The organism is Chitinophaga ginsengisegetis, assembly GCF_900168065.1.
Lineage (GTDB): Bacteria > Bacteroidota > Bacteroidia > Chitinophagales > Chitinophagaceae > Chitinophaga > Chitinophaga ginsengisegetis.
This window is the reverse complement of the sequence record NZ_FUZZ01000001.1, coordinates 461,370-576,712: the sequence shown is the minus strand read 5'-3', so window position 1 is coordinate 576,712 and position 115,343 is coordinate 461,370. Positions and strand designations below refer to the sequence as shown.

Annotated in this window: 76 protein-coding genes, 1 tRNA gene and 1 riboswitch (2 of these 78 cut by a window edge); of the genes, 46 read left to right on the top strand and 31 right to left on the bottom strand. The window is 48.4% G+C overall.

Annotation, left to right across the window (positions count from 1 at the left end; genetic code table 11):
• The 8 genes from B5Z18_RS02170 to B5Z18_RS02135 all read left to right on the top strand — a co-directional run.
• A protein-coding gene (locus B5Z18_RS02170) for a M1 family metallopeptidase (protein WP_159454156.1) crosses the window boundary here: on the top strand, positions 1-985 show its final stretch. It extends 1,625 nt beyond the left edge of the window; the window shows 985 of its 2,610 coding nt (coding positions 1,626-2,610); its start codon lies beyond the left edge, outside the window; the stop codon is at positions 983-985.
• A 92-nt stretch (positions 986-1,077) separates the two neighbouring features.
• Positions 1,078-2,547: a cobyric acid synthase gene (locus B5Z18_RS02165; RefSeq protein ID WP_079467754.1), complete on the top strand. Its 1,470-nt coding sequence runs from the start codon at positions 1,078-1,080 to the stop codon at positions 2,545-2,547.
• Positions 2,548-2,559: 12 nt separating this feature from the next.
• Complete coding sequence (locus tag B5Z18_RS02160; RefSeq protein WP_079467753.1) at positions 2,560-3,582, top strand: pyridoxal phosphate-dependent aminotransferase; 1,023 nt, start codon at positions 2,560-2,562, stop codon at positions 3,580-3,582.
• Positions 3,567-4,517: an adenosylcobinamide-phosphate synthase CbiB gene (cbiB, locus tag B5Z18_RS02155; RefSeq protein ID WP_079467752.1), complete on the top strand. Its 951-nt coding sequence runs from the start codon at positions 3,567-3,569 to the stop codon at positions 4,515-4,517. The genes B5Z18_RS02160 and cbiB overlap by 16 nt, the downstream gene beginning before the upstream one ends.
• On the top strand, positions 4,499-5,350 hold the full coding sequence (locus tag B5Z18_RS02150; protein ID WP_079467751.1) for a Rossmann-fold NAD(P)-binding domain-containing protein: 852 nt from the start codon (positions 4,499-4,501) through the stop codon (positions 5,348-5,350). Before cbiB ends, B5Z18_RS02150 begins: the two co-directional genes overlap by 19 nt.
• Positions 5,351-5,754: 404 nt before the next feature.
• Positions 5,755-6,060, top strand: coding sequence for a head-tail adaptor protein (locus B5Z18_RS02145; RefSeq protein WP_079467750.1), 306 nt, complete (start codon positions 5,755-5,757; stop codon positions 6,058-6,060).
• A 2-nt stretch (positions 6,061-6,062) separates the two neighbouring features.
• Positions 6,063-6,347, top strand: coding sequence for a DUF6881 domain-containing protein (locus B5Z18_RS02140; protein ID WP_079467749.1), 285 nt, complete (start codon positions 6,063-6,065; stop codon positions 6,345-6,347).
• A gap of 48 nt (positions 6,348-6,395) precedes the next feature.
• Positions 6,396-6,611: a hypothetical protein gene (locus tag B5Z18_RS02135; protein WP_079467748.1), complete on the top strand. Its 216-nt coding sequence runs from the start codon at positions 6,396-6,398 to the stop codon at positions 6,609-6,611.
• Between the two features lie 18 nt (positions 6,612-6,629).
• Here B5Z18_RS02135 and B5Z18_RS02130 read toward each other — a convergent pair whose 3' ends face one another.
• Positions 6,630-7,322: a uracil-DNA glycosylase family protein gene (locus B5Z18_RS02130; RefSeq protein WP_079467747.1), complete on the bottom strand. Its 693-nt coding sequence runs from the start codon at positions 7,320-7,322 to the stop codon at positions 6,630-6,632.
• A gap of 8 nt (positions 7,323-7,330) precedes the next feature.
• On the bottom strand, positions 7,331-9,448 hold the full coding sequence (locus B5Z18_RS02125; RefSeq protein ID WP_079467746.1) for an ATP-binding protein: 2,118 nt from the start codon (positions 9,446-9,448) through the stop codon (positions 7,331-7,333).
• Between the two features lie 296 nt (positions 9,449-9,744).
• Here B5Z18_RS02125 and B5Z18_RS02120 point away from each other — a divergent pair, with 296 nt between their 5' ends.
• The 3 genes from B5Z18_RS02120 to B5Z18_RS02110 all read left to right on the top strand — a co-directional run bounded on the left by B5Z18_RS02120 (position 9,745) and on the right by B5Z18_RS02110 (position 13,487).
• On the top strand, positions 9,745-10,977 hold the full coding sequence (locus B5Z18_RS02120; RefSeq protein WP_079467745.1) for a YdcF family protein: 1,233 nt from the start codon (positions 9,745-9,747) through the stop codon (positions 10,975-10,977).
• Positions 10,978-11,031: 54 nt separating this feature from the next.
• Positions 11,032-11,979: an NAD-dependent epimerase/dehydratase family protein gene (locus B5Z18_RS02115; protein ID WP_079467744.1), complete on the top strand. Its 948-nt coding sequence runs from the start codon at positions 11,032-11,034 to the stop codon at positions 11,977-11,979.
• Between the two features lie 72 nt (positions 11,980-12,051).
• Positions 12,052-12,165, top strand: a riboswitch (SAM riboswitch).
• A 149-nt stretch (positions 12,166-12,314) separates the two neighbouring features.
• A complete protein-coding gene (locus tag B5Z18_RS02110; RefSeq protein WP_079467743.1) occupies positions 12,315-13,487 on the top strand; it encodes a trans-sulfuration enzyme family protein in 1,173 nt (390 codons plus the stop codon).
• Here B5Z18_RS02110 and B5Z18_RS02105 read toward each other — a convergent pair.
• Positions 13,444-14,655 carry a dicarboxylate/amino acid:cation symporter gene (locus B5Z18_RS02105; RefSeq protein ID WP_079467742.1) on the bottom strand — a complete coding sequence of 404 codons (1,212 nt, stop codon included), beginning with the start codon at positions 14,653-14,655 and terminating at the stop codon, positions 13,444-13,446. The two genes, B5Z18_RS02110 and B5Z18_RS02105, sit on opposite strands and share 44 nt — an antisense overlap.
• A 99-nt stretch (positions 14,656-14,754) precedes the next feature.
• On the opposite strand from B5Z18_RS02105, the gene B5Z18_RS02100 reads away from it, so the two are divergent.
• Entirely contained in the window at positions 14,755-15,081 is a 327-nt protein-coding gene (locus B5Z18_RS02100) for a NirD/YgiW/YdeI family stress tolerance protein (protein ID WP_079467741.1), read from the top strand.
• Between the two features lie 9 nt (positions 15,082-15,090).
• Here B5Z18_RS02100 and B5Z18_RS02095 read toward each other — a convergent pair whose 3' ends face one another.
• On the bottom strand, positions 15,091-16,050 hold the full coding sequence (locus tag B5Z18_RS02095; protein WP_079467740.1) for a sulfite exporter TauE/SafE family protein: 960 nt from the start codon (positions 16,048-16,050) through the stop codon (positions 15,091-15,093).
• Positions 16,051-16,260: 210 nt separating this feature from the next.
• Between B5Z18_RS02095 and B5Z18_RS02090 the strand changes: the two genes are divergently transcribed.
• Both B5Z18_RS02090 and B5Z18_RS02085 read left to right on the top strand, forming a co-directional pair.
• On the top strand, positions 16,261-17,550 hold the full coding sequence (locus B5Z18_RS02090; RefSeq protein ID WP_079467739.1) for a hemolysin family protein: 1,290 nt from the start codon (positions 16,261-16,263) through the stop codon (positions 17,548-17,550).
• Positions 17,551-17,560: 10 nt separating this feature from the next.
• Positions 17,561-18,424 carry a pirin family protein gene (locus B5Z18_RS02085; protein WP_079467738.1) on the top strand — a complete coding sequence of 288 codons (864 nt, stop codon included), beginning with the start codon at positions 17,561-17,563 and terminating at the stop codon, positions 18,422-18,424.
• A gap of 30 nt (positions 18,425-18,454) precedes the next feature.
• Here the strand turns inward: B5Z18_RS02085 and B5Z18_RS02080 are convergent, their stop codons facing one another.
• Positions 18,455-18,697 (bottom strand): hypothetical protein, encoded by a 243-nt coding sequence (locus B5Z18_RS02080; protein ID WP_079467737.1) that lies wholly within the window; start codon positions 18,695-18,697, stop codon positions 18,455-18,457.
• 265 nt (positions 18,698-18,962) lie between these two features.
• Here B5Z18_RS02080 and B5Z18_RS02075 point away from each other — a divergent pair, with 265 nt between their 5' ends.
• Both B5Z18_RS02075 and B5Z18_RS02070 read left to right on the top strand, forming a co-directional pair.
• Complete coding sequence (locus tag B5Z18_RS02075; RefSeq protein WP_079467736.1) at positions 18,963-19,142, top strand: hypothetical protein; 180 nt, start codon at positions 18,963-18,965, stop codon at positions 19,140-19,142.
• A 58-nt stretch (positions 19,143-19,200) separates the two neighbouring features.
• Complete coding sequence (locus B5Z18_RS02070) at positions 19,201-19,827, top strand: hypothetical protein (protein ID WP_079467735.1); 627 nt, start codon at positions 19,201-19,203, stop codon at positions 19,825-19,827.
• Between the two features lie 42 nt (positions 19,828-19,869).
• On the opposite strand, the gene B5Z18_RS02065 is transcribed toward B5Z18_RS02070, so the two are convergent.
• The 15 genes from B5Z18_RS02065 to B5Z18_RS01995 form a co-directional block, all read right to left on the bottom strand.
• A complete protein-coding gene (locus tag B5Z18_RS02065) occupies positions 19,870-21,456 on the bottom strand; it encodes a beta-N-acetylhexosaminidase (RefSeq protein WP_079467734.1) in 1,587 nt (528 codons plus the stop codon).
• A 74-nt stretch (positions 21,457-21,530) separates the two neighbouring features.
• Positions 21,531-24,161, bottom strand: coding sequence for a DUF4132 domain-containing protein (locus B5Z18_RS02060; protein ID WP_079467733.1), 2,631 nt, complete (start codon positions 24,159-24,161; stop codon positions 21,531-21,533).
• 21 nt (positions 24,162-24,182) lie between these two features.
• Positions 24,183-25,322 carry a VWA domain-containing protein gene (locus B5Z18_RS02055; protein WP_079467732.1) on the bottom strand — a complete coding sequence of 380 codons (1,140 nt, stop codon included), beginning with the start codon at positions 25,320-25,322 and terminating at the stop codon, positions 24,183-24,185.
• Positions 25,312-27,663, bottom strand: coding sequence for a DUF5682 family protein (locus B5Z18_RS02050; RefSeq protein WP_079467731.1), 2,352 nt, complete (start codon positions 27,661-27,663; stop codon positions 25,312-25,314). The genes B5Z18_RS02055 and B5Z18_RS02050 overlap by 11 nt, the downstream gene beginning before the upstream one ends.
• 276 nt (positions 27,664-27,939) lie before the next feature.
• Positions 27,940-29,019 (bottom strand): ATP-binding protein, encoded by a 1,080-nt coding sequence (locus tag B5Z18_RS02045; protein WP_079467730.1) that lies wholly within the window; start codon positions 29,017-29,019, stop codon positions 27,940-27,942.
• Between the two features lie 24 nt (positions 29,020-29,043).
• The gene (locus tag B5Z18_RS02040; RefSeq protein WP_079467729.1) at positions 29,044-30,498 is read right to left on the bottom strand and encodes a DUF5691 domain-containing protein; all 1,455 of its coding nucleotides are present in this window, start codon (positions 30,496-30,498) and stop codon (positions 29,044-29,046) included.
• A complete protein-coding gene (locus B5Z18_RS02035) occupies positions 30,498-31,811 on the bottom strand; it encodes an SWIM zinc finger family protein (protein ID WP_079467728.1) in 1,314 nt (437 codons plus the stop codon). The genes B5Z18_RS02040 and B5Z18_RS02035 overlap by 1 nt, the downstream gene beginning before the upstream one ends.
• Before the next feature lie 116 nt (positions 31,812-31,927).
• Complete coding sequence (locus B5Z18_RS02030) at positions 31,928-32,239, bottom strand: DUF59 domain-containing protein (RefSeq protein WP_079467727.1); 312 nt, start codon at positions 32,237-32,239, stop codon at positions 31,928-31,930.
• Positions 32,236-32,664 (bottom strand): SufE family protein, encoded by a 429-nt coding sequence (locus B5Z18_RS02025; protein ID WP_079467726.1) that lies wholly within the window; start codon positions 32,662-32,664, stop codon positions 32,236-32,238. The genes B5Z18_RS02030 and B5Z18_RS02025 overlap by 4 nt, the downstream gene beginning before the upstream one ends.
• Before the next feature lie 10 nt (positions 32,665-32,674).
• Positions 32,675-33,922, bottom strand: coding sequence for an aminotransferase class V-fold PLP-dependent enzyme (locus B5Z18_RS02020; RefSeq protein WP_079467725.1), 1,248 nt, complete (start codon positions 33,920-33,922; stop codon positions 32,675-32,677).
• Positions 33,923-33,929: 7 nt separating this feature from the next.
• On the bottom strand, positions 33,930-35,249 hold the full coding sequence (gene sufD, locus B5Z18_RS02015) for a Fe-S cluster assembly protein SufD (RefSeq protein WP_079467724.1): 1,320 nt from the start codon (positions 35,247-35,249) through the stop codon (positions 33,930-33,932).
• Between the two features lie 8 nt (positions 35,250-35,257).
• Complete coding sequence (sufC, locus tag B5Z18_RS02010) at positions 35,258-36,022, bottom strand: Fe-S cluster assembly ATPase SufC (protein WP_079467723.1); 765 nt, start codon at positions 36,020-36,022, stop codon at positions 35,258-35,260.
• Positions 36,023-36,064: 42 nt separating this feature from the next.
• Positions 36,065-37,510, bottom strand: coding sequence for a Fe-S cluster assembly protein SufB (sufB, locus tag B5Z18_RS02005; protein ID WP_079467722.1), 1,446 nt, complete (start codon positions 37,508-37,510; stop codon positions 36,065-36,067).
• Positions 37,511-37,523: 13 nt separating this feature from the next.
• Entirely contained in the window at positions 37,524-37,850 is a 327-nt protein-coding gene (locus B5Z18_RS02000) for a HesB/IscA family protein (RefSeq protein WP_079467721.1), read from the bottom strand.
• A 55-nt stretch (positions 37,851-37,905) separates the two neighbouring features.
• Positions 37,906-38,475 carry an NADPH-dependent FMN reductase gene (locus tag B5Z18_RS01995; RefSeq protein WP_079467720.1) on the bottom strand — a complete coding sequence of 190 codons (570 nt, stop codon included), beginning with the start codon at positions 38,473-38,475 and terminating at the stop codon, positions 37,906-37,908.
• Positions 38,476-38,613: 138 nt separating this feature from the next.
• On the opposite strand from B5Z18_RS01995, the gene B5Z18_RS01990 reads away from it, so the two are divergent.
• Positions 38,614-39,255 (top strand): helix-turn-helix transcriptional regulator, encoded by a 642-nt coding sequence (locus tag B5Z18_RS01990; protein ID WP_079467719.1) that lies wholly within the window; start codon positions 38,614-38,616, stop codon positions 39,253-39,255.
• 33 nt (positions 39,256-39,288) lie between these two features.
• On the opposite strand, the gene B5Z18_RS01985 is transcribed toward B5Z18_RS01990, so the two are convergent.
• The 3 genes from B5Z18_RS01985 to B5Z18_RS01975 all read right to left on the bottom strand — a co-directional run bounded on the left by B5Z18_RS01985 (position 39,289) and on the right by B5Z18_RS01975 (position 40,828).
• Positions 39,289-39,705, bottom strand: coding sequence for an EamA family transporter (locus tag B5Z18_RS01985; protein ID WP_079467718.1), 417 nt, complete (start codon positions 39,703-39,705; stop codon positions 39,289-39,291).
• Positions 39,706-39,766: 61 nt separating this feature from the next.
• Positions 39,767-40,261: a GNAT family N-acetyltransferase gene (locus B5Z18_RS01980; RefSeq protein ID WP_079467717.1), complete on the bottom strand. Its 495-nt coding sequence runs from the start codon at positions 40,259-40,261 to the stop codon at positions 39,767-39,769.
• 12 nt (positions 40,262-40,273) lie between these two features.
• Positions 40,274-40,828, bottom strand: a complete 555-nt coding sequence (locus B5Z18_RS01975; RefSeq protein WP_079467716.1) for a GNAT family N-acetyltransferase — start codon at positions 40,826-40,828, stop codon at positions 40,274-40,276.
• A gap of 143 nt (positions 40,829-40,971) precedes the next feature.
• On the opposite strand from B5Z18_RS01975, the gene B5Z18_RS01970 reads away from it, so the two are divergent.
• The 5 genes from B5Z18_RS01970 (at position 40,972) to B5Z18_RS01950 (ending at position 48,634) form a co-directional block, all read left to right on the top strand.
• The gene (locus B5Z18_RS01970) at positions 40,972-41,652 is read left to right on the top strand and encodes a response regulator transcription factor (RefSeq protein ID WP_079467715.1); all 681 of its coding nucleotides are present in this window, start codon (positions 40,972-40,974) and stop codon (positions 41,650-41,652) included.
• A 4-nt stretch (positions 41,653-41,656) separates the two neighbouring features.
• The gene (locus B5Z18_RS01965; protein WP_079467714.1) at positions 41,657-43,027 is read left to right on the top strand and encodes a sensor histidine kinase; all 1,371 of its coding nucleotides are present in this window, start codon (positions 41,657-41,659) and stop codon (positions 43,025-43,027) included.
• Between the two features lie 71 nt (positions 43,028-43,098).
• The gene (locus tag B5Z18_RS01960) at positions 43,099-44,373 is read left to right on the top strand and encodes a TolC family protein (protein ID WP_079467713.1); all 1,275 of its coding nucleotides are present in this window, start codon (positions 43,099-43,101) and stop codon (positions 44,371-44,373) included.
• A 14-nt stretch (positions 44,374-44,387) separates the two neighbouring features.
• Complete coding sequence (locus B5Z18_RS01955) at positions 44,388-45,497, top strand: efflux RND transporter periplasmic adaptor subunit (protein WP_079467712.1); 1,110 nt, start codon at positions 44,388-44,390, stop codon at positions 45,495-45,497.
• A gap of 11 nt (positions 45,498-45,508) precedes the next feature.
• Positions 45,509-48,634 carry an efflux RND transporter permease subunit gene (locus B5Z18_RS01950; protein ID WP_079467711.1) on the top strand — a complete coding sequence of 1,042 codons (3,126 nt, stop codon included), beginning with the start codon at positions 45,509-45,511 and terminating at the stop codon, positions 48,632-48,634.
• 76 nt (positions 48,635-48,710) lie between these two features.
• Here the strand turns inward: B5Z18_RS01950 and B5Z18_RS01945 are convergent, their stop codons facing one another.
• Entirely contained in the window at positions 48,711-49,808 is a 1,098-nt protein-coding gene (locus tag B5Z18_RS01945; protein ID WP_159454155.1) for an AI-2E family transporter, read from the bottom strand.
• 141 nt (positions 49,809-49,949) lie between these two features.
• On the opposite strand from B5Z18_RS01945, the gene B5Z18_RS01940 reads away from it, so the two are divergent.
• The gene (locus B5Z18_RS01940; RefSeq protein WP_079467709.1) at positions 49,950-51,035 is read left to right on the top strand and encodes a family 20 glycosylhydrolase; all 1,086 of its coding nucleotides are present in this window, start codon (positions 49,950-49,952) and stop codon (positions 51,033-51,035) included.
• Positions 51,036-51,079: 44 nt separating this feature from the next.
• On the opposite strand, the gene B5Z18_RS01935 is transcribed toward B5Z18_RS01940, so the two are convergent.
• Positions 51,080-52,000, bottom strand: a complete 921-nt coding sequence (locus B5Z18_RS01935; protein ID WP_079467708.1) for a helix-turn-helix transcriptional regulator — start codon at positions 51,998-52,000, stop codon at positions 51,080-51,082.
• A gap of 454 nt (positions 52,001-52,454) precedes the next feature.
• On the opposite strand from B5Z18_RS01935, the gene B5Z18_RS01930 reads away from it, so the two are divergent.
• The 3 genes from B5Z18_RS01930 to porG all read left to right on the top strand — a co-directional run bounded on the left by B5Z18_RS01930 (position 52,455) and on the right by porG (position 54,142).
• Positions 52,455-52,691: a hypothetical protein gene (locus tag B5Z18_RS01930; RefSeq protein WP_079467707.1), complete on the top strand. Its 237-nt coding sequence runs from the start codon at positions 52,455-52,457 to the stop codon at positions 52,689-52,691.
• Positions 52,692-52,759: 68 nt separating this feature from the next.
• On the top strand, positions 52,760-53,107 hold the full coding sequence (locus B5Z18_RS01925) for a DsrE family protein (RefSeq protein ID WP_079467706.1): 348 nt from the start codon (positions 52,760-52,762) through the stop codon (positions 53,105-53,107).
• Positions 53,108-53,314: 207 nt separating this feature from the next.
• A complete protein-coding gene (gene porG / locus B5Z18_RS01920) occupies positions 53,315-54,142 on the top strand; it encodes a type IX secretion system protein PorG (RefSeq protein WP_159454154.1) in 828 nt (275 codons plus the stop codon).
• Positions 54,143-54,424: 282 nt separating this feature from the next.
• Here the strand turns inward: porG and B5Z18_RS32425 are convergent, their stop codons facing one another.
• Positions 54,425-54,586, bottom strand: coding sequence for a hypothetical protein (locus tag B5Z18_RS32425; RefSeq protein ID WP_159454153.1), 162 nt, complete (start codon positions 54,584-54,586; stop codon positions 54,425-54,427).
• Between the two features lie 192 nt (positions 54,587-54,778).
• Between B5Z18_RS32425 and B5Z18_RS01915 the strand changes: the two genes are divergently transcribed.
• From B5Z18_RS01915 to B5Z18_RS01905, 3 genes are all read left to right on the top strand, one after another.
• On the top strand, positions 54,779-55,114 hold the full coding sequence (locus B5Z18_RS01915; RefSeq protein ID WP_079467704.1) for a hypothetical protein: 336 nt from the start codon (positions 54,779-54,781) through the stop codon (positions 55,112-55,114).
• A gap of 105 nt (positions 55,115-55,219) precedes the next feature.
• The gene (locus tag B5Z18_RS01910; RefSeq protein WP_079467703.1) at positions 55,220-57,142 is read left to right on the top strand and encodes a menaquinone biosynthesis decarboxylase; all 1,923 of its coding nucleotides are present in this window, start codon (positions 55,220-55,222) and stop codon (positions 57,140-57,142) included.
• Positions 57,114-57,611 (top strand): DUF6265 family protein, encoded by a 498-nt coding sequence (locus B5Z18_RS01905; RefSeq protein WP_079467702.1) that lies wholly within the window; start codon positions 57,114-57,116, stop codon positions 57,609-57,611. The genes B5Z18_RS01910 and B5Z18_RS01905 overlap by 29 nt, the downstream gene beginning before the upstream one ends.
• A gap of 220 nt (positions 57,612-57,831) precedes the next feature.
• Here the strand turns inward: B5Z18_RS01905 and B5Z18_RS01900 are convergent, their stop codons facing one another.
• Entirely contained in the window at positions 57,832-59,415 is a 1,584-nt protein-coding gene (locus B5Z18_RS01900) for a peptide chain release factor 3 (RefSeq protein WP_079467701.1), read from the bottom strand.
• 102 nt (positions 59,416-59,517) lie between these two features.
• Here B5Z18_RS01900 and B5Z18_RS01895 point away from each other — a divergent pair, with 102 nt between their 5' ends.
• From B5Z18_RS01895 to B5Z18_RS01875, 5 genes are all read left to right on the top strand, one after another.
• Entirely contained in the window at positions 59,518-60,771 is a 1,254-nt protein-coding gene (locus B5Z18_RS01895; protein ID WP_079467700.1) for an ABC transporter permease, read from the top strand.
• 81 nt (positions 60,772-60,852) lie between these two features.
• A complete protein-coding gene (gene tsaD / locus B5Z18_RS01890; protein ID WP_079467699.1) occupies positions 60,853-61,857 on the top strand; it encodes a tRNA (adenosine(37)-N6)-threonylcarbamoyltransferase complex transferase subunit TsaD in 1,005 nt (334 codons plus the stop codon).
• A gap of 108 nt (positions 61,858-61,965) precedes the next feature.
• Complete coding sequence (locus B5Z18_RS01885; RefSeq protein ID WP_079469943.1) at positions 61,966-64,101, top strand: alpha-L-fucosidase; 2,136 nt, start codon at positions 61,966-61,968, stop codon at positions 64,099-64,101.
• A 2-nt stretch (positions 64,102-64,103) separates the two neighbouring features.
• Positions 64,104-64,826: a tRNA1(Val) (adenine(37)-N6)-methyltransferase gene (locus B5Z18_RS01880; protein WP_079467698.1), complete on the top strand. Its 723-nt coding sequence runs from the start codon at positions 64,104-64,106 to the stop codon at positions 64,824-64,826.
• Between the two features lie 34 nt (positions 64,827-64,860).
• Positions 64,861-67,659: a T9SS type B sorting domain-containing protein gene (locus B5Z18_RS01875; RefSeq protein WP_159454152.1), complete on the top strand. Its 2,799-nt coding sequence runs from the start codon at positions 64,861-64,863 to the stop codon at positions 67,657-67,659.
• On the opposite strand, the gene B5Z18_RS01870 is transcribed toward B5Z18_RS01875, so the two are convergent.
• Positions 67,651-68,868: an NAD(P)-dependent oxidoreductase gene (locus tag B5Z18_RS01870; protein WP_079467696.1), complete on the bottom strand. Its 1,218-nt coding sequence runs from the start codon at positions 68,866-68,868 to the stop codon at positions 67,651-67,653. The two genes, B5Z18_RS01875 and B5Z18_RS01870, sit on opposite strands and share 9 nt — an antisense overlap.
• A 164-nt stretch (positions 68,869-69,032) precedes the next feature.
• On the opposite strand from B5Z18_RS01870, the gene B5Z18_RS01865 reads away from it, so the two are divergent.
• The 6 genes from B5Z18_RS01865 (at position 69,033) to B5Z18_RS01840 (ending at position 77,026) form a co-directional block, all read left to right on the top strand.
• Positions 69,033-69,116: transfer RNA gene (locus B5Z18_RS01865), tRNA-Leu, on the top strand.
• 516 nt (positions 69,117-69,632) lie between these two features.
• Positions 69,633-70,115, top strand: coding sequence for a hypothetical protein (locus B5Z18_RS01860; protein WP_079467695.1), 483 nt, complete (start codon positions 69,633-69,635; stop codon positions 70,113-70,115).
• 14 nt (positions 70,116-70,129) lie between these two features.
• On the top strand, positions 70,130-70,849 hold the full coding sequence (locus B5Z18_RS01855) for a hypothetical protein (protein ID WP_079467694.1): 720 nt from the start codon (positions 70,130-70,132) through the stop codon (positions 70,847-70,849).
• Positions 70,850-71,256: 407 nt separating this feature from the next.
• Complete coding sequence (gene adhP / locus B5Z18_RS01850) at positions 71,257-72,291, top strand: alcohol dehydrogenase AdhP (RefSeq protein WP_079467693.1); 1,035 nt, start codon at positions 71,257-71,259, stop codon at positions 72,289-72,291.
• Between the two features lie 45 nt (positions 72,292-72,336).
• Entirely contained in the window at positions 72,337-73,719 is a 1,383-nt protein-coding gene (locus tag B5Z18_RS01845; RefSeq protein ID WP_079467692.1) for an NAD-dependent succinate-semialdehyde dehydrogenase, read from the top strand.
• Positions 73,720-73,972: 253 nt separating this feature from the next.
• Complete coding sequence (locus B5Z18_RS01840) at positions 73,973-77,026, top strand: sensor histidine kinase (RefSeq protein WP_079467691.1); 3,054 nt, start codon at positions 73,973-73,975, stop codon at positions 77,024-77,026.
• On the opposite strand, the gene B5Z18_RS01835 is transcribed toward B5Z18_RS01840, so the two are convergent.
• Positions 77,016-77,657: a response regulator gene (locus tag B5Z18_RS01835; RefSeq protein ID WP_079467690.1), complete on the bottom strand. Its 642-nt coding sequence runs from the start codon at positions 77,655-77,657 to the stop codon at positions 77,016-77,018. The genes B5Z18_RS01840 and B5Z18_RS01835 overlap by 11 nt on opposite strands.
• 860 nt (positions 77,658-78,517) lie before the next feature.
• Here B5Z18_RS01835 and B5Z18_RS32230 point away from each other — a divergent pair.
• From B5Z18_RS32230 to B5Z18_RS01730, 3 genes are read left to right on the top strand one after another with little or no spacing between them, the layout of a single operon-like run.
• Positions 78,518-104,674, top strand: coding sequence for a DUF8202 domain-containing protein (locus B5Z18_RS32230; RefSeq protein ID WP_143313465.1), 26,157 nt, complete (start codon positions 78,518-78,520; stop codon positions 104,672-104,674).
• Between the two features lie 40 nt (positions 104,675-104,714).
• Positions 104,715-105,716 carry a PorP/SprF family type IX secretion system membrane protein gene (locus B5Z18_RS01735; protein ID WP_079467689.1) on the top strand — a complete coding sequence of 334 codons (1,002 nt, stop codon included), beginning with the start codon at positions 104,715-104,717 and terminating at the stop codon, positions 105,714-105,716.
• A gap of 18 nt (positions 105,717-105,734) precedes the next feature.
• Positions 105,735-107,552: an OmpA family protein gene (locus tag B5Z18_RS01730; protein WP_079467688.1), complete on the top strand. Its 1,818-nt coding sequence runs from the start codon at positions 105,735-105,737 to the stop codon at positions 107,550-107,552.
• 68 nt (positions 107,553-107,620) lie between these two features.
• Here the strand turns inward: B5Z18_RS01730 and B5Z18_RS01725 are convergent, their stop codons facing one another.
• Positions 107,621-108,394, bottom strand: coding sequence for a hypothetical protein (locus B5Z18_RS01725; protein ID WP_079467687.1), 774 nt, complete (start codon positions 108,392-108,394; stop codon positions 107,621-107,623).
• Between the two features lie 97 nt (positions 108,395-108,491).
• On the opposite strand from B5Z18_RS01725, the gene B5Z18_RS01720 reads away from it, so the two are divergent.
• From B5Z18_RS01720 to B5Z18_RS01710, 3 genes are all read left to right on the top strand, one after another.
• Positions 108,492-109,283 carry a DUF6597 domain-containing transcriptional factor gene (locus B5Z18_RS01720; protein WP_317044678.1) on the top strand — a complete coding sequence of 264 codons (792 nt, stop codon included), beginning with the start codon at positions 108,492-108,494 and terminating at the stop codon, positions 109,281-109,283.
• A gap of 170 nt (positions 109,284-109,453) precedes the next feature.
• Positions 109,454-110,191: an alpha/beta fold hydrolase gene (locus B5Z18_RS01715; RefSeq protein WP_159454150.1), complete on the top strand. Its 738-nt coding sequence runs from the start codon at positions 109,454-109,456 to the stop codon at positions 110,189-110,191.
• Between the two features lie 301 nt (positions 110,192-110,492).
• Positions 110,493-111,254, top strand: coding sequence for a hypothetical protein (locus B5Z18_RS01710; RefSeq protein ID WP_079467684.1), 762 nt, complete (start codon positions 110,493-110,495; stop codon positions 111,252-111,254).
• Here the strand turns inward: B5Z18_RS01710 and B5Z18_RS32985 are convergent.
• A protein-coding gene (locus B5Z18_RS32985; RefSeq protein ID WP_159454149.1) for a PKD domain-containing protein crosses the window boundary here: on the bottom strand, positions 111,240-115,343 show its 3' portion. It continues 726 nt past the right edge of the window; the window shows 4,104 of its 4,830 coding nt (coding positions 727-4,830); its start codon lies off the right edge, out of view; it ends in the stop codon at positions 111,240-111,242. The two genes, B5Z18_RS01710 and B5Z18_RS32985, sit on opposite strands and share 15 nt — an antisense overlap.

Below are 115,343 nucleotides of genomic sequence, written 5' to 3'. Positions count from 1 at the left end.
CTGGCGCGGCTGGTTCTTTAATACCTGGAAACTGGACCAGGCCGTAAAAGAAGTGAAGTATGTAAAGAACGACCCTGCACAGGGCGCACTCATCACCATTCAGAACCTGGAGCAACTTCCGATGCCGGTAGTGCTGGCAGTAACAGATGCCAATGGTAAAACAGATACGATGCATCTGCCCGTGGAAGTATGGCAGCGTGGCAGTAGCTGGACATTCCGCTATCCTTCCACTACTAAGCTAACCAGCGTAATCATTGATCCCGCAGGTAATTTCCCTGATATCAATCCTGCCAATAACAGCTGGAAAGCAGACCTGGGCAAACCTGTACCGGATGGTACTACGGGCACGGCTATATTAAAAAAATATATCGATGCCATAGGCGGGGCCGATAAGCTGAATAGTGTAAAAGACCTGTTGTTGGAAGAAGATGGGAACATCCAGGGAACACCTATTGAGCGCACTTTGCAGGCCAAACAACCGGATAAAATACTACAGGTGGTAAGTATTCCGGTTAATAAATTAATTGCCTTTAAGCTGCTGATCAATGGCAGTAATATAAGCATGATGCGCATGGGACAGGAAGTACCGCTTTCGCCGGCAGACAAAGCTATCCTCAGAGATAAGAACAGCCTTTTCCCGGAGTTGCAATACCTCAACCGCACCAACGATGTAAAGCTGGAACTGGCGCCGCTGACAGCCGACGTAAATAATACAAGCACCTATGTTATCAGTATTGCTACCTCCAACGGGGCATTGCTGCGCAACTACTACGATATAAAAACGGGCCTGAAAGTACGTACCGTTTCCCTGCCCGGACAGGAAGGCAACGAAAAAGAAACGACTACCGACTTCACCGATTACCGCGATGTAAATGGTGTACAATTGCCGTTTACCATTACTACCAATGCAGGTGGTTATGATGCGGTGATGAAAGTGAAAAAGGCGGCGATTAATAGTGGGGTAGGAGATGAAATATTTAAATAATTACAGTGCTGGTCATCGTCTTGTGGGCGGTATAAGCTGGTATTCTTATCTTAAAGTTAATATCTTCGCGCCAGCACCAATGTCATGAACGAATGAAACAACTCCGGCCGGTAATGTTTGTGGGTACGGCTTCCGATGTAGGCAAAAGCGTGATCACTGCCGGTTTTTGCCGTATTTTTAAACAGGATGGATATGCTCCGGCGCCTTTTAAGGCCCAGAATATGTCGCTCAACAGCTACGCAACGCCCGATGGCCTGGAAATAGGCCGTGCGCAGGCCGTACAGGCGGAAGCGGCCGGGGTGCCGTGTCATACCGATATGAACCCGGTGCTGCTGAAACCTACCAGTGACCGCAACGCCCAGCTGGTACTGCACGGCAAGCCGGCCGGTAATCAGTCGGCCTGGGAATACTTCATGGAAGATGATAAGCGTGCCCTCTTTGATGAAGTAAAAGGTGCGTTTAACCGTTTATCGCAACGGTTTAATCCCGTGGTAATGGAAGGTGCGGGCAGTATTTCAGAACTGAACCTGCGCGCAAAAGATATCACCAATATGCGGATCGCGTTGCATGCCGGGGCAGCAGTATATCTCATTGCAGATATTGACCGTGGGGGGATTTTCGGCAGCGTATACGGAACCATCGCGCTGTTGCCGCCGGAAGAAAAAGCACTGATCAAAGGTATTATCATCAATAAATTCCGTGGTGATATCCGTTTATTTGAAGATGGACGGGCAATGCTGGAAAGCATTACCGGCGTGCCTGTAACTGGCGTGTTGCCTTATTATCATGATATTCATATCGAAGAAGAGGATGCGGTTTCATTACCGCTGAAACAAAAACGGTTTGCCGCAGGGCAAATAAATATAGCCATTGTGTTGTTGCGGCATATGTCCAACTTCACTGATTTTAATGCACTGGAAAAAGATGAGCGGGTGAATATCTTTTATACAGATAATCCCGCTGAATTGGCTGCAGCAGACATTATTATCCTGCCAGGCAGTAAAAATACCATCGCCGACCTGGTCTCGATCAGGAATAACGGTACCGCTGCCGCTATAACGGAAGCGTATAAACGAAATAAAGCAGTGATCGGTATTTGCGGTGGCTACCAGATGATGGGCCAGCAGGTAGCGGATCCTCACGGTGTGGAAGGTGTTGCAGGAAGTATACCAGGACTGGGTATCCTGCCGGTTTCCACCGTGCTTACAAAAGAAAAAGTAACCCGGCAAAGAAGTTTTTACTACCGGGATCAGCAGAAAGTGTGTGAAGGATATGAAATTCATATGGGAGATACTACCGCCACCATCCCTTCTCCGCTAAATACATTTCCCGATGACGGCACAGACGGGTATTTCCTCCGCGCCAACTGCTGGGGTACTTACCTGCATGGTATCCTGGATAATGATACAGTGATCAACGATCTGCTGGCGCATTGCGGGAAACCCGCAGTAGCAAAGGAGTTCGATTACCGCCGGTTTAAAGAGGAACAATATAACAAACTGGCAACACACATCCGTGAACATCTGGACATTCCGGCTGTTTATAAGGCACTGGAATTATAATATTATTGCATTATGATACAAGGACACGGAGACGATGGGTACCTGTTTAATCAGCAGGTGAAAGCTGACTTCAGCTCCAACGTATGGTATGGCGGTTTACAGGAAGGATTGAAGGAGCATCTGAAGAATAAAGTAACCGGCATAGATCATTACCCCGATGCTGGTGGTGCAAAACTACAGGCCCTGCTGGAAAGTCAGGCCGCGCTGCTTGCTGGCAGCATCCTGGTCACCAATGGAGGCACAGAGGCTATTTACCTCGTGGCACAGGCATTCACAGGAGCCACTACCACGGTGGTAGCACCCACTTTTTCGGAGTATGCAGATGCGTGTAAGCTATACCGGCACCAGGTGCAGTACCTGCAATGGGATAAACTTACGCCGGATACAGTGTTCAGCAGCGACCTGGTATTTATCTGCAATCCTAACAATCCTACCGGGCAGGCATTGGATGAAGCGGCCCTGCAAAAACTCATCACACATAACAAGCATACGGTGTTCATCATTGATGAAGCCTATATACAATTTACACTGAATGCCACTACCATGCTGCCGCACCTGCAGCGGTTGCCGAATGTACTGGTGCTGAGGTCCATGACAAAAACCTGTTGCATCCCCGGATTACGGCTGGGTTATGTGGCGGGAAGAAAACAACTGCTGGACCGTGTCCGTACTTTCCGGATGCCGTGGTCGGTAAATAGCCTGGCACTGGAAGCCGGCTACTATATCCTGGAACACCCGGAGCAGTTTACCATTGCCACCGGCAGCCTGTTGCAGGAAACTTTTTATTTATGGGAGAGTGTCCGTAAGATGCCGGAGTATAAAGTGTATACATCGCATACGCATTATTTTTTGTTTGAAACATTAACAGGTACGGCGGCTACGCTGAAGGCCTGGCTGATGGAGAAGTATGGACTGCTGATCCGTGATGCCTCTAATTTCTACGGACTGGGACCCGGGCATTGCCGGGTGGCCTGCCGCAATGCCGCCGATAATCAATTACTGACTATTGCTTTGCGCCAATGGACCCTCTATTAGCATTCGTACTGCCGTTACTGTTAGGGTATGCCGCCGATCTGCTGCTGGGAGATCCGCGCAGCTGGCCGCATCCGGTAAAACTTTATGGCTGGCTGATCAGCCAGGGTACGCGTTTGCTGAACAGGGGCCGTGCCAGGTTCTGGAAGGGAGCATTGCTCACTATTACACTGTGCGTGGCCGTGTATATAAGTTTTTATTTTACGCTTATAGTACTATCGGGGTGGCCAGTAGTGTACTATGCATTCAGTGCAGTGTTTGTTTTTTTTGCGCTGGCCAACAAAAGCCTGCTGCAGGAAGGCAAAGAAGTATTTGATGTTTTACATCAAGAAGGATTGGAAGCCGGCCGCAGGCGGCTGTCGTGGATAGTTGGGAGGGATACCGCTCATCTCTCACCAGATCAGATCCGTATCGCGGTGTTTGAATCGATGTCGGAAAACCTGAGCGATGGGGTAGTAGCGCCACTGTTTTTTTATGCAGTGCTGGGCCTGCCCGGTATGATGCTGTATAAGATGATCAATACCCTTGACTCCATGATAGGTTATAAGAACGGGCAATACCTGTATTTTGGACGCTTTGCCGCCCGCCTGGATGATGTAGCTAATTTTATTCCGGCCCGTATCACGGCGTTGTTGATGATCCTCCTGTATGGCAGCAGTCGTGCCTGGCATTTTATGATTAAATACGGACCGGCACACAGCAGCCCAAACTCAGGATACCCGGAGGCCGCACTGGCAGGGATTCTTGACTGCCGCTTTGGTGGTCCCAATTCGTACCAGGGCGTGGTAGTACACAAGCCTTACATCGGTGAAAATGAACGCAGTATTGAACACGGAGAATTCAGCAAGGTGATGTACCTTAATCACGCAGTTACCTTCGTGATGGTAATCAGCATTATTGCGGTAAAATATTATTTTATATGGACAGCACAGCAATAACCCACAAACAGGAAAGAAAGGAGAGGATCAGTGTTTTAAGCTGTGGCTGGCTCGGAAAGCCCCTGGCATTGCACCTGCAAACCCTGGGCTATTCCGTAAAAGGAGCCCGCACCAGCATTGCAGGCGTACAGGAATTGCAGGCGCTCGGCCTGGAAGCATACACCGTAGTACTGTCGGAAGATGTACTAACAGGCCCCGACGCCTTCTGGGATGCCGACATACTCATCATAAATGTTCCGCCACGGAAAGAAAGGGGCAAAGATGCACATGTATCTGAAATAGCCCTGTTGCGCAGCTTTATAGAAACCACGCCTATCCGCAAAGTTATCTTTGTAAGCTCTACCTCCGTATATAAAGATATCAACGGACTGGTAACAGAAGAAAATGAAGAGTTGCCCGATACCCCCAACGGGATGGCATTGCGGGAAGCAGAAAACCTGCTGCTGGAATCAGGCGCATTTGATACCACTGTGCTGCGTTTCGGCGGCCTTATTGGCTACGACCGGCTACCGGACCAGCGCCGTATCATGGAAGGCCGGAAAGCCAACGCCCAGCCCATGAACGTGATCCACCGGGACGACTGCATCGGTGTTATCCGGCAGGTGATAGAAAAAGAGGTATGGGGCGAAGTGTTTAACGCCTGCGCCAGCGGACATCCGCAACGCAGCCATTACTACAAGGCCGCCGCACAACGCCTCGGTATCCAGATGCCGCGCAGATTGCCCGCGGAAGAGGAGCCGTATAAGATTGTGGGGTCCAGTAAACTGAGAAACCTGCTGGGATATACTTTCCTCTACGATGATCCATTGCAGGTATTTAATATTAATGTTTAGAAAATATGTTTTGATATTATAATTAAAGGAGATAAATACCGCCGTACCCCTTCTCCCTGAAAAATCATATCAGCGGACTCTGGCGACCTTAATATATAGATAGTGCATAGATAGTGCATGGATAGTGCATCAATAGTGCATGAGGAGTGCATGCGAACAGTATAGATAGTGCATGGATAGTCCATCAGGTACCCATGTCCGAAGCACCGGAGAAGCATCCGGGAAGTAACCTTTAAGTAAGCACTACTCTCCATGTCTCCTCCCCGGGACCAATCCGCCCGCCCTTGTAAAAAAAATTGATTACATGCGTTAAATTCACTATATTGTAGTATCACCTCTTTTATGCCAACAGGAGGTGCGGTTCAACCATAACATATTTATTCAACCTAAACCTAAAAAAAGCCGTGAATCTGCTGCTCCTTGGCCTGTTTGCCCTCGCATTATGGCTGATGTTCTCCCTGTACAGGAGTCACAATCGCAAAAAAGCCGAATTGCTCTTACCCGTAAGGTCTGCGAGTATTGTGAAAATTCATAGTTACAAGTCGTTCGGTATCATTGCCACCATCCGCTTCAAAGAGGAACTGACCCCTCAGATAGGCGACCGGTTGCATGAAGAAGGCAATATCTACCAGATCACCGGCGTGGTAACGCCCGATCCGGTACCCGAACAACCCAAAGATACCTGGGACTGCCGTCTTGTAAAAATCTGAGCATGGAGTATCTCAAAGTATCCTGGCTTCATCATTTTGAAGACGAACCAATATACCTGTACAGTGAGATAGATTCGCAGCGTTTCGAAAACCGGAAAATTGAAATCTACCCGGATGGAAGCTTCGGCATTGCCTGCAGCAATTTTCATTTCGGCGGTACCGCCTTGTCCGACCAGGTAATGCCCGGTTTGGAAGAAATCAGTGAAGAACGGCAGTTTATTCCGGAGTTAATTTCCCAGGCAGAATTCGAACTGATCTGGAATCAATATTTTTATTTTTTGTCCTGACATAGCTGGTCCGTGGTTTGCGTAAGATCTCTTAGAAAAAAGAATCTTATGAACGCTTTTATGATCAAAACTTCCGGAGGCCGCTTTTATGTAAAGCCCTCTTCAGCTGAACGCTTTCTGGTAGATGTAGACGGAGAAGAGGTAATGATGGAAAAAGATGAGGACGGATTTGTGCGCGCACCAGGCGCTACAGACAACGGCCGTCGTTTAAACATGGGACTACTGAACAACATTGCAGACCAGATTGCGGTTCAGACGGCGTAAAAAATCCACAGGTTGGGGTTATGTGTGTTCCTCAAAAGCCGTCAGGTATTTGTCGATATACTGCGACTTCGTTTTGGATTTATACTGCATCACAAAACGGGGATGTTCCAACGGAACAACGGCCCCGAAAAATTTCTCCTTTTCATTTAATGCCTGCAGGAACGCGGCATTCTTTCCTGTCCCCATACAATAGCATACCTCACGACTGATATTCCACTGCAATTGTTCTTTTAAACTGCTCACAATAAACGGATAAGCAGCTTTTGTTAAAGCAGCGCTGTCGTAATAATTGTAGTTTATTTCTTTTCCGCCGGGTTGGAGGGAGGTAAATCCAAGCGGACAAATGGAGCTGATATAAAAATGTTGGTAAAACTTTTTCACCCCGCCATAGGCGTCTATCACGTCATACACAAAAACAGAAGAAGGCTCGTGCGTTTTAAGCCCGGTAATTTCAATGCCGCACTTTTCCCACATACGTTTGGTATCCGTAAAGGGTACGCCGGTTGACCCCGATCCCAGCCGGCCGGGATTGATGCCCAGGATCAGTTGCCGCGGCTGTTTGTCGTCATAAAATTTTTTGTAGAACTGGGTCATGATACCCATAATACCGGGGCCTTCCCGGAAAGGGTTCATCACACGTATACCTGCGGGCAACTTGCCCGGGAAATGCAGCTGGCTGTTGAAAGCAATGATCTGATCGGCGATAGTCATTCCGCAATTTAAGCCATTTGGTGATGCCTGGTAATTTTCTCCAGGATGTCCTCTTCGCGGTAAGGCTTCATGATGTAATCATTTAAACCTGAGCGGAGATACAGCTCAATATCATCTTCCATAACATTACCGGTAATGGCAATAATGGTTACTGCGGCTTTCTTCTTGTCAGGTAATTCCCGGATCATGTTGGTCAGCATCAGTCCATCAATACCGGGGAGGTCAATGTCGGTCAGTATAAAATCGAATGCTTCACGATGGTACACTTCCAGCGCTTCTTCTGCTGAAGAAACAATCAGGTAGGAAGCCTGCATTCTGTCCAGCATCAGGGCCAGTAATTTCTGGTTGAGGATACTGTCCTCAACCACCAGTAACCGGATACCTGCCGGAATAGTAGCGTTTGTAGATGTATTATTCACCGGGACAATAATTTTTTTGGTAACAGGTGATGGGGTCATCAGCTTGTACCTGATTTCAAAATAAAAAGTAGAGCCTTTTCCTGCAAGACTTTCTACATGTATCTTTCCGTTGTGCAGCTCGATGATCTTCTTGGAAATATGCAATCCCAATCCGCTTCCTTTATGATAATGGTTATTTCCCTGAGAGAAAGCATCGAATACCAAAGGTAGTTCTTTATGTGAAATACCTACACCTGTATCTTTTACGCTTACCTGTAATAAGTTGTTGTCACGCATATGCGCTGTTACGGTAATGCCCCCTTTTTCCGTGAATTTAATGGCGTTGGCCACCAGGTTAATCAATACCTGCTTCAACCGGAAGGCATCGCCCAATACAATTAAAGTGCTGGGGAAGTAAATGTTTACATCCAGCGTCAGTGATTTCATGGATGCCTGTACGGCCAGGGTATTGCACACCTCTTCAATAGCGGTGCGGGGAGCAAACTTCTCTTCCCTTAACAGTGGCTCTGCAGATTCCATCCGCGTGTAGTCGAGCACGTTATTTACCACCTGTAACAGCATTTCTGCCGAATGACGTATAGCCGCCACCGTTTCCGGTGTTTGGTCGCGCTCCAGCAGGTGCGTGTAGCCGAGCACCGACTGCACCGGTGTGCGTATTTCATGGCTGATGGTAGCTGCAAAGTCGCTTTTCTGTTGAGCAAACTTTTCCGCCTGTTGCTTGGCCCTCAGCAAAGCCAGGTCGTAGCGGTATAAACGGACGATACCATATATAATGATCCCCGCCAGTAACAGGATGAGGGGAATTTCCCAGTAATTGTGCTTATCCAGCCTGTAGAGGGAATGATCGATGTCCTGGCCCAGCTGTAACCGCTTCTTATCGGTTTCCGCTACAATATTCTGTTTCAGGTTGGCCATGAGGAGAAGCAGCCCGGAGAACAGCCGTTCGTTGGCAATAACGAGGGCATATTCTTTCTGCTTCAGATTATTATGACTTTCGGTGGCGTCTTTTATAAACTTGTTATAGGCGGCCTGGATCTTTGACAGCTGATCTTTTGAAAAGGCTTTGCCCTCTTTAGGGGCGTCGTATTGAACGATTTTCACCTGCTGGCTGGTTTGCTGTACCTGCGATTTATTACTGATCGCATCCTTGATGCGGCCCAGTAATTTCTTGCGGCCTTTGGTGGTAGCTGTTTCCGTAGTAACAATGGTATCAGCTTTTATATTAGGCGCCGGTATTTTGATATTGCCCAGTTGTTGCAGGGGGAGGGGCTGGGTGGCCGTGTCCCATACCTGCGATAGCTGCAGTAATGAATCTACGTATTGCCGTGTCTGTAGGAACAGCTGCGACTTCCTTGCTTTGTCGGCCAAGAGCGCATGTAGCTGCTTCTCATTTTTGGCGGAGTTCATGGCGCTGTCCAGGTGCGCAGTAATGCTGCTCAACTGACCCACATAAGCATTCAGGTAATGCTTGTCGTAGGTAAGCGTATATACGCGGAAGTTATTATCGGCTGCATATAGCAGCTGTACGGCCTGGTCAATATGACCAACATCTGTTTTGGTGGCTATCAGGTCTTTAACAACTATGCTTAACTGTGCTGACTCTTTCTTTCTTAAAGAGATGATCATAAAAAAGGTCATCAGAACAATCACCATTATCGTTAACACAGCATAACGTACAAAGGTCTTTTTTTCTTGGGTTGTATACATTGTTACATATGATTGGGACGTTGGCTTGGTGGCTAAACCGCGACGAAAATAAATGATTTTATATTCCGTAACTAATAGATAATCAATGAAAAACAAAAAGAATGGGTATGTATTTTCTGCTGAGTTTCCTATATATTATTATATTTAATACATTATATATTTTTACCTATTAAAACTTTCATATACCGTCAGGCTTCAAGGTTTAAATATTGGTATATAAAATATAGGTTATATTTAAGGGAGAAGATAAAGTTCCCTTTTCCTTTTGTATTATTGTTCCTGTAATACCTGCTTTAATGAAAAACTGCTTTCTTACCGGCCTGTTACTCCTGGTGTTATCCTGTACTTTTGGTCAACCTGCTTCGCCGGACCTGCATTACAAATTTTACAAGGGAACCAGCGTTTTGCAGGACAGGATCTTTTACCTGTTCACACTGCTGGAGCGTGTGCCCGGGCTGCCACAGCTGATGAATAAAGACAGTACGCTTATCGCATTGCGCAACACCTACACACAGCGTGTAGCCCATCCCGTGAGTAGCGGCGATCTTACCGCTTCTTTGCAGTTTAGCGGTAGTACCATTAATGAAGTGAGTGGCGCCTTTCTTACATTATTGCAGCAGCACCCAAAGGAGATGGAACGCCTGTTAAGCGAAATGCGGGGCAGTGGCCTGTTCCAGCTATATGCCGGCAAAACCGACGCCGCATTCCTCTCTCTTGCCTGGAAAGACGCTGCCGATGGGGTGAACTATATCCTTAATGCCTATACGAACGGTAAAGGGCTGCGTTACCCCGTGATTGACTCTGCCACTTATTATGTGTTATCGCCCGCCTACAGGACAATGGTGCAACGTGTAATGGAACAGGCGGCGGAAAAGCAGCCGGACTTATTTTTCCAGCCGTCGTTGCAGGTGGCGCTGGGCTTACTGGAACTAAACCGCCGCGATGAAGCCGTGCGCTATGAACCCTTATCCGGTACCAATGAAGAAGCGTATAAACAAATAAAGAAAACAGACTGGAACAAATATCCATACACCGCCATGCTTATTTTGGGGGCAAGCCCCGTGGCAAAGGAAACAATCAGCGAAACCGGTAAAAGCCGCTGCCGCACCGGGGCAGAACTGTACCGCAAAGGAATGGCCCCCTTTATTATTGTATCCGGCGGGCATGTAAGACCCGTGGGGACCCAATATTCCGAAGCGGTGGAAATGAAGAAATACCTGGTAAATGAACTAAAGATCCCGGCTTCAGCGGTAATGGTAGATCCTTATGCCCGCCACACCACCACCAACGTGCGTAATGCCGTAAGGATCGTGTGGCAGAGCGGCATACCAGCCAATAAAAGGATGATGTGCGTGTCTGACGTCATGCACATCGCCTATGTGAACAGCCCGATGTTTACCCAACGCTGTACAACAGAGCTGGGATACATGCCTGCGGCAGATATCAAGCAAGCCGATCTTTACTTTTTGTCGTTCCTGCCAGACCTCCGGTCGCTGCAGGTAAATGTTTTTGATCCCTTAGACCCCTGAAATAAAATATTCCGTTCACTCATTCGTCTATCATAATAAACACATCCTCATTTTATGTCTGATTCTTCTATCCAGCCCTTATATACAATCCTCGGTGCAGGAGGTATTATTGCTAACGATCTGGCAGCCGAACTGGTGCGCCACGGCAAAAGGGTACGTCTCGTAAGCCGTTCGCCGAAATCCATTGAAGGCATTACCGACCTGGTACCGGCTGATATTACCGATGCCGCGCAAACAAAGAAAGCCGTAAAAGGCAGCGCCGTGGTATTTCTTACTGCCGGTCTCAAATATGATATCAAGGTATGGTCAGACGCATGGCCGAAGATCATGACCAATGTAATTAATGCCTGCAAAGAAGCCGGTGCAAAACTCATCTTCTTCGACAACGTATATCCTTACGGGTTAGTAAGCGGCCCAATGAAAGAAGATACGCCGTATCATCCGGCCAGTAAGAAAGGAACGATCCGTGCGGCTATTGCCACCCAATTGATGAACGAGGTGAAGGCCGGTAACCTGACCGCCACCATTGCAAGGTCCGCCGACTTCTACGGACCCGGCGCCGATAAAACCGGTTTCCTCAACCTGCTGATCATCGATAAGTTCAGGAAGAACAGCAATGCCATGTGGCTCGGAAAAGACGATCAGACACATAGCTACACCTTTACGCCGGATGCCGCCAAAGGATTATACCTGCTTTCCCAGGACGATACTTCCTGGAACCAGGTATGGCATCTGCCCACCGCCAACCCGGCGCCCGATGGTAACGGATATGTGAATATGATTGCTACCCAGATGGGCGTAAAACCTAAGTATATGAAGCTGGGCAGCTTTATGCTCACGCTCTCCGGGCTGTTTGATACCACGATCCGGGAAATGAAGGAAATGCTGTACCAAAGCAACTATCCCTATATTTTCGACTCTACAAAGTTTGAGCAGCATTTTAAAGTGAAACCTACTTCTTATGAAGAAGGCATCCGTTTAACACTCGCACATAAACAATAGTCTACTGATTTTGTAGGAAAATAAATTTGGAAGTTATTTTTTCTGCCTTATCTTTGCACCAGTTCTTTAAATAGCTTATCAAGAAAGGAGGAGGGACATGGCCCGACGATACCTTAGCAACCATCACTGTGCAAACAGTGAAAGGTGCTGCATCCATCCCGGTTTACGGACCAGGAAAGATAAGTCAGATCAATAGTTTTGCTTTATATTATTCTTCCAATATTAGAAAACTCATCTGGCTCCCAGGTGAGTTTTTTTTATGCTCCCACCTTTTTGATATGCTCATTTAACGGACCTGTTTAATCAATTTTCATCAAACTAAAAATCAAACAAGGATGAGCACTATCACTGAACTGATCCATTCTATTCCCGTAGATCCGCAAACAGGCGCTATTGCCGTGCCTATTTATCAGACCTCTACTTTTGTGCAGGACGCGCCCGGCGTAAATAAAGGATACGACTATGCCCGGTCCAATAATCCTACCCGCGAAACCGCAGAAAAGATCATTGCAAAGCTGGAAGGCGGCGCTACTGCATCTGCCTTTGCCAGTGGCCTGGCAGCGATTGACGCGGTGATCAAACTCCTGAAATCGGGCGATGAAATTGTAGCGGTAGATGATATTTACGGAGGTGCGTTCCGGTTATTCAATAAAGTATATGAGAAGTTTGGTATCAAAGTAAACTATGTGGATACTTCTGATACGCAGGCGGTGTTCAACGCCATCACGCCGGCCACACGCCTGATCTGGCTGGAAACGCCCACCAATCCAACGCTGAAGATTTCAGACATTGAAGCCATTGGCCGCATTGCAAAAGCACATAACTGTTTGTTTTGTGTAGATAATACCTTTGCTTCCCCCGTGCTGCAAAAGCCGCTGCAGCTGGGCGCCGACCTGGTGATCCACAGCGCTACCAAATACCTGGGCGGCCACAGCGATCTGATTGCAGGGGTAGTAGTAGCTAAAACATTACAGCTGGGAGAGGAGATCAAATTTTATCAGAATGCCTGCGGCGCTATTCTTTCGCCATTCGACAGCTTCCTGCTGATACGTGGTATCGAAACATTACATCTGCGTATTAAGCAGCATGGTATTAACGCACAGGCGCTGGCAGAATACCTCGGGAAACACCCGGCAGTGGATAAAGTATTTTACCCGGGGCTGCCATCGCATCCGGGGCATGAGCTGGCAAAGCGGCAGAGTAAAGGGTTTGGAGGGATTATATCTTTTACTTTGAAAGATGACAGGGCGGAAGCAGCCACTGCTTTTGTTACCTCCACGCACTATTTTAAACTGGCGGAAAGCCTAGGCGGTATCAAAAGTTTGTTGTGTCACCCCGCGGCCATGACCCATAAATCCATTCCCGCAGAAAAGAGAAGGGCAGCAGGCGTGAGCGATAGCCTGATCCGTTTATCAGTAGGGTTGGAAGAAACAGCCGACTTGCTGGCCGACCTGGAGCAGGCATTTACGAAACTGCCGGCGCCCGCCCTCGCAGAAAACGTGTTGTGAGCATGGCAGCTACATTGTCTCCCGTTGCATTGAGGATCGTAGCCAGCGGATCTACCAGTGTGCCTATAATCATCAGCGGCGGGAGCGCTTCTATGGGGAAGCCGTAAATGCTCATCACCAGCAGTTCGCCGATGTAACCGCCGTTAGGAATACCGCCTTCCACGATGCTGGCTATAACGGTAACGCCTAGTGCCATTAAAATTACTGCTACACCATCGAAGCCCCTTCCGAACATGGCAAACACCACCGCCATTTTTATAATGGAAGAAATGCTGGAGCCGTCTTTGTGAAGCGTGGCGCCCAATGGCACCACCACATTACCAATATCGCGTGGAACGCCCATCCGTTCTACTGCCTGGAGATTAGCCGGAATAGTAGCGATGCTGCTGCCGGTACCAACAGCAGTAAGGGTAGGAATGATATTATTCTTCCAGAAAATTTTTATACCGGGTATACCACCGGCAACAAACGCATATGCGCTGAAGCCAACAATAAAATACACGATGCCAAAGCCATAATAAATACCGAGGGAGTGCGCGTAGGTGCCAAACAGTTGTGGCCCTACGGTGCCCACCTGGTAAGCGAAGTAGGCGCCCAGCCCAACAGGGCCCAATTTCATAATGAGCGTCAGGATATCTTTCATCACCTCATTACCGGATTGCAGAAAGCCGCGGAAAGCAGCGCCTTTTTCACCGGTACGCATAGCGGCAAAACCAACCAGCCCGGAGAAGATGAGGAACGGCAGCATATTTTTACGTGACAGCAACTCGTAAAATTCATTCACGGTGAGCAGTCGTACCAACTGTTCCCCCCAGTTACCCGGCTGTTCCAGGTTCACATCTTTTGTGAGGGTTACCTGCTGGTGGATAGGAAATATCCAGACGGCCACAATCGTAAGAAAGGCAGAGATGAGAACGGTACTCAGAAATACCAGCGACATAACGCCGAGGATACGGCCCAGCTTATGCCCTGCTTCTATGTTGGCAATGGCAGAGGAGATAGCAAAGAATACCAGTGGTATAATGGCAGTAAACAACAGGTTTAAAAAAACATCACCCAATGGTTTAATAATGGCTACACGCTCACCAAATATAAGCCCGGCAATACTGCCGGCGATGATGCCTGCCAGTAACCAGAACATACTGCTGTACGTTTTGAGGAATCCCATACCTGAAGTTTATGATTTACAAGATAACCAAATGTATCTGTTCGGTGAACAATCTGTCATGATTATTGTTTATGGTGTTAGCAAACCAATATATTTATCATGAAAAGCTGGATGCTATGTTTGTTGCTTCCCCTGTTCGCTCTGCAGGAACGGACTTACACCATCGGAGAGGTGATGCGCAATGCCCGGCAACTGCACAACGACAGCATCGCCGTTAAGGTGACCGGCTACGTTACTAAAAAGCTCCGTGGTAATAACTATCTTTTTGAAGACCGGACCGCAGAAATCCAGGTGGATATAGATCCGAAGTTCCTTCCGCAGCGGCCTTTCAGCGACCGGGAGGTGATCACCATTAAAGCTTTGGTGGAATATGAAATCAACAAGCCCATTACTTTAAAGGTAAACCAGCAGGTAAGCAACGATTAACGGCTACGACTATATGATTTTGAGCACAAACATGTAGATGCTCCTCATACTTGCCAGGATCACAATTACCGCTACTGCCACCATAATAGTTTTAGCAGAAATTTTATTGGATACTTTTGCCGCAATGGGAGAAGCGATGGCACTGCCTATCACGAGGCCGAGTACGGCATCCCAGTGTACATGGTACAATACGGTTACAAAAGTGAGGGAACTGAGCATAGCGATAAAAAAGCGGGTAGCCTTTACCGTGCCCAGCGAAAAGCGGGGATGTCTGCCGCCGGCAATCAGGGAAGATAATACGATAGAACCCCAGCCTCCGCCGCCAATGGCGTCTATAAACCCGCCACCAAAGCCCAGCAAACCTATTTTCTTTATTTTTTTAGCCACGTGTTTTTTACGCTGCGCATTAATGGCCCTCATCAGGATCACCGTGCCGAGGATGAGCGTATAAAGCGATACTACCGGCTTGGTGTATTGTGCGTAATGTTCCAGCGACGACAGCAGGTAAGCGCCTATCACCGCTCCGGCAATACCCGGTAATATCAGCAGTTTGAATAATGTTTTATTGACATTACCCATCCGCATATGCATCCAGCCGGCAATACCGCAGCTGAGGATCTCGGAGATATGTACCGCCGTACTCGCTGATGCAGGCGGAATACCCATCGACAGGGAAAAGGTAGTAGAGGTAATGCCGTAAGACATACCAATGGCGCCGTCGATCATGGCGAAAATAAACCCGGCTATGAGGAAATAATAAAAAGTAGGAGGCACGTCTTCCACGTAGGTGCGGAAATCGGGCGATTGCCACCATGCCACACCAAGTATAACGCCTAGTATGAGGATGCCTGCGATACCATAAATCCAGCGCTGTTTTCTAAAGTTGACGCTTTCCTGCGGCGTTGCAGCATTTGATTCATTTGTGCTCGTAGCTGCGGGCGCAGCGAGGGTAGTAAGTTCTTTCTCCATTTTTTATTAATGTGCCAGCCTTAATTCCCCACAAAATACATAAACTCTATGAAATAAGTAGACTGCTTGGAAAAAATTGCATGGAAGAAAGGTAAAATCAGTGATATATCTCCCGAAATTTTAATTTATAAAGGGTAATTCCTCAAAATACCCGAACGTATAAAAATTGATTTACCTATATTTGGGGTTGCGAACCAATTTAACAACTACATGCTTTGGCAACTCTTCTGGACAATTATATTAGTATTATTAAACGGATTCTTTGTTGCGGCAGAATTTGCCATTGTTAAAGTACGTTCTTCTCAAATCAACAGCAAAGGCAGCGTAGCAGGCAAAAGAGCCACTGCCGCAGCCAAAAGCATCCTGAATAACCTGGATGGATACCTGGCGGCGACGCAGCTGGGAATTACGCTGGCTTCACTGGGCCTTGGCTGGGTAGGCGAATCGGTAATGACCGCCATCGTACTAAAGTTGATGGCAAGCCTGGGTGTTACCATTTCACTCGCCGCCACTCATGTAATCGCCGTCGCCATTGCTTTTACCATTATTACCATTCTGCATATCGTTTTCGGGGAACTGGCCCCTAAATCAATGGCCATCCGCAAACCGCTGCCCACCACGCTGGTGGTAGCCATCCCGCTGCGGGCGCTGTTCGTGATCTTCCGTCCTTTTATTTGGCTGCTCAACGGCTTCGCCAACAGTATCCTTCGTCTTATGGGCATTAAACCCGCCGGGGAGTCGGAAATCCATTCGGAAGAGGAATTGAAACTGATCATTTCTGAAAGCCAGGAAGGCGGCGCGATTGAGGAAACCGAACGGGAACTGATCCAGAATGTATTTATGTTTGACGACAGCCGCGTAAAAGAAATTCTCACCCACCGTAAAGATATTTCCTCCCTCGACATCAATCTGCCCCTGGATCAGCTGATAGACCAGGTAATCAGAGATGGATATTCCCGGTATCCCGTGTCCAGCGGTTCGCTCGACGAACTGAAAGGCGTGGTATATACCAAAGATGTGGTAAAGGGAATGCACGAAAAAACACTCCATAATATAAAGGATATCATGAAGCCGGTATTTTATGTACCGGACAGCATGAAAATAAAAGACCTGCTGCGCACCTTCCAGGGACAACGCCTGCAAATGGCCGTGGTAACCAACGAATTCGGCGATACCGAAGGAATTGTTACAATGGAAGACATCCTGGAAGAACTGGTAGGGGATATCCAGGATGAACATGATCATGAAGCGCCGATTGTAGAGCAGAAAGATGATAATTTTATTGTGGATGCGCATGAATACCTCGCAGATATCAATGAATTATTACCTTACCCGCTGCCGGAAAGCGAACATTATGAAACCCTTTCCGGTTTAATAAACTACATCCACGGAAACATTCCGCGGGAAGGTGAAGTGATCATCATTGAAAATTATGAAGTACTGATCCTGAAAATGTTCCGCAGCTCCGTGGAAAAAGCCAGGTTAAAACTGATCCGATAAAATATTTTTTATGGAGAAGAAAATCCTCCACGTTCTCGAAGGACGCGAAAAACATATTACCGATACGGAAGTAGTGCGGCAGTCGCTGCCCACTATGCAGTTCCGTTTTGCCAATCCGTTTATTGTGGTGCATCATATGCCGGCTAAGTATTTTGCGCCCGGATCGCCGGAAGACAGGCTGCATCCGCACCCTCACCGCGGGTTTGCACCGGTTACCTTTATGCTGCAGGGGCAGGGCTACCACCGCGATAATGCAGGTAATGCCATGACCGTAACCGCCGGCGACGTACAATGGATGTTTGCCGGGAAAGGGATCCTGCACAGTGAAGGCCCGTCGGAAGAATTTCTGAAGAAAGGGGGTAACTACGAGTTGTTGCAGCTCTGGTTTAATGTGCCCGCCGCGCATAAAGCAGAAGATCCCTGGTACCAGTATATTAAAGGAACGGAAATGCCCGCAGTAGCGGAAAAAGAAGGTGTACACCTTACCCTTGTGGGCGGCGAATATGAAGGTAAAACCGGGCCGTTAAAAAACTTCACACCTATCACTGCTATCTGGGGAAATGTGGAAGCCGGGAAAGAGGTAACGCTTACGGCTACACGTGGATACTGGACGCTGCTGTATGTAATAGATGGAAAAATAGAAGTGAACGGAACAGCAGTAGCAGGCTATCATCTTGTAGTATTTGATAAGGACGATGAGCAAGCGGACATTCACATCACCGCGCTTGAAAATACCCGGCTGTTATACCTTTGCGCGGAACCCATCAATGAACCGGTAGCAGCGAAAGATAATTTTGTAATGAATACCGCCGAAGAAACCGAGCAGGCTATACAGGATTATAAGAACGGTTTATTTGGTACGCTTGAACAATAAAAAAGGAGGGGAATTTCCCCTCCGCTAAAATCATCTGAGTAAAGTATCTCTTCTCTGTGGCCAGGAAGTATCTCCTTTTTTATCTTTTTTCTTCTTGTGTTTCATCACTGTGTCCATTGGCTTAGGTGGAAAAGTGTCCTGTGCAAATACTTCAATCTGGTCAGTTTGTATAGGCTTTACCGGAGCCGCCTGCGCCTTGTCCGGGTTACCCCTGAAGAAAACAAAGAGGGTAAGAACGCCTATAAGTCCGATGGTAGCTGGTAGGTTTTTCATAAAAAAATAAATTTATGTTCAGGAAGATAATAAGCAGATATCATGCGCCCTTTCCTGCGGCAGAGCACTTTTGGAGATAAGCCACTGATCCTATTTTAGTTATCCCCTCTCTGCGTTATTCCTTCCCCGTTTTTACTGTGGATATTGTCCGTCAAAAAGTGGAGCGACAGACACGCTATCCCTTACCGGTTGCCCATACATAGCCGGGAGGAGTGAGGCACTGCTTTTGTGGCGCCTAAGGTATTGTTCACCAAAAATTTGTCTTATGAAAGGCACCAGAAATGAAAATACCCGGCAAAGTAAACAGCAATCTTTTTCCAATCTGCCACGGCCTGAAATCAGGGATAATCTTGACAGCAGGAAGAATGAAGAACAGGACGATAAAGGCGATGATACCACGCATAACAGCAAGGATACCAAAGCCCACAAGCGTAAAAAACATTGATGACAGGCAGTTCCGGCCGTACCTCAGCGACCGGGTCTGATTTTAAAACCAGCGGACTATGGATCGTATATTTTTCAGACTATCACTGTTGCCGGTGATGATTTTTGCAGCCTGCAACAGCCCCATGCAAAATAAAGAAGAACGGGCAGCAAAAGACTCTGCCAATGCGCCGGTGCAGGCGCCTGCAACAGAAGATGTTAAAAGCGTGACACTGGATACCACCTACGGAGATTACCGTATTTCCGCTATTGCCCGTGGCAACAGCAGCATGCGGGATCTGATCCTGGCGGTGGGCAGCAAAAAAGACTCCACACAGGCAGACAGCACCATTGAAAAAGACGTGAAGGGAGCGCTGAAAAATATGATGATCGCGGACCTGGACGGAAACGGTAAACCGGAGCTTTATTTACAGATGCTGTCTGAAGGTACCGGTCAATTCGGTAAGATCTATGCTTTTGACATAGGGCCAAAAATCACAAGGATTAATACCTACTCGCTGGATACCATGCAGCAAAAGGCTTACAGGGGGCAGGATACATTTTTTATAAAAGGAAAAACGCTGGTACGCACTTTTCCGGCTTTCAGGGAAAACGATCCTGATGCGTTAACTGCAAACACCAGAGGGATCATCGTTTATCATCTACAGAAGGCGGGCGATACCCTGAAGCTGCTGCCGGCGAAATAAACAGCTATTGCAGCCAAACAGTTGCTGCAATAGCTGTTATAATTATTTGTTGTACTGAATACCTTCTTTATCCCAACGGGTATAGAAGTATTGCAGTGCATTGGAAAACTGTGTGAAGTTTTTGTTGGCAGGAACGGTCCAGCCATCTTCCGCATAGGCCGCCAGGCGCGGAAACACCTGGTGGTTCATTGTTTTTACATCCGGAATCCATTCGCCCCACATCTGGCAGCCACTGCCCAGTATTTTTGCGTGATACTTTGGATCCAGTCCTTCAGGGATGGGGTCAAAGCTGTAAGCTTTTTCCAGCGGTATTTCCTTGTAGTCGTAATCCAGGTAAGTCATGGCGTGATAGGAATTGATCACCTCATATCCTTTGGACACCGCATCGGTGATGAGTTTCAGCTCTCCTTTCCAGAACTGCACGATGGTACCGGCCGCGAGTTTCTCAGTAGCGGAAACATCTTTGCTATCGGTGAACTCATGCAGTTTGCTGCCCATGATCTCGTTCCAGCCAGCCATGCGGCGGTTTTTGCGGGCGAGGTAGTTGGAGATGTTGTTGGTGAAAGCAATCTGTAAGTCGGCGGGTGAGCCCAGTTTATGCGCTTTCATATAGGCGTTTACCCCGGCGTCTGCTTTCCACTGGTCGTATTTTACTTCGTCGCCGCCAATATGGATTACTTTGGATGGGAACAACGCAATCACTTCCTGCAACACATCTTCCAGGAAAGCGATCACTTTAGGATCGGATACGTTGAAAACATCGTAATGTACGCCGAATTTGCCAGGTACTTTGATAGGCGTGTGCGTGGTGCCCAGCCAGGGATACGCGGCAATAGCGGCGCTGGAGTGACCCGGCATTTCTATTTCAGGAATAATAGTGATATGCCTGTCGGCTGCGTATTTAATAATGTCTTTAATCTGTTCCTGTGTATAAAAACCTTCATGAGGTTTGCCATCATATACTTTGCTGTTCCAGGTACCTATTTGGGTGGAATCGCGTTTGCTGCCTACGCTGGTGAGCAGGGGATACTTTTTTATTTCGATGCGCCAGCCCTGGTCGTCGGTCAGGTGCCAGTGGAATACGTTCATTTTCAGCAGCGCCATTTCATCGAGCAGGCGCTTTACGGTTTCGCCGCCTTTGAAGTAGCGGCCTTCATCCAGCATGAATGCCCTCCAGCCGAAGCGGGGCTTATCTTTGATGGATACGGCATTGATCGTGTAGGCGTTGCCGTTGGCTGTAATGAGCTGGCGTAAAGATTGGATACCATAAAACACTCCGGTGGCGGTGGCTGCGGTGATGGTAATGTTATCCGGTGTTACCTGTAGCAGGTAGCCTTCTTTCCCTAATTCCTTTTCCAGTTTTTCATTCAGGGAGAAGCGGATGTAATTGTTTTTAGCGGTAGGTTTCAGGGCGAGAGAAAGACCATGTGTTTCCTGTAATGCCTGTTGCAGCTGGTTGGCCTCGCCGGCGCACTTGCCTGGAATGATGGCAGTGGCGCCGGATAAAGAGAATGTGCCGGATAATGTTTTTACTTCCGACGGCTGCGGAATAATGTTGATCGCCGGCAAGGGCCCTGCCAACAGCAGTAGCAGGCAGGCAAATGCCAGTGTGGAGCGTAGTTTTAGCATACGTAGATTTTTATTGTTCACTTGGTTAAGGTGAAAAAATACAATAAAATCCCGTGATTTAAAAGAACCTCCTATTAACCTTCCTGTTCCATATAACCACTTGGCAAACCGTTTTCCATAGAAGCGTCGCCGTAATCGTATTCCACGGCTGCATAACCCTGCGATAAGGTTACCGGTCTTTCCAATTGAGGAAATACCGGTTCAACAGGCAGTTCATTGAATTTATTTTTCCATTGCTGCAGGGTGGCTGCATCCAGGTGAACGGGATGCAATATCCTTATGTGCGTATTTCCAGGAATGGTAAGAACGTCGCCTGTAACTGTTTTCGGCGTTATGTTTTCATCACAGTAAAAGGCAGTGATCAGTTGATCGGCTTCATCAAATAACGCCCATACCAGTCGCGTTGCAAAAGCAGACATCACGGGGTTTTGCTGAAATACCGCCTGCCATTTTGCAGCGCTCCATTTTCTTTGTTCTTCCAGGAACAGTTCCAGTCGCTGTGTTTGTACCCTGATGGTGTCGGCCATTTCTTTTGGCAGCGCTTTGAATGCATTCCTGATATCCCTGGGGGTGGCTACCGGGATCGCTTTCAAGCGACGGCCTTTATCGTTGAGATAAGCCGGTTTAAAGTTGCTGTCAAGGAAGGCGCGGTATGTTTCGTTCTTTACTTCAAAGGACCTGTACAATCCGTCGAAGCCAAAATCCGGCACCAGTGAGTCGATCAGTTCATGCAGCGTCATGCCTCTTTCCGTGGCGGTAAGCTCCAGCGCCCTGAGGGCTGCGGCGCCTACTACTGCTTTGCGGAAGCGGTACCTGCGTGAGAAGAATTCCACTTCACGGAGGGCTTTATTGCTGCCATGCAGGGCCAGTGCGCCCACGCCGTGTTCCGCCATTTTGAGGCGTTTGGTGGTAATCCAGAGCTGTATGTCTTCCCGGAGCGTATCTGCCAGCAGGTCGTCTCCCAGCAGGGCCGTGAGGGTCATGAGATACTTCAGTTTCAGATCGCCGCCCTGGTCGGCATAGGCTTTATAGAGTGCGCGGGCAAAATCGCCGCTGCGGGACCTGTCGATCAAACGCAGCAGGGGTTTGGCTTCCACGTCGGCGTGTACTTCCGTTACCCTCGACATCCGGTAAATAAGGAAGCGCATCATGTCGGTGGTCATTACGGTGCCATCCAGCAAATAGAGTGGTGGCAGGGCTTTGTCGTCCAGCCATTTCTCTGCCGGTTTGGAGAGCTTGTGTCTTTTCTTTGCAAACATCACCAACTTGGTAACGAGCACCAGGTCGTCGGTATCCGTGAGGGTATGACCTCCCAGTGTTTCCAGCATCAGGTCGCGGGCATCGTCATTTACTTCTTTGTGAAGCGCCAGTTGCAGCAGTTCGCGTGCATGCGGGTTGTCGAGTTTAGAGAGGATCTGTACGGCAGTTAAGCGTTGATCCGCTTTCTTATGCCCCAGTAATTCCGCTGCTCTTTCCAGCGCCTGCGGGTGTTCCGCCAGTATAACGGCCACGAGTGTACGAACAGACTTCAGTTTATGCAGTGTGTATGGCCAGAGCTGATCTATATACAGTGCTTTGTTCAGTTGGGAGAGTACCGGCAGTACTGTTCTGGCGTCGTAATCATTTTCCAGTGCGTGCAGCAGCATGGGGGCAGCCTGTTCCTGTAATTCGTCTGCCAGCACCTGGAAGGCTTCCGGGTGGAGGGAACGTTTTTGGGAGAGCAGGTTACCGAGATAGGGAACGGCCGCGGGGCGGTCGAGGTGCAATAGGCCGCGCACAGCCAGCACACCGGGGGGCATGTTGTTGGGCGGTACATTCCCTGTTACTTTTGAGTATCCCGATTCCGGTGTGTACGGGACTGCCACCGGCATGTCAAGGAAATCGTAGGCTGCTTTCAGCAGCCGTTGGTTATATTTTTCCGGGAGATGACCGGCGAGTAAATAATAACCACTGAGCGCGGCTGCATAGTCGGGTACTGCGGCCAGCTGCGTGGTTGTTTTTTCGATCAGCGGTTCATACTTGCCCAGGTTGTTTTGCAATAATACGCGCGACACGGCCTGTTGATCCGGGAGGTACTCCGGTAGCAGGAGGATGCTTTCCAGGTATTCCATTTCCCGGTCCGGGTGCCCTTTGGTGAGGAGCCGGAAGAAGAGGGAGTTCCATCCTTTCTTACGCCAGGTGTTTACGTAGGCGTTGATCACGTGTGGTTCCGCACTTTTGATCAGGTCCTGCAGGAATTTGCGCAGGGGCGTGAATTTCAGCGGCGCCAGGTCGAAGTTGTTGCCATCCCTGGAATAGCTGATCATGAGGGAGCCGATTTCTTCCGGTGTGCAACCCCGTTGCTGGAGGTAGCTGGTAAAGTAGCTGAACCGCAATACGATGGAGGAGGAAGTTCCGGGCATATCCAACATGGGAATGATGGTAGTCAGGAAAGTTTCTTTGCATTCGTTCCAGGTAAGCGGAGGTGAAATCAGCTTCAGGATGAGCCGGTCGTTGTCGTCCCAGTGATCGGGAATCTGCAGCAGGGAAATAAAATGTCCCATTTGCCGGGCGGCTTCAGCGGTGGGAAATACCGGTGGTGTTTCATAGGTATGCCCTGTAAGGAAATCTACCCCGGACTGTATAGTGCCTGCGATGTTTTCATAGTCATTCAGTTGTTTCAGTTTTTCAACAAGAGGTAGTATAGTTTCCTTTTTGTATGGCATAAGGGTATAGATAGATTCAGTTTATTTTTTCAGCACAATATCTTCTTTTGCGGCCCATTGAGCAACATCCTGTTTGCTCAATGCGCAGGCCATCATCTCCGGAAATTTATCCGGGGAGCATGCAAATACGGGTATCCCGAGGTTAGCCAGGAATTGGGCATTCTCGTGGTCGTAGCTGGGGGCGCCTTCATCATTCAGCGCCAGCAGTACGATTACCTGTACACCTGCTGCTGCAAGTTCGGTAAAGCGTTTCCGCATATTTTTTTCATCTCCTCCTTCAAAGAGATCGGTGATCAATACAAGCACGGTGTCTGCCGGTTTGGTGATGATCTGCGCGCAGTATTTCAATGCGGCATGGATATCTGTACCACCGCCCAGTTGTACGCCAAACAGGAGCTCCACCGGGTCCTGCAATTCTTCTGTAAGGTCTGCCACGGCGGTATCAAACACCACCATTTGTGTTTTTAGTGCCGGGATAGAAGCCATTACGGCCCCAAATATACCAGAATAAACGACAGACGTACCCATTGAACCACTTTGATCGAGGCATAATACCACTTCTTTCAGCGCCGACCGCTTGCGGCCGTATCCGATCAGTGTTTCCGGGATGATGGTTTTATAGTCCGGTTGATAGTGTTGCAGATTTTTCTGGATAGTAAGGGGCCAGTTCACCTCGTTGTGCCGTGGGCGCCGGTTACGGGCGCTGCGGTTTAAGCTGCCGGTAATGGCCTGTTGGGTTGGTTGTGCCAGTTTCCGCATCAGTTCATCCACTACTTTTCTTACTACCTGCCGGGCGGTGTCTTTGGTTTTTTCCGGGATTACCTTGCTCAATGTCATCAGGGTGGCCACCATGTGTACATCGGGTTCTATGTTTTCCAACATCTCTTTTTCAAAGAGCATCTGGGTGAGGTTCAGGCGTTTGAGGGCGTCCTGTTGCATTACCTGCACCACAGAGGCGGGAAAGTAGCTCCTGATATCGCCCAGCCAGCGGCTTACATTGGGAGAGGATGGTCCTAATCCTCCCTGCCTGGTGCTGTCGTACAGGGCTTCCAGCGTTTTGTCCAACTGCAGGTCCGTTTTATTTAACGAAAAGGAGGTGCCATCATTCTGGGATCCTCCCAGCATGAGCCGCCACCTGCGAACCTGTTCTTCATGCTCCATCCGGTAATAGTTTAGCGTCTTTAAATCCCAGCAATTGCATCACTACCGGGATGCCACGGGCGCCCCGCTCATAGTCAATATCCCCTGTGGTAGTTGCTTTTATGCTAGTTCCATTTCCGCCGTGTTTCACTTTGTCGCCCAGTTTTTTTCTTTCCGGGGCAGTAAAGTTAGAAAAGGTGCGGCGTAATAACGGCAATACCTGTATGAAAATATCATTTTCCAGTTGAGAAACCCAATTGTGCACCATGCTCCACAGCTCTTCATCCAGTAACAGGAGAGTGCCGCTGCCCCTGAGAAAGCCTTCCAGCCAGGCAGCTGCCAGTGCAGGCGGATTGGCAACGGACATGGATACACTGAAAGCTTTTACCAGTGTTTCCCCCGTCATTATTTTGGCATCGAAAAGGAGGCGGGAGGCGTAGCCGGCTATCATGGGTGCCGACTGCGGGTTGCCGGAAATGATCAGCAGTGTTTCCTGCCAGGAGCCAGTGAGCTCATTATCCTGTACCAGGTTAATGGCGTCGTTCATGGCAAAGAAGAGATCCAGCAGCGGGAGTGCGGCATCATCGGCTACCGCCGTGCAGGCAGCGGGTAAGCTGATGCAGATGCGGCCAATCATGCTTTCGGTGATGTTGTTAACCAGCGCTGCATCTGTTTTGCGTACGTTGCCATACCTGCTGATATTTACCAGGGAAGGAATTACTTCCATCAGCTGGAGTACATCGCCGGAAGCGGCGGCGAGGTTGTTGATCCGGTGGATCAGCACCTCCACTATCGCGGGGAGTTCCGCGGGGATGGCTGATTCCAGCATTTTACACACCTGTTGCAGGGTGCCGGTATTATTAGCAGTGTTGATTACAAAGCTGGTGGCGGCTTCTGCTACCGTATTTCCCCAACTGCCTTTTTCAATGATGTCAATAGAAAAGGCGGGGTCCCATTGCAGGCGCCATTGTTCTTTAAAAGTGCCTTTACCGGATACTTCAAACCGTTTTCCCCAGTGTATTTCCAGCAGTTGCAGGCGGTGCAGGAAGATACTTCTTTCCAGGTCCGTGTCTTTCCGGAGGTCGAGGGTATAGTCTTTAAAGTCCGCCGTTTGGGGCAGTCTCAGTTTTTTCTGCCACCGGGTGATATCGGTTTGCAGCGGGGGCGTAGGCACTTCCGTGGGGACCTTCCCGATCCTGTTGCGCACAATCAGTTCATCGCGGATCAGCTGCATGAGGATACTTTCCCCGTTGCAGAGTACACTAAGCGTGGCCTCGTTGAGTTCTTCCAGTCCGGGCCGCGGATAGTGGCGGAGGGCCGCCAGCGCATTGGCCAGGCGTACGGCTTCCATTACGTGCGCCACGGAGGTATCCTGTTGCTGCTCCCTGAAGAGCTTTGCCACGAGGGCCATCCAGCGGGTGCCATCATCGGCGGGATGTTCCCAGATATGTTCGTACCATCCCGGTGAGGGGATGCCTGCGCCGTAGCCGCTTTCATAACTGAGGCGGCTATACGTCCACGGGATCCAGGTGCATTCCACTTTTGTTTTGGGCAGCCCTTTCAGCCGGTCGTTATCGTCTTTTTGCTTGGGCATGGTTTGCAGCGCCGGTGCGTGCCAGGCGCCGCATATCACCGCTATGCGCTGGAACATTTCCTTTTCCGCCTGGCGGATGCATTTCCGCATCCAGGCTTCGCGGAGGGCTTCTTTCCGGTCGTACCGCCGGGGGAGTTCTTCCCGGAGTGCGTGCATGGCGTCATGTACGGCTTCAAATACCTGTTCCTGCCCGAGGCGGTATTCAAACATATGTTCCCACCACCGCTCGCCGTCGTCGTAGCCGGCGGCATGGGCCAGGTGGGCGACCGGGTCCTGCGGTGATCGCGGCAGAAATTCCATGTCCAGTTCCGCGGCCGTGAATTCTTCTGTGGAGTTGTTTAGTTCCGCAGGTGGAGTCTCCCCGTCCGGGGTTGTGCTTTGGGTTTCATCTTCTTTTTGCGTTTCGTCCCTTTGCGCGCCGGCCGCTCTTTTTGCGGCGGCTTCATTTTCCATTCCGAAAACATGGGCCAGCGGGAGGTCCATAAAGCGGGCATGGATGCGATGGGTTTTGGCATACAGCATTGCCTGCCATTCCGGTGAGAACGCAGCAAAGGGATAGAAGCAGGCTTTCTGCGGACTATCCGGCTGGTACGCCAGGATCGCTACCGGTGGCCGGAGGTCGTCATGACCGGCCCATTGCAACAGGCTATCTGCTTCCGGCGGTCCTTCGATCAGCACAATATCCGGTTGGAGCTCTTCCAGAAAAGCTTTTACATTCCTGGCGGAGCCAGGACCGTGGTGCCGGATACCTAATATATGTACAGACATACGTCGATCATTATTAATAAATGAGTGGGATGCCTGAGGTTTGACATCTCCCGGAAAATATACTGAAAGTAATTTTTAAGCAATCGTTATGCAATGAGCACATTATGATTAAGTTATAAAATTTACCTTAAAGTAAAACATGAGGTCCTGAAGAAGGCTTTCCTACCTTTTAAAGGCGCTTCCACCATGCTTCAAACGTGGACTTGATACGCTTCATCTACGCTTTAACCATGCTTCAACCACGCTTCAAAGGTGGACTTGATCCTTAATATTCCGTTACGCCAGGTCGCGGCAGGCACGGTACACATCTTTCCATTCCTCGCGTGTTTTCACTACCGTTTCCAGGTATTCCTGCCAAACCAGTTTATCCTGAACGGGGTCTTTCACCACGGCGCCGATGATGCCTGCGGCAAGATCGGCAGCATTGAGGGTGCCATCGCCAAACCAGGCGGCGAGGGTGAGACCATTATTAACCACAGAAATGGCTTCAGCAGTGCTGAGGGTGCCACCGGGCGACTTCAGCTTGGTTTTACCATCGAGGGTAACGCCGTTGCGGAGTTCGCGGAAGATGGTAACGATGCGGCGGATTTCCTCAATCGCCGGTTTTTCTGCCGGCAGCTCCATTGTTTTTTCAAAGCTTTCCACTCTTCTTCTTACGATATCAATTTCCTCTTCCATAGAATCCGGAACAGGCAGGATAACGGTATTGAATCGGCGTTTCAGCGCACTGGATAATTCATTTACACCTTTATCGCGGTTGTTGGCGGTGGCAATGATGTTGAATCCTTTGGTAGCCTGCACTTCTGTATTCAGTTCCGGAATGGGAAGCGTTTTTTCCGACAGGATAGTGATGAGGGTATCCTGCACATCGGCGCCGATGCGGGTGAGTTCTTCTATGCGGGCAATTTTACCTTCCTGCATGGCGCGCATTACCGGCGTTTCCACCAGCGCATTCCGGGTAGGGCCTTCTGCCAGCAGACGGGCATAGTTCCAGCCATACCGCACGCTTTCTTCGCTGGTGCCGGCAGTGCCCTGTATAATGAGCGTGGAATCGCCGCTGATGGCAGCAGCCAGGTGCTCGCTCACCCAACTTTTGGCGGTACCGGGTAAGCCATACAACAGCAGGGCCCTGTCGGTAGCGAGGGTAGCTACCGCGATTTCCATGAGGCGTTTGCTGCCAATATATTTAGGGGTGACTTCAAAACCGTTCTTCAGTTTTCCGCCGATCAGGTAGGTGACCACCGATTGGGGTGTCAGTAACCAGTTTTGCGGACGCTTCCCCGGGTCGTCTTTTTTCAGTTCTTCCAGCTCCTGTGCATACAGTTGTTCGGCGTGGTAACGTAAAATGTCTGACATGGTATGTTGATTAATGTGTTTGGATTAAAGTGATTGTATCTGGCTTTTTGCCTGAAGCAGCCGGCCCAGGTGAACCTTTATATTATTCCAGTACCCGGTGTGATAGGCTTCCACGGGCGTGATATCGTCCAGGGTAGCGGCAATGGCCACGGGTATTTGCCGGATATGATTGTTCATGAATTGCTGGTTGTAGGTGTAAGGCTGTGTGGCCGCATATTTGAATATCCGGGTACACAGCGGGAGGCTCCATTCTTCCTGGTTGTTGCAGGCGTACTGGATGATGGAATCCGGGTGTTCATCAAAAAACTTTTCACTGAATTGCTGCTGTTGTTCCGGAGGTAGCATGGGAATGATATCTATATAAAATGTTTCACTGTGATGCATAAACGAAAGGGCGCGCTCCTTGTCTTCAAACCAGGCGATGGCCAGCACCAGCGCCGGGATAAAGGGTTTCAGCGAATCCTGCAACTGAAAAAGGGCGATCACCCTTTCCGTATTCCGCTTGAAATGCTCTTCCCAGCGGGCGGGATGTACGAGGCTGATCAGCTGGTAGAGGATGTGTGTTTCATCCGTGATGGTTTTATCGTTGCTGAGTTTTTCGATGCCGCTCTGGAAGATGCTGTCGTCTGTTATTTCCGGGAGGGCTACGGTTACCTGTCCGTATTCATCGAGTTGTATGGCGCCGGCTATGATCTGCCAGTATTTTTCATGCAGCGAGGAGCCGGGCAGTTTTTTCAGGATGCGGGTGGCGGTTTCTTTTACCTGTTTACTTTTTTCAGTAAGCAGGGATTCCAGCCAGGGAATGTCTGCAGGGTTTGCGGGTTGTTCCAGTACGGAGAGCAGTTCCGTTTTCACGGTGGCGCTTTCTTTGGGCCAGGATTGTTCCAGCCAGGTGCGGGCCATTACGGGATCGGCTGCACGCAGTTCTTTCAGCGCTTCCACACGTTGTGCCGTGGCGCCGTTCTGCCACCTGTCTTCGATGGTGTCTGCCACGCGTGAAAAGTTCCAGTCGGGGTTAAAGTGCCCGAGCCATTCCGCGCGTTGCCCCCCTGTGGCAGCGATCAATGCCCGCAGCGATTTATTCCGCCAGCCTTTATCGAGCATCACGGGCAGTTGCGCTGGCGGCAGGAGTACGTTGGCTTTCGCACAGTATTCCAGCCAAAGCTGGAGGAGCTGGATGCTGTCTGTTTCCAGTACCTGTTGCAATACCCTAACGGCGGCGGGTTTACAGTAAGGCTTTGTTTCCGGCGGGCACACTTTCGTGGGTGCTAAGTTGGCGGTTACGGGTTGGGTACCGCTTAGCCGGTAGTTGTAGAGTACTGCAGCCAGTTGCAGGAACTTATCTTCTTTATCTGTGTTATCGCCGGTCAGTATGGTATTGGCCGCCTGTTGCAGCGGGCCATTCATACCGGTGCTGTCGGCCGGCTTTTTAGCCGTGCCGAGTAGGGCAGTATTGATGAGTTGATTCCAGTGCTCCATTATAATATTTTGTATTCCTGTTCGTGCCAAACGCCAATGGGTTCGTATTGGGTTTCTTTACCTGTAACTGCCATGTGCAGGGGTGTTCCTCCGCTCAGCGCCAGCAGTTTCCAGATGTGCTGGAATGTTTTTTTCACGGGCATCAGTTGCCGGCGGCTATCCTGCAGCCACCATTGTTCCGCGTGCCAAACGGGGGTGAGGTCTGCGATCGTGTATACCTGGTCGTTATACACGGGCAGTACTTCACTGATGGCGGTTTGTGCGGTTACTACTTCCTGCCATCCGGCGTAGCCGTTGAAGGTATGATTGGCCGGTATTGTTACCTGTTGTTTGATGAGTGCGCGCAGCGGTGCTGCCGAAGGGTAAAATACCAGTTCTGCATTGATGGCGCTGCCGGGTGTGAGGGCGTTGGTGATGGTGCTTTGCCCGCGTACATAAAACTGCAGGATCAGCGCGGGGCGTTTGGTATTTACGCCGTATAGCCAATAGCGTTCCACCACGAGGCGGTCTTCCTCCGTAGTTTGTTTTCCCAGTACCTGCCAGGTGTCGGTGATGCCGGTTTGTTCCTTCAGTTCTTCCTGCGAGGTGGAAAATCCGGCGAGGGTACGGATATCCTGCTGTAGTGCAGGCGGGAGGTCGCTGATATGCTGATAGCCTTGTATAACGAGGTAAATGCGGGTGAGCTGTGTGATGAAAACGGATTGCCATCCGTCGTGGAAGTAGCTGATGTCTGCCAGTTCGCGCATCATGGCGGCGAGGCCGGGGGCCTGTGCATCTACCATGCGGCGGATCATATTTTCAAAGAAGGAAGGATCTTTTTCGGGCATGTCCATGATACCGTTGCGCACGAGATCTTTCATCCAGCGGAGGAGTTCTGCGGCGCCGTCGCTTACTTTCTGCATGCGTGCCTGTTGCCTTTTGGCCTGGGCGGTGGTATCTGCCTGCTTCTCTGTAGCAGTGGGCGTTGTATTTTTCTTCTCTTCTTTTTCTGCGCGTTTGGCGAGCCATTCGCTAACCCAGGAGGGCGGTGTTTCTTCGGGGAAGGAAGCCCGCTGCCTGGAGTAGAGCAACAGCAGTCCCAGTCCGTGTTTGCAGGGAAACTTACGGCTGGGGCAACTGCATTTGAATGCCATGTTGCCGGTGTCTATCTGTGTCTGGTATGGTTTACTGCCGCTGCCCTGGCATTCGCCCCATAACGCTATTTCGCTTACGCCTTTACTCACCCATTTAGCCGGATTGGCCAGGTCCTTCCCGGATTTACGGGAAGATTCATCAGGCGCCATAGCAAGCACTTGTTCGTCGGATAGGTTCAATGGATTAACGATTTAAACCGCAAAGTAAATAATTCCATAAAATAAAAAACCAAATATCAGATAACACTACGCAGTGTATTTGATATTTGGTTTTAGTATGTAAGTATTGTGATTTTTTACAGAAAGCCGAGTTCCAGCTTTGCTTCTTCGCTCATCATGTCCTTTGTCCAGGGCGGATCAAAAGTAAGGTGAACATCTACATCGGAAACGCCTTCTATATTTCTTATTTTTTCATCTACTTCCCGGATAATATCGCCGGCTACGGGGCAGCCGGGAGCGGTAAGGGTCATATCGATACCGATCCTGTTATTCTCCTTGATCTTTACTTCGTATACCAGTCCAAGTTCCCATATGTTCACCGGGATTTCCGGGTCGAATACGGTTTTGAGCTGTGCTTCTATCTGTTCTCTTAATGTTGCTTCACTCATTGCTGGTTAATTTTAGCCTGGTAGGCGATGGCGTACAGCTTCATTTGTTTGAGCATACTCAGTAACCCGTTGGAGCGGGTAGGTGAGAGGTGGCTGCTCAGGCCGATGGCATCGATAAAATAAATTTCTGCTGCGGCAATTTCCTGTGGTGTATGACCGGAAAGTACATAAATCATCAGGCTAACAAGCCCTTTGGTAATCACGGCATCGCTGTCGCCGGTAAAGAACAATTTGCCGTCTTTCAGCTCTGTATGCAGCCACACGCGCGACTGGCAGCCTTTGATGAGATTGTCCGGCGTTTTAAATTCTTCTGAGATGAGTGGTAATTCCTTACCCAGCTGGATGATATATTCGTATTTATCTTCCCAGCTGCCCATCACCGAAAAATCGGATATAATTTCTTCCTGTATTTCCTGAATCGTCATATTCGCCTGTTTACAAAAGCATGGCGCTGGCTCTTTTTATGCCGGCTACCAGTTTGTCTATTTCTTCTTTGGTATTATAGAAAGAAAGGGATGCACGTACCGTACCGGGGATTTTAAAGATATCCATCAGTGGTTCGGTGCAATGGTGTCCTGTTCTTACGGCGATGCCTTGCTGATCCAGCAGTTCACCCATATCAAACGGGTGGATGTTGTGTACCAGGAAGGAGATAGCGCCGCTTCTTTCTGCTGCGTCTCCGATAAAACGGATACCATCGATCTGTCGTAGTTCCTGCATGGCATATTCCATCAGCTCTTCTTCCCATTGCTGGATTTTGGAGATCCCGGTTTGCTGCAGGTATTGGATAGCCGCGCCCAGTGCGATGCCACCGGCAATGTTAGGGGTACCGGCTTCAAATTTATACGGCAGTTCGTTGTATATTGTTTTTTCGAAAGTAACGGTTTTGATCATATCGCCACCACCCTGGTAGGGGGGCAGTTTATTGAGCCATTCCTTTTTGCCATAGAGTACACCGGTTCCGGTAGGTCCATAAATTTTATGACCAGAGAAAGCCAGGAAATCAACGTCGAGGGCCTGTACATCAATACTGATATGCTGGATCGCCTGAGCGGCATCGAGCAGTACCGGTATATTGCGTGCATGCGCCAGCGTTATAATATCCTGCACCGGGTTGATGGTGCCCATTGTATTGGAAACGTAGGTAACGGCTACTATTTTCACGGAGTCGTCCAGCATGGCTTCGTAGGCATCCATCCGGAGTTCGCCGCGGTCGTTGATAGGAATTACCTTGAGTATGGCGCCGGTTTCTTCGCAGGCTATCTGCCAGGGCACTATATTACTATGGTGTTCCATGGCGGAAATGATAACGCTGTCGCCTGGTTTGAGGAAGCGGCGGCTCATGGTATTGGCTACCAGGTTGATGCTGGCGGTGGTACCTGCGGTGAAGATCACTTCATGCGGGTCGGCGGCATTGATATAACCTGCAATGGTGATGCGGGCTTTTTCATATGCGTTGGTAGCTACCTGGCTCAGGTGATGTACACCCCGGTGCACATTGCTGTTATATTCTTCGTAATAGCGGGCTTCCGTGTCTATTACAACCTGTGGTTTCTGCGTGGTAGCTCCGTTGTCGAAGTATACCAGCGGTTTACCATGTACCTGTTGCTGCAGGATAGGAAAATCCTTTCTGATCTGCTTTACGTCCAGGCCGTCGGTTACTATGTTAGCAATATGTTCCATTGTAAAATTAGTTATTCATGATCTCCGCAATCTGCGTCTGCAGGAAATGTTGCAGGGCAGGCACCTTCACTGCATCTGTGATGTCGTGGGAGAAGGCGTTTACCATCAGTGCTTTTGCCGCATCTTCGCCTATACCGCGTGAGCGGAGGTAGAACATGGACTCTTCACTGAACTGACCGGCAGTAAAACCGTGGCTGCACTTTACGTCGTCGGCATAAATTTCCAGCTGAGGCTGGGAGTTGATGTCCGCTTTGGCACCGAGCAGGAGGTTATTGTTCTGCTGGAAAGCATTTGTTTTCTGTGCTTCCTGGTGTACAAGGATCTTGCCGGTAAATACGCCGTTGGCGTTATCGAGCAGTACGCCTTTGTACAGTTCGTTGCTGTTGCAATCGGGCATGATGTGATCCATAAAGGTATGGTTATCTACATGCTGGTGTTTGCTGGCAATATATAAACCGTTCAGATTAGTTTCGGTATGACTGCCATTCAGGGCCACGCTCAGGTTGTTACGGGTGAACGGGGTGTTTGGCAGGGTGAAATTAAAATGGTGATAACGGCTGTCTTTGTGTTGCTGTGCAGCAGTGGTATGTACTTCGCGGAAGCTTTCGGCGCCCTGTTGTACATTATAATGCCACAGTTCTGCATTTTCCAGTACCACGGTTTCCAGTACACTGTTCGCAAAAGCGATGGTGGCGGTTTCCGGGTGTACGGAAGTTTCGATGATAGTAGCGGCCGCGTTTCTGTTCAGGATCCACAGGTGGCGTGGCTGAATGAAGGCGTGCGCTGTACAGGAGTAAACGTTTACTACATGTATTGGTTTATCGAGCACGGTATTGGCAGCCAGTTCAAGATACAGGCCATCTGCGAAGAGGGCTGTATTCAGCTGTGCCAATGATTCGGCGGCCAGGTGGTGCTGTTCGTTGAAATAAGTAACAAAGCCTGGTGCGGTAGTATGGGCGCTCATGGCGCCAACGGTAATACCTTTACCTTGCGGCAGGGTAGACTGATCCGCCTGCAGGTGGCCATTTACCAGCACGATGCGGTAGCAGTCCAGCTCAGGAATAGCGGTGCTGTTTATTACTGCTTCTGAAACAGGGGAAGCGGTAGAGAGCAGTTCATAAGGAAACTCTTTCAGGTAGCGCTGAATATTCGTGTAGCGCCATGCTTCCGTTTTCAGCGTAGGCAAGCCTATTGCAGAGAAACGCTCCAGCGCCTTGCGGCGGATGTCCTGCAGCGTATCCGTAGCGAGGGCCGGAACCTGTGCCGACAGTGCATTTACATCTTCTGTTAACGCCTGGTAAAATGGCAATATCATATCGCTTGTCATAGTTCTTTTTATACAGATTCTTTCAAATGTAATTCCTCTTTCAGCCAGTCGTATCCTCTTTCTTCGAGTTCCAGTGCCAGTTCTTTGGTACCGGTTTTAATGATACGGCCGTTGTATAATACATGCACAAAGTCAGGTATGATATACTCCAGCAGGCGTTGATAGTGAGTAATCACTACGAAAGATTTTTCTGCATCGCGTAATTTGTTTACACCATTTGAAACAATACGCAGTGCATCGATATCCAGTCCGGAATCTGTTTCATCCAGTATGGCCAGCTGTGGATCCAGCATAGCGAGTTGGAAAATTTCGTTACGTTTCTTTTCGCCACCGCTGAATCCTTCGTTGAGGGAACGGTTCATCAGGTTGGAGTGGAAGTCAACCAGTTGTTGTTTTTCTTTGGTCAGCTTCAGGAATTCCCTGGCTTCGAGGGCCGGGAGACCTTTATACGCCCTGATTTCGTTCAGTGCGGTTTTGAGGAAGTTGAGGTTAGAAACACCTGGAATTTCTACGGGGTATTGAAAAGCGAGGAAAACACCTTCGCGGGCGCGTTCTTCCGGAGCCATATCCAGCAGATTTTTGCCGTTGAACCAAACTTCACCTTCGGTGACAGTGTAGTTATCCCGTCCCGCCAGAACAGAAGCCAGTGAGCTTTTGCCGGAACCGTTAGGTCCCATGATGGCGTGCATTTCTCCTTTGTTTATTTCGAGATTAATGCCTTTCAGAATTTTTTTCCCTTCTACTTCTGCGTGCAGATTTTTAATCGTCAGCATGATTGTTTTATTTCGTTCTGTATGTATTAATTGGATAATGAGTTATCCAACGCTTCCTTCAAGTGTAATAGATAATAATTTTTGTGCTTCCACTGCAAACTCCATTGGGAGCTGGTTCAGTACTTCCTTCACATAACCGTTTACGATCAGGGCTACTGCTTTTTCGCTGTCGATGCCACGCTGGTTCAGGTAGAAGATCTGGTCTTCACCGATTTTCGAAGTGGTGGCTTCGTGTTCGATCATGGCAGTTTTGTTTCTTGATTCGATATACGGGAACGTGTGTGAGCCGCATTGGTTACCGATGAGCAGGGAATCGCACTGGGTGAAATTACGTGCATTGTCGGCACGTGGCCCAACGGATACCAGGCCGCGGTAGCTGTTGTCACCTCTGCCGGCAGAAATACCTTTGGAGATGATACGGCTTTTGGTGCCTTTACCGATGTGGTGGATTTTGGTACCGGTATCAGCGATCTGTTTGTTACGGACTACTGCTACGGAGTAAAATTCACCTTCGGAGTGGTCGCCCTGCAGGATTACGCTGGGATATTTCCAGGTAATAGCGGAGCCGGTTTCTACCTGTGTCCAGGAGATCTTGCTGGCAGCGCCTTTGCAGATACCTCTTTTGGTAACGAAGTTATAGATACCGCCTTTACCGTCTTTATCGCCGGGATACCAGTTTTGTACGGTAGAATATTTTATTTCCGCCTGTTCGAGTGCTATCAGTTCCACTACTGCTGCGTGCAGTTGATTTTCATCACGCATAGGAGCGGTACAGCCTTCGAGGTAGCTTACGTAGCTGTTATCGTCTGCAATGATCAGGGTACGTTCAAATTGTCCGGTGTTCTGTGCATTGATACGGAAGTAAGTGCTCAGTTCCATCGGGCAGCGTACGCCTTTGGGAATGTATACGAAGGAGCCGTCGGAAAATACAGCGGCGTTGAGTGCTGCGAAGATGTTGTCAGTGTGTGGAACCACGCTGCCCAGGTATTTCTTTACCAGGTCGGGATGTTCCTGTACTGCTTCACCGAAAGAGCAGAAGATCACGCCCATTTCTTTCAGTTTTCCTTTGAAAGTGGTGGCTACGGAAACGCTGTCGAAAACGGCATCTACGGCTACACCGGTAAGGGCTTTCTGTTCGTTCAGGGGAATACCCAGTTTTGCGAAGGTAGCCAGCAGTTCCGGATCTACTTCATCCAGGCTGTTGAGCTGTTTTTTCTTACGGGGGGCGGCATAGTAGGAAAGTGCCTGCAGATCGAGCTTAGGCATTTCAAAGTGCTGCCATTTCGGGAATTCCATTTTCTTAAACGCGGCAAATCCCTTCAGGCGCCATTCCAGCAGCCATTCGGGCTCATTCTTCTTCGCCGAAATAAAACGGATGATATCTTCATTCAGCCCCGGAGGAGCTATATCCATTTCAATATCGGTGCTAAAGCCAAACTCGTACTCCTTATTGGCTATATCATCAATTATTTCGTTACTGTTGATCATACAAGTTTAATATTTAAACCGCAAAGCTTTCGCCGCAGCTACACGTTCTGGTTGCATTTGGATTATTAAAGTAGAGGCCTTTTCCGTTGAGTCCATCAGAATAGTCCAGTTCTGTACCATACAGGTACAGGAGGCTTTTCATTTGTACCACTACTTTTACGCCTTTATCTTCAAAAACCTGGTCGCCTTCTTCTTCAGTTGCTTCAAATTTCATCACATATTCAAGACCTGAGCAACCACCACCTTTTACGCCTACACGCACAAAGGTGCCCGGCGCATGATGTTCTTTTTCCATCAGCGCTTTGATATATTCTCCTGCTTTTTCTGAAACGGTTATCATACTCAGAATTTGTTTTAATTAGCTATTTACCGGTTTCCCGGCCTTCCTTATCTGTTTATCCTTCAATACCAGCCACTACATGCGATTTAGCCGCACACAGTAACTGCACCATCGTATCCAGTTTATTTTTATAGAACTCAGTGAACCCGCGGGTTTCCGGGTCATACAGGTTGTCTTTCAAAATAGGCAGGGAATATGGTAAAACCCATGCCCTTAGCGCCTTTGCCACTGCGTCCATCGCATTTATACCCTGCATGGCCTGGGTGCCGTCCGCCCAGGACAGCAAAGCTACAACCTTTCCTGTTAAATAAGGACGCTGGTTCTTGCTTGTCATTTCGAGCCAGTCCAGGCAATTTTTCATGGCGCCTGTCATGCTGCCGTGATATAAAGGAGTCATCCAGATATGCAGATCCGCCTTGCAAAAAGCTTTGCACATGGCGTCTACTGCGGGTGGTTTTGTTCCTGCTTCCGCCTGGGAGAAAAAGGGGATTTGGGCGTTACCCAGACTGAAAATCTCCGGGGAAAATCCTTTCTCTTTTAACTGTTCCGTCAGATACACCGCCAGCTGGTTAGCCGTGGCATAAGGACGATCATCTATTGCACCATTAAATATCAGGACGTTCATTAATATTTAACTTTTAGAGATTTAAATGATTATGAGATTAAATTTTGATGAAGGATCTCATAAACTCACCAAAATCCCAAAATCTTTTTTTTAGCTTTCACAAAAATACCGATATTTGAGAATAAAACAAGTAAGAACTTGGAAAATTATCCAATACGAACCAAGAATGCTGCCGAACGGTTTTTGACGTTGCTCAAGACCCGGGGACCGCTGTCTGCAGCAGAATTGGCCAATGAATTGGGTATTACCGGAGAGGGCGCCAGGCTTCAACTGCTCAAACTGGCAGAAGAAGGATTGGTACAATCGGAAAGTGCTTCCAAGGGCGTAGGACGCCCTGTTTTAATATGGAGCCTTACCCCCCTGGGTAATGCCCGTTTTCCCGACACACATACCGAACTCACCCTTCAGCTGATCCAGACCATTAAGAATGTGCTGGGTAAGGAAGCGCTCGATAACGTAGTGAACGCCCGGGAGAAAAGCCAGCTGGAAAAATACAGCAGTGCCCTGGAAGGGGTTAACGGTATTGAAAACCGGCTTACCTCGTTTGCGGCCATCCGTTCCGGGGAAGGCTACCTGGCTGAATGGAAAAAAGAAGGCGATACCTATTATTTTATAGAGAATCACTGTCCCATTTGCTGTGCCGCCACAGAATGTGATAATATCTGTACTTCCGAGATGAGGACGTTTGTCAGCATACTCGGAGAAAAAATGAATGTGTCGCGGATGGAACACATTATCAACGGCGCCCGCCGTTGTGTGTACAAAATAGAAGCGGAGTAAATGCCGCGGAGGTTGACGCTGATTTTTTTGATTTTATTTTAAGATGAGCACCAATGTACCGGCTATAATGAGTCCGGCGCCGATGGCTGTTTTCCAGGTGAGTGCTTCATGCAGGAAAATGGCTGACAGGATTATGGTGAGCGCTACACTGAGCTTGTCCACCGGTGCTACCTGTGATACTTTGCCGATTTGGAGCGCTTTAAAATAAAAGATCCACGAACAGCCGGTAGCAATGCCGGATAATACGAGGAAGAGCAGTCCGTGTTTTGATACGGCGCCGAAACTTTTATATTCCCCTCTTGCAAATACAATAGCCCAGGCCAGCACCAATATCACGATAGTTCTGATGGCGGTAGCCAGGTTGGATGGGATGTCCGCTACCCCGATTTTGGCGAGGATAGCGGTTAGTGCCGCGAAGAAAGCGGATAGCAATGCATAAAACCACCACATATTTTTCCTGATTTACGGTCCGAAATTATCCCCGAAAACTGAAGGAATGTTGTAGCCGGGGTCAGATCTTTCTTCCTAAAATTTTCAAGCTTCTTTCCACACCATCCAGCACCGCAATTTCCGGCAGGTGCGCCCATTCTTCAAAACCCATATTCATAAACAGTTTCAGACTGGGTTCATTGTGTGCAAAGATGAAACCCAGCAGGGTTTGCACACCAAATTCCGGTGCTACGGTAATGGCATGTTGCAGTATTTTTTTGCCTAATCCTTTGCCACGGGCGGTTTCATCAAGGTAGATACTTACTTCCACGGTACCGTTATAGGCGGGGCGGCCGTAAAAAGACTGAAAGCTCATCCAGCCTACATTGCTGCCGTCGTCGTCTATCATCCACAACGGACGGTGAGTGCTGTTGTGTGCATGAAACCAGGGCAGCCGGCTTTCCACGGTAACAGGCGCCGTATCGGCGGTCACCATCCGGCCGGCGATAGTAGTGTTATAAATTTCAACGATCCGTGGCAGGTCGGCTTCTGTAGCATGCCGGAATTGTAAGCTCATGGTATATAACAATTAGAAAATAGATTCCCGTGTATGTTCGTGTCTTAAAAGACTGTAGAGTTCTGCGTTTACAAATTTTCCTTTTTCAAAGAAGGCATCTCTTAAAAAACCTTCATACCGGAATCCCAGTCTGCTTAATAATTTGGAAGACGCCTGGTTTTCCGGGTCCACAAAGGCTTCAATGCGGTTGAACTGTAATTCCTCATAGCCATAGGTGAGCATGGCGCTGATGGCTTCTTTCATCACGCCTTTGCCCCAGTAAACCGGTTGCAGGTCGTACCCGATTTCCGCTTTGAAATGTGTTTTGTTGATTTTGTGATATCCGCAGGTGCCTATCAGTTCGTCCTTTCCGGCCAGTGTGATGGCCCATCGCATGCCTTCTTCCTTTTCCAGGCTTTGGCGGAAGAACTGTATAATATGTGTGGCTTCACTGATATTGGAAAAAGAATCAATGTCCATATATTTTGTGACCGCATCATCTGAAAAATGCCTGAAGAGGGCAGCGGTATCCTTATCTTCTATGGGTCTCAGCACCAGGTCGCCGGTACTTAAAACGGGTAAATGCATGATACGGTTGCCGGTTTAGGTTGGAGCAAAGCTAACAGATATTGCGAAATTGTCCATAGGAACCTCGATTTTAATCCCGCTTTAATGCCCGCCCGGGTAAACAATCCTACTTTTGCAGGGGTTATTGCTTATAATTTTTTGATATGAAAATACTGGTTATAGAAGATGAAGTTAAAGTGGGCGCTTTCATCAAACGCGGGCTGGAGGAGCATCACCACCAGGTGGATGTGCATACAAATGGTATTGCCGGTCAGCAGGCTGCCCTGGAACAGGATTACGATCTCATTTTACTGGACCTGATGTTGCCGGGTATAAACGGAACGGCTGTATGTAAAAATCTGCGTGCACTGGAAATCAGTGTACCTATATTAATGCTCACAGCGTTGAACGCCACACAGGATATTGTAGAAGGACTCAATGCCGGCGCCGACGACTATCTCGCCAAGCCTTTTCATTTTTCCGAACTGATAGCCCGTATCAATGCGTTGTCGAGAAGAAAAAGTCATTTCCACCAGGAGCAGGCGGTGCTTACGTTTGCGGACCTTCAGCTGAATACCCATACCAAAACTGCCAGCCGCGAAGGACAGGAAATTGTGCTCACTGCCAAGGAATATGCGTTGCTGGAACTGCTGCTCCGTAATACGGGCAAGGTGCTGTCCCGCGCGCTCATCTCTGAAGCCGTATGGGGCCTGGAGTTTGACACGGGCACCAACACCATTGATGTATACGTTAATTATCTCCGGAATAAAATTGAAAAAGGCTTTACCGGCGAAAAGCTGATCCACACCGTAGTTGGGATGGGTTATGTGATGAAACAGAAATAAGCTTATGAAGATCCGGCACCGGCTATCACTGCAGTTTACCCTGATTTCGGGAATTATTCTTACGGTTGTTTTCGTACTGATATACCTGTTATCTGCCCAATACATCCAGAACAGTTTTTATAAGCTGTTGCAGATGCGTGCATTGGTGACGGCGCAGGTGTACCTGGAAAAGGACGAGCTGACGAAGAAGAAATTCCTCGAAATAGAGAAGAGCTACCGGGAACGGATACCCGATGAATTCAGTAATATTTATGATCAGCATAACCAGGCAGTGTTCATTGAAAAAACAAGGTACAACTGGCCGGTGTCGCTGCTGGAAACCATCCGTCACAGGGAAGTGTACCGCTTCCGTTTCCAGGAAGAGTCGGGATTGGGGATCTATTATCCCGATAACCAGGGCGACTTTGTAGTGATTGTAACCGCGCGTAATACCGCGGGCATCCAGCAGCTGCAGTATCTTTTATGGATCCTGATCGTGATGTTTTTTGCGGCATTGCTGATCACTTTCCTGATGGGGCAGTGGTATGCCAGCAGGGCGCTGGAACCCATCAAAAGCATTAACCGGCAGGTGCAGAAGATCCGCTCCAATAACCTGCACATGCGGGTGCAGCAGGGATTGAATAAAGATGAAATAGATGAACTGGCCACTAATTTTAATGGTCTTTTGCAACACCTGGAACAGGCTTTTGATATGCAGCGTTCTTTTGTGTCCAATGCTTCTCATGAGCTGCGTACACCATTAACCACTATTATCGGGGAGATAGAAGTCACGCTGCAGAACAGCCGGAGCCGGGATGAATATGTACAAACGCTGGGTACATTGCTCGGTGAGTCGGAGAAGCTGAAGATTATTACGGATGGCCTGTTGCAGCTTACAAGAGTAGATGCCAATTTAACGGAAGCCAACAGTGAATTGATCCGGCTGGATGAATTATTGTGGGAACTGGCGGAGTACTGGCGTCATAAATCGCCACCGCTGCAGCTGCATGTGCAACTCAGCGGCTTGCCGGAAGATGCTGCCCTGCTTTGTATCCGCGGCAACCGTTCGCTGATGACACTGGCGTTGCAGAACATCATCCGCAATGCGTTTAAATTTTCGTATAACCGTGACGTTAGTGCCCGGCTTTTTTATACCGGCAGCGGTATCACCTTGTCTGTAAGCGACCGTGGCATTGGTATAGCGGCAACTGATACCGAAAAGATCTTTATGCCGCTGTACCGCGCGGATAATGCGCATCCTTTTGATGGATATGGTATTGGCTTATCTATGACACAAAAGATCCTGCAGCTGCATAAGGCTACCATCACGGTAAGCAGTGTGTTAGGCCAGGGAACCACGTTTAATATTTTCTTTACTCCCGCCGGAAAATTCTAACCCGGTTTTAACTTCATTCTAATAAGCTGCTAATAGACGCTTACCATCTTTGTGCAACGAAAAAAAGTTGTATGATCAATAGATTAGCAGGGCTTGTACTGTTTGTCACTGTGTTCCGTATTACAGCATCAGCACAGGTTACAGATACACTGACACTAACATTGCCACAGGCGGAGCAGCAATTCCTGCAAAGAAATATTCCTTTACTTACACGGCGTTACAGCATTGATTCGGCCAAAGCAGGCGTGATCACCGCAAAGCTGTACGATAATCCGCAGGTGACTTTTGAGAATGTATTGTATAACCATACCACCCGGAAGTGGTTCGACTTTTCTTACGCCGGACAGAACAGCCTGCAGGCGGAGCAGCTGTTCAAACTGGCCGGCAAGCGCAACAAGGCGGTGAAGCTGGCCCAGAGCGGGGTTAAGATGAGTGAGTACCAGTTCTACGACCTGCTGCGTACCCTCCGGTTTTCTCTTCATGATAATTTTTACGATCTCTATTACAAGGAGCAGTCGCTGGAAACATTTGCCAGCCAGATTACTTTTTTGCAAACGGTAGTGAGTGTGTTTACTGCGCAACAGGCGCAAGGGAATATTGCGCCGAAGGAAATTGTGCGCATCAAATCTATGTTGTACGATCTGCAACATGATCATTTGCAGTTGCAGCAGGAGATCCGGGAAACGCAGTCCGATCTGGCATTGCTGATGAGAGTGCCGCCGGGCACGGTGATCCGGCCGGTGTTGCCGGAAGGCGTTGGCGATAAACCGATGGCATTGGAATACAGCTTTCAATCATTGCTGGATACTGCGCGGGTAAACCGCTACGATCTGAAGATAGCGCAGGAAACGGTGAACTATAATCACCTGAACGTGCGTCTTCAGAAGTCGATGGCCGTACCCGACCTGCAGCTGGGAGTTTCCTATGATAAGCAGGGCAACTTTGAGCGTAACTATAACGGGTTGAGTGTATCGATGCCATTGCCTTTTTTTAACAGGAACCAGGGGAATATTAAAACCGCGCAGGCGGCGCTGGAGAGCAGCAAACTACAGCTAGAGGGGCAGGAAGATGAGCTGGCGCATGAAGTGATGAATAGCTTGCAGCAGGCATTACAAACAGAAAAGCTGGTGCGGGAATTTGATCCCGGTTTTGAAAATGAATACACCACGATGATGAATGAGGTAGAGAAAAATTTCCGGCTTCATAATATCGGGTTGCTTGAATTCATAGATCTGTATGATGCTTACCGGAACAACGTACTCAAAATGAATGAGCTGAAATACGATCGCTTACATGCACTGGAGTCGCTTAATTACACCACCGGTACACCTGTTTTTCATCCCTGATAAATTTTTTTTACATGCAATATTTAGTAAAACGGCATATACCTGCAATTGTTATCATTATATCCCTTAGTGGTATCATCACCGGCTGCGGCAGCAAAGTGACGCCTGAAGAACCGCGGTCATGGTCGCTTTCAGACTCACTGCTCCGCACGCTGGTAGTTGATACCGCTACTGCACGACCGGTTGAAAATGAGCTGCTGCTTACCGGGAAGATCACCGAGAATGAAGATAAAACCGCGCGCATTTTCCCGATGGTGAGTGGCATTGTAACCGCCGTAAAAGTTCATTCCGGCGATTTTGTGCAAAAGGGCCAGGTGCTGGCTATTATTAAAAGCCCGGAAATGGCGGGGTTTACAGCCGATCAGCGTATATCCGTTAATGATATGCAAACCGCCAAAAGGAATATGGAAGTGGCGGCATCTTTTTATAAGAGCGGGTTGAATTCCCAGCGCGAATATGAAGAAGCAAAGAGTACCTATGATAAGGCTGTAGCCGCCTATAATAAATCGCAGGCTATCCTGGATATCAATGGCGGCGGGCATCGTACGGATTATGCCGTGAAAGCGCCGGTACCTGGATTTGTGATCAGCAAGCGCGCCGCTGAAAGTATGCAGTGGCGGCCGGATAACACGGATCCTATTTTTGTGGTGGCCGATCTCAATGAGGTGTGGGCGATGATCAACATTTTTGAGTCGGACATCGCCGGTATCCGGGAGGGAGATAAAGTAGAGATGAGCACTTTATCTTATCCGGATAAAATTTTCTATGGTACTATCGACAAGATCTACAATATACTGGACCCCGAAAATAAAGTGATGAAAGCCAGGGTGGTAGTGAAAAACCCGGGTTTCCTGCTAAAGCCGGAGATGTTTGTGCGTGTGAAAGCCAATCGTCGTTCCGATAGTAATACCGTAAGCATTCCATCGAGGGGGATCATTTTTGACCACGACAAATACTACGTGCTGGTGCGTTCCAACGCGAAATACGGCGTGACTGTAAAAGAGGTGAAGATTGATAAAACCAGCGATGGGCGGGCCTATGTGAGTGCCGGCTTACAGGAGGGCGACCGGGTGATAGCTTCCCGGCAGGTATTCATTTATGAAACGCTGAAGGATCAGCAGTAAAGGCCATCACTATGAACAGATTTATTAAGCGCGTACTTGCTTTTTCTTTAAGCAATAAATACTTCATTTTTTTTGCCACCGGTATATTGGCTATTGCAGGCTATATCAGCTTTAAGCAGATCGGCGTAGATGCGTTTCCGGATGTAACCAATACTTCCGTGACTATCATCACTCAATGGCAGGGTAGGAGCGCAGAAGAAGTAGAGAAGTTTGTAACAAGACCAATAGAGATTGCCATGAACCGGGCGCAAAAGAAAACGTATATCCGTTCTTCTTCCCTGTTCGGCCTCTCTGTGGTGAAAGTAATTTTTGACGACGGCGTGGATGATACTTTTGCGCGGCAACAGATCAATAATAATATTACATCGGCTTCGCTGCCGGATGGCGTGGATCCTGAAATAGAGCCGCCATATGGCCCTACCGGGGAAATTTACCGGTATACGCTTCAGAGCAGCAAGCTGTCTGTAGCCGAGCTCAAAACGTTGCAGGACTGGGTAATTGAGCGGAACCTGTTATCCGTGCCCGGTGTGGCGGATATTGTAAGTTTTGGGGGAGAGGTGAAAATTTACCAGGTGACCATTGATCCCGATAAGGCGGTGCAGTATGATATTACGGCACAGGAGATGTACCAGGCATTGTCTAAAAGTAATATCAACGTAGGAGGCGATGTGATTGTGAAAAATGCGCAGGCATATGTGGTAAGAGGGATCGGGATACTCAATAACACGGAAGAAATCAAGAACATCATTGTAGACCATATCAACGGTACACCCATACTGGTAAAGGATGTAGCCGATGTAAGCATATCGGCGCTGCCGAGGCTGGGACAGGTGGGGCGCGACCAGGACTATGATGTAGTGGAAGGCATCGTGGTGATGCGGAAAGGAGAGAACCCTGCGGAAGTGATAGAAGCGCTGAAGCAGAAGATAACGGAGCTGAATACACGTATTTTGCCCGATGATGTAAAGATAAAGCCCTTTTATAACCGGGAAGACCTGATCGATTTTTCCACGCATACCGTGTTGCATAACATGCTAGAGGGGATCATTTTTGTAACGGTGATTGTGTTCCTGTTTATGGCCGACTGGCGCACTACGGTGATTGTATCTGTGGTGATTCCGCTGGCGTTGTTGTTTGCGTTTATTTGTTTGCGGATAAAAGGGATGAGCGCTAACCTGTTGTCGATGGGGGCGATCGACTTCGGGATCATCATTGACGGGGCGGTGGTGATGATGGAAGGGATTTTTGTGGTGCTGGACAGGAAGGCGCATAGTGTGGGGATGGAGCGGTTTAATAAACTGAGCAAGGCGGGGTTGATCCGGAAAGCCTGCCTGGAGAACGGGAAGGGGATCTTTTTTGCAAAGCTGATCATCATCACGGGGTTGCTGCCCATCTTTACTTTTGAGAAAGTAGAGGGGAAGATGTTTTCCCCGCTTGCCTGGACACTGGGTTTTGCTTTACTGGGGGCGTTGATCCTTACGTTTACACTGGTACCCGCGCTGGCGGGTGTATTGCTCCGGAAGAATGTAAAGGAGAAGCATAATGTTTTCCTGGCGTTTATTAACCGTATTACACTCCGCATCTTTAATTACTGTTTCCGTCACCGGCGTGTAGCCTTTACCGTGTCGCTGGCCGTACTGGCGTTTGGGTTATATTGTTTCCGTTTTTTAGGAACGGAGTTTCTGCCACAACTCAATGAGGGCGCTATTTACATCAGGGCCACCGGACCGTTGAGCACATCGCTGGAAGAGTCGGTGAAGGTAGCCAATGATATCAGGCGGAAGCTGCTGACTTTTCCGGAAGTGAAGCAGGTGATGTCTCAAACGGGGCGGCCCAATGATGGTACAGATGCTACGGGGTTTTATAATATTGAATTTCACGTAGACATTTACCCGCAAAGTGAGTGGAAGAGCGGGTTATCGAAGGCCCGATTGATAGAGCAGATGAATGGAAAGCTGGCGGGTATTCCAGGTATTACCCTGAATTTTTCCCAGCCGATCATGGATAACGTAGAGGAAGCGGTTTCCGGTGTGAAGGGCTCTATTGTAGTGAAGTTATTCGGAGATGATTTTAAGCTGATAGAAGACAAAGAAGAATCGATAGAGAAGATCCTGAAAGGAGTGCACGGTATTGAGGACCTGGGGATACTGCGTAATATTGGTCAGCCGGAATTACGCATCAACCTGAACCAGCAAAAGATGGCGTTGTACGGGGTTACCACAGAAGATGCCAACTCCGTGATAGAGATGGCGATTGGTGGAAAGGCTGCTACCCGGATCTATGAGGGGGAGAAGAGCTTTGATCTTCGTATACGCTACCCCGAGAGTTTCCGGGAAAGCGAGGTATCGATAGGGAATCTAACCATACCGACTATACGGGGAAATAAGATTCCGTTGAAAGAAATTGCGGAGATTGACCATATAGTGGGGCCTAGTATGATCTATCATGATAAACATATGCGTTACGGCGCCATAAAATTTTCGGTACGGGGCCGGGATCTGGGCAGCACTATTGCGGAGGCGCAGCAGAAGGTGGGTGAGCAGATCACTTTGCCAAAGGGTTACTCGCTGGAGTGGGCCGGTGATTTTGAGAACCAGCAACGGGCTACCAAACGGCTGATGCAGGTAGTACCTATCAGTTTGTTGCTGATTTTCCTGATCCTGTTTATACTTTTCGGAAAGGTGAAAGATGCCTTGCTGGTATTGAACAATGTGCCGTTTGCGATTATCGGTGGGATTTTTTCGCTGTGGCTTACCGGTATGAACTTCAGTATATCCGCGGGTATTGGTTTTATCGCGTTGTTTGGGATCTGTGTACAGAATGGTGTGATCCTGCTGTCGAAGTTCAAAACGAATGTGCGGACTATGCACCGCGGAGGTGATTTCAGCCTGGCAGCGGCCATTCACGATGGAGTGGAGTCGAGGATACGCCCGGTGATTATGACCGCCATGATGGCGGCGATCGGGTTGTTGCCTGCGGCCACCAGTATGGGAATTGGTTCGGAAACCGCGCGACCGCTGGCGCGTGTGGTGATAGGCGGTTTGATCACAGATACCTTCTTTAATCTTTTTATATTCCCGGTTGTGTTTTACTGGGTATATAAGAACAGGTTGAAGAAAGATCCGTTATTATCATAGCAATTGGTTGTTGATTTATAGTGAGAAGTTGCTCCGGTATTTCCGGGGCAACTTTTTTTATATTGAACAGTCTTTTTTATGACTTTGCTTCGTCAATTTTCGTTTTTCTGATTTTCTTTACTTTCGGTTTGGCTTCATCGCCAAGCAAAATAGCCCAGGGGCTCATCTCTTCTATATTCTGACAAATAATTTTAATAATGGCGATGGTCGGAATAGCGAGGAACATACCGGGGATGCCCCATAACATATTTCCAAGCACCACACCGATAATGGTGACCAATGCGTTGATCTTTACTTTGGAACCCACAATGCTGGGGAAAAGCACGTTGCTGTCGAGTACGTGGATGAGGAACAGGGCAACACCTGCCTGTAATGCCTGTATCGGCGTGCCCGTAGCCAGTGTTACCAGGATGATGAGAATCGCTGCCGTTAAGATCCCTACATAAGGAATGATATTAAAGATGGCGGCCATTACGCCCAGCAGGATAGCATATTTAATACCCAGAATAAAGAACAGCACAGTGTTAAGAATAGCTACAATGACCATTTCTATCATCAGTCCGCCTACATAGCTTTTAATAATGGTGCGTGTGCTGGCGATTACGGTGAGTAATTTTTCGCGGTGTTGTTCTTGGAAGATCTTTATCAGGAAAGATACCAGCAACCTGCGGTAGAAGAGGATAAAGAAAGCATACAGGAATACAAATACCACGAACACAAGCAGGGAGGAAAGCGACAGGAATGTTTGGCTGACAAAGCTGGTGGCAGTTCCGAGCGTGCCCATCATGGCTTTTTCCACATAGCTCATTTGTGTGCTGGAGTTGATATGAAATTTGGTGTTGATCCAATCCTGGGTGGAATCGATCACCAGCGTGAGTTTTTGTTCCAGTTGCGGGAAGTCGGAGATAAAGGCTTCCATTTGTTTGGCGAGGAGGAGCATCAGCAGCAGGATGCCGATGATAAACAGTAACACCGCTATGATGGCCGCAAGCCCCCGCGGGAGACGCCATTTTTCCAGCTGGTGAACAACCGGCAGCAGCATGATGGCGATAAGCATGGCAAACATCAACGGAACAATAATACCGCTGCCAACATGGGCTATATATATAATGAGAATGATCGAAAACAGGGTAAAAGTGAGACGGGCAGTAAACGGTAGTTTGATCTCGTTCATAGAGGTAGTGCTTTTATCAAAGATATTAAAAATCAAAGTGTATAACATTAGAATGCTCATTATACATTTGTTACAGCGAAAAGGTTGCAGTTGCGCACTGCTTTTATTATTTTACGACATGCCTGTAAAAAATTAAGCGTTATGAAAAAACTGTTTGCCCTTTTACTGCTCGTTTGCGGCAGTAGCTCCCTTTCCTTTGCAAAACCCCTGCCGGCTGATACTTTGCCTGTTCGTGGTTTTTGTATAGCTGCGCCCAGAGCGGAGGGACTGGCCCCATTCCTGAAATTTATTGACACAGAACTGGCGCCGCGGCATATCAACACATTGGTGCTGCGTGTTGATTTTAATTACCAGTTTAAGTCGCACCCGGAACTGCGTGATGCCGGTGGCTTAACCGAACAACAGGTAAAGCAACTGGTGCAAACCTGCCGTAAGCATAACATCCGGCTGATTCCGCAGATTAACCTGCTGGGTCATCAGTCGTGGGCGGGTACTACCAGCAACCTGCTGAAGGTATATCCTGATTTTGATGAAACGCCGTGGGTAAAGATGCCGGTGAACTATGTATGGCCAAATGCAGACGGGTTGTATTGCAAGAGTTATTGTCCGTTGCATCCGGGTGTACATAAGATTGTATTTGAGTTGGTGGATGAGATCTGTGATGTATTTGAGAGTACCGCCTTTCATGCAGGCATGGATGAAGTGTTTTATATCGGGGAAGATAAATGCCCGCGTTGCGGCGGCCGTGACAAAGCCGAATTATTTGCCGGGGAGGTATGGACAATCCGGAATCACCTTGCGCAGAAGGGGCGTGAGCTGTGGATGTGGGGCGACAGGTTACTGGATGGCAAGCTGACGGGTTTAGGCGCCTGGGAGGCGAGCATGAACAATACGCACCGTGCGGTGGACCTGGTTCCCAAAGATGTGGTTATCTGCGACTGGCATTATGAGCGGCCGGATAAAACGCCGGTGTACCTGGCAATGAAAGGGCTGTCGGTGATCACATGTCCGTGGAGGATGCCGGCTAATGCAAAGCTGCAGCTGAAGGATATGTATGACTACCGGGCCAGTGCCACTAAGGAAATGAAGCCGCGTTTCCAGGGAATGATGCAAACGGTTTGGTCGGATGCAGCAGGGTTCCTGGATGAGTTTTACGGAACGGGTAAGCCGCAGAAAGATACGGTGAATACGAGCGCCAATTGCTTCCGGGCTGTATTTACCAAATAAAAAAGGAACAAACGGAATGATCAGGAGATCATTCCGTTTTCTTTTTAATAATGTTTTTTGAGCAGCGGGATAAATATTTCAGAGTATGTTGGTCCGTCCAGCGAGATGAAGAAGTGGTTCCCGCTCATTTTGAATACGCCTTCCTTACAGTTCATACTGATAAAATTATACATCGGCATGCCTGCAGTGGCAAAGTCCATTGGCACCGGCAGTTTGAGGTAGTTGCCGCCTGCTATCCGTTTTGTGGCGAGATAGGAGTGATTTTTCTGCAACTGGATATGTGCGCTTATGGCGGATGTTGGAATCAGCAATCCGGCGAACATCGATAGTTTTTCATAGTTGGTTACCGGCACGGCATCGAGGGTGCCTGTAATGATCCTGCTTTGCGGCAGATCGTATAGCGTCTGCATCTTTTTAAACAGGTTATGATAGGTGTTCATGCGGGCGATCATTTCTGCGATTGGGTCCTGGCCGCGTGAAATGAAAGAGTAGTACAGGATACTATCCGGCATTCTGAGTTTTTCGCAGCGGTCGTAATTGAACAGTTCCTGGAATGCATCATTTCCTATTGCTGCTGTGATGGTTTTAGTGATCTGCAGCGTTCTGTTTTCATTAGGCAGGATAATGATGCGGCGGAAATCTTTCGGACTTTCTTTAAAATGTAGTTTAAATGCTTTGCTGAAAGCTGCTGTAGTGGCATATCCGCAATACTCGCTGATTTCGCCGATATTATAGCCACTGTGCCGGAGCAGGCCGGCGCCAAGTTCCAGGCGGTGACGTTTAACATAGTGCCAGAAGGGTTCTCCCATGTAATTCACAAAGTTGTGATAGAAGTAGGAGTAGGAAATACCGAGGCGTTCTGCCACATCTCTGATATTAAAGGGATCACTGACATGATCATCTGCATAAGATAACCCTTGTAAAGCAAAATTTTCAAGTTGTTCTTTGGTCAGAAGGGCGGCCATACAATATGAGGGATTTAGTTGATTTTCATTGGATCCGGTACATGCTGATTTACGTCCTTGATAAGAAGCTAACTACATGAACATTATCCCTAATTTAATTTTTTTTATGATCACCGGAGACGTAAATTTTTGGATCATTTTATATGATTGATTTTCAATATGATATGTTTTTTACTCAGTTCGTATTTTTATAATATGTAGAAAATTTGTTGCCGGAAGAGAGATTGCCCGGGAGAAAGAAAGGAAAAAGCTAAAATGGACAAACCGTTAATTACGGGAATCAATATCTTTAGTTGTCGTGTCATGTTTGCACCATCAGCGGGGCCATTCATACGGTTTTTATAGCCTGAATTATTTTGTCCTATCAATCCTGTTATGGAGTTGCGGCCTTCGCAACACCATTTCCCGGTGGTTTAGCATAGTTGATTGATATGATCGTATAACCTTTTATCTTATGGTAGCCGTCATCATTGTTTTATCATTATTGTTGTTACTGGGTTGGGCAATCCTGTACCATCATTTTAAGGCTTTGCGGATAGCCAATATTAATCTTGTAAAACAGGCGCAAAAAGAGGCTTCATTACAGTACCAGCTGCGTGAGGCAAGAGAGAAGTACTGCAAGCTGGAAGAGAAGCTGAGGAAGGTACAGTATGAGTTGCATAATGAAAAACGAACAGAGAATCATCTCTGACAATAACATCCACCTAATGTTGATGCCATTACTTTCGGGTTTGCCAATATTTAGTTAGGTTTGTCAGCATGCAGGTAGTTTTTCAAATCACATCCGGTGAACGGGATGCCCAGCTGTCTATGCTCGGGCAGCTCAATAATCTTCTTAATTATACCAACGAACGAAAAACCCGTATAGCCATAGAGGTGGTAGTACATGGTCATGCCTGGAATTTACTGCTGCCCGATGGTCACCCTTTCCCCGAAAAAATATCGGCCCTGCATGGGCAGTCCGTCCGGTTCCTCATTTGCCGGAATACCCTGAACAGCCGTCAGCTGGCAACAGATCAGCTGTTTCCCTTTGTGGAGGTGGTGCCGGCAGCTGTAGCGCACCTGGTGGAAAGGCAACAGGAAGGATGGGCTTATATAAGATGCTAGTTTAATTGTTTATTAGTTAATTGGTTTATTAGTTTATTTTTACATTTTTAAAGTAATGTGCCGGGAAATGCGGTAGAAAGTTTGGGAGGGGGCACCAAATAAAAATTGTGATAATAACGTTAAATGGTTGCACGAATAATAAGGACTAACCTCTTAAACTTAAATACATTGAAATTCTCCAAATCTACCGGAATACTGTTGTTATTCATGGCAGTTCCCTTTTTCACCTTTGCGCAGGACTGGCATGTCGGCGCTTTTGCAGGTATCAGCAATTACAGCGGGGATCTTTCCCAGCAAAGGGTGGATATGAAATATACCCGGCCTGCACTCGGACTGCTGGTGAGAAAGGATATTAACCGTTACCTCACTATCCGTGGATCCTTTACCTGGGGTATTGCTACCGGCGCAGACAGCACTAATTCTTCCAAAGACCTGGTAGCGCGTAACCTTAGTTTCCGGACCAATATTTTTGAAGGTAGCCTGATTGGTGAAATCAACTTTTTCGACCTCGATGAAAAAGGGTTTACGCCTTACGTGTTCGTGGGGGTGGGTGGTTTTGGATTTGATCCTACGGCTAAAGACCAGTCGGGTAACCGCGTGCGGCTTCGTCCCCTGGGCACGGAAGGGCAGGGATTACCGCAGTATCCTACCCGTCAGCCTTACGACCTGTTCTCCTTTTCCTTTCCGTTTGGAGCGGGTGTAAAAGCGATCATCAATGATAACTGGACCCTTGGATTTGAAATAGGGCTGCGTCCTACCACTACGGATTATATGGATGATGTAAGCACCAACTACGTAGACCAGAATACATTGCTGACCTATCGTGGTCAGAAATCAGTGGACATGGCTTACCGGGGCGATGAAGTAACCGGTAAAGTGACGCCGGGAACCTATCCTGCAGATGGTACCAAACGCGGTTCTGATAAATATAAAGACTGGTATGCGTTTTCCGGGTTTACCATTACTTACCGTTTGGGCGGTGGTAGTGGCTGGGGCAAACAAAAGGCTACCCGTTGCCCGATACTCAGACCGTAATGTATTGATAGTCACACTGTCTAACACTTTATTTATAGTTTCAATCCCGGCATACCGCCGGGATTTTTTTTATTGGCATAGTTGTTGAATTTATGAGTTCAAACAGGTACTAATGCAGCCACCAGCTTATGGCGGATCGCAGAATCACAAATCGCGGAGAGAGTAATGAAACAACAGCCGCTATAAAAATAAGTTGGTGTGCAACTGCCTGTTTTAACTAACGAAAAAGAAGTGCCATGAGGAAGTTTTTAAATATAGCTTCAGTGATGTTGATAACAGGTTCTATGAGCCTTTCTGCACAGCAAAGGCCGCCTGCACCACCACTGCCACCCAGGCCACCGGCTCCGGCACATTTACCACATCCGCCGGCGCCACCGTTACCGCCAGGATTGCCCAGGCCACCAACGCCTCCGCATCACCGGCCACCGGCTCCGCCAACACCACCGCATCATCATAGAAGACCGTATAAAAAGCATCATAGGAAACCGCATAAGCCTCACAGGTATACTTTTATTGCATATCCGGGTTCTGCTTATGTTGTTACAGATGCCACTTTTGCCCGGTATGCGGGTTGAAATGAATAACACACCACAACTTTTATTTGCCAACCGATCTTGAACTAAAAACCAAAGAAACATGAAAAAAGTACTGCTGTTGATGCTGCTTATTGGCGGCACTGTGCTCACCACTTATGCACAAAGGGGATATGACAGGGGACATGGACGTGGCCACGGATATGGACATGGACGCGGATATGACCGTTATGATGATGACCGCTGGGAAAGATGCGAGCGCCCCAGAAGAGTGTATGTACGCGACAGGTATGACGACTGCTACCGCCCTCAAAGAGTGGTATATGCCAGACCGGCTTACTACCCGGCCGTAATACCTGTTCCGGTACCAGCCCCGGTACGCTACTACCCATCAAGGCCAAGAGCCGTATTCCACGCGGGTGTTACCATAGTGAACTGATAACTGAAAATGGAATAAATGAGATGCCTCCCATATTTACATGGGGGGCATTTTTTATTGCGGTGCGGGATGGTTACTTTTGTTGATTGGTAATAAGATTCAAACATGGCATATAAAAATCTCAGACACTTTATAGACACGCTGGAACAGGCTGGAGAACTGGTGCGCATAAAAACTTATGTGGACCCTAAACTGGAAATCGCTGAAATAACGGACAGGGTCAGCAAATCGCCCGATGGGGGCAAAGCCCTGCTGTTTGAAAATACCGGTACCGACTTCCCCGTGCTGATCAACTCTATGGGCAGTTACAAGCGTATGTGCCTGGCGCTGGGCGTGAGTGAACTGGACGATGTAGCCGGTGAAATTGAAAATCTCTTTAAATTATTATCCAAACCAAAGGAAAGTATACTTGATAAACTGGCCCTGCTGCCAAAGCTCGGACAGTTTGCTTCCTGGATGCCAAAGGTAGTGAGCGGAAAAGGCAGCTGCCAGGAAGTGGTAATGGCTAACCCGGATCTCAGCAAGTTGCCGGTGCTTACCTGCTGGCCTAAAGACGGCGGCCCTTTTATCACCCTGCCTGTGATCCATACCAAAGACCCGCTTACCGGTACCCGCAACGTAGGGATGTACCGCATGCAGGTATTTGAAAAAGATATGACCGGCATGCACTGGCATAAACATAAAGTATCCGCAAAACACTTCATGGAATACAAGAAGCTGAATAAGCGTATGCCCGTTGCCGTAGTATTGGGCGGAGATCCTGTTTATACTTACTCCGCTACCGCACCACTCCCGGAAAACGTGGATGAATATATGCTGGCCGGCTTTCTCCGTAAGAAGAAAGTAGAGCTGGTGAAGTGTATTACCCAACCGGAAATAGAAGTACCCGCAGATGCGGATTTTGTGATTGAAGGTTATGTGGAACCTTCTGAAGAACTCATCTGGGAAGGCCCTTTCGGGGATCATACCGGGTATTATTCACTGGCCGACTGGTATCCTAAATTTCATGTAACGGCTATTACGCACCGCAAAGACGCCGTATATCCGTCGACGATAGTAGGCATTCCTCCGCAGGAAGATGCCTGGATAGGTAAAGCCACCGAACGTATTTTCCTGGCGCCTATTAAAATGACGCTGGTACCTGAAATCATCAATATGGAAATGCCCGTGGAAGGCGTGTTTCATAACCTGGTGATTGCGCAGATCAAAAAAGATTATGCCGGGCAGGCGCAGAAGGTGATGAATGCCATGTGGGGCGCCGGCCAGATGATGTTTAACAAGATCCTGGTAGTAACAGACGACGGCACAAAGATCACCGATTATAAGCAACTGGCGCAGTATGTCTTCCAACACCTGAACCCCGCTTCCGACATCTACCTGAGCCAGGGACCGATGGATGTACTGGACCACTCCTGCTCCAAAATGGGCTTTGGCGGTAAAATGTGTATCGATGGTACCCGTAAATATGAAGAAGAGCAGGACACTACTTTTATATCCGTTCCGGCTCCGCGCCAGCTGGATACTGCCGCCATCATGCAGCAGTTCCCGGAAATCAAAGGCATCAACGCTTCACTGCTGCCGCTGGATATTTCCTGTATCCTGGTAGCGGTGGAAAAGGCACGCCCTTCGCATGTACGGGAGCTGAATGAACAGCTCTATACCCTGCCCGCGCTGGCAGGCGTTAAGATGATCCTTTTTGTGGAGCATACGGTGGATGTAAGCGATCTGGCGTCTGCATTATGGCGTTTCTGCAATAACCTGGACCCTAAGCGCGACAGCTTTATTGTTCGTGTACCTTCCGGCGAACCCGGTAAATATATTGGCGGCATTGGTATGGACGGCACGCTGAAAACCAGGCTGCTGGACAATTTTGAGCGCGACTGGCCCAATATCATTGTTGCGGACGACGCTACCATCCGGAAAGTGGATACCAAATGGCCTGAGCTGGGTATCGGACCTTTACTGACTTCTCCCTCTCTCAAATACAAACAACAGATCTATGGCGAAGAAGCGGTGGTACAGCAGTAGTTACCTGCTGCTGATCCTGTTACTGGCCGGCAGCCTGCGGGCAGCCGGCCAGGTAAGTCCTGCTGATTTCCGTTTCCTGGACAAGCTGGAGGGCACCTGGAAGATGAACACCCGCAAAAGCACCATCGTGGAAACCTGGAGCCGGATCAACGATTCTACCTGGAAAGGAAAAACCTGGCGGGTAGTAGGGGCGGACAGTGCCTTACAACAGTCCATGCAGCTGGTGAGAAGAGGAGCCGATATCTTTTATATTCCTGCCTATGAAGGGCAGGACAAGCCAGCTACCATACACCTGAAACTGCGGGTTTTGAAAGCTATTGGTTTTGTGGCGGAAGACCTGAACAATGATTTCCCCAGGAAAATTACTTACCGTTTTAAAGATGCCAGGCACCTGGATGCCCGCGTAGAAGGCGTGCGGGACGGTACTACAGAGGAATACATTTTCCAGTATTCTATTTCTCCCGAATAAAGATTCCCGATTGCGTAAATCATTTTCCCACTTCGAGAAAGGGGAGTGGATGGCTGTGCCTATTTTTGTATAACACACACACGATACACACCTAAATCAAAATATTCTCAATAAAGCAATAATTTGAGTTGGTCGTACAAGTAATGCCGCGCCTGTTCACAGGAAGCGGCTTTTTTTTGCCGTTAGCTTCTGAAGAAGCCAACGGCAAAAAAAAGTATGCCTATTTATGAATTTCTGATGTAAAGTTGAACTGGATATCGGGGTTGTTGGTGCGTTCGGTGTTCAGGTACCATTCCGACTGGGCCAGGTATACGATATGGCCGTCTTTATCTTCCACGATGTTGGAAGATTTAAAGCGGATGAATTCTTCGATCTTTTCTTTCGGACCGGTGAGCCAGCATGCCTTGTAGAAAGGCAGGGTATTGAACTGACAGGCGGCGCCGTACTCCTGGAGCAGGCGGTACTGGATTACTTCAAACTGCAGGTCGCCCACGCAGCCAATGATTTTGCGGTTGCCACCGTGCTGGGTAAACAGCTGTGCCACGCCTTCATCTGTAAGCTGGCGGATACCTTTTTCCAGTTGTTTTGTTTTCAGCGGATCTTTATTCACCAGTTCCTTGAACAGCTCAGGAGAGAAGCTTGGGATACCGGTGATGTAAAAGTTTTCCCCTTCCGTGAGGGTATCGCCGATCTTGAAGTTGCCGGTGTCAAACAAACCTACCACGTCGCCGGGATAGGCGTCGTCTACCACGTTCTTTTCGCGGGCCAGGAAGCTGTAAGGGTTGCTGAACCTAACGTCTTTGTCTAAACGAACATGGTGATAGAATTTATTTCTTTCAAACTTACCGGAGCAAACGCGGAGGAAGGCGATACGGTCGCGGTGGCGCGGATCGAGGTTGGCATGGATCTTAAAAATGAATCCACTGAATTTATCTTCGTTTACGTCTATTTCGCGGGTGGTGGCGGTGCGGTTACGCGGAATGGGCGCGATGTCCACAAACGTATCCAGCAGGTCTTTCACCCCGAAATTGTTTACGGCACTGCCAAAGAAAACGGGCGCCAGTTTACCGGCGAGGTAATCTTCCCTGTTGAAGGCATCGTACACGCCTTCGATCAGTTCCACATCGCCGCGCAGCTGTGCGGCGTCTTTTGCGTTAAAGTGTTCATCAACGTAGCTGCTGCTGAGATCTGTGAGCGGCACCACGTCTTCGTCTGTGGCTTTCTTGTTGGGCAGGAAAGCTACGAGGCTTTTATCGTACAGGTTGTAAACGCCTTTAAAGTCGCTGCCCATATTAATGGGCCAGCTGAGAGGCCGTACCCGGATGTTGAGTTTTTCTTCCAGTTCATCCAGGAGATCGAACGGATATTTACCATCACGGTCCATTTTGTTGACGAAGATGATCACGGGTGTATCGCGCATGCGGCATACTTCCATGAGTCTTTCTGTTTGTTCCTCCACCCCTTTTACGCAGTCGATCACCAGTACCACGCTGTCTACGGCAGTCAGCGTACGGTAGGTATCTTCCGCAAAGTCCTTGTGACCGGGCGTATCCAGGAGGTTAACGAGGATGTCGCGGTATTCGAAGGTCATAACGGAAGTGGCTACGGAGATACCTCTCTGCCTTTCAATTTCCATGAAATCCGAAGTGGTGTGCTTCTTTATTTTATTGGACTTCACCGCACCGGCTGTTTGAATAGCGCCGCCAAACAGGAGGAATTTCTCTGTCAGCGTAGTTTTACCGGCATCCGGGTGAGCGATGATAGCAAAGGATTTTCTTTTACTGATTTCGTTAGCGTACTTCATAAATATCCGAAAAATGGCAGCAAAGGTAACTAAATTTTTTGTCCGGCTATATTTCGTGTTTATTGGCGCTGCCCGTGCCGATAAATCCGCTAAATTTGGAATATGATAGCAACCCTTAAAATATTATGGAATAGTTTCAAAATGGCGATGCAGGAGCTGCGGGTGAATAAGCTGCGCACTTTTTTATCGTTGTTTGGAATTACCATTGGCATCTTCTGTATCATCGCGGTATTTACGCTTACCGGTAGCCTGGAACATAACATCAGAAAGGATCTGGCCGATTTGGGCGACGATGTGGTATATATGCAGAAGTGGCCCTGGGGCGGCAACGGGGAATATCCCTGGTGGAAATATATGAACCGCCCGGAGCCGGAATATAAGGATCTCAAACCCATACAGGATAAGGTGCAGAGTGCCAGTTTTGCTTCTTTCAATTTTGAATCGGGCAATAAGAAGGTAGAATATGGAGATGATTATATGGATGGAGTGACGATGATGGCGGTGACAAACGACTTTGACCAGATACAGACCTTACAGATTCTCGACGGCCGTTTCTTTGCCAACAGTGAAAGTAACAGCGGCACCAATGTGGCGATCCTGGGCTTTACCATCTGGGACGGGCTTTTCCCTTCGCCGGAAGCGGCTATGGGCAAGGTGGTGAAAGTGGCCGGCAGGGATGTAAAGATCATTGGGGTGCTGAAGAAAAAGGGAGAGAGCATGATTGGCGGCATCGGGTACGACAATGCCATTATACTGCCTTACCGCTTTGCCCGTACAGTGGTGGATGAACGCCGTTTTGCGGACCCGTATATCCTGATAAAGGCCAAACCCAATGTGAGTATGGATCAGCTGAAAGATGAGCTGAGAGGAGTGGTGCGCGCGTCTCACCGGTTAAGGCCGAAAGAAGAGGATGATTTTTCCCTGAATGAAATCAGTACCGCTAACGACAGCCTGAATGCGATGTTTGCGGCGATCAATATGGGCGGGGGAATGATTGCCATCTTTGCATTAATAGTAGGGGCTTTTGGTATTGCGAATATTATGTTTGTAACGGTAAAGGAACGGACCAACATCATTGGTTTGAAAAAGGCCATAGGAGCGCGCCGGGGTATTATCCTGATGGAGTTTTTGCTGGAAGCGGTGAGTTTGTGTTTACTGGGAGGAACTTTTGGTTTGCTGCTGGTTTATTTTCTTACATTAATTATTAACCTGTCTGGTACCTTTGAGATGGTGCTGTCCGCAGGTTCGGTAATATTCGGGTTGAGCATATCTGCCCTGGTAGGGCTGCTGGCGGGTTTTATCCCGGCCTATACAGCCAGTAAGCTGGATCCGGTGGTGGCCATCCGTAGTAATTAAGCAGGCATTATACATAACGGGCAACAGCGTGACTGTTGTACAGGCGGGGTTTTCCCGCCTTTTTTATTAATTTTGCGCCTTATGTCGGTTAAAATATTAGCTATAGAGTCGTCCTGTGATGATACAGGAGCAGCAGTGATCGTGGACGGGCAGGTGTTATCCAATCATATTGCCGGTCAGAAGGTACATGAGCAATACGGGGGCGTAGTGCCGGAGCTGGCTTCCCGCGCGCACCAGGAGAATATAGTGCCGGTGGTGGACATCGCGCTGAAAACCGCGGGGGTAAAGCGGGAAGAGCTGAGTGCGATTGCCTTTACCCAATCACCCGGTTTGATCGGTTCCCTGCTGGTGGGCAGCTGCTTCGCCAAATCAATGGCGATGGCGCTGGATATCCCCCTGATAGGCGTGCATCATATGCAGGCGCATGTACTGGCTAACTTTATTGATGATCCCAAACCCGACTTCCCGTTTTTATGCTTAACCGTGTCTGGTGGTCATACCCAGATCGTTTTATGTGAAAGTCCGCTGAGCATGCGGGTGATTGGTGAAACGCTGGATGATGCTGCCGGAGAAGCTTTTGATAAAAGTGCCAAGATATTGGGTTTGCCTTATCCCGGCGGCCCGTTGATAGATAAATACGCCCAAACCGGTAATCCCGCGCGGTTTAAGTTCCCCGAGCCACGGATCCCTGATCTGAACTTCAGTTTCAGCGGATTGAAAACGGCGATCCTTTATTTCCTGCAGGAGAACCAGCAGAAAGATCCTGCATTTATTGCGCAAAACCTGCCTGATATCTGTGCGTCTATCCAGCACCGTATTGTAAGCATATTGCTGAATAAGGTGGTGAAGGCATCTGAAGAAACAGGTATCCGCGATATTGCCATTGCCGGCGGCGTGAGCGCCAACAGTGGGTTGCGGACTGCGTTAACGGAATATGGCCGGAAACACCACTGGCGCACGTTTATTCCTAAATTCGAGTACTGTACTGATAATGCGGGTATGATTGCTATTACCGCCTACTATAAATACCTGGCGGGCGACTTTACGTCGCTGGATGCGGTGCCTACGGCGAGAGCTGCTTTTTAATTTCATTAACAAGTCAGGCTAAAAACGAACTGCTAATTGCTAAAATCCTATTCTTAACCAACAGTATAACGATTTAGCTTTATGTCGGCATATAACCGCTTATTATCTATGAAGAAAATCTTTGTCGTTTTACTTGGGCTTATTATCACAGCTCAGTTTGTGCAGGCGCAGGAGCCTGTGGCACAAACGGAGTGGAAGAATCAGAAGTATTCCATGTTTATACACTGGGGCGCTATTTATTCCACGCTGGGAGGCGTTTGGGAAGGCAAGCCCGTTACAAAAGGATACAGTGAACAGATACAGGCGCACGCCGGTATTTACAGCGATACCTATGGCGATATCGCCAAACAGTTCCACCCGGAACACTGGAATGCCGACTCTATTGTACTGCTGGCAAAGGCTGCGGGCATGAAGTCGGTAGTGATGACCTCCAAGCATCATGATGGTTTTTGCATGTTTCATACTGCTTACACCGATTATAATGTGGTAGATGCAACGCCTTTCAAAAGGGATGTGCTGAAAGAATTATCGGATGCGTGCCGCAGGCATGGGTTGAAGTTTGGGATGTACTTTTCTTTGATCGACTGGCACTTTCCGCAGGCATATCCTATTTCCAGCAGCAACAGTGATCCTATTACGCCGGAGCATCATGAATTTAACAAGAAGCAGGTAACGGAGCTGATGACCAACTATGGCCCGGTATCCGAGATATGGTTTGATATGGGATCGCTCACCGCGCAGCAGAGCAGGGACCTGGCGGATATTGTACATCGTCTGCAGCCGGGTTGTATGGTGAGTGGCCGTTTGGGTAATGACGCCGGTGATTTTTGTGTAATGGGAGATAACCAGTATCCTGATTATAAGATTGCTTCCGCATGGCAAACGCCTGCTTCGGTGTATGATGAAACCTGGGGCTATCGCAGCTGGCAGGAGCATGGCAAGGCGGAAGACAAAGCGCATGAAAAACTGGAAGGACTGATAAAAGTGGTAAGTCGTGGTGGAAATTACCTGTTGAACATCGGTCCGCGTGGCGATGGTTCGGTAGTAGATTTTGAAAAAGAAGTACTGCTGTTAAACGGCGCCTGGCTGAAACTCAACGGGGAAGCCATTTACAGCGCATCTGCCAATCCCTTTGATACTACCTTTGCCTGGGGTGAAGTAACTACAAAGCCAGGCAAATTATACCTGCATTTATTGCAGCAGCCGGAACACGGCACTATCATTTTACCGGGACTGAACAGTAAGATCAGCCAGGTAACCTTGTTGAGCAACGGAAAGAAAGTACCCGTTAAAATATCTTCCAAAGATGGTAACACACAACTTCAGTTACCGGCAGATTTTAAGCTGGCAGATAAAGACATTGCTGTACTGGCAGTTGCCTGCAAAGGCGCGGTAGATATTACCCCGGTTCATTTATTGCGTCATGCCACCCGTTTGAACAGGGATAATGCCACGCCGCTATTCAGCTTCTCCGGCATTGATTATGAAAGTTATTACCGCAGTGAAGTGGGCGAGCAGTGGGCATTTACCACACAACACCCTGCAGCATTGCAACTGGTATACAGTGATGCAGAAAAAGGCAAACGTATTTTACTCACGCTGAACGGCAGCACCAAAGAAATATTGCTGGATGGTGGCGTTACCAGTCCGCTGAAAAATGATCCGGCTTCCCTGCAGTGGGGACCGATGTACAGCGCAGGTCCTTTCTGGTCCGGTATTGATGGTACGCATGGCAGTGTGAAAGATATTGACCCTTCCAAACCCTGGCCGAATAACGATAACGCCGCATGGACCCTGCACAGCGACTGGAAGAATGATGCTCCCATTGCTTTAACCGCCGATAAAAGTGTGGCCGGTTATATTTTACAGGAGATCACGGCCCCGAAGGCAGGTGACTACTTGGTAGGATTTAATAGCGGAGATGGTATTGCGGTATACCTGAACGGAGAAGAGCAACTATTGCACAATAACCCGGAAAGGGGAGGTACACAATCGGAAGTATTATTGTTATCGCTGAAAGAAGGAAAAAATCAGCTGGTGGCCAAATTCTACAGTCGCTTTGCGAAGCAGGCAGTAGTGGGCATCAACCGGAACGTACCACAGGTATTATACGTACAGCAGTTGCCGGATCGTGTAAGTGGCAGCGGTAAGGTAGAGCACTGTGTGATCAGGCAGGCCAACCCCGTATCCGTACACCGTAACTTACGGATGCCTAACCTCGCTGTGGTGTTAGATTCAAAATAAAGATGGCAAATACATTTTTTAAATTCAAGCAGTTTACCGTTCACCAGGAGCATTGCGCCATGAAAGTTTGTACAGACGCCTGTATACAAGGAGCTTTCACGGCGCAGTACCTGGCCGACAATGAGATAACGGCGCCGGCTATACTGGATTTAGGCGCCGGCACCGGGCTGCTGAGCCTTATGCTGGCGCAACAGGTAGATGCCGTTATTACAGCAGTAGAACTGGACGCCGGAGCCGCCCACCAGGCCATACAAAACTTTGATGAATCGCCCTGGGCGCACCGTTTAACCCTAACGCGCCAGGATATACGAAAAATGGATGGCGCCGTGAAGTATGACTTTATTATCAGCAATCCGCCGTTCTACGAGCGTGCATTGAAAAGTGGTCAGGCAGCGAAAGACCAGGCCATGCACGCCACCAACCTCAGCTACGGGGAGTTGCTGGCGGCGGTTGACCAGCAGCTGGCCGTGTCCGGAGAGTTGTCGGTGTTACTGCCTTATACCGCCTTTGAAGGTTTTCGGGTGTTGGCGCTGGAGGCGGGGCTTCATTTGAAGCAGGTGTTGTATATCCGGCAGAGTGTGAAGCACGGCTTTTTCCGGACCGTGGGCATTTTTTCCCGGAAGCCGGTGAATACGGTGATCAGCGAACTTTCCGTGTATGATGCGGAGCGGGTGTATACGCCCGGATTTGTGGAATTATTGCGGCCGTATTATTTATACCTGTAGATTTTTTGTATTTTGGTGCTCTATTTATCCTGATATGCTTCGAGTTGCCAGAGTTTGTTTGTTGCTTTTATTGTTGCCCGTTATCGTGCATGCCCAGAAAGAAATTAATATCTGGTACTTCGGATATAACGCCGGGCTTGACTTCAACACTACCCCCGCCACAGTTCTTACAGATGGACAAACTTACACCCGCGAAGGGGTAGCCACTATTTGTGACGGCGCCACCGGCAAACTGCTTTTTTATACAGAAGGATCTACAGTTTGGAACGCCCAACACGGTATCATGCCTAATGGAACGGGCCTTATGGGCGATCCATCCAGTGTACAGTCGGGTATTGCGGTGCCTTTTCCGGGACATCCGGGACAGTATTATCTGTTTACCACTATGACTGGTAAGGGATTCCGTTACAATATACTGGATATGGCACTGGATAACGGAAACGGTGATATTATTCCTTCGACAAAAAATACATTGTTGCTGAATAAGAATCAGAGCACGGAAAAAATGGCGGCAACCCGGCACTGTAACGGAAGGGATTACTGGATAGTGACGCATTCGGCCAATGGCGCTACCTTTCACGTATACCTGCTTTCCCCCGCCGGATTATCTGCTGCCACTACTTATACTACCGGCGCTGTTATTCATCCGGGAGGATGGGAGGAAACCGGTTATGTCAAGTTTTCGCCTGATGGCGCTACGCTGGTGCATTCCCTGGGATCTATAAGGCAGGGTGCGATGAGTGTGGTAGATCTGCTGAAGTTTAATAACACCACGGGCGTGATCAGTCCTCCTTTTGCTTCACTGAATGTTATTTTCCCACTTGGCATTGAGTTTACCATCAGCGGCAAACTGTTGTATGTGGTGAGCATGAATTATCTCCATTGGGGTAAATTATTTCAGTATGATTTGACCGCCCCCAACATCAATGCTTCCCAGCAAACGATTGTAACCAATACCGATAATATCCAGATGGGGGGGATCCAGATGGGGCCCGACGGACATATTTATATGGGATATGAACAGGTATATAATGCGGGCTACCGGTATGTGGGGATGATTCATAACCCCGAGGTGAGAGGGATAGGGTGTAATTTTCAGCGGGACGCGATAGATATGGACCCTACCGGCATGGGACGGCACAGAACATCCTTGTCTTTTCCCACATTTGTAAATAGCTTCCTTTATTTTCCTGCCGACTTTACCGTTTCGGATATATGCGGTGGCAGTCCTGTTTTTAAGTTGAATAATGAAGTGGGCGTAACCAGTGTATTATGGGATTTTGGAGATGGCACTACTTCTACTGATTTATCGCCACAACATACATACGCTGCTAAAAAAAAGTATACCACAAAAGTAAAAGTGACGCGTCAATGCAGTACAGATGAAAAAACGCAGGATATCATTATAGGGGGCAATAGTGAGGAGAGCGTTACAAAGAGTATTTGCAGTAAGGATACCTACACTTTGCCGGATGGCAGGAAAGTGAATACAGCCGGCGTTTATATCAGTACCCTGAAGAGATTAAGCAATAGTTGCGATAGTATTATTACCACTACTTTAAAGGTGTTGCCGGTGTATCAGCTCACTGAAAAAGTGACTATCTGCAGTGGGCAGGAGTACCAGTTACCGGATGGTAGAAAGGTAAACAGTTCCGGTAGCTATACATCTTCCCTAAAAACTTACGAGGGCTGCGATAGTATTATTACCACTGAGCTAAACGTGCCGGAAAGAGATTATCCGCAGGATGCAGTTATTTGCGAGGGAGATAATTACCGGTTACCGGATGGGAGGGTGGTGACGGATGCAGGTATCTATAACAGTACGCTTACTTCCTCGGTGGGCTGCGACAGTATTATCATTACAACCCTGGTGGTGAATCCTGTTTATACTACGGAGGAATCTGTTAATATTTGTGATGGCAACACTTACCGTTTGCCGGATGGCCGTGTGGTAAATGTTACGGGACAGTATACTTCCCGTTTCAAGAGTAGGAAAGGCTGCGACAGTATTATTGTTACGAACCTGCAGATGCAACCCCGCTATAACATTGCAAAGACTGCCATCACCTGCGAAGGAGAGCCTTATATATTGCCGGATGGCCGGTCTGTGAAGGTTTCCGGTACGTATGTGTCTTCCTTCACTTCCTTTTATGGCTGTGATAGTATTATTACCACGCGGCTTACCGTGATGCCTGTTTACAACCTGGAGAAATATGACACCATTTGCAACGGAGAACACTATACGCTGCCTGACGGCAGAAGTGTGGCCACCGCTGCGCGGTATGTGAGCACGCTGTTTACCACAAGCGGCTGTGATAGTACCATTGTTGTACATCTGGCTTTAAAAGAGAAGCCGGAGGTAAGTCTTGTCCCAGAAATATGCTTATTTTCCGGCCGGCCAACTACTGTAACATTGGCGCCGGGTTACGACAGGTATGAGTGGCAGAACGGTTTTACCGGGAATGTTTATGCCATCCGTTACCCGGGTATTTACCGTGTGGCTGTTTCCAATGAATGTGGTACGGTTACCCTGCAAACAGTGGCAAAGGAATGTGCGGTGGATATGTATGTACCAAATGCATTTACTCCAAATGGAGATGGCCTGAATGATGTGTTCCGGCTCCGGCAGCCGAATGGGCAGGTATTGCTGGAGTTCAGGGTATTTGACCGTTGGGGGGTGGAAATATTTTCTACCACCAATGTAATGCAGGGATGGGATGGTACTTACAAAGGGCAGCTACAACCGCTGGGAGCATATGTATATTTCATCCGTTACAGGAACATAGATGGAATAGAAAAGCAACTGAAAGGGGCTGTTAACCTGCTACGATAGCTTCCCCTTTGCATAATCTTCCAGGTACGCATACCGCTCTGTTAACCGGCCATTCGCAACAATCGTTGCATTGCTGATCATTTCGCTGTTTGTTTTCAGCAATTCATCAAATACATATTTCATCAGCTGATCGCCGAAATATTGCGAAGCATCCCGTGGTAGTTCGTTCGGCAAATTGCTTACGCACATCATGTCTACCGTTCCGGGAAGATAGGGTGCGGTTTGTTGCATCGTATCTTTTGTAACGCCGTACACGGGGTTTTCAATGGTGCTGTCGCCCAGGTTGCAGGGGATAGAGCCGTTGGTATCGTCTGTGATATCGGCAATGACCTGTATGCGGAAGTTCTCTTTTTTGAGGTCATCCGCCTGGAAGAGTGGCGGGATTTTTTCATCCCAGTAGATACCGTTCATGAGGATATCGCTTACGGTAACGTAGGGGAGGAAGCGGCATTCGTATGCTTCCGGATGTGCGTGGAAGTCGGCACGGCTGTATGTTTTATCGTCTTTCCGCAGGTAAAGCTCACCAGCTTTTAATTGGGTATATACCGGGTAGGAATAGGTGTTAACCAGGTATTCTTCCGGGGGAAGATATTTGATGCCCAGCATACCCATTATTTCCAGCGCGCCTGCTGCTACGCGTCCGGAGCCGGTGATCACTATTTTCAGCGGCGGCAGTTTGATGCCGAAGTAATGATTGATCAGTTCCTGGAAGTCGTGGCAGGTATGTACCCTTTTGAAATGAAAGGACCGTGTTTTTTCTCCGTATGCCATGAGACCATTATGTGCGCCTACTATGCCGGCAAAGAAGCCGAAGCCCAGGATGCGTTGTCCATCGGGGTGTATGAGGCATTCATAATCTATGAGTGTGATATTTTTTTCCAGGATGGTTTGCAGCATACGTTGGTTATGCGGCTGTTTCTTTTTGGTATGGCTGAAAAAGAGGTATGTTTTCCCTGCGATCAGTTTATCGGTGGGCACTTCTTTGATGCCCAGGAGGATGGTGCAGTGGGAGAGGTCTTCCTGCAGCGGAACGCCTGCTTTTTCATATTCATCGTCTTTGAAGCATCGTAACGGGGATGGCTGTACGTAAATCTGTACCTGTGGAAAGTGCTGCATGATCCATTGGCATTGTTTAGGTGTAAAGGCTACCCTGTTGTCATGCGGGTGTTTTTCTTCCCTGATAAGTCCGATGTGTATCTTGTTTTCCATCTTTGAATTTAGGGTATTTTCGTCATTTGTGAACTCCTGAAACGCCCTGTTTATGCGGGATACGAAATTTATTTATACAAAAATGTAAAATTTATTTGCAGATTAAATAAGAGTTTCTATATTTGCATCCCGCAATTGACGCGGCGAAGTTCATTAGTAAGATTGCCCAGATGGCGGAATTGGTAGACGCGCTAGACTCAAAATCTTGTTTCGGCAACGGAGTGCAGGTTCGATTCCTGTTCTGGGCACCTGATTATCAATTAATTACAAAGGTTCACGAAAGTGGACCTTTTTTTATTTGCACAAAATCCCAATGTGGTAAGGTGTTAAAGAACTTTGATTCCAAAAATACCAGAAACTCCTGCAACCATTGCCAGTAAAGGATTTGATAATTTACCTACGAAAGTGTAAGTGTATCTAAACGCTTTTATTTCTACCTGTAATAACAGCCCACAAAGTAATTGCCCCAGCACAGATATACCGCAGATAAACGACCTTACTCACTGGTTTTTCAGTATTGTTTTTACGAAGCAAAGAAATTAAATTTGAAAAGTGTTTCCTGATGGGAGATGACAAATATTGTAGCCACCAGATGTTACTGGTTCCCTTTATTACAACAACGAAGAATAAAACACGCTGGTACAATAATAGTGAAAGATCGTTTTATGAACAGCGTAGATTTACCCGGTTAAATGAGAATGACCTATTCATACTATAACCCGATAGTAAAATAAAAAAGCGTTATCCTTAAAAAATAAATAATCATGAAGCTCATTTATTCATTGTGCTTTGTTCTCTGTCTTTTTGCCGGAATACCAGTTTTTGGACAGGAAGCAAAACTTGACAAAAAGACTAAAGAAGCATTAGCCGAACGTTATGCTGCCGATAAACTGTATGCCGATTACAAAAGGGGTATTTATAAGCGCGAAGCCTGGAAGGCTTCATGGGTGGGTGCAAAGCTCTCCGAACTATATAAAAGCTGGGGCGCACCTACCAGAACAGCTACCGATGAGACTGGCGGGCAGGTGGTAGTATATGAAAACGTCACCAACACGTCTGGTGGTACCTATACACCAGGTTATATTGAAACAGCTACAAATGGTTTTGGGCAAACGGTGATAACCGGGCAAAGGGCAGCGGAAGATACCAGATGGACCAGTCAATATGTTACCATAACAACGGTGTATGTAGATAATAAGGGAGTGATCACAAAAGTAGATTTCAATAGCAGATATAGCCGTAATTAATCAAATTTATTTTTATGATGAAAAATATCAGAGCAGCGCTACTCTTCATCTTTATGCTACTCTCAATTGATACCAATGCACAGGGCATATATTTTCAGGTGAAGCCGCAGATAGATGAATCTACAGGAGGGTACATCGGGAAAGTGCAACCGGTAAATGATGTGGAATATGTAAAACTTGCCTATCCCGGCAAAACGAAGGAACAGCTTTATGATGCTGTGGTGAATTATGTTAAAAGCCATCGCGGGCTTAAATTGGATTACACCAACGATGTTAAAAAAACGTTTTTGGCCTACCGGGATTTTGCAACGATCGGCGATAAAACGAAATGTGGTGCCGACCTTATATCCCTGACGTATATTGGCGTGGTTACGGATTTAAAAGACACCCTGCTTGTGAGCTACAGCATTGCGTCCAGGATCTTTGCCACTATTTTCGATGCCAAACTTACGATAAGCCCCGGCAACGACGTGGTTTCTGAAAATGATTTGCCTTTTAATGAATATAAATTTGTTCAACCGGGAGCCGGAAGAACACAAAGCAGCATATCGCCAAACGGTGGGCTTTTAGGCGCAGCTACATCCCGGAAGATTAACTATAAATTGGCATACCCCGAAAGCGTTTTTGATCCCAACGGTAAAATAGTAAACCCCGGCAATAAAAAAATAATTGAAGATTTCTTCGACGGCTATATTGTTGATCTGAAAAATTATCTGGATAAAAATTTAAAATAGATCTGGTAATCCTTAAAATACACCTTACTGTTCCAATATGCCCACAACGCAGTTCAACCATTGCACAGCAGGAACTCTTCTGCTGTGCTGGCATTTATGCTCGCGCAGCGTTTTAAATGCGGTCTCTGTTTCTTTCTTCCCGCTGATCCGCCGCCGTTACCCCTGATATTGATAACCAGCATCAAATACATTTAGTCCCGGGCTCAAGGCTGACCAATCCTGAAATGCCTGCCTTACAAAAAATCCTCCTCTCACATTTTCCTGGTTTAAAACAATTAACAGAAACAGCTGATATCCGTCAGTATTGTAACTGTCGGCTGTCATAGAAAGCAGGAATGCTTTGGTGTTTCTTTGCAGTAGTCTATTGCGTTTTACACAATTTATTCATCATTTTCAATACAAAACAAATGATACCCAAAACGATGACAGCCGCGGTACTACATGCCTTCGGCGCACCGCTGCAAATTGAGGAGGTTCCTGTGAAAGAACCAGGCGAAAACCAGGTCCTGGTAAAAATCATCACCAGTGGCGTCTGTCATACCGATCTGCATGCCTGTGAGGGCGACTGGCCGGTGAAACCAAAGCTACCCCTGATACCCGGACATGAAGGCGTGGGTTATGTGGTTGCCTTAGGTAAAGGTGTACAACATATCAGGGAGGGTGATATCGTGGGGGTACCGTGGTTGTTCAGTGCCTGTGGTTGCTGTGAATATTGCATCACCGGATGGGAAACCCTTTGCGAGTCACAGCAGAATGGTGGTTACAGTGTTGACGGAAGTTATGCCGAATATGTAGTTGCCGATGCCCGTTATGTAGCCCGTTTCCCGGCAGGCATCAACTTTATGGAAATGGCGCCGATTACGTGCGCTGGTGTTACGGTATATAAAGGGTTGAAAGAAACAGATACCAAACCAGGCGAATGGGTAGCCATATCCGGTATTGGTGGTTTAGGACACCTGGCTGTACAATATGCCAAGGCTATGGGGTTGCATGTAGCAGCTATAGATGTAGCCGAAGATAAGCTTGCTTTAGCCCGCAACCTGGGTGCTGATCTTACCGTTAATGCCTTGCATGATGATCCGGGTACTTACCTGAAAAAGGAAACAGGAGGCATGCATGGCGTACTGGTAACAGCTGTATCGCCCATCGCTTTTAAACAAGGCCTTTCCGCCTTGCGCCGTAGGGGTACCATCGCGTTGAACGGGTTACCGCCTGGCAGTTTCGATCTGCCCATTTTCGATACAGTACTCAATCGCTACACGGTAAGGGGTTCTATTGTTGGTACCCGGAAAGATATGCAGGAAGCTATTTCATTTGCAGTGGAAGGAAAAGTAAAGGCAACCATTCATGCGGCGAAACTGGAAGACATTAATACCGTGTTCGATCAAATGAAAAAAGGAGAGATAGAAGGCCGTATCGTGTTACAGATAGCCACACCTTAAGGTTTGCATGCAGTGCCTGATTGTATAAAAGAAAACTGAAAAATTATGTCTATCCAAACTATTAATCCTGCTACGAACAAAGTAGTACAGACATTTGAAGAGATGACAGCATCCGCTGTTGATAAAGCCATCACTGTTGCAGTGGCTACTTATACAGCGTGGCGTAAAACCAGCTATGAGCAACGTGCTGCCCTTTTACATAAAGTAGCTTCGTTGATGCGTGGGCAGCGCGACAGGTTGGCCCGCCTGATTACCCTTGAAATGGGGAAACTCATTGCACAGGCTTACGGTGAAATAGACCTGAGTGCGGACATTATCGATTATTACGCCACCAACGGGGAGCAATTCTTAACCGACAAACCACTTCAGCCGGAATATGGTAAAGCTTTTATCCGCTACAGTCCCATCGGTGTTTTATTAGGAGTAGAGCCCTGGAACTTCCCCTTTTATCAGGTGGCCCGTTTTGCTGCCCCCAATATCATGGCAGGTAATGTGGTGCTGGTCAAACATGCGTCTATTGTGCCGCAATGTGCTATCGCTATCGAAGATTTGTTCAGGGAGGCGAATGCTCCTGCTGGTGTTTATACCAATCTTCTGATTTCCGGTAAAAGGGCGTCGGCATTAGTCGCCGATAACCGCATCAAAGGGGTTTCACTTACAGGCAGTGAAGAAGCCGGTGCCAGTATTGCTATGGAAGCAGGCAAGTACTTAAAAAAATCAGTACTGGAATTGGGAGGAAATGATGCCTTTATTGTGCTGGAAGACGCTGATATAGATAAGGCTGTGGAATGGGCTATGGTAGGTCGTTTGAATAATAACGGGGAATGTTGCGTTGCCTCTAAACGGATTATTGTTGTTGAGCCTGTGGCTGATGAGTTTCTCCGGAAATTCAAAGAAAAGTTCACACAGGTAAAAGTGGGTGATCCAATGGACCCCGCTACGGAATTGGGACCATTGAGCAGTGAAGCTGCTGCAGTGCAGCTGGCCGACCAGGTCGCCCGGTCTGTTGCGCAGGGTGCCACTGTATTAGTGGGCGGTAAGCGCTGTGACAGGGAAGGGGCGTTTATGCAACCAACTATACTCACCGACCTGAGGCCAGGTATTGCCGCTTACCATGAAGAACTCTTCGGACCTGTAGCTTCTTTCTACAGGGTTAAAGACGAAGCCGCAGCTATCGCGCTTGCCAACGACTCTGATTTTGGATTAGGTGGTTCTGTATTCACCCAGGATATCGAACGGGGGAAAAGAGTAGCCGACCAGATAGATACCGGTATGGTATTTATCAACCATCCCACCTGGACACAAGCCGATCTTCCATTCGGTGGTACCAAACGTTCCGGGTACGGACGTGAGTTATCGGAATTGGGTATCGAAGAATTCGTCAATAAAAAACTTATCCGGATTAGTGAGCTTACCGATCCGTTCTAATAAAAAGGCCTGTAGGTGAAAGTCTGCAGGCCTTTTTTTGTTTCTACACCCATTACGCTATCAACCTGATACCAGCCAAATCCACTTTCCCGTTTTTCTTCTTGTGAATAAAAAGAATGTGTTGCCCGGCAGTCTGCCGGGGCGACAATCAAATATTTTATATCTTTATCGGGCTATAAATAAAGAAATATTACGGATGTTGTTGTATTGTTGTGATATTGTATTGTCGTGTTGAAGTGTTTTTATTGCCAAGATGAACCTTATTTTTTGTCTCAACCTGTTTTTATTGAACTTCATGCCAGCGGAGTCCGTTGTTTCAATGGACACATCTGTGCATTATTTTGTCAGGCGTTTTACTGATGATGATGGTCTGCCGCAAAACAGCGTCAAATTTATTGTGCCCGATAAGAATGGTTTCCTGTGGCTGGCCACGGAAAACGGGTTAACAAGGTTTGATGGCAATTACTTTCTCAATTTTAACAGCGATAACGTGCCTGGCTTGAAAAGCAGCAGGATGGCCAGGGTTCATCCCAATGATACCGCTATAACGGTAGAAACCGACCAGGGGGAAATATTAACAGTTACAGAGAGTACGGTAAAGCACATGGGCACGGAGCTGCCTGGATATAAATACCAGCGGTATGCTGCCCTCAATAACGACTACTACCCCATGAGGGGATGGCCTGATGACTATGCCGCGCATTTTGCAAAGGAGCGTCCGGTTGTGATGCCGTTGGATAAAGAAAGTTATTTTGCTGTATATCGTGATACCATTTCCCTTGTGAAGCAGGGAAAGCTGGCGTATCGCATTATACAGCCCCAGCTCGATCTGTTGCGTTTGTTTGTTTACAGTGGCAGGCTTTTCTACCTTAGCAGGGATGGACACATCACGGGATGGGAGAAGGGGCAGCCTGTAAAAGTACCGCTTATAGGAGACGTATTGTCTGACCCTGCTTTTACTAAATGTAAAATGGAATTGTTCTGGAACCTGGCGGCGCACCAGGTTTTTATTTATACGGATAAAAATTGTTACCAGTTAGAGATAGAACCGGGCGTGGGTATACGTAGTTCGCTTGTGCTGCGTGATTTCGATTTACACCGGAACTACATTTCTTCCATCTATTACGATCAGCTTAACAACCGGGTTTTCCTGGGAAGTTCCACAAAGGGCTTCTATATTGCTACCAGGCAACAATTTATAGTGCGTAAATCTGATACCTCAGAAGCGGAAGTATTTTATGCACAGGCACCTTTCCCGGGCAATGCGGTGGTAACATCTTCCGGGCTCGTCTTTAATCAAAAAGGAAAATATAGCTGGCTGCCATCGTCGTTCAACAGGGAAAATACGATGGAGAAATATACACTGGTCCGTGATAGCCAGGGAAGATACTGGGGGAGAGGTGGAAAAACGTTAATGGCGGTATCACCGGATTTCAGCCAGATGTTGCGCCAGATTGAATTACCGTACCTCGTTAGCCAGATTTGCATCGATCCTGATGGAAATTTATGGGTGGGCGGAAAATATCCCGGACTGTACTATCTAAAAACGGCTGATCTAAAGCAGCCATTACATTTTCTTCCTGCCGCGGTTGATGATGTTACCTACCTGAAAGAGGGAAAACCGGGAACAGGCATCTTATGGGTGGGCACAGGGAAAGGGCTATACAGGGTACATTTGCCGTCAGGACGTACCGACACTATCAGGGGGCTGGAAGAGGGGCATATACGAAGTATCTATGTTCCCAAACGGGGAGAAGTCTGGATCACTACATATAACAAGGGCGTTTTTCTTTACCGGAATGAACGGCTGGTGGCCCTGCCGCAGGACCGGCAGCGGTATATGGCTACCACCCATTGTATTACGGAAGACGACCAGGGCTATTTCTGGCTCACTACAAATAAAGGGTTATTCAGGATCAGGAGGCAGGATGCACTTGATTTTGCAGATGGAAAGCAGCATGATGTATATTACTATTATTTCGGGAAGGACCAGGGCTTTAATACGAACGAGTTTAACGGCGGCTGTGAACCCTGCGCCTTTGAGTATGACAACGGCGATATTTCTTTGCCATCGCTGGATGGGCTGGTGCAGTTTACGCCGTCTGCTATCCGGATGGAGATGCCGGATAAAGGAATATATGTAGACTGGGTGGAGCATAACCTGAAAGTAACAGAAGCCTCCGCACAATTTGATCTGCCCAATAATTTTCAAACTTTCCGGTTACATATCAGCTCTCCCTATTTTGGTGATCCCAGGAACCTACAGTTTTATTATTCACTGGAGAAAGATGACCGGCGGGAAGAACAGATATGGTTACCTGTGAACAGCGATAAAACCATCACTTTCTCTTCTTTATCGTCCGGGGATTATCGTATCCGTATCCGGAAGCTGAAAGGGTTCGGGAGAGATCAGTATATCGAAAAGGTACTCGTCATCAGCGTACAGAAAGCGTTCTATGAAAGACTCTGGTTCGGACTGGCAGTATTAGCTACGCTGATCTGTCTCATCATCTTACTATACAAAATACATATCAGGAGTATAAGGCGGAAGAACCGGCTATTGGAACTAAAGGTAACAAGCCGCACCAGGGAGCTGGAGAAAACAATGACTATACTCCAGGACTCCGATGAACAGCTGCGTAAACAAAGTTTTATGCATAAGCGGCTTCTGGCTGCAATCACCCATGATATTAAAACGCCGCTGAGGTTTTTGCTCAGGGTTAATAAAGATGAACCCTCTTCCGGTGTGTTAAATGAGACGGAAATAAAAACGGTTACTTACGACAGTCTTTATCGCATGCATCACCTGGTAGATAACCTGATCCATTACATGCGGATCTCTTTCCTGACAGGTGAATTTGCTGAAGATACGGTAGACATCTGCCAGCTGATAGAAGAAAAGATAGAGATCTTCAGACCGGTATCCGGCTCAAAAGAGATAGCCGTCATCAATCATATTCCGCCAGGAATCACGGTTGTGGTAAACAAGTTGTTACTGGCGGTTGTGTTGCATAACTTGTTGGATAATGCCATAAAATACACCGCCATGGGAGTAGTGGAATTAACCGCTGAAAGAGGTGAAGGTGTTTTAACCATACATTTATCCGATACCGGCTACGGTATGCCGCCGGCAATAAGAGACTGGATCAATCACGCGGAAAAGGATGGCAACGGGCAGTACGACAGCGCCGGAATAGGGTTGATCCTTGTAAAGGAGTTGCTTACGTTGATCAACGGCAGAATGTTTGCCTATCCGGGTGTAAACGGAGGCACTAAAGTGTCCCTGCAGCTCCGCGTTAATGGGTAGCTACCTGGTACATCTGCGCTTTTTCGATTAAAGCGATCACATTTTTTACGCCTACTTTCTCAAAAATACGTGTCTTGTAAGTGCTCACGGTGGTTAGCTGCAAGTGGAGTATCTCTGCAATTTTTATCAGGGGGAGTCCTTTTGTAAGCAGGTTCATTACTTCGATTTCACGGGGAGAAAGCACCGAGAAGGGGTTGTTGGAACGCTCCTGTTGCCCCGTAAATTTACCAATCAGCAGATCCCTGACTGCCCTGCTGATATATTTTTCCCCTTTAAGAACTGCATTGATGGCTATTCTGAATTCTTCATCCGGAGAATTTTTTTCGATATAACCATCTGCACCTGCCTGGATATAGTTAAGGGCATACAGTATTTCATCGTAAGCAGAAAAAACCAGTGTCCTGATACCCGGTTGCCGTAGTTTCACGGCATCGATCATCTGGCGGTTGTTTCCACCGGGCATATTAATATCCAGTATCATCAGGTCGAAGTTTTGGGCTTCCATAAGGAAAATGGCTTCATCAAATGTTCTGGCTTCTGTAACAAGCATGGCGCCGGGCAAAGAGCAGATAATTTGTTTCATACCAAGTCTTACTATCGAGTGGTCATCTGCTATCAGTATATTTATCATTTTAGATGCTGGTTAGGGAACACAGGTGGCATAGCGGTTTATCGACCACTAAATTAACGTTTTTTTCTTCGTATATATATTACAGTATTGTAAATTTTTTACTATACGCTACTAAAAGAAGTACTACCTCAAAACCGGCAGGCGTCTGCTACTTTTGCAAAGTCGATCTGAGCCGGCAGCATAAAAACACTGCCATATTTTTAGTGTTGATATGACACTAAGATGTTAGGGCCAGCAACCACCTTGTTTCTGCGGAACACCGGCAGCCCTGAAAGAATACCGGTAAAACCACTTTGCATTTGTTCAATAAGTTTTCATAGGATAGGGATTAATAAAATGAGTGCAATGCACTCTAATGGACAGTCGGTTACCCAGGGACGCGGTGGTACAGCGTTCCTGGGATTTTTTTTTGGAAGTGTTCAGGCAGACTGGAAAGAAATGTAGTGTAAATACTACATGTGCATTGAATGATAACGACAATCGCGCAGGTATAGTTTATCTACTTTTGCCTAGTAGATTTGTTCCGTTGAGTCATGTGAGCAATTCTAAGAATTTTTTCAGGACGAACTAATGATACCCGTATCCTTTTTTGTAATCTTAATATTTTCCTATGGAAAGCTTTACCCAATTACCGCAACATGCGGGCCTTACAATGCTGTACTGTCAAAAATCCCGTCAATTATGAAACCTGTGATGCGACCTGTGTTGGATCTGTACCGGATGAAAAGAGCAGTTTGCCGTTTTTAATAAGCAACCATATCTGAATACAAGCACGCAAAGGTTCCTGGAAAGGATCTTTCCCTGTTTGCTATGTACAACATAGCCGACCGGCCCCCTCATTACACAAAGTTTATTGCATTATGTCCCTCTTTAATGTTACGAATCCCGATTCAAGATTTTTCAGCAAAGGCTGTAAGCGTTTGTTGCTGGCACTGTTTGGCATGATGATGACCGTTGCCGCGACTGCAAACAGCTTCCCCGTCACTAATACCAATGACGCGGGGCCTGGTTCCTTCAGACAGGCGATCCTGGATGCAAACGCAGCGGGCGCGGGGCCGCATAACATCGTGTTCAATGTACACGGGCAGATTACGCTCGCGTCTTCCATGCCCACCATTACGTCAAAGAAGCTGACTATCGATGGGCAGAACAAGATCCTGCTGTATTCCACCGGTACCAATTCCGTTATTAATCCCTTTGTGATTAATGCAGATAGTGTAACTATCCGGAATTTTACCATACAGAACAACGGGGATATTGATGTAGACATTTTTCCGAACAGGACAGGTATCACCATTGATAATATAAGATCTTTCAGTACGGTTGGTAACTACCTGAATGCATTTATGAGGGTGCAGGGGGCATCGACGGATCTAACGGTAAAGAATATATATTCTACGGATGTAGAACCAGCTAATAGCGCCGGCCCTGTTATCGGGCGGGCTTTTTATTTTATGAACGGTATGCAGACCAACCTGGTGATGGACAATATCCAGCTGAGCACAGCGGGGAATGTGCGGGGTGCTGAGGGTATTGTGTTCAGGGATGCGGGCGTGAACGGGTTTACACTGACCAATAGTAATATCAGCGGTTTCCAGAATGCAATTGTGCTCGATAATACTGCCGGCGCAGTGGAAACAGCTAATAATGTGATGTTCAGGAATGTGAAGCTTGATAGCTTATGGAGTGGGGTATCGCTGGGTATCTATTGCGATTATGCCACTACCAATTTTGAGATTAACCGGACCACGATAGATATGGATGCAATAGGAGCGGATGATGATGGGGACTACGCCATCCGCTTCGATAATACAACAAACAATGTTACGCTGGATACAGTAGACATAAATGAAAATGATATCTATTGTATTTGGTTCAATGGCGCCGCCAGCAATATTACGATCAATAAGCTGGAGACGGAGAACCGGGTACCCGGACTTTACGGGGGGAATGCTTCTGTCAGATTTGAAAGTACCGTAAACGGCTTTAACCTTAGTAACTCCGTGCTGAACGGGGATAAACTTGCCAATACAGATGATGCAGATGTGGGCGTTTCATTTTTGGCGGCTGCTACCGGAGTCACCATCAATAATGTTACTTTTAATGAATTCGATGTAGATGGTATTACTGTAGCTGCTGCAGCCACAAATTTCCAGGTAACTAATTCAAAGTTCACCAATAATACGGATGGTATTGAGTTTGGCGGCAATTTCGCCAGAGGCAATGTAGATATCGTTAATTCATCTTTCTATAATCAAACCCGGTCGGGCATCGTGGTAAACGGCGCCAATGCGGTAACAGATGTAGACCTGGCAGGCGATACCCTGGTGAACAACACTAACCACGCCATCTGGTTTTACGGTGGCGCAGGCGTAACGGATGCACAGGTAAGCGGTTGCGTGATACACGACAACAAAGCCACGGGCATTAACAATGACGCCCCTAACAAAGTGATCATCACCAATAACTCCATTTATAATAATACCGGTCTGGGCATCGCGTTGCCAGCCGGTAACTGTACTTACACCGCTGCTGCCGGCAAAACGCCGGTACTGGTTTCATCCACCGCACAGGGGGGAGGGCAGTACCAGTTGCAACTCACGATACCAAATATAACAGCCGGTGCGCAATACACGGTAGATATTTACGCCAATGATCCCGCTACGAACAAAACGAGCGGGCAATATTATGTTACGACGTTAACAGGATTAGCCGCTGGTACTTCTACACAAACGATTACTTATAATACAGGACCCGGCGCCACCGGCATCGGTTTCTGGACAGCCACGCTCCGTATACCCGCCAACAATTGCGGTACATCGGAGTTTGGGAACAGCATCCCTATGACCTTCCAGGGGCCTGCCTGTGTAAACAGCGGCATCCGGGCCTGGTACCGGGCAGACCAGGCAGTGAACGGCGTGAACTGGGGCGATATTTCCGGAAATGCCAATCACATGATTGTGACAGGTGATCCGGACAATACCACCGGCATGGTGAACTTCAACCCCGCCATTTATTATGATGGTAACGACGCGCACGTAGTACCTGCTTCAGCTGGTGTAACGGGCGCTTATTCCATTATGGGTATGGGACTCCTGGAAGGCTCACAAACCGGCCGCGTATTCACCAGTTCCACCGGTAATAAATTATTGGGCTGGCACGCCGGGACGGAAAACCGGCTGTATTCGGAAGCCTGGTTGAATACCGGAAATGCAATAACCACAAAAGGTAAACTCTACTCATTTGAAAGGGGAGCAACCGGCGCATATGAATTTAAAGGCAACGGCGTTCTGTTGAAAAACGGTGCGGCTTCTGATGCCGGCGTATGGACCCTGGATGTGGGCGGTGCGTTTAACGGTGAATTTTCAAAGGTATTGATCCCTGAAGTATTCATCTACAACCGTGATCTTACTCCTGCAGAAATACAGCGCATTGAATCATACATGGCGCTGAAATACGGTATCACGCTGAATGCGGGTGCAACGGATTATATTACCAGCGATGGCGCTGTGCAAATATGGACCGCTGCTTCCAATACAGGTTACGGCATGCGCATCACCGGTATTGGCCGCGATGATTGCAGCATGCTGAATCAGAAACAATCGCTGAGCCAGGATACCGGCATCGTGACCATTGCATTAGGAAATGCATTGGCCGTTTCCAATGCTGCCAATACAAATACTTTCACACAGGATAAATCATTCCTGGTATTTGGTGATAACAACGGTATTACCAGTTACTTTACTGCGGTAACCAGCACAAACGCCACACAGCGTATGGGCCGCGTTTGGAAGGTACAGAAAACTGCCGGCTGGGATAATACCCAGCAGGTAACCCTGAAACTGGACGGCGGTACAGAAAATAATTACCTCCTCATCAGCACAGACGCTGCTTTCGGTACCGTTAGCAAAGAGTTGAAACTGAGCAGCGCCGGTACCATAACCCTTTCCAGCGCCGATCTGGCCAATGGTGCTTTCTTCACCTTTGGTAAACTGCAGCGGTTCCCCGGTGGGGTAGCCACTAATCTGCAGGCATGGGTAAAAGCGGATGCAGGTGTCACAGTGGTTGATGGCAACATCCTTAAATGGGAGGATCAGGCTGCGCAGAGAGAATGGCCTTTAGCCCTTGCTAATGCACCGGTTGGCTGGGAAAACAACCCCATTAACTATAACGCTACTGTCAACTTGCCCGGAACCAACTATTTCAGCGTACCGAGATTCACTGAAAGCAATACCGCCGGCGAAATATTCTCTGTGCAAACTTCTACCCTGGCGCCAACTTCCACTACACAGAGTTACCCGTTTGAATTCGGTGGGGATCCGGTAACGCTTGCCCCAACGTTCTATTCTAATAACGGTACCCACTATACGCACTTTGGTACTAACTCACGCCCTGGGTATTCGATAGGAGGCATAAATATAAACCGGGCGCATATATTAAATAACTGGAGCGCTCCCGGTGACTGGGCAGTGAGCTTTGATGGCAAAACGATTGGCAGCAGCGCAGCCTTCCCGGTTAATTTCAGCAGAGGAGGAGGATCTAACTCTGCTATCGGTGCAGGGCATAACTCCATGTTCAGCGGGCGCCTTTCCGAAGTGATTCTCTATAGCAGGCGGTTAAACGCGGCTGAGCGTGCGCAGGTAAACAGCTACCTGGGTCTGAAATATGGTATCACTGTGAAAACAGCAGCAGGTGCTTCTACCGATTACATCGCCAGCGATGGCAGTACCCGGATGTGGACCGCGTCCAAGAACACCGGTTACGGTGAACGCGTCACCGGCATCGGCAGGGATGATAATGGTACTTTGCTCCAAAAGCAGAGCCGGTCGCAGCTGGATGGCGCCAATGTAACCCTTTGGGTGGGCAACAGCTTTGCATCTTCCAGTGTAGAAAACTCCGGTGTTATAGCCAACGACCGTTCTTTCTTTACGTTCAGTGATAATGGCCAGCCGGCTACGTATAGCCAGGCCGTTACAGGACTGGGCAATATTACCGTGCGCATGGCACGTGTTTATAAGATGGATCGCACCAATTGGGCTAATAGTCCTATCGGGATGGCATTGATCGGCGGAAATACCACCAGCTACCTGTTGGTGAGTAACGATGAAACTTTCGGAGCTGGAGATCAGGCGTATGTGCTGGATGAAAGAGGTCAGGTGGCGCTCAACAGCGACCAGCTGCCGGATGGCGCCTATTTCACTTTCGCTAATGCACAGGCTGCACCGGCTGGTATAGCAGCGGGCCTGGAAGTATGGGTCCGTGCGGATAGCGCAGTAATGAGTGGCAACAGCGTGGCACAATGGAAAGAGCTGAGCGCTGCCCGTCGCACCTGGGTGCCTGTTAATGGAGGCAATGCTCCCTGGAAGGAAGCATCCTTCAACTTTAACCCGGGTGTAAGCTTTAACGGCAGTGGCGCCACCGGCAATTATTTCATACAACAGCCGGAGGTCGCCAATACTTTTACTGCCGGCGAGATATTTAGCGTACAAACATCTAATGTTGATGCTGCTACCGCTGGCGTCAATTATCCTTTTGAATTTGGAGGAACTTATGCCAGTAATCAGTCTATATATGTATGGAGCAATAACAATCAATATACTTATTTCGGCTCCGGCACGGCCCGCAGAAACTTTGCTTACCCTGCCAGTGTAAATGTGCGCAATTCACATTTGCTGAATATCTGGAGCGCCACCAACGACTGGGCAGCCGGTATTGATGGAAAGATATTACTGACGGCCAATGCCAACGCGGTAAACTTCGTGTCACCAGTCGGCAACAGGGATTATATAGGGGCCGGTCACAATGCGGTGCACAATGGTGATATACCCGAAGTAATATTATACTCCCGCAAGCTGAGTGCCCTGGAACGTCAGCAGGTACAATCCTATATGGCGCTGCGTTATGGTCTTACGCTGGGAATAGACACGCCTTTGGATTACCTCGCCAGCGATGGCACTACTAAAATGTGGCAGGCTTCCACTGGTGGCAGCTACGCTAAACATATTACCGGTATAGGTCGTGACGACAGAGGCATGCTGTATCAGAAACAATCTGTGAGTTCCGATACCGGCATAGTAACCATTGCTGTGGGTGCGGCAATTGCTACATCTAACAAAAACAATGCAACAGCTATTACCAACGATCTTTCTTTCTTCACCTTTGGAGATAACAGCGCAGCTACTACTTTCCTGACACCGGTAACTGGTATCAGTAATATTAACAACCGCATGGCGCGCATTTTCAAAGCGCAGAAAAATAACTGGGCCGACCAGGATATTACTTTCAAATTGTCCGGCGGCAACGCGCGGACTTACCTGCTCGTAAGTACTGATGCTACTTTTGGTGCAGGGGATGCTACCTACGCATTGGATGCCGATGGTACCGTTACTGTTAACAGCAACGTGCTGGCTGATGGCGCGTACTTTACTTTCGCCAGGGGCATCGCCGGACCGAATGGTGTAAAAGATGGTATTAATTTCTGGTTGCGTGCAGATGATGGTATGTCTGGTGGCAGCCAGTGGAACGATTACAGCAACTATGGCAATAATGCGCTACAAGGGGTAGTGGGCAGTCAGCCTATCACGGATGCGAAAGCACTCAACTTTAACTACGGCCTTGTGTTTGATGGTACGGACGATTTCCTGGATATCACTACTACACGCATTGATCCTGCTACATCCACCATTTTTGCGGTGGGCAGCGGCTTAGGGTTTGCTCCGGCAACACCCAGAGAACTTGTCAGCAGTGGAGCAGTGGGTTCATCTCATGGAATGGAATTCCGGGTTGTTAATACAGGACAACTGCAGTACCTGGAGAATGCCGCATCACTGGCGGGTGTAGGTGGATTTTTCACTGCCGCACCTGGTAAACCATACATTTTCAGCGCCTCCCAGGCAAACAATACCCCTAACGGTATACGCTTGTTTGAAAACTATACTTTTGACAACCAGGGTACCGTTAATCTAACACCACTCACCGCCAATCTTATTTCAATCGGCTCCCGTACTATAGCCGCCAGGGGACTTTACTGGCAGGGTAATATGGGAGAAGTGATCGCCTATAACCGCGTATTGTCAGATGTTGAACGCCAGTCGGTAGAATCTTACCTCGGTATTAAATACGGTATTACGATCGGTAACGGCGCTACAGATTACCTGGCCACCGATGGCTCTAAATACTGGACCGCCGATCCTGTTTATAAATCACGCATTACCGGTATAGGAAGAGACAACGCCACTGCACTGAACACCAAACAATCGCTCAGTGTAGACACTGGTTTTGTAACCCTCTCCCTGGGTAACAGCGTTGCTATTACCAATGAACAGAATACTAATACTATTACCAACGATAAATCTTTCTTTGTATTTGGAGATAACGGGCAGTTAGCCACCTCTTACGGAAATACTATAAGCGGAACAAACGTTACCCGCCGCCTGCCCCGCGTTTGGAAGGTAGATAAAACCAACTGGGCGGATCAGCCAATTACACTCAAAGCGGATGCACCGGGTACGAAAGCATACCTGTTGATCAGTACAGATCCTACTTTTGCTACTATCAACCAGGAGTTGCCGCTGAACGCAGATAAAACAATTACGCTCAACTCCAGCCTGATGCCTGATGGTATCTATTTCACCTTCGGCGCTGCGGTAAAATATCCCGGCGGAGTAAACAGCGGTAGCCTGATATGGCTGCGCGCGGATCTGGGTACTTCTGCCAACGCAGATAATACACCGATCAGTAGCTGGAACGACTATAGCCCTAATGGAAATAACCTGTCACAGGCAACGCCGGCCAATCAGCCGTTTTATTTCAACAATGCTACGAGCAACATGAACTTCAACCCGGTGGTGAAGTTTAACGGCGCTCCTCATTCAATGACAGGTAGCTCGTTCCTGAAAACAGGCAACTATACCGCTGCGAATGCTTTCTTTGCAGCCAGTCAGACGACGCCTGTAAACACCGTTATTTTTACGGAACAAGCCGGCACAGGTACACAGTTTACACTGCATGCTACCTGGGGTGATAATATTGTTTACTGGGATGCTCCTTATATCAGTAACCGTCTTACTTACAATGCAGGAGATATCAGCAACCAGGTTATTCTCTGGACTGCTACCGACGATATTAGTCTTGCTGCCAACAAGCAGGCCATTTACAGGAATGGCTTAAATGTGGCCAATGGTAATAATACCAGTACTTTTAGCGGTAACAACAGCATCTTCCAGTTGGGTGCTAACGCCAGCTCCTACAATGGCCGCATGGGCGACCTGATCGTTTATACCAATGCGCTCACGCCAACAGAGCAGCAACGTGTAAATACTTACATGGCCATCAAGTATGGTATTTCGCTGAATAATGGCAACTCTAATTACCTCGCCACCGATGGCAGCACCATATGGAGCGCTGCAACAAACAGTGCTTATAAAAACTATATCACCGGTATCGGCCGCGACGATGCGGAAGATCTTAACCAGAAACAATCCCGCAATACAGCAGATGGCATACAACTGGCTATCGGCCTGAACAGCCTGTCTGAAACAAATACAGGAAATACAAATGCATTTGCAGCGGATAAATCTTACATGGTATGGGGTGATAACGCCGGTAGCAGTCTCTTTAAAACTCCGCTCACTGGTCACCCTGTGGCTAACTACCGCATGGCAAGGGTTTGGAGGGCACAGGAAACCGGTACCATTGGTAACGTACAGGTAGCAGTGCCATACAACGCACTGCCCAATGCTGCGCAAACGTACCTCATCATCAGTAATGACGACACCTTCGACGGAACGGACCAGTTCATTCCGGTGACTGAAACAACGCTCAACGGCGTGAAACAATATGCCGCTACGGTGGATTTAACCAATGGTCAATACTTCACTTACGGTGCGTCTATCAAAACGCCTGGTGGTGTGGTTGGTACCAGCTTGTGGCTGCGTGCCGATGCAGGTACTTCCAGCACTACAGACAACAGTGCTATCAATGGCTGGACGGACTACGCGTCAGAACTGAACAACGCTACACAAACAACTGTACCGGCAAGTCAGCCGCTGTACATGAATAATACTGTTAACAACGCCAACTTTAACCCGGTAGTGAAATTTGACGGGGCAGATTATCTGAACCTGGATATTACCAAGCTGCCGTTAGGCACCAGTGCCAGAACATTCTTCGGTACAGGTAGCTTATCCTCCAGCGCCGGCAATGGATACATGCTCGGATACGGCGCTGCAGCTACCAGCACGGCTACCGGTATTGCGACGATTGGCAGTAACGGCACAGCCGATTTTGTGGGATATGCCAATGACGTGGTAAGTGCTGCCGGTAACTGGCAGGCGGGCATGTTTAATGAAATGGTGGGATCATGGGCCGGCAATGGCGGCAATGCCACCTTGTACAGTAAAATGAAAGTGTTGGGCGGGCCACTGGCGAAAGCCTGGAATACAGGTACCGGCGGCGCCCAGGTAGGTAGCGCTCCGTGGGACATTAACCAGTCCTGGAACGGTACGCTGGGAGATATTATCGTATATCCAGCCGCGTTAACCGCCACTGAACGGCAACGTGTATCCACTTACCTGGCTATCAAGTACGGCTATACGATAGATCAAACTGTTGCTACCGATTACCTGGCTACCGATGGCACCACTAAAGTATGGGATGCTACGGCCAATGCTACTTATAAAAACAATATCACCGGTATCAGCCGCGATGATGTGGAAGGACTGGTACAGAAGCAGAGCAGGAGCATCAATGCAGGCTTCCAGCCCACAGTGGGTCTGGGTGGCATTGCTGCAAGCAATCTTGCCAATACCAATACATTCGCAGCAGATAAATCATATATGGTGTGGGGCGATGATGGCGCCAGCACTTTATTTACCACCGCCATCACCGGTAGCTCCGCTGTAACTACGCGTATGGCGAGAATCTGGAAAGTGCAGGAAACAGGTACCGTTGGTTCGGTGGCCATTTCCATCCCGAAAAATCAGCTGCCGTTAAGCGCTACTACGCCTTACCTGGCAATAAGCAGCGACGCTACTTTTGACGGGGCAGACCAGTTCATCCAACTGTCTGAAGGAGACGTGAACGGCGTTCCAAGCTATTCAACCACCCTTGATCTTACCAATGGCCAATACTTCACTTTTGCCAGCTTCGTTACCTCACCGGGCGGTGTGCCGGGTGAAAAGCTGTGGGTGAAAGCAGATGCAGACGTACAGGTGAATGGCAGCAACCAGGTAGAACAATGGTTGAACCAAAGCGGTACTATGGTGACAGAACTGCGTGCTGCACAACCAAGTCATACAGATCCGATCACTGCTTCGGCAGATATCGTTCGTGTTCCTAACGGTATTAACTTTAACCCGGCAATTGATTTCACCGGTGCATTGGGCAAATCCCTTAAAGGAAATGACGCCGCCAATTGGAATACAACAGCCGACTTGTCTATATTCTCTGTAAATAAACCGGAAGCCTTTCCTCCAAACGGGCTGACAGGCATCTTCAGTTCCAACGGTAACTGGTCAGCAACGGGTGCATCCGGCAGAGGACTGCTGTATAGCTCCACTGGTAATTTCAGTCTCGACGGCTCCGGATGCCTGGTGGCGCCATCCACTCCTCCTTATGCAGGTCCAATAATCGCCAGGGGTATTTATGTAAATGCCAATAACCCGCTGAACGGACGCACCTGGCTAAATGGTAAACAAAGTGCCCTCGGTGCAAGCTGCGGCACTGGTGTAGACGGTTCTTTCTTTGAAATAGGAGGCCGCACCACAGACAATACTTCACTGGACAACCGGATCTTCAACGGTAAGATCCCTGAAGTAATCGTATACAAATCCGCGCTCACGCCTACACAGGCGCAGCAGGTAGAATCATACCTCGGTATCAAATACGGTATTACGCTTGACCAATCAGCGGCACAGAATTACCTGGCCACAAACGGCTCCGTGATCTGGAACGCTACCGCTAATAGTACTTATAAAAACAACATCTTTGGTATTGGTAGGGATGATGCAGAAGGGCTTGTACAGAAACAATCCCGCAGCGTGCATACCGGCTCTATCCTCACTGCCGGTATCCGTTCCATTGCCGCTACCAATGCAGATAACACCAGTACTTTTGGTGCAGATAAAAGCTATCTCATACTCGGTAGCAACAGCAATGCGCTCACTGTAACCGGCACCGACCTGCCGGTTGGCAGCTGTATCGCTGAACGTCTCACCCAGGAATGGAAAACGCAGTTCACCAATTATGATATCAGCACGCAACCACTCAGTTTGCAGTTCGATCTGAACGGCATTACCGTAGGAGGTAGCGCAGCCGCCGATTTCACCATCATGATCGACCAGGATGGCGACGGTAACTTTGCTACCGGTACAGTTACTGAAATACCAGCTACCGCCTTTAATGGAGGTGTGGTGAGCTTCGAAAATGTAAGCGCACTCACAGATGGTGTGGTGTTTACGCTCATTACCAGTCATCCTGAACGCACCGCCAACCTGGTGCCGGATGCTACCGTGAGAACAGTAGCCGCCACCTGTATCAATAACGGCACACTTTATTTCATTGATCCTTCTGATCCTAATAAATACATTGCTTCCATTGCCCTGAACGGCAACACAATGGACGTAACCAAACTGTCTGCTATTGTAGATGTGAACAGGGATATGACCGCAGCGCTGGGCAAAAACAGCGGTACCGATTATGGTACGCAGTTAATGCGCAGACTGGTACAGATTACCTATACCGGTGCTAATCTGACCCAGAACAACGGCGTAACGCTTCGCCTCTTCTGGAATCCTGTAGAAAGAACAAATGCAGAGAACATGCTTTCCGGTACCCGCGGCGTAACAGGCGCACAACGGTGGACATGGTTCAAGCATGCTGGTGATATTACCGCTACCCTGGCCGATCTGGCTCCTCAGGGACTGGCGAATATTACCGAGATCGCCCCATCCGCTACCGGTCAGCAGGATGGCGTGGAATACGTTGAATTCAGCGGTATTCAGAACTTCTCTACTTTTGGCGGTTTAACTGCTGTCAAAGAAGTACTGGCCATCAACAAAGTACAGGACGGTACAGAAGGTACACAGAACGGTTCCTTTAGTATCAGCTTGCCTGCATCCATAGTGGCCACAGAAGATATTACCGTGAACTATACCGTAACAGGTGCCGCGGCTAACGGCACCGACTATACGACGCTGAACGGCACTGTTACCTTCCCGGCGGGAAGTAACAGTGTAGCCTTGCCCGTAGTGGTTACCGATGATAACATCCTTGAAATAACAGAAGACGTAACAGTTACGCTGAACGCCGCCACCGGCGCTACCAGCGGCAGCAGTTATAATATCAGCGGCACACAGGCTGCTGCCTCCCTGAACATTAACGATAACGACAGTAATAATCCTGCTAAAACAACTGTAGGCGTAACCTGGAGCAGTGATGCTAAAGAGCCGGCTATCAACGGCGCCTTCAATGTAAACCTGCCAGCGGGTGTTACCGCATCGGAGGATATTACCGTGAGCTATAGCACTGGCGGTACCGCCACACCAGGCGCGGATTATGGCGCGTTGAGCGGATCAGTAATCATCCCTGCGGGCCAGAACGGTGTAGCCGTGCCGGTTATCGTAAGCGATGACCAGCTCGTGGAAAAAGCGGAAACAGTGTTGTTGACCGTAACAGGCGGTACCTCCACCAACTTCACCCTTACACCGAGTACTGCTGCCGGTAATGCCACTGTGAATGTAATAGATGATGAAAACATACCGGCCAACCTGGTACTGAGTATCGCCAAAACGGCCGATGCGTCAGAACCGGCAGCTAATGGTGGCTTTACCATCAGTTTGCCGGCAGGTATTATTCCTACTGAAGACATTACCGTCAGCTACAACATAGGCGGTACAGCCACAGGTGGGTCTGATTATACCACCCTTACAGGTACCGTTACTATACCGGCTGGTCAACCAAGTGTAGCCCTGCCAGTTAGTGTAACCGACGACCAGGTGATTGAGATTCCGGAAACTGTGCTTGTAACGCTTACCGGCGGTACCAGCACCAGCTTTACCTATACCGCCAGCACTACCAACGGCAACGCTACTGTTACTATTGCTGATAATGATAACATTGCCACCAACCGTATACTGAGCATCGTTAAAACAACTGATGCCGCAGAACCGGCTAGCAATGGCGCTTTCACGATCAGCCTGCCCGCGGGTGTCACCTCATCAGAAGATATTACCATAGCCTATATACCTACCGGTACTGCCGCCAGTGGCACAGATTACACCGCCCTGGGAACAACTGTTCTGCTGTCTGCAGGACAGAATAGTGTGTCCTTACCGCTCACCGTTGCTGATGATAAGATCATTGAGATCCCAGAAACCGTTATTGCAACGGTGACCGGCGGTACCAGTACCAGCTTTACTTTCACTGTGAGCAGCACCGACGGCAGCGCTACAGCAAATATCGCTGATGATGATAATACCGCGGCTAACCGCGTTTTAGGCGTGATCAATGCCGGAGGCGATGCTTCCGAGCCAGCCACCAACGGGGCCTTTAAAATTGGTCTGCCAACAGGTATCACTTCTTCAGAACCTATTACTGTAACTTATACAATAAGCGGCTCTGCCATTGGCGGTACCGACTATACTTCGCTTACAGGTACGGCGTTAATACCTGCCGGCCAGGATAGTGTGTTGGTGCCGGTAACTGTGATCAATGATCAGCTGATGGAAAATACCGAAACGGTTACCATCACGCTCACAGGTGGTACCAGCACCAGCTTTGTTTTCACCACCAGCCCTGCCAATGGTAATGCTACAGTGAATATTAATGATGATGATAACACCCCGGCCAATCGTGTGCTGAGCATCACTAAAACTATTGATGCCGCAGAACCGGCTACCAACGCCGCGTTCAAGATCAGCCTGCCTGCGGGTGTTTTACCTTCGGAAGATATTACCGTGAATTATACCATAGGTGGTACTGCTACCAGTGGTACAGACTACACTGCGTTAAGCGGCTCGGTAACCATCCCGGCAGGACAGAACAGTGTTGCACTGCCGGCAAATGTGATCAACGACCAGGAGATAGAAAGTACCGAAACAGTAGTAGTAACGCTCACCGGCGGTACTTCTACCAACTTTAATTATACCGCCAGCACTACAAACGGCAATGCCTCTGCAAATATCACCGATGATGATAACACTGCCGCTAACCGTGTGCTGAGCATCAGCAATAACGGTAACGCAGCAGAACCTGGTACTCCTGGCAGCTTCACCGTAAGCCTGCCTGCGGGAATCACTTCTTCTGTGCCTGTTACCGTGAATTATTCTGTAGCGGGAACGGCTACTGCCGGCACTGACTATAACACCATTGCCGCTGTAACCATACCGGCTGGTCAGAATAGTGTGGCCGTACCGGTTACTGTTATCAATGATATGATCATTGAACCGACCGAAACAGTTGTTGCGACTATTACCGGCGGAACCGGTGGTAGCTTTGTATTCACCGCATCCACAACAGCTGGAAATGCTACAGTAGACATTACTGACGACGACTATACAGCCGCTAACCGCATGATAAGGGTACAGGTAGCCCGCGATGGGGCTGAAGGAGGCAGCTCTATCAGATTCAATTACCTGCTTGCTCCGGGAGTAACCGTTTCTCAAAACGTAACGATAAATTATACGGTAAGTGGTACCGCAATATTAGGTACAGATTATAACGGCCTGACTCCGTTCCATTTCAGCGGAACAGCTACTATTCCAGCTGGTGCTCTGGGTTCAGCTTCAGCTGGTACCATAGTGGACGATCAGATTATAGAAGGCACAGAAACAGTAGTGATAACTCTTACTGGTGGCTCTGCCGGCGGCTTTACCTTTACCCCTGATCCGGTTGAAGGCAGCGCTACGGGAAACATTATCGATAATGATGATAACCCTGCCAACCGCGTGCTCAGCGTCACCAAAGCAGGCGATGCCGCCGAACCGGCAACAAACAATGTGTTCAACATTAAGCTGCCTACAGGGGTAACGATTGCCCAGCCTGTTACGGTGAACTATACCATAAGTGGCACGGCTACCGGTGGAACGGACTACGCTACCCTTAGCGGCACCGCTACCATCCCTGCCGGTGCAAACGGTATTACACTGCCTGTAAACGTGATCGATGATAAACTCATTGAGAACGCCGAAACAGTTGTGGTAACTATTACCGGTGGTACTGCCGGCAGTCTTGTTTTCACTGCCAGCCCTACCAATGGCCAGGAAACAATGAATATCACAGATGACGACAACACAGCCGCCAACCGTGTGCTCAGCATTGTGAAACAGGCAGATCTTGAAGAACCTGCTGCTAATGGCAGCTTCAAAGTTAGTCTCCCTTCAACTATACTCTCATCAGAACCGGTAACGGTTAATTATACAGTTACAGGTAGCGGTACTAATGGTACCGACTATACAACATTAAGTGGCAGCGCTATTATACCTGCGGGTCAGAACAGTGTGGTGATTTCTGCAGATGTAAAAGATGATCAGATCATAGAAGGTACAGAAACGATCACCGCCACCATTACCAACGGCGCCAGCACCAGCTTCGCCTTTACCGCCAGCACTACTAACGGCAGTGCTACGGCTAATATCCTCGATGATGATAACATTGCCGCGAACCAGGTACTGAGTGTGGTGAATGGCGGCGATGCGTCAGAACCAGGCACCAACGGCGCCTTTACAATCAGTTTGCCTACAGGTTATACAGCAGCGTTACCAATTACCGTAAACTACACAGTAGGAGGTACCGCCGGAAGTGGTGTGGACTACACCGCGCTTACCGGCACGGTAATCCTGCCTGCGGGTCAAAACAGTGTATCCGTACCAGTTAGTGTAATCAACGACCAGCTTGTGGAAAACACCGAGACGGTGATACTCACGCTGACCGGCGGCACCAGCACCGGCTTCACTTACACTGCCAGCACTACTAACAGCAATGCCACCGTAAATATTACTGATGATGAAAACGCACCGGCCAACCGTGTGCTGAGTGTTACCAATACCGGCAACGCGGCAGAACCGGGTACCAATGGTGAGTTTACTATTAGCTTGCCTACCGGTATCTTACCATCAGAAGACATCAACGTCACCTATACAATTGGTGGTACAGCCACAGGTGGCACCGATTACACCGCCCTTACAGGTACCGCTGTAATCCCTGCCGGCCAGAATAGTGTAACCGTTCCCGTAACCGTTACCAACGATCAGATCATAGAAGGTACAGAAACCGTGATCCTTACTGTTAGCGGTGGCACGAGCAGCGGCTTTGCATATACCGCCAGCACTACCAACGGCAACGCAACGGTGAATGTGGCGGATGATGATAACACCGCTGCCAACCAGGTACTGGCTGTTACCAAAGCAGCCGATGCGGGAGAACCATCTACTAACGGTAGCTTTAAAGTGAGCCTGCCAACAGGCATTACCGCAGCCAACAATATCCAGGTAACTTATACCATTGCCGGTGGCACCGCAACTCCTGGTACAGATTACCAGGCTATTACCGGTACCATCACCATACTGGCCGGTCAGAATAGTGTATCCGTTCCCGTGAATGTGATAGACAACACCGTGATTGAGCCGGATGAAACCGTGATCATGAATATCACCGGAGGTAGCGACGCACTGTTTACCTACACCGTTGCAGGTGGCGGCGGCTCCGCTACCGTGAATATCACCGACAATGACCATGCTGCCAACAGCAATATTGTGTTACTCACCAAAGTGTCCGACGCGATAGAAGGCGGCACTAACGGGCAGTACAGGATTTCCCTGCCACCGGGTGTTACCAGCTCTGAAGATGTGGTGGTGACCTTTGCTCCGATGGGAGGAACAGCCACTAATACAACTGACTACAGTTTGTTGGGACTGTCGGGTGGTAATATTGTGATCCCGGCGGGAGCCAATGAAGTGTTCATAGATGTTGACGCAGGTAATGACGGTGCGGTTGAAGGACCGGAAACCGTGATACTGACCCTCCTCAACGCAGCCTCCAGCAGTTATCCGTTTACCATAGATCCTTCCGGAAACGGAGCGGTAGTAAATATCATAGATGCCAATGCTGCCAGCAGTACGCCAGTGCAGGTAATTGCCGGCACCAATGCCTCAGAACCAGCTAACAACGGCTCATTTACGGTGAAGCTGGCGGGAGTGGCCACTTCTGCATGGCCTATTACGGTAGGGTACAGCGTATCCGGCACCGGTGTATCAGGTGTGGACTATGAAGCACTCGGCACTATTGTGATCCCGCCTAATACCAATGCTATATCTGTAGATCTCAAGGTACTGGACGACCAGATCATTGAGCCTACTGAAACAATGACAATCACGCTCTTGTCGGGCAGCGCTACAGATGGTGGTGGTAACGCCTACATCTTCCCGCCGGATCCGGCCAACGATGCGGTTACTGTGAACATCGCAGATGATGACGCCACTGCTGTGAACCAGGTGTTGAAAGTGGTGAAGACCACTGATGCTGCAGAACCATCTACCGCTGGCGCCTATACGATAAGCCTGCCTGCCGGTTATACTTCTGCTGCCAATATCACGCTGAACTATAACATGACTGGTACTGCCGTACGTAATACCGACTACTCGGTTAGTACCATTACCCTGCCGGCTAACGCCAACAGCATTACCATACCACTGGCGGTAATAGACGACAAGATTATTGAGAAAACGGAAACGGCTATATTAAACCTTACAGGTGGTACAGACGGTAACTCATTCACCTACAGTGCAGATGCAGCCGGCAACACAGCCAGCCTGGATATCGCTGATGATGATAATACCAACGCAAATAAAGTATTGCTGGTAACCAACACTGGAGATGGTGCAGAACCGGCTACAGATGGGGAATTCACTATCAGTCTGCCTGCAGGTTACACCTCATCTGAAGACATCGACGTTACCTATACCATAGCTGGTACAGCCACAGGTGGCGACGATTACACCACCCTGTCCGGTACCGCGCGGATACTTGCTGGTCAGAACGACGTGAAGGTAATTGTAGACGTAAAAGACGATCAGATTATAGAAGGCACAGAAACCGTAGCGTTGACCCTTACAGGAGGCACCAGCACCAGCTTTGCCTTCACGCCTGCAAGCGGCAGCAGTACCGCTACGGTGAACATCGCTGATAACGATAATACCGCAGCTAACCAGGTAATCAGCATTACCAAAACAACCGATGCAGCTGAACCAGGTACTAACGGCGCATTCACTGTTAGTTTGCCAACCAGTGTTACATCGGCCCTGCCAATAACAGTAAATTATACCATCGCAGGTACCGCCGTTAACGGAACAGATTACACTACACTCACCGGCTCTGTTGTAATACCTGCCGGCCAGAACAGTGCACCTGTACCGCTGACCGTTACAGACGATAAGATTATAGAAGGAACAGAAACAGTGATAGCTACTGTTACAGGTGGCACTTCTCCGGCCTTTGTCTTCACGGCAAGCACTACCAATGGTGATGCTACTGCAAATATCACAGACGATGATGGGGTAGCGGCTAACCTTGTACTCAGTGTGGCTAAATCAGCAGATGCTGCTGAACCGGGTACCAACGGCTCGTTCCGTATCACCCTGCCAACCGGTTATACTTCATCAGTACCAATCACGGTGAACTATAACGTTACAGGTACTGCCACTACCGGCGACGACTATACGGCATTGAGCGCTACGGCGATCATACCTGCTGGTCAGAATGGGGTATCTGTACCGGTAAATGTAAAAGATGACCAGATCATAGAAAATGTAGAAACTGTGATCATGAGTCTCACCGGCGGTACTTCTTCCGGCTTTACCTTCACCGCCAGCACTACCAATGGTAGGGATACCGTGAATATTGCGGATGATGACAATACACCTGATAACCTGGTGCTGAGCGTGATCAGGACCACTGATGCAGCAGAACCATCTGCTAACGGTGAATTCAGGATCAGCCTGCCCACAGGTGTTACCGTTGCAGAAAATGTAACCGTAAACTATACCATTACAGGTAGTGCAGTGAATGGCACAGATTATACAAACCTCACCGGTACCGTGGTGATCCCGGCCAACCAGAACACCGTAGTGGTGCCGGTATTGGTAACCAATGACCAGATCATTGAGGGAACCGAAACGGTGACCATGACGCTGAACAGCGGTACCAGCACCAACTTCAACTTCACGGCCAGCACTACCAGCGGTAATGCTTCTATGGATATTGAAGATGATGATAATACACCGACCGGTCTTGTATTGAGCATTGCGAAAAACACAGATGGTGCAGAACCGTCTACCAACCCAACGTTCACGATCAGTTTGCCTACAGGATACACAGCATCTCAGAATATTACCGTAAACTATACCGTAGCCGGTACCGCCACCAGCGGCAGTGACTACACCGCTCTTAGCGGCTCCATCGTACTCACCGCCGGTCAGCCGAGTGTAACGCTGCCGGTAGCAGTAAAAGATGATAAGATCATTGAAAACACAGAAACGGTGATCGTAACATTAACGGGCGGCAACAGTACTAACTTCAACCTGGTGGCAAGCAGTACCAACGGCAGCGCTACCGCAGATATTACTGATGATGAGGCCAGCAACCCAGCCAACCTGGTACTGACTATCGCACAAAAAGCAGATGGAGCAGAACCAGCTACCAATGGCGCCTACACGGTGAGTTTGCCTACCGGTATTACCGCGGCTGAAGGTATTACGGTAAACTATACCGTAACAGGTACAGCTACCGCCAATGCTGATTACACCGCCTTAAGTGGTACAGTACTGATCCCGGCAGGTGATGAAAGTGCAGACCTTCCTGTGGTTGTAACAGACGACAAGATCATTGAGAATACAGAAACAGTGACCACAACCCTCGCGGGTGGTTCTTCTGCCAGCTTTACCTTCACCGGTACCGGCAATGCTACCGTGAATATCACTGACAATGATAACGTGGCAGCTAACCTGGTACTGAGTGTTGCTAATGCAGGAGATGCCGCAGAACCTGGTACCAACGGTTCCTTCAATATCACCCTGCCGGCAGGATATACAGCGGCTGAAAATATCACCGTTACTTATACCACAACGGGTACTGCCATCAGTGGTACAGACTATACCGCACTTGCAGGTACAGCGGTGATCCTGGCAGGACAGAACGGTGTGGCCGTTTCAGTACCGGTACAGGATGATCAGCTGATAGAAAATACCGAAACCGTGATCATGACATTGAACGGCGGTACTTCCACCAACTTCACACTCACCGCCAGCACTACGAATGGCATCGATACTGTGAATATTACAGACGATGATAACACGGCCGCTAACCGCATACTCTCTGTGGTGAAAACCACCGACGCGGCAGAACCAGGCACAAATGGCTTATTTACCATTAGTCTGCCCGGAACTGTTGCCGCAGACGAAGCCATCACCGTGAATTACACTATCAGTGGTAGTGCTACCAGCGGTGCAGATTATACCGCGCTGAGTGGCTCGGCGATTATTCCTGCCGGTCAAACCAGCGTAACGGTAACTGTACCGGTGATCAACGAACAGGTAATTGAAACTACCGAAACCGTGGTTCTCACGCTGACAGGTGGTACCAGCACCAGCTACAATTTCACTGCCAGCACCACCAGCGGTAATGCTACCGTGAACATTGCAGATGACGACAATGTGGCGGCTAACCTGGTGATCAATGTGACCAATCCTGTAGACGGTGCGGAACCGGCTACCAATGGCACATTCACAGTAGGACTGCCGGCAGGATATACTGCATCAGAAGATATCACGGTTAATTATACCATAGGCGGTTCCGCCACAGGTGGCACTGACTACACCGCCCTGGGTGGAACCGTGGTGATCCCTGCTGGTCAGAATAGTGCACCGGTAACCGTAGTAGTAACCGACGATAAGATTATAGAAAATACAGAAACAGTAATATTAACGGCTACGGGAGCTACCTCCACCAACTTCACGCTCGTGGCAAGCAGCACCAGCGGCAATGCTACCGTGAATATCGCAGACGACGATAACACGCCGGCTAACCGGGTACTGGGCGTAAGTAACGCAGGCGATGCAGCTGAGCCGGCAACAAACGGCCGCTTCAGGATCGGTTTGCCTGGAGGAGTAACCTCGGCCGAAGATATTACCGTGAATTATACCGTAAGTGGTACCGCCACAAGTGGAAGCGACTACAATACCCTTAGCGGTACGGTAGTGATCCCTGCGGGACAGGATAGTGTAGACGTACCAGTGAGTGTGGTTAATGACCAGATCATTGAAAACACCGAAACCGTAATCCTTACGCTTACAGGTGGTACAAGCACCAGCTTTACCTTCACTGCCAGCACTACCAACGGTAATGCTACTGTGAATATTAATGATGACGATAACACCGCTGCAAACCGTGTGCTGCTGGTAACCAGAACAGCAGACGGTGCAGAACCAGGCACCAACGGCAACTTCAATGTAAGTTTGCCTGCCGGTATCACTGCAGCAGAAGATATCACCGTGAATTACGCCATCACCGGTACCGCCGCGAATGGTACTGATTACGGCAACCTTACCGGTTCAGTACTCATACCTGCCGGTCAGAATAGTGTAGCCGTACCAGTTACCGTAACAGATGACCAGATCATTGAAGGCACAGAAACTGTGATCATGACGCTGACTAACGGTACATCTGCCAGCTTTGCATTCACTGCCAGCACTACCAGCGGTAATGCTACCGTAAATATTGCGGATGATGATAACACGGCTGTTAACCGTGTACTGGTGGTAACCAACACAGGCGATGGTGCAGAACCAGCTACCAACGGCAGCTTTAATATCGGTCTGCCTGCCGGATTTACTTCTTCAGAAGACATCACTGTTAACTACACCATAGCAGGTACTGCTACGGCCGGTACAGACTACACCGCTATCACAGGAGTGATCACCATCCCTGCCGGTCAGAATAGTGTAGCCGTGCCCGTGACAGTGACAGATGACCAGATCATTGAAGGCACCGAAACCGTGATCATGACGCTGAACGGCGGTACATCTACCAGCTTTGTATTTACAGGTACCGGTAACGCCACCGTGAATATTACCGATAATGATAACATCCCGGCTAACCGGATTCTTAGTGTAGCCAAAGCTGCCGACGCATCAGAACCGTCTACAGCCGGTACATTCACGATCAGTCTGCCTGCCGGTATTACCGTATCTGAGAACGTAACGGTAAATTATACTATCGGCGGCACCGCCACCGCAGGTACTGATTACACTACGCTGAGCGCATCGGTAGTGATCCCTGCGGGCCAGAACAGTGTGACTGTTTCCGTACCGGTGATCGACGACAAGCTGATAGAAAATACAGAAACAGTGGTGATGACGCTGAGCGGCGGATCTTCTGCCAGCTTTACTTTCACCGGCACCACCAGCGCCACTGTAAACATACTGGATGACGACAATATCCCGGCTAACCGCATACTCGCTGTAGCCGCTACTAAGAACGGCGCAGAACCAGGTACGGATGGTGAGTTCACCATCAGCCTGCCTGCAGGTATTGCTTCTTCAGAAGCGATCACCGTGAGCTACACCATCAACGGTACAGCTACCAGCGGAACAGATTACACCGCCCTCAGTGGTACCGTGGTAATCCCTGCCGGTCAGAATAGCGTAACCGTACCGGTACCGGTGATCAATGACCAGATCCTGGAAAATACCGAAACAGTGGGTATGACTATCACGGGTGGTACATCTGCCGGCTTCACCTTCACCGGTGGCAGCACAGCCACCGTGAACATCACAGATGATGAGAACACCGCGGCTAACCGCACCCTCGTTATTGTGAAAACAACAGACGGCGCAGAACCGGCTACAAACGGTAGCTTCACGATCAGTCTGCCGGCTGGCATTGTTTCATCCGAAAGCATTACGGTAAACTATACCGTAGGCGGCACTGCCACCAGTGGTACGGATTACACCGCCTTAACCGGTACTGTAGTAATCCCTGCGGGTCAGAACAGTGTAGTGGTTCCGGTAACAGTAACAAATGACCAGCTCATTGAGAATACCGAAACCGTAGATGCCACTATCACAGGCGGTACTTCTGCCAGCTTCACTTTCACTGCCAGCACTACCGGTGGTAATGCTACCGTGAATATTACGGATGATGAGAATACAGCGGCTAACCGTGTGCTGAAGGTATTAAAGACAACAGACGCAGCAGAAGCTGCTACCAACGGCGGCTTTAACATCAGCTTGCCTGCAGGTATCGCTTCCTCTGAAGCTATCACCGTTAATTACACAATTAGTGGTACCGCTACCAGTGGTGCAGATTATGCGGCCATCACCGGAACGATCACCATCCCGGCGGGTCAGAACAGCGTGAATGTACCGGTTACCGTAATCAACGACCTGTTGATTGAGAACACCGAAACCGTGATCATGACACTGAACGGCGGTACGTCTACCAGCTTTACCTTCACAGGTACCAGCAACGCCACCGTGAATATTACGGACGATGAGAACACAGCAGCGAACAAGGTGCTTACTGTAACCAAAGCAACAGACGGATCAGAACCAGCTACCAACGGCGGCTTTATCATCAGCCTGCCAACCGGTATCGCTTCTTCTGAAGCTATCACCGTTAACTATACCATTAGTGGTACCGCAACTGCCGGTACAGACTATACCGCCATCACCGGCGCCATCACGATCCCTGCTGGTCAGAACAGCGTGAACGTACCGGTAACAGTAATGGATGATCAGTTGATTGAAAATACCGAAACGGTGATCATGACACTGAACGGCGGAACATCCACCAGCTTCACCTTCACCGGTACAGGCAATGCTACGGTAAACATCACCGACGATGAAAGCGATCCTGCCAACAAGGTGCTGAGTGTGGTTAAAACTACAGACGCCGCAGAGCCGGGAACAAATGGTGCATTTACCATCAGCCTGCCTGCAGGTGTTGCTTCTTCTGAAGATGTTACCGTGAACTATACCATCACCGGCACTGCCGCCAGCGGAACAGATTATACGGCCCTCACCGGCACGGTAGTGATCCCGGCAGGACAGAACAGTGTGAATGTATCGGTAACAGTAACAGACGATCAGCTGATTGAACACACCGAAACCGTGATCATGACACTGAACGGCGGAACATCCACCAGCTTTACCTTTACAGGTACCGGTAATGCCACCGTGAATATTACAGATGATGAGGATACACCGGCTAACCGCGTACTTACTGTAACCAAAGTAACAGATGCTTCAGAACCGGCTACCAACGGCGGATTTAATATCAGTCTGCCTTCAGGCATCGCTTCTTCCGAAGACATTACGGTAAACTATACAATAGGTGGTACCGCTACCAGTGGTGCAGACTACACCGCCATCACAGGAACCATCATCATCCCTGCAGGCCAGAATAGTGTAGCCGTTCCCGTAACCGTGGTGAACGACCTGGTAATTGAAGTAACTGAAACCGTGACCATGACGCTCAACGGCGGAACATCCACAGGCTTCGTCTTCACCGGCAACGGTAATGCTACCGTAAACATCACTGATGATGAAAGCAGCACACCGGCCAGCCTGGCACTGACTATCGCCAAAGGAACAGATGGTGCAGAACCATCCACTAACGGCAACTTTACTGTGAGCCTGCCTGCAGGTATCACTTCATCTGAAGACATCACGGTGAACTATACCGTAACCGGTACCGCTACCCCGAACGCAGATTACACCGCCCTTACAGGTACGGTAGTGATCCCTGCGGGTCAGAATAGTGTATCTGTTCCCGTAACCGTAACAGATGACCAGATCATAGAAGTAACAGAAACAGTAATTGGTACGCTTAACGGCGGTACTTCTGCCAACTTCACCTTCACCGGCAATGGTAGTGCTACCGTAAATATCACCGATAATGAAAGCAGCACGCCGGCCAGCATGGCGCTGACCGTTACTAAAGGTGCAGACGGCGCAGAACCGGCTACTAACGGCAATTTTGTTATCAGTCTGCCGGCAGGCATTACTTCTTCAGAAGCTATCACGGTAACCTATACCATTGCTGGTACCGCTACCGCGAATGCAGATTACACCGCCCTTACAGGTACGGTAGTGATCCCGGCGGGTCAGAATAGTGTATCCGTTCCCGTAACCGTAACAGACGACCAGGTGATAGAAGGTACAGAAACTGTGATCCTGACACTGAACGGTGGTACCTCTACCAGCTTTACCCTCACAGGTACCGGTAATGCTACGGTGAACATCACGGATAATGAAAGCAACCTGGTGCTGAACGTCACCAAAAACGCCGACGGTGCAGAACCGGCTGCTAATGGAAGCTTCAGTATTGGTTTGCCAACAGGTGTTACCGCTTCCGTGGATATCACCGCCAGCTACACCATAGCAGGTACGGCTACAGGTGGCGCCGATTACACCCCCCTCACCGGTACAGTAGTAATCCCGGCAGGTCAGAACAGCGTTACCATACCGGTAACCGTAACCGACGACCAGCTGATTGAAGGAAATGAAACAGTAATTATCACAGGAACCGGCGGTACTGCTACCGGCCTGGTGTTCACACCAGGTACCAGCAATACTGTTACGGTGAACATAGCAGACGATGATAACACCAACCTGGACCTGGTGGTTAGTGCCACTACACCAAATGCGGCAGAACCAGCCACACCGGGAGCGTTTACGATCAGTCTTGCCAGCGGTAAAATACCTGTTGAAGACATTACCGTTACTTATACCATAGCAGGTAGTGCTACAGGTGGCACTGACTACACCGCCCTCACAGGCACGGTAGTAATCCCTGCCGGTCAGAATAGTGTAGCCGTTCCCGTAGGCGTAACAAATGATGACCTGATAGAAGCGCCGGAAACAGTAGTACTTACTGTTACCGGTGGTAAGTCGGGCAACGTTAACTACACCGCAGGTACTAACAGCACTGCTACCGTAAACATTGCAGACGATGATAACACTAACCTGAACCTGGTTGTTACCGCCAGCAGACCGGATGCAACTGAGCCGAATGTCAACGGCGAGTTCACCATCAGCCTGGCCAGCGGCAAGCGCACAGCAGACGCCATCACCATACAATACATGATAGGTGGTACTGCCACGCCGGATGCTGACTACACCGCTATTACCGGTACGATTACCATCCCGGCAGGCGCCAGCAGTGTAACCGTTCCCGTGAGTGTGCTGAACGACAGTGAAGTAGAAACACCGGAAACAGTGGTATTCATGCTCACCGGCGGACAATCGGCCAGCTACACCTTCACAAAAGGTGCTGCCAGCGATGCCACTGTTACTATCACAGATACCGATAAACTGGCAGGCGACCTGGTTGTAACCAAAGAAATCGTGGCGCCGGCAGTTGGACCTTACCGCATGGGTCAGAACCTGACCTACCGCATCACCGTAAGGAATGCGGGTAACATACCGGTAACCGCTGTGAAAGCAGAGGACCGCTTACCGGTACAGCTGGATGTGCCTAGTCATACTTCCGCAGAAAGAGGAGACGTAGTGGTAACGCCGGCGACTAAACTGATAGAATGGAATATCGGCGACCTGGCAGTTGGAGCTTCCGTACAAATGACGCTGACAGCCCGTGTAATAGAAGGCGGACAGCTGATCAATGAAGCCACCGCTTACAGTACAAACATGCCGGATGCCGATAGTACCAATAACGTAGGGGTGTCTGCGGTAGGAGTAGAAGGTTCAGACTTATCCTTCCCGAATGTGATCACGCCAAACGGCGATGGCAAGAACGAAAGGTTCGTCATCGGCGGGCTGGAGAAATATCCGGGTTCTGCGATCTACATCTTCAACCGTTGGGGTGGACAGGTGTACCAATCGAAGGATTACCGTAACGACTGGAACGGTTCTAACCTGAACGAAAGCACCTACTACTATATACTGGAAGTGAAGAAGGAGAGTGGTATTAAAAAGTATAAAGGCTGGATAACAATACTGCGGTAAAAGACAATAAAAATATTATCTGCTACAAAAAAAGTAAAAGATGCAAACAGTACTCAGAGCAGGAATAATGGTGATGCTGCTGGCAATAGGGATGCGCGGAGTGGCGCAACAGAACATACAGTTCAGCCAGTACGTGTTCAACGGGTTAAGCATAAATCCTGCCTATGCAGGCTATAAGGAAGACCTGTATGTGAACACCGTATACCGCCATCAGTGGGCCGGATTTCCCGGCGCGCCCCGTACAGGCGGCGTGTCGGTAGACGGAGTAACGCCTGCCAGTGATAACAAGGTGGGACTGGGGCTGCAAATGTTGTTTGACAAACTGGGCCCGCAGGATGCTTTGTCGCTGTATGGTTCGTACTCCTACCGGATTCCGCTGGATGATGAAGATACGCGCCGGCTTTGCATCGGGTTGGGCGGTGGCGTTACCCAGTATTCTATTGACGGTAACGCGCTGCAATACACCGATAACGACGATTCCGCCATCCCCCTGGGTAAAAAGAGTGTATGGGTGCCGGATGCCCGCTTCGGGGTTTATTACTATACTCCCCGCTTTTATGCAGGAGCTTCCATCATGGACCTGTTTTCTCTCTATACCGATGCTACCCGTTACAGCTGGAAAGGAAACAATTATTCTACTATCCGTAAAACACAGCACCTGTATATTACTACAGGTGCTATGTTCCCGCTGGGAGATAACTTACAGCTGAAGCCTTCTATTCTTATCAAAGAAGATTTTAAAGGGCCTACTAACGTAGACATCAATGCCTTTTTGCTGATCGGCGAAAAGCTGTGGGCCGGCGCATCCTATCGTACGGGTGTGGGTTTGTGGAACAAAACCGGTTTGCAGAAAGACCTGAGTGAACTGGATGCAGCCAGCGTGATGGTGGAATTCTATGCTACAGAAAATCTCCGCATCGGGTATTCCTACGATCTGAGTATTAATAAAATGGCAGGTTACCAGGGTGGATCGCATGAAATATCATTAGGCTTCTTAATCCCTTCGAAAAATTTCACTGTAAGGAATCCCAGGTATTTTTAACTCTTAGTTACTACCCGTATGATACGTTGCACTATAATTATTATTCCGCTGTTTTTGATTGTCTCCAACCTGTACAGCCAGGAGCAGAAAAGCTTGTCGCAGTTGGCTGATGCAGCTTATGCAAGACAGGAGTATGCAGAGGCAGGAGCGCTTTATAACAGGATTGCCCGTAACAAGGGAAGTAAGATGCCGGTAGATGAGCTGATGAAGATGGCCCATAGTTACCAGGAGATCGGTTACTTTAAGGAAGCTTCGGATGTATACAAGGAGATCACGGGCCGTCCCGACCGTCCTGCAGCGGTTTATTTTGCGTATGGAGAAGCGCTCCGGCAACTGGAGCAATATGAGGAAGCAAAGCAGCAGTATGCGTTGTTCACCACCTCCAATGCGGACAGTCTTAAATTAAAAGACATTGCGCTGCAGGGTTGCGATAGTGCTGTTGTATGGCGTAAACAGGGCGTTCCGGTGCAGTTAAAGCCGGTTAAAGAACTGAACACCCAGGGCTCCGACCTGGTAAGCGGGGTAGTACAGAAAGGATTGCTGCTGATGTCAAACGGCTACCGCACGATGGCGCTTAATAATGGCTCGCAGTCAAAACCACCTATCGATAAACGCACCGAACAACCTTATTATAAAGCATACGTTTACCAGCAATACACCGGTAGCAATACCGATATGTACCTGGAAGAACTGGCGCCTGCATTGTTAGGTAAATACGATTATCATATTGGCCCGGTATGTCTTAACAGCACAGAAGATACCCTCTATGCCACTATCAACATACAAGGCAAGGGTGTACCTGTTACCGGCAAAGGACTCGTAAATGGTGTCCGCCAATTGCAGATCTATCAATCTGTAAAAAAAGATGGTAAATGGGGAACACCGGTATTGATGCCCGGCATCAATCTAACCGGATATTCTTCCAGTCATGCGGTGCTTAGCACCGGTGGCGATGTACTCTATTTTGTATCAGACCGCCCGGGTGGCCTGGGGCAAACAGATCTCTGGTACTCGGAGAAGCAGGCAGACGGCTCCTGGGGCGCGCCGCTTAACTGTGGCAGCCAGGTGAACACAGTGGCAGCAGAAACCTTTCCCACCGTTAACGAAGATGGTATCCTTTACTTCTCCAGCAGGGGCTATGCAGGAATGGGCGGCTACGACATTTACCGCGTGAAAGGAGGGAAGTCCAGCTGGGAAACACCCGAGAACATGAAAGTGCCGTTCAACTCCGGCGCCGATGATCTGGGACTGATCCTGAAACGTAATGGCTATGAAGGTTACCTGGCTTCCAACAAACCGGGCAGCATGGGTAAAGATGATATTTATTACTTCTCTGATCCCGATTACTTTAGCCGGATTAACCGCAGGGAGAACCCGGCGCCGGTGACAACAGATCCTGCTACCACACCACAGCCACCTGTAACAAGCGGGCAGCCAGGTTTGGTAACGAGAAAGCATACTGCGGAAGAAGAAACAGATAAACAGCAGCTGGAAGAACTGAAGTTCCTCTATGATTATAACAGCGCATCCCTGCTCACTGAATCCCGCAGGATCCTGGACCAGGTGGCAGCGGTGCTGAAGCGTCATCCCGACTGGAAGATCGTGATTTCATCCTTTACTGATAACCGTGGCTCTGATCAGTATAACACCGATCTGTCGGCGTTACGTTGTTATGCAGTAATAGATTACCTCGTTAATAAGGGCCTCGATCCGAAACGCCTCTACTACAGCAATAAAGGGGAAAGCAACCCTGTGAACGGTTGTAAAGATGGTGTGCCATGTAAAGAAGAGGATTATAAACAGAACAGGCGTTCTGAACTGAAAGTAAAATGGTAGGCATAGGGTTATAATACAGTGTACAGAAGGCACCTAAAGAGGGTGCCTTCTGTTTTTACAGGCTTTTATCAGGTATACTCCAAACAAATCACGGCCTTCTTCATCTGATCATCATAAAACAAATAGATCTGATCAGCGGCATTTTCCTGGAAATTATATCCCTCCATACAGGCTATATAGTTGAAAATACTTCCATCTGCCTTAACAGGCTTATCTATCAGGTTGGTGCCGGCGTATTCGCATTCGTCGAGCGGAAGATTAGCTACATTAACTTCATCTATTACGCCGTTGATTTTTTTACTTATACTTTCTGCGAAGTAATCTGAAGGCTCATCCTTGTGTATATCTTCTGCAGTAAGTTTCAGCAGTCTTTCTAATTTCCTGATTCCATCTACCGTTAAACCGGGTCTGTAGAAATCCCGGTCATACAGTTTTCCGAATTTTTTATAGTACGACTTCTTTAATTGGTACATTGCCTCATTAAAATTAAACTGGATCTCTTCATCGCTATACTCCAGGTGATAATTTTCCGGCAAAATTTCAGTGGAAACGGTAAAGTATTCCCAATCCGCGTCAAACTTATATTTGCCATCTATGATATCAAACCCGAACATATCACACCTGGTGTAATCTGTGTGAAACGAGGTAGTGTTTTCACCTACCCGGCCGTCGTATATTTCTTTTACAGAAACAAAATGCAACCACTGATCTTTGTCTTGCGAAAAGAATTTCAGGTTGATAGAACATAATGGCAGGAAGTATTTCCTGTGATTTTCCAAATCATCATAGAAAACATCCTGATATTCCGGAAATATTTTAATGAAGTTACCTGGTATTTCCATTTCTGTTGAGTTTTGTTTGAACGGAGAAAGGTAGTATTTTACCTGCCGGTTATCATGTTAAATGAATATTATAATTATACATTCCCAAATAAACTGAATTTATCTGATTAAACATGAAATCATAGCGCCCGCAACCATGTTACGTTCGTTTGTTCAATACTTCTGGACATTGAAAGTAGAACGGAGTACGACGAATGAATCGCCGATACGGACATTTGTAGACGATTCTTCCGGGATAGTTATGGAGTTTGCATTGGACCCCGAAGGATATTTTCCAAAGAGAACAATGGTATACGGACAAACGACCACACCAACAGAAAACAGGGACAATCCTTCGTTTTTAGCATTGGGTGTGCTTTTGCATCCCGCTGCCATCCATGAATTATTTGGAATGAACGCCCATGAACTGACCAATCAAAGAATCAGGTTAGATGAATTCTCACGGATATCTTTTACAGATATTATTTCATCTAAAAAAAATATACCGGATATCATACAGGTTTTGTCAGCATATTTTGCGGCAAAGATAGCTGATGTAAAAGGGCAGGATACATTTATCAGGCATTGTATACAGCATATAAAAAACCGGGTGGAAACGGTTACTGTTAAGGAGTTGTGTGATTGTTATAGTATCTCAGAAAGACAACTGGAGAGAAAATTACTGACAATTATCGGTGTTACACCCAGGCATTACATCAAAACAATCCGATTCAAAAAAGCCCTCACATTGATAGCAGGCAAATCTTTCAATAAGCTCTCTGATATTGCTTACCAGTTAAATTATTTTGACCAGGCACATTTTATCAGGCAAGCAAAAGACCTTTCAGGTTTAAACCCGAAATTATTGCAAAGCCAAATGAACATAAAGGTGGCAAATATTATCCTGTAGCATTAACCGATTGTCGGAAACTTACAATTTTCAGCAGCAGATAGTAGATATTTTCGTGAGCGGAAACATCGAAACCTAAACAGGAAAAGTAAGACGATATCATGTACTGCTGCAAAATCATTTTGATCATCATAAGTCTATTGGGCTTATCAAATGGATCGTGTAACCCAATGAAACAACAACCTAATGATACTTTTATATTGGTGCATGGCGGATTTCACGGCGCCTGGTGCTGGGATAAGCTACGGCCTTTTATGGAAGAGAAAGGCTTCGTGGTAATTACTCCCGACTATACAGGCAATGGAAAAGAGTTTCATTCGTATACAACGCGCATTGGCGCTTTGCTTGAAAAGCAACAGCAGCCCGTAATTATACTCGGCCATAGTTCAGGAGGAATGGTGATTACGGAATTGGCAAAGAAATATCCGGATAAGATAAAAGGACTGATCTATCTATCGGCCTTCCTGTTGCCGGAGGGCATGTCTCCGCCGGAAATCATGCAGGATGATACCATCTCTCTTATGCAATCATCCCTGATTATAGACAAAAGCAATGGTACGGTGAGGGTGAACAAAAAGAAAGCAAAGCAGTTGTTTTATGCTGACTGTGAAGACCCGGTAGCACAGTGGGCCATCAGCAAATTAACCCCGGAACCTGTAAAACCCGCGGGGAACAAGGAGAATAGCCGGACGGATATAGCGCCTGAACAACCCATCCGGAGATTTTATATTGAAACCCTGCAGGATAAAGCCCTGGGTATTACAAGCCAAAGGCGCATGCAGTATCTTTTACCTTGCGAAAAGGTGTATACGCTCACCAGCGGGCATTCCCCCTTTCTATCACAACCCGGTAAACTTGCGGCAGTACTGGCAGACATCAGTACCTTACTTAACTCCCCGGCGCCGTGAAGCTACCTGTCACCTGCATCTGCCATGCTTCGGACCTGCGTATCCCATGCGCTATCTATACTGTTACCATGCACTCCTGATGGACTCCTGATGCACTCCTCATGCACTATGAATGCACTATGCATAAACCGGTGCGACGTATTCCGGCAAAAAGCGGCAAAAAGCGGTAAAAGCGGCAGCTTTGTTTTTACGCATGCAGGGTAGTGGATACTTTCGCCTGGTACGTCTGTGTAATCAACAGGCGGAGCTTAACAGGCATAGCTATCTAAACTGCCTATCTTTTAACGAAAACATTTTAACGATGAGTAAACAGGACGGATTGTTGCAATTTAATGGCGCAATCGAAAATCTATCTTTTTATAAAACCAAACGTGGTTATGTAGTCAGAAAGCGATCCGGCGTATCCGGGGCGCGGATATCGGCTGATCCTGCATTCCAGCGTAGCAGGGAAAACAGCATGGAATTTGGCCGGGCTGGCCGGGCAGGAAAATTGCTTCGTTCCGCTTTCCGTTACATGATCAGGAATGCTGCCGATAGTGGAATTACACCCCGCCTCCTCAGGGAGTTCCTGAAGGTGATAAAAGCCGATGTAACCAGTGAGCGGGGATATCGTAACGTGATGAATGGCGACATAAAGATCATGGAAAAGTTTGAGTTCAATACGACGAGCGGGATGAGCACTTCTTTTTATGCGCCTTTAACGGCAACCATTGATCGTGCTGCCGGGGAAGGAACTATCGTAATACCGCCATTCTATCCGGCAAGGGAGGTGCAGTCGCCCCGCGGCGCCACGCATGTAATCATTACCTGTGGCTTTAGCGCGATTGATTTTGAGGAAGCGCAGTATGAAAGCGATGAAATAAGCAGTGAGGCATTGGTACTGGATAGCCACCTTACCGAACCACTCACACTTACCGCCAGCGTTTCACCGGGCAGTCCTTTTCCTTTGTTCCTGGCGTTTAGCGTTGAGTTTGTGCAGATGGTAAACGAACGGCCGTACCGGCTGTCGGATGGGGCATACAATGCTATGAAGATGCTGGTAGCCGACTCACTTTATCAGTAGGATGCTTCCTTTGAATTCAAATTTCTCCCCGTTTTCGCAGATGGTTTGCATGTAATAAATGTAGCTTCCAAAAGCGGCTTCCTGATTGTTGATCCGGCCATCCCAACCGGCGGCAGGGGTATTGATCTGGAAATGAATATTTTCAAAGATAAGTTTTCCCCAGCGGTCATAAATACGCAGGTACCCGATTTCCTTTACGCCTTTTCCCTTAGGATAGATGCGGTCGTTTTGTCCATCCTGGTTGGGAGTAAATGCGTTAGGCATGTAAATGGCAGACTGATTGCACAGGATGTGTATGGTAACGTCGTCTTTTGCTTTGCAGCCATAGCGGTTTTCCACTTCCACGGCGTAGGTGGTGGTAAGATTGGGAATCACCTGTATGCTGCCACAGCCGGGGCAGTTAAGGTCCTGTGCTGGCGACCATTTGTAGCTGACCACATCGTTACTGGCGGAGGCAGTGAGCTGTACGGGTGTGCCGGCAGGAACATTCCGGTCGGGGCCAGTGTTTACTAACGGGTACGGTGCTACGATTACCTGCAGGGATGTTTTATCAGAGAAGCATCCTTTGCTGTCGTAGCCTGTTACCGCGTAGGTATAGTTGCCTGTGTTAGTAAGCGTAGCAGTGGTAACGCCTTCGTTAGGATTTGCCAGCCCGGTGCCTTCCCATTTGTAATAGTCAGCGCCGGAGGCATATAACGGCAGCACTGCACCCTGGCACAGGGAGGTATCCGGTGAGGCCGTTACCTTAAACGGTTGGATTACCTGCAGTGTTAACTGGTCGGTATTAATACATCCGTTGCTGTCTGTTACTTTCACATGATAGGTGGTATTGGTATCAGGACTAGCCGACGGGTTTGCGATCAGCGGGTTGCTGAGTCCTGCAACCGGTGTCCATTCGTAACTGGCGCCACCGGTAGCCTGTAACAGGGTAGTATTGTGCAAACAGATAAATTCACTCATAGAGCTGGCTTTTGCATCGGGCAAAGGCAGCACGTTTAAGAGGTGATGGGCCGTATCAGTACATCCATCTTTATTGGTAACAACAAGGGATATATCTGCCGGACCAGGCTGGGAGAATACCTGTTGCGGTGGCTTACTTCCGGCCGGTTTTTCCCCGTTAGGGAAGTTCCACTCCCAGGTAAGACCGTTGTCGTTCGCAGCGCTGCCGCTGAACCCGGCCGGTGACGATACACATACTTTATCGGGGCCTGCAATAATGGCTTCCGGTTTAGTATATACGTTCACGTTAGTAGTCACTGTTTGTTTACAACCATAAGCGGTGGTGGTGGTAAAACTAAAATCATACCTGCCCGGTGCAGGAATATAAAAAGAAGGAGTAGCTGTTGTTTCGTTGGATGGTACCAGTGATGGATTGAAGTCCCATTTATAGGTAGCCGGTTTGCCTAACTGGTCAATGGAAAAGCTGTTGAATACAGGATTGAACGTAACGGTTCCTTTACCGCAAAGAATAGCCGGTGCTGGTGTTAACTGCACATCCAGTTTATCAATAACGATGGGGTTGCGGAGAAGGGCGCTGCCTCTGCAACCGGCGGCGTCAGTCAGCAGTAGTCTCGGCTGATAAATACCCGGTGTTTTAAAAACGTGTTTCACTACGTTGTCGGTGGTATGAAGAATAATGCCGTCCGTAAAATCCCAGCTGAAATCCTGCGAACCCTTGCTGACAACATTAAACTGAATTTCCTTTTCCAGGCATCCGCCGTCGGAACTGGCTATTATAGCGGCATAGGGGCCTTTTACTTCTATGGTATCAATGTATTTGTCTGTTACGCCTGCTTCTCCCTGTGCGGTTAGGATCACCTCGTAAAGTCCCGGTTCCGTATAGGTATGTACAGGATTGGCTTCAATGGAAGTAGTGCCGTCGCCAAAGCTCCAATAGCTGGAAGTATAGCTGAGGGAAGTATTGGTAAAGAAGAAGATCATGGGTGCGCAACTGCCACCATTTGCAAAGCGGGAGCTATAGGTAAAGTCGGCGCCAACACTGGATACCCTTACCTGTTTTTTGGCACTGTCTTCACAACCATTATTATCCTGCACGCGCAGTACTACCTGGTGGGCGCCTGGCAGGGTGTAGTTGTTTGTCACTGTTCCGGTGGCGGTAGAAGTATGGCCATCTCCAAAACTCCAGTTCACACTGGTGATAGCGCCACCGGTTTCGCTGGATTTGTTGTAGAAGTATACATCTGTGCCTGGTTTAACAAGATAGCTGCTGGCATCGAATACGGCCTGAGGGCCTTTTACCTGGAGGGTATTATCATAGCCATAACTTACACAACCTTCTTTGTCAGTCACCTTCATCATAGGGTTATAATTTCCCGGTTGTTTATAGGTATGCCGAAAAGGTCCTTTGGTAAAGGTTTCTACGGGAGTGCCATCTCCGAAATCCCATTGCCACTCACTAATACCTGCGCTGTAAGTGGTATTGGTCAGGTCAGTGAAACTCAGTTCGCTGCCCGCGCATTTGGCGGCAGGCAGTTTAAACGCGGCAACAGGACCCCGTACATTTACGGGAACGATGTTACTGAGATCTATACATCCCTGCAGGTTTTCGGCTGATAGTTGTATGAATTGTTTGCCGGGAGAAAGATTTTTGTAGATGAATGTTTGCTGGTCGTCAGGATCGCTCTGATCAATGCCACCAGCCAGCCATTTGTAGCCGGAAGATTTATAGATAGCCGGGTTGTAGCTGGTGATGGCGGCGCCCAGCACATCGTTGCTGCACAGCGTACTTTTATCGGTGCTGATCACTACAGGAGATGGAGCAATCACTGTTACCGTTAGTCCTTCATGCGTGGTACAGTGACTGTCTTTCGTAGTAAGTGCCACCTGGTATGTGCCGCTGCCGGGGAAAACGTGTGTTAAAGTAGCGGTAGGCACGGTATAGGCAGTATCGGTACCATCGCCCCAGGACCATTGCCAGGATTCCGCCCCGATGGAATGATCTTCAAAAACAATGGTGGTGCGTTTGTTACAGTCGACCGGCCGGATGGAATACCGGGGGAATGGATTGGTAGCGGTAATGTATTTCTCTTTAACAATGGTATCATAACAGGTGTGATTACCTACTATCAGCTGTACGGTATACGTTCCCGGTAGCTGGTAGCTATATGTAGTGTTTTTACCGGTTCCGGTGGCTCCATCTCCAAAATCCCATCGCCAGCTGTCGCCAATATCTGATTGGTCTTTGAATGCAGCCGGGTTATTACCGCAGATTTCCGGGGCGTCCGGTGAATAGAATTCAGGAACAGGCTTTTTATATACTTCTACCTTATTCACTGTTTCTACCTTTCCCGTACAGCCGTTAACGGTAGTATAGGTCAGGTAAACGGTGTAGATGCCCGCGTTATTATATTGATGTACAGGCGCAGCTAACGCAGATACCGGGCTACCATCGCCGAAGTCCCATTGGTAGGTTTTAATAACGTCTGCATTGTTAACCACCGCACCAAAGGTGGTTATTAATCCTTCGCAACCGCTCCTGTTTTTTCCATCTGCCGTTATTTTTACCGGGGCTATATCAAAGCTACTGTTGGTAGTAGCTGCGCAGCCATCTTTGCTGGTGGTTACCAGGGTAGCAGTGTAGTTACCGGCTGCGGTGTAGGTGTGTGCCGGATGTTGCGCGGTGGAGGTTTGCCCGTCGCCAAAGTCCCATTGCCGGGCAGCGGCAGCAGGAGCATTGTCCGTGAACGTGGCGGTAGCGGGCATGTTACAGAAAGGAGGTATCATCACGCTGATACTGGCGGTGGGAGATGGTTTTATATCCAGTTTTTTTTCTACCACCTCCACACATTTACCATAGGTAGCGGTTAGTTTAACATTTAACGAACCGGTAGCAGGAGGGGTGTAGATAGTGGTATTGTCCGCGTTGTTCAAAGCTGGTTGCCCGTTTATTTCCCAGGCTACTTTGAGCTGATCTGTAGTAGCAAATACGCCGCCGTAAGTGCCGGGTGTGTTGGCACAAACGGGTGATGGAAAGGTAAAGTTGGTAGTATAGGCGGCCACGTTAATATCGGCTGCTTTTTTGACCGAGGTACAATGCATTTCATTGGTCACCGTCAGCGTAATAGCGTG

Excerpts from the sequence above, each read along its gene's own strand:
- B5Z18_RS02165 (WP_079467754.1), top strand. The coding sequence starts at position 1,078 with ATGAAACAACTCCGGCCGGTAATGTTTGTGGGTACGGCTTCCGATGTA.
- B5Z18_RS02160 (WP_079467753.1), top strand. The coding sequence starts at position 2,560 with ATGATACAAGGACACGGAGACGATGGGTACCTGTTTAATCAGCAGGTG.
- cbiB (WP_079467752.1), top strand. The coding sequence starts at position 3,567 with ATGGACCCTCTATTAGCATTCGTACTGCCGTTACTGTTAGGGTATGCC.
- B5Z18_RS02150 (WP_079467751.1), top strand. The coding sequence starts at position 4,499 with ATGGACAGCACAGCAATAACCCACAAACAGGAAAGAAAGGAGAGGATC.
- B5Z18_RS02140 (WP_079467749.1), top strand. The coding sequence starts at position 6,063 with ATGGAGTATCTCAAAGTATCCTGGCTTCATCATTTTGAAGACGAACCA.
- B5Z18_RS02135 (WP_079467748.1), top strand. The coding sequence starts at position 6,396 with ATGAACGCTTTTATGATCAAAACTTCCGGAGGCCGCTTTTATGTAAAG.
- B5Z18_RS02130 (WP_079467747.1), bottom strand. The coding sequence starts at position 7,322 with ATGACTATCGCCGATCAGATCATTGCTTTCAACAGCCAGCTGCATTTC.
- B5Z18_RS02125 (WP_079467746.1), bottom strand. The coding sequence starts at position 9,448 with ATGTATACAACCCAAGAAAAAAAGACCTTTGTACGTTATGCTGTGTTA.
- B5Z18_RS02120 (WP_079467745.1), top strand. The coding sequence starts at position 9,745 with ATGAAAAACTGCTTTCTTACCGGCCTGTTACTCCTGGTGTTATCCTGT.
- B5Z18_RS02115 (WP_079467744.1), top strand. The coding sequence starts at position 11,032 with ATGTCTGATTCTTCTATCCAGCCCTTATATACAATCCTCGGTGCAGGA.
- B5Z18_RS02110 (WP_079467743.1), top strand. The coding sequence starts at position 12,315 with ATGAGCACTATCACTGAACTGATCCATTCTATTCCCGTAGATCCGCAA.
- B5Z18_RS02105 (WP_079467742.1), bottom strand. The coding sequence starts at position 14,655 with ATGGGATTCCTCAAAACGTACAGCAGTATGTTCTGGTTACTGGCAGGC.
- B5Z18_RS02100 (WP_079467741.1), top strand. The coding sequence starts at position 14,755 with ATGAAAAGCTGGATGCTATGTTTGTTGCTTCCCCTGTTCGCTCTGCAG.
- B5Z18_RS02095 (WP_079467740.1), bottom strand. The coding sequence starts at position 16,050 with ATGGAGAAAGAACTTACTACCCTCGCTGCGCCCGCAGCTACGAGCACA.
- B5Z18_RS02090 (WP_079467739.1), top strand. The coding sequence starts at position 16,261 with ATGCTTTGGCAACTCTTCTGGACAATTATATTAGTATTATTAAACGGA.
- B5Z18_RS02085 (WP_079467738.1), top strand. The coding sequence starts at position 17,561 with ATGGAGAAGAAAATCCTCCACGTTCTCGAAGGACGCGAAAAACATATT.
- B5Z18_RS02080 (WP_079467737.1), bottom strand. The coding sequence starts at position 18,697 with ATGAAAAACCTACCAGCTACCATCGGACTTATAGGCGTTCTTACCCTC.
- B5Z18_RS02075 (WP_079467736.1), top strand. The coding sequence starts at position 18,963 with ATGAAAGGCACCAGAAATGAAAATACCCGGCAAAGTAAACAGCAATCT.
- B5Z18_RS02070 (WP_079467735.1), top strand. The coding sequence starts at position 19,201 with ATGGATCGTATATTTTTCAGACTATCACTGTTGCCGGTGATGATTTTT.
- B5Z18_RS02065 (WP_079467734.1), bottom strand. The coding sequence starts at position 21,456 with ATGCTAAAACTACGCTCCACACTGGCATTTGCCTGCCTGCTACTGCTG.
- B5Z18_RS02060 (WP_079467733.1), bottom strand. The coding sequence starts at position 24,161 with ATGCCATACAAAAAGGAAACTATACTACCTCTTGTTGAAAAACTGAAA.
- B5Z18_RS02055 (WP_079467732.1), bottom strand. The coding sequence starts at position 25,322 with ATGGAGCATGAAGAACAGGTTCGCAGGTGGCGGCTCATGCTGGGAGGA.
- B5Z18_RS02050 (WP_079467731.1), bottom strand. The coding sequence starts at position 27,663 with ATGTCTGTACATATATTAGGTATCCGGCACCACGGTCCTGGCTCCGCC.
- B5Z18_RS02045 (WP_079467730.1), bottom strand. The coding sequence starts at position 29,019 with ATGTCAGACATTTTACGTTACCACGCCGAACAACTGTATGCACAGGAG.
- B5Z18_RS02040 (WP_079467729.1), bottom strand. The coding sequence starts at position 30,498 with ATGGAGCACTGGAATCAACTCATCAATACTGCCCTACTCGGCACGGCT.
- B5Z18_RS02030 (WP_079467727.1), bottom strand. The coding sequence starts at position 32,239 with ATGAGTGAAGCAACATTAAGAGAACAGATAGAAGCACAGCTCAAAACC.
- B5Z18_RS02025 (WP_079467726.1), bottom strand. The coding sequence starts at position 32,664 with ATGACGATTCAGGAAATACAGGAAGAAATTATATCCGATTTTTCGGTG.
- B5Z18_RS02020 (WP_079467725.1), bottom strand. The coding sequence starts at position 33,922 with ATGGAACATATTGCTAACATAGTAACCGACGGCCTGGACGTAAAGCAG.
- sufD (WP_079467724.1), bottom strand. The coding sequence starts at position 35,249 with ATGACAAGCGATATGATATTGCCATTTTACCAGGCGTTAACAGAAGAT.
- sufC (WP_079467723.1), bottom strand. The coding sequence starts at position 36,022 with ATGCTGACGATTAAAAATCTGCACGCAGAAGTAGAAGGGAAAAAAATT.
- sufB (WP_079467722.1), bottom strand. The coding sequence starts at position 37,510 with ATGATCAACAGTAACGAAATAATTGATGATATAGCCAATAAGGAGTAC.
- B5Z18_RS02000 (WP_079467721.1), bottom strand. The coding sequence starts at position 37,850 with ATGATAACCGTTTCAGAAAAAGCAGGAGAATATATCAAAGCGCTGATG.
- B5Z18_RS01995 (WP_079467720.1), bottom strand. The coding sequence starts at position 38,475 with ATGAACGTCCTGATATTTAATGGTGCAATAGATGATCGTCCTTATGCC.
- B5Z18_RS01985 (WP_079467718.1), bottom strand. The coding sequence starts at position 39,705 with ATGTGGTGGTTTTATGCATTGCTATCCGCTTTCTTCGCGGCACTAACC.
- B5Z18_RS01980 (WP_079467717.1), bottom strand. The coding sequence starts at position 40,261 with ATGAGCTTACAATTCCGGCATGCTACAGAAGCCGACCTGCCACGGATC.
- B5Z18_RS01975 (WP_079467716.1), bottom strand. The coding sequence starts at position 40,828 with ATGCATTTACCCGTTTTAAGTACCGGCGACCTGGTGCTGAGACCCATA.
- B5Z18_RS01970 (WP_079467715.1), top strand. The coding sequence starts at position 40,972 with ATGAAAATACTGGTTATAGAAGATGAAGTTAAAGTGGGCGCTTTCATC.
- B5Z18_RS01965 (WP_079467714.1), top strand. The coding sequence starts at position 41,657 with ATGAAGATCCGGCACCGGCTATCACTGCAGTTTACCCTGATTTCGGGA.
- B5Z18_RS01960 (WP_079467713.1), top strand. The coding sequence starts at position 43,099 with ATGATCAATAGATTAGCAGGGCTTGTACTGTTTGTCACTGTGTTCCGT.
- B5Z18_RS01955 (WP_079467712.1), top strand. The coding sequence starts at position 44,388 with ATGCAATATTTAGTAAAACGGCATATACCTGCAATTGTTATCATTATA.
- B5Z18_RS01950 (WP_079467711.1), top strand. The coding sequence starts at position 45,509 with ATGAACAGATTTATTAAGCGCGTACTTGCTTTTTCTTTAAGCAATAAA.
- B5Z18_RS01945 (WP_159454155.1), bottom strand. The coding sequence starts at position 49,808 with ATGAACGAGATCAAACTACCGTTTACTGCCCGTCTCACTTTTACCCTG.
- B5Z18_RS01940 (WP_079467709.1), top strand. The coding sequence starts at position 49,950 with ATGAAAAAACTGTTTGCCCTTTTACTGCTCGTTTGCGGCAGTAGCTCC.
- B5Z18_RS01935 (WP_079467708.1), bottom strand. The coding sequence starts at position 52,000 with ATGGCCGCCCTTCTGACCAAAGAACAACTTGAAAATTTTGCTTTACAA.
- B5Z18_RS01930 (WP_079467707.1), top strand. The coding sequence starts at position 52,455 with ATGGTAGCCGTCATCATTGTTTTATCATTATTGTTGTTACTGGGTTGG.
- B5Z18_RS01925 (WP_079467706.1), top strand. The coding sequence starts at position 52,760 with ATGCAGGTAGTTTTTCAAATCACATCCGGTGAACGGGATGCCCAGCTG.
- porG (WP_159454154.1), top strand. The coding sequence starts at position 53,315 with ATGGCAGTTCCCTTTTTCACCTTTGCGCAGGACTGGCATGTCGGCGCT.
- B5Z18_RS01915 (WP_079467704.1), top strand. The coding sequence starts at position 54,779 with ATGAAAAAAGTACTGCTGTTGATGCTGCTTATTGGCGGCACTGTGCTC.
- B5Z18_RS01910 (WP_079467703.1), top strand. The coding sequence starts at position 55,220 with ATGGCATATAAAAATCTCAGACACTTTATAGACACGCTGGAACAGGCT.
- B5Z18_RS01905 (WP_079467702.1), top strand. The coding sequence starts at position 57,114 with ATGGCGAAGAAGCGGTGGTACAGCAGTAGTTACCTGCTGCTGATCCTG.
- B5Z18_RS01900 (WP_079467701.1), bottom strand. The coding sequence starts at position 59,415 with ATGAAGTACGCTAACGAAATCAGTAAAAGAAAATCCTTTGCTATCATC.
- B5Z18_RS01895 (WP_079467700.1), top strand. The coding sequence starts at position 59,518 with ATGATAGCAACCCTTAAAATATTATGGAATAGTTTCAAAATGGCGATG.
- tsaD (WP_079467699.1), top strand. The coding sequence starts at position 60,853 with ATGTCGGTTAAAATATTAGCTATAGAGTCGTCCTGTGATGATACAGGA.
- B5Z18_RS01885 (WP_079469943.1), top strand. The coding sequence starts at position 61,966 with ATGAAGAAAATCTTTGTCGTTTTACTTGGGCTTATTATCACAGCTCAG.
- B5Z18_RS01880 (WP_079467698.1), top strand. The coding sequence starts at position 64,104 with ATGGCAAATACATTTTTTAAATTCAAGCAGTTTACCGTTCACCAGGAG.
- B5Z18_RS01875 (WP_159454152.1), top strand. The coding sequence starts at position 64,861 with ATGCTTCGAGTTGCCAGAGTTTGTTTGTTGCTTTTATTGTTGCCCGTT.
- B5Z18_RS01870 (WP_079467696.1), bottom strand. The coding sequence starts at position 68,868 with ATGGAAAACAAGATACACATCGGACTTATCAGGGAAGAAAAACACCCG.
- B5Z18_RS01860 (WP_079467695.1), top strand. The coding sequence starts at position 69,633 with ATGAAGCTCATTTATTCATTGTGCTTTGTTCTCTGTCTTTTTGCCGGA.
- B5Z18_RS01855 (WP_079467694.1), top strand. The coding sequence starts at position 70,130 with ATGATGAAAAATATCAGAGCAGCGCTACTCTTCATCTTTATGCTACTC.
- adhP (WP_079467693.1), top strand. The coding sequence starts at position 71,257 with ATGATACCCAAAACGATGACAGCCGCGGTACTACATGCCTTCGGCGCA.
- B5Z18_RS01845 (WP_079467692.1), top strand. The coding sequence starts at position 72,337 with ATGTCTATCCAAACTATTAATCCTGCTACGAACAAAGTAGTACAGACA.
- B5Z18_RS01840 (WP_079467691.1), top strand. The coding sequence starts at position 73,973 with ATGAACCTTATTTTTTGTCTCAACCTGTTTTTATTGAACTTCATGCCA.
- B5Z18_RS01835 (WP_079467690.1), bottom strand. The coding sequence starts at position 77,657 with ATGATAAATATACTGATAGCAGATGACCACTCGATAGTAAGACTTGGT.
- B5Z18_RS32230 (WP_143313465.1), top strand. The coding sequence starts at position 78,518 with ATGTCCCTCTTTAATGTTACGAATCCCGATTCAAGATTTTTCAGCAAA.
- B5Z18_RS01735 (WP_079467689.1), top strand. The coding sequence starts at position 104,715 with ATGCAAACAGTACTCAGAGCAGGAATAATGGTGATGCTGCTGGCAATA.
- B5Z18_RS01730 (WP_079467688.1), top strand. The coding sequence starts at position 105,735 with ATGATACGTTGCACTATAATTATTATTCCGCTGTTTTTGATTGTCTCC.
- B5Z18_RS01725 (WP_079467687.1), bottom strand. The coding sequence starts at position 108,394 with ATGGAAATACCAGGTAACTTCATTAAAATATTTCCGGAATATCAGGAT.
- B5Z18_RS01715 (WP_159454150.1), top strand. The coding sequence starts at position 109,454 with ATGAAACAACAACCTAATGATACTTTTATATTGGTGCATGGCGGATTT.
- B5Z18_RS01710 (WP_079467684.1), top strand. The coding sequence starts at position 110,493 with ATGAGTAAACAGGACGGATTGTTGCAATTTAATGGCGCAATCGAAAAT.